Origin of the sequence: Rathayibacter sp. VKM Ac-2804 (assembly GCF_009866655.1) — a bacterium.
GTDB lineage: Bacteria > Actinomycetota > Actinomycetes > Actinomycetales > Microbacteriaceae > Rathayibacter.
In genome coordinates, this window is the sequence record NZ_CP047420.1 from 2,701,710 (window position 1) to 2,813,607 (window position 111,898).

Below are 111,898 nucleotides of genomic sequence, written 5' to 3' on the forward strand. Positions count from 1 at the left end.
CGGCCAGCGCGTTCATCACGTGGTGCTCGCCGAGGACGCGGAGGAACAGCTCGGCGCGGGCGGCCTCGCGGCCCTCCCCTGCGGCGACCTCGATGGCGAACCGGGTGCCCTCGGCCGTCGGCTCGATGTCGACGGCGCGGACGTCGGCCTGCTCGCCGTGGCCGAACCACAGCACGCGGGCGGCGGTCCTCGCCTGCATGGAGGCGACGCGGCCGTCGTCGGCGTTGAGCACCGCGACGTCGTCCGCGGTGAGATCGGCGACCATCTCGGTCTTCGCCTCGAGCGTGCGCTCGATCCCGCCGAACTCGCCGGCGTGAGCGAGGCCCACCGCGAGGACGATCCCGACGTCGGGCTTGGCCATCCGGACGAGGCGGCGGATCTCGCCGACCGCGCTCGCACCCATCTCCGCGACCAGGTACCGCGTCGACGGCGACACCTTCAGCATCGTGATCGGCGCGCCGACCTCGTTGTTGAACGAGCCCTGCGGCGCGACGGTCTCGCCGTGGCGCTCGAGGATCGTGCGGAGCAGGTTCTTGGTGGTCGTCTTGCCGTTGGAGCCGGTGACGGCCAGGACGGTGAGGTTCCCGAGTGCGCGCACGCGGCGGACGACCTCGGTCGCGAGGGCGCCGAGCGCCTCGACGGAGTCGTCGACGAGCACCTGCGGCACGTCCAGGTCGAGCGGGCGCTCGACGATCAGCAGCGCGGCGCCGCGCTCGACGGCGACCGGAGCGAAGAGGTGGCCGTCGGTGTGCTCGCCGCGCTTGGCGACGAAGATCCCGCCGGGCGCGATCTCGCGGGAGTCGGTCTCGGTCGCGCCGTCGACGACGGTGCTCGCGTTCGCGGAGGAGCCGGCGAGGTGCAGCCGACCGGAGACGGCCGCGGCGATCTCGGTGAGGGTCAGGGCGATCATCTAGAGCCAGCCCGCCTCGCGCAGGGCCTGCCGGACGTCGTCTCTGGCCGAATACGGCATGTGCACTCCTGCAATCTCCTGGTGGTCCTCGTGGCCGGGTCCGGCGTAGAGGATTGCGTCGCCCTCGTCCGCGAGGGCGATGGCCGCCCGCACGGCGGCGCGCGGGTCGGGGATCTCGTGGATCTCCCGGCCGGGCACGGCCTCGGTCGCCGCGCCGACGAGGACGGCGCGGATCGCCGCCGGGTCCTCCCAGCGCGGGTGGAAGTCGGTCACGACGACGACGTCCGACAACTCGGCGGCGATGCGCCCCATGTCGGCCCGCTTGGTGGTGTCGCGGTCGCCGTCGGCGCCGAAGACCATGATCAGCCGTCCCGGCGTCAGCGCCCGCAGCGCCTCGAGCGCGTTGGAGAACGCGTCCGGGGTGTGGCCGTAGTCGACGTAGACGCGCGGGCCGCGGTCGCCGGAGACGCGCTCGGCGCGCCCCGGGATGTAGACGTCGAGCGCGCCCTCCTCGAGGGTGTGCGCGATCGCCTCGAGATCGAAGCCGGACTCGACGAGCATGACGATCGCGAGCGCGGCGTTCGCCGCCATGTACCAGCCGATCAGCGGGATGCGCACCACGACGGAGCGGTTCTCCGGCCCCTCGAGGTGGAAGGTCGTGCCGTCCGCTGTGCCCTCGACGACCGTCATCGACCAGTCGGCCGGCGTCGTCGGTGCGACACCGACGACCGGCGAGCTGGCGAGCGTGGTCACGGGGATGCGGCTGCGCTCGACGAGCTCGCGGCCCCAGCTGCTGTCGACGGTGACGACGCCGCGGCGGGCGCGGTCCGGTCCGAACAGGTCCGCCTTCGCCTCGAAGTACTGCGCCATGTCGGTGTAGTCGTCGAGGTGGTCGTGCGTGAGGTTGGTGAAGCCGACGACGTCGAAGACGAGGCCGTCGATCCGGTGGCGGGTGAGCGCCTGGGCGGACACCTCGATCGAGACCGCGCGGACGGCGGCCTCGCGCATGCGCGCCAGCAGCCCGTGCAGCTCGCTCGCCTCGGGGGTGGTGAGGGCGCTGACGACGGCCACGTCGCCGATCCGGCGCTCGGCGGTCGAGCTGAGCCCGGAGACGACGCCGAGGCGGCGCAGCAGCGCGTCGAGGAGGTAGACGACGCTGGTCTTGCCATTGGTGCCGGTCACGCCGAAGAGCGTCGGGGTGTCCTCGCGGGTGCGGTGGATCCAGGCGGCGACGGCGCCCAGGGCGGCCCGCGGATCGGGGGTGACCAGGACGGGCAGACCGCTGGCGGCGGCGAGCTCGGCGCCCTCGGGATCGGTCAGAACCGCGACCGCTCCTGCGGCGGCGGCACCGACGGCGAAGGCGGCGCCGTGCGCGGCGCGGCCGGCGACGCCGACGTAGAGGTCTCCCGGCTCGACGCAGCGCGAGTCGAGGGTGACCCCGCTGACCTCGACGCCCTCGACGCCGCGGACCGGGCCGAGCGAGAACTCGGCGACCAGCTGCGAGAGCGCGCGGGGCGCCGGGTGCTCGGGCCGGAGGGAGGTCTGCGGGCGAGTGTCGTGCAATGCCCGCCCTCTCTCTCCTGCTGGTGCTGTCTCTCGTGCCGGTGCTGTCTCTCGTGCCCGCGCCCGTGCTGGTTCTGGTCTGCTCGGTCGTGTCCCGGGGAGGGCGGTCACCACGTGGTGGGGTACTCCACCGGCGGGACCGTGGACGGCTCAACCCGGTTGGTCTTGAGCACCTGGGTCATGACCTGCTGGAACACGGGGGCCGTCGCCTGGGACGTGTTCATCTTAACCGGATCGGCGATGGTGACCGTCACGACGTACTCCGGGTCCTCCGCGGGCGCGAGGCCGGCCAGCGAGACGGTGTAGCTCGACGAGTAGCCGCCGTTGCCGTCCGGCTGCTGCGCGGTGCCCGTCTTGGTGGCGATGTTGTAGCCGTCGACGTGGATGTCGTTCGCGAGCCAGCCCTGGTTGTAGTGGGTCTGCAGCATGTCGACGACGTCCTTGGCCGCACCGGCGGAGACGACCTGGGTGCCGGTCGTGTCGGGCACGTCGATCACCGAGCCGTCGGGCGTGGTGCAGCCCTCGACCAGCTGCGCGGGCAGGCGGACGCCGCCGTTGCCGAGGGTCTGGTAGATGCCCGCGACCTGGACCGCGGTCGCCGAGACGCCCTGGCCGAACATGGTCGTGTAGTTCGTCTGGCCGTCCCAGTCGGCGGCGTCGGCGAGGAGACCGCCGGACTCGCCGGGGAAGTCGACGGCCGTCGAGGCGCCGAGGCCGAACTTCTTCAGGTAGTCGTAGCGCTGCGAGGCGGAGAGCTTGGAGCCCATCATCGCGATGCCGACGTTCGAGGAGTCCTTGAGGATGCCGGTCAGCGTGTAGTTCGTCGGCGTGTGCGCGAAGTCGTCGCTGAACGAGGCGCCGTCCTTCTCGAACGTGTCGGGGACGACGACCTGGCTGGTCGGGCTCGCGAGGCCCTGATCGATCAGCATCGCCGCGGTCATCGGCTTGAAGGTCGACCCGGGCTCGAACGGGCTCTGGAAGGCCCGCGAGCCGCGGTCGTCCGGCGCGCTGGCCGACACGTTGTTGGGGTCGACCGTCGGAGTCTCGGCGACGGTCAGGAGCTTGCCGGTCTTGACCTCCTGCACCACGACGATCCCGTAGCTGCCGCCCACCTCGGCCACGCGCTGAGCGAGCACCTGCTGCGAGTAGTACTGCAGATCGGCGTCGATGGTGAGCTCGAGCGTCCCGCCGTCGACCGCGGGGGTCTCGGCCACGGTGCTGCCGGGGATGCGGACGAAGTCGGCGCTGCGCTCGTAGCTCTCGGAGCCGTTGGCCCCGGCGAGGCAGGCGTTCTCGGCGTACTCCATGCCCTCCTGGGCGGCGCCGTCGCCGCCCACGTAGCCGACGAGGTTGCCCGCGACCGCGCCGTTCGGGTAGGTCCGGCCCTGCTGCGTCTCGAAGTAGGTCCACGGGATGTCGAGCGCGACGAGCTTCTGGTACGCCTCGAGGTCGAGCCCTTCGGAGAGGACCAGGTAGTTGGCCTTCGGGTCCTTCGCGACCGCGTCGCTCACCGCGGTTACGATCTGCGGGACGGTCTGCCCGGTGATCGCGCCGATCTCGGAGGCGGCCTGCTCGACGCTGACCACGACCTCCTGGCCGTCGGGCATCTCGCGGAGGAACTCCGCGACGTTCTTCGGCGAGGTCGTCAGCCGGTACCGCGTGGTGGCGTCGGCGAGCACCGTGCCGGAGCGGTCGACGATCGACCCGCGGGTGCCGTAGGTGATGACGCTGTTCGACTGGTTCTGCGCCGCCTCGTCGGTCAGCTCGTTGGCCCGGACGACCTGGATGTCGACCAGCTTGCCGATGAAGAGTCCGACGACGGCGGCGATGACGAGGAAGGTGACGGCGGTGCGTCGCCTGCTCGAACGGTGATGTCTCACGGCGCTAGGGGCCCTTCGGTGCGTGGTCGGAGCGGCTCAGTGCGTGCTCGAGTGGATCAGTGCGTGATCGGGGCGGGCAGCTCGCCCTGCAGCGGTGCGACGGCGGTCGCGGAGCCCGCGGCGGCAGCGGCCGCCGGCGGTGCGATCAGCGCGTTCGGCACCGCGGAGGCGGCCGCGGTGGTGCCGACCTCGCTCGCGGCGGCGGTGGCCGGGTCGCCCAGCACCGCGCCGTCGGAGAGGCGGAGGTAGACGGGAGCGGTGTTCGCCACCATGCCGAGACCCTGCGCGGCGGTGGCGAGGTTCTGCGGCGAGCTGAGCGTGTCGACCGCGTCCTGCTTCTCCGCGTTGCCCCGGGTCAACGTCTTCTGCTCGCCCTGCAGCGTCGCGATCTGGTACGCGCCCTCGGAGAGGCCGACGCTGACCAGCAGCTGGATCACGATGATCGCGAAGAGGCCGGCGACGGCGACGATCCCGTAGACGAGCTTCGGCCGGGCCTGGCGCTCGGGAGCGGGGACGGCCTCGATCCGGGGTCGCCGAGCCGGCTCGGCGGGCTGCGCCGGTCGTGCGGTGCTGCGGTCGATGACGGGGTCGATGACGGCGGTCGCGCTCATGCGGTGCTCCTGATCCTCTCGGCCGCGCGCAGACGCACGGGTGTCGCTCGGGGGTTGACGGCCTTCTCGTCGTCCGAGGCGAGCTCGGCGCCGCGGATGACGAGTCGGAACTCTGGTCGGTGCTCGGGCAGCTCCATCGGCAGGCCGACGGGCGCCGTGGACGAGGAGGCGGCCTGCAGGGCGCGCTTGACGATGCGGTCCTCGAGCGACTGGTACGCCTCGACGACGATGCGCCCGCCGACGGCGATCCGGCCGAGCGCGGCGGGGATCGCCCGCTCGAGCACGGAGAGCTCCTGGTTGACCTCGATGCGCAGCGCCTGGAAGACGCGCTTGGCCGGGTGGCCGTTGCGCTGGATCGCGACCGGGGTCGCCGCCTGGATGATCTCGACGAGCCGGCCGGAGCGCACGATCGGCGCCGACGCGCGCGCCTCGACGATCTTCTTCGCGTAGCGGGCCGCGAGCCGCTCCTCGCCGTACTCGTGGAAGATCCGCCGGAGCGCGATCTCGTCGTAGTCGGCCAGGATGCTCGCCGCGGTGAGCGGCGCCGTCGCGTCCATCCGCATGTCCAGCGGGGCGTCTTTGGAGTAGGAGAAGCCGCGCTCGGTCTCGTCGAGCTGCAGCGAGGACACGCCGAGGTCGAAGAGGGCCCCGTCGATCGTGTCGATGCCGAGCTCGTCGAGGACGTCGGGCAGCTCGTCGTAGACGGCGTGCACCAGGTCGACCCGGGCGGAGTGCGCGGCGAGCCGGGCGCCGGCGAGCTGGAGCGCCTCCTGGTCGCGGTCCAGACCGACGAGGTGCAGGCGCGGGAAGCGCTCGAGCAGCGCGAGCGAGTGCCCGCCCATGCCGAGCGTCGCGTCGACCAGCACGGCGCCGTCGCGCTCCAGCGCCGGAGCCAGCAGCTCGACGCAGCGCTCGAGCAGCACGGGGAGGTGCCGCTCCTCGGTCGGGCGCGCGTCGGCGCGGGTCGTGTCGTCGGGGCGCACGTCGGCGCGGTGCGCAGGGGTGCTCTCGGTGTTCTCTGCCATGGCGGTCCCGCCGTCCCGTTCCTGCCGTCCGATCCCCATCCAGCTCACGACCGGACACCGGGGAAGGTGCGTCCGGGCGCCGAGTGGCTGGGAGTCGCGCGGCAGGAGCTAGAACAGGCCGGGGATCACCTCCTCCTCGGTGTCGGAGAACACGGACTCCTGCTCGGTCAGGTAGCTGTCCCAGGCGTCCTGGGCCCAGATCTCGGCGCGATTGCCCGCACCGATGACGGTGAGGTCGCGGTCGAGACCGGCGTAGGCCCGCAGCGGCGCCGGGAGGGTGATGCGGTTCTGCTTGTCCGGCGTCTCGGCGCTGGCGCCGGAGAGGAACACGCGCAGGAAGTCGCGGGCCTGCTTGCTCGTGACGGGCGCCTGGCGGATCTTCTCGTGCATCGCCTCGAACTCGCGCTGGCTGAAGACGTAGAGGCACCGCTCCTGGCCGCGCGTGACGACGACTCCGGAGGAGAGCTCGTCGCGGAACTTGGCGGGAAGGATGACGCGGCCCTTCTCGTCGAGCTTGGGGGAATGAGTGCCGAGGAACAACGGACTGCCCCCACTTCTCTCCGGCCAAGGTTGGTGTGGGCCCCACAGTACTCCACTTCCCCCCACCCACAACCCTCCCGACCGTCCCGGCGCGCCGCGATCGGGCCGTCGATCCGCGCCGTTGCAGGGATCGGCCGCGGTGGAGCGCAGTGGAGGGCAATCGCACTCCCGGGGAGCGTCCGGGCACGAAAAAAGGGCCGATCCGTGAGGATCGACCCTGGGGTGGTGCGGGGTGGAGGACCCGCGCCGTGGAGCTCTAGGAGCGGCCGTCGCCGCGGTTGTCCCACCGGTCGTTCAGACGGTCCATGAAGTTGGACCCCTGGCCGCCGCTCGCCGAGCGCGGCTTCGAGGGCCGGCCCGCCTCGGGGATGCCGGACGTGGTGGAGCCGCCGGGTGCCGGACGCATCGCGACGACCACGCCCGCGAGCATCAGCGCGAAGCCTCCGACGCCCACGAGGGGCTGTCGGACGATGACGCCGGTGACGAGCACGCCGAGGCCGACGATGGCGAGGAGGATGCCGAGCACGAGGGCCCGGTAGTTGGTGCCGCCCCGGCCCTTGCTGACCGCCGCGACGAAGTCGGCGTCGTTCTGATAGAGATTGCGCTCCATCTCGTCGAGGAGCCGTTGCTCGTGTTCCGAAAGCGGCATCGGGACCCCTTCAGGGAGTGGCGTCGACCCGGCGGGGACGGCACCGAGGTGGGCGGGCGGTCTGCTCGACCGGGCTGGTGGCGCTTCAGTGTAGACCGAGGCCCGCCGAGGCGCCAGGCGCCATCGGTGCATAGGCTGGTCGGGTGAACCACAGCACTCGTCTGGTCGATCGCGTCCAGTTCCGAATCGATGAATTCCTCACCGGGCGCACGCCAATTCTGCGCTCCATCGGAGAGGACGTCTCCGCCCTCGGCGACCTTTCGCGGGACTTTCTCAGCGGGGGCAAGCGCTTCCGGGCGCGCTTCTGCGAGGCGGGCTGGACGGCGGTCTCCGCGGTGCCGAGCGACGTCCACCGGAGCGCGTCCGATCCGATCGCGCGCGTCGGCGCGAGCCTCGAGCTCTTCCACGCCGCGGCGCTCGTCCACGACGACGTGATCGACAACTCCGACACCCGCCGGGGGGCGCCGGCGGCGCACCGCCGGTTCTCCGCGCTGCACGAGGACGGCGGCTGGTCGGGCTCGGCGGACGAGTTCGGCCGCTCCTCCGCGATCCTGCTCGGCGACCTGCTGCTGGTCTGGTCGGACGAGATCTTCGCGGACGCCGAGTGGGCGCTCGAGGACCGCACCGCGGCGGCGCGGGCCCGCGCAGAGTTCAACCTGATGCGCACGGAGGTGACGCTGGGCCAGTACCTCGACATCCTCGAGGAGAGCGCGTGGGTCCGCCACCCTGAGCACGAGCACCTCGAGCGCTCGGAGCGCGTGGTGGTCTTCAAGAGCGCCAAGTACAGCATCGAGGCGCCGCTCGCCATCGGCGGCTCGCTCGGCGGCGGCGACGACGCCCAGATCGACGCGCTGCGCGGATTCGGCCTGCCGCTCGGCATCGCCTTCCAGCTGCGCGACGACGTCCTCGGCGTGTTCGGCGACCCGGTCGTGACGGGCAAGCCGGCGGGCGACGACCTCCGCGAGGGCAAGCGGACCGTGCTGCTCGGCCTCGCCCGCGCCGCGGCGTCGTCGAGCGAGCGCGACGAGCTCGACGCCGTCGTCGGCCGCACCGACGCGAGGGCCGACGACATCGCCCGGGCTCAGGAGATCGTCGCCGGCTCCGGAGCGCTCGACCGGCTCGAGGAGCGCATCGCCCGCGAGGTGGCGGCGGCCCTGGCCGTGCTGCCCGACGCCCCGCTGCGCGAGGAGGGCCTGGCGGAGCTGCGCGAGCTCGCCGACCGCGTCACCGCGCGCACGGCGTAGGACCTGAGGTCGCGGGCGGCTCAGCCCTGTCCGGTCAGGCCAGCGCCTGGGCGACGCGGCGCACCTCGGCCTTGCGGCCGGCGAGCAGCGCCTGCACGGGGCTGGTGCCGAGGCTGTCCTCGTCCGCGAGCAGCCAGTCGATCGCCTCGTCGTCCGAGAAGCCCTGGTCCGAGAGCAGGATCGCCGTGCCGCGGATCTCGCTCAGCGGCTCGCCGTCGCGGAGGAAGACGGAGGGGACTACGAGCCTGCCGTCGCGGCGCGTGCCGAGCAGGTGGCGCTCCTCGAGGAGGCGGCGCACCCGGCTGACGCCGAGACCGGTGACCTCGACCAGGTCGGGAACGGTCAGCCACTCGATCTCGGGAGTGGACGGGGAGGCGGAGGCAGCGGACGAGTCGGTCACCCGTCAAGAGTGCCACGAGCCGCCTCCGCGTTGCACGCCGGTTGTCCGGAGGGTCTTGCCTAGACTCGTCGCGTGACCACCAGCCAGCTCGACCCTCTCCTCGGCCGTCTCGTCGACGGCCGGTACGAGGTGCGCTCCCGCATCGCGCGGGGCGGCATGGCCACCGTCTACCTGGCGCACGACCAGCGCCTCGAGCGCCGGGTCGCCATCAAGGTCATGCACGGGCACCTCTCCGACGACGCGACGTTCAAGAACCGCTTCGTCCAGGAGGCGCGCTCCGCCGCGCGCCTGGCCCACCCGAACGTGGTCAGCGTCTTCGACCAGGGCCAGGACTCCGACATGGCCTACCTGGTGATGGAGTACCTCCCCGGCATCACCCTGCGCGACCTGCTCAAGGAGCGCGGACGGCTCACGGCCCAGCAGGTCGTCGACATCATGCACTCGGTGCTGTCCGGGCTCGCGGCCGCGCACCGGGCGGGGATCCTGCACCGCGACCTCAAGCCGGAGAACGTGCTGCTGGCCGACGACGGCCGGATCAAGATCGGCGACTTCGGCCTCGCTCGGGCCGCGAGCGCGAACACCGCGTCCGGTCAGGCGCTCCTCGGCACGATCGCCTACCTCTCCCCCGAGCTGGTGACCCGCGGCACCGCCGACACCCGCAGCGACATCTACGCCATCGGCATCATGATCTACGAGATGCTCACCGGCGAGCAGCCCTTCACGGGCGAGCAGCCGATGCAGATCGCCTACCAGCACGCCAACGACTCGGTCCCCTACCCCAGCGCGAAGGTGCCCTCGGTGCCGACCTCGCTCGACGAGCTCGTGCTCTGGGCGACCGAGCGGGACCCGGACATGCGCCCGCGCGACGCCGGCGTGATGCTGGCGCAGCTGCTCGAGGCCGAGCGCCTGATGGGCATCACGCCGACCGACCGCCGCGGCGCGGACACCCAGGCCGTCACCCCCCTTCCGGTGGCGGAGCCCGCCACCGCGCTGCTGTTCGACGAGGCCGTCACGGGGCACACCTCGGTGATCGAGGGACCGCCCGCGGAGCTCGAGCAGCGCGACGACGACGACGCGGTCGCCCGCCTCGCGACGAAGCGCCGCACGCGCCGCCGACGCGGCGTGCTGCTGACGGTGATCGTCCTGCTGCTCGCCCTCATCGGCGGCGGGACCGCCTGGTGGTACGGCGAGGGCCCCGGCGCGATCGTGAACGTGCCGGACGTGGTGAGCCGCTCGCAGGACGAGGCGACGGCCGCGCTGGTCAGCCAGGGCTTCGAGGTCTCGCCGCAGCAGGCGAACGACCTGACCGTCCCCGCCGGCACGGTGCTCAGCACCGATCCGCCCGGCGGCCAGGGACTGCACAAGGGCGACGTCGTCACCCTCGTCGTCTCGAGCGGCCCGCGGCAGCTGCCGGTGCCCGCGCTCGCCGGCGTCTCCGAGGAGGAGGCTAGGGCCGCGATCCAGGCGGCGCCGTTCACAGTCGGCGACGTCACCCGGATCTTCGACGCCGACGTCCCCGCCGGCGTCGTCGTCTCGGCGTCGCTGCCCGACGGCGGCGAGCTGCCCGCGACGATGTCCGAGACCAGCACGATCGCCATGGTCGTCAGCCTGGGCGCGATCCCGAACGTCGTCGGCCTCACGGTCGACGAGGCGACGGCGGCCGCGAAGGACGCCGGGCTCGCCCTCGACCGCGAGCGAGAGGACTGGAGCGACACGGTCGCGGCCGGAGTGGTCCTCACGCAGATCAATCCCGAGGCGCCGGCGACCACCGGCGACACCGTCTCCGTCGTCGTCTCGAAGGGCCCGCAGCCGGTCGCCGTCCCCAACGTCGTCGGGATGACCCGCGACCAGGCGAAGGCCGCGCTCAGCGCCGTCGACCTGAAGTGGAGCTACGGCCTGACCACCCCGCTGATCGACCAGGTGCCGGACGAGGTGACGAAGGTGACCAACCAGTCCGACAAGGAGGGCGCCCTCGTGCAGCGCGGCACGACGGTGCAGCTCTCGATCACGATCTCCATCTGACCGCGGAGCACTGCGGCCGAGCGCCGTCGGCACGCTGGTCGAGCAGCCCCGCAGGGGCGTATCGAGACCCGCCCGTCGGACGACGGTGGATCTCGATACGCCCGCTCCGCGGACTCCTCGATCAGCATGCAGGTGCCCGCTCCGCGGGCTCCTCGATCAGCACGCAGGTGCCCGCTCAGCGGGCTCCTCGATCAGCAGGGAGCGTCCGCCGGCGAGCAGCGCGCGGCTCAGCGCTGGCGCAGCTCCTCGGCCACCAGGAAGGCCAGCTCGAGCGACTGCATGTGGTTGAGGCGCGGGTCGCAGACCGACTCGTAGCGGGTGGCGAGGGTCGCCTCGTCGATGTGCTCCGAGCCGCCGAGGCACTCGGTGACGTCGTCGCCGGTGAGCTCGACGTGGATGCCGCCCGGGTGCGTCCCTGCGGCGCGGTGCGCCTCGAAGAAGCCCTTGACCTCGTCGACCACGTCGTCGAAGCGACGGGTCTTGTAGCCGGTGGGCGTCGTCAGGCCGTTGCCGTGCATCGGGTCGGTCACCCAGAGCGGCAGCGCATCGCTCGCCTTGACCGCCTCGAGCAGCGGCGGGAGGGCGTCGCGGATCTTCCCGGCGCCCATCCGCGTGATGAAGGTGAGGCGCCCGGGCTCGCGGTCCGGGTCGAGCTTGTCGATCAGCTCGAGCATCGTCTCGGGGGTCGTCGACGGGCCGAGCTTGACGCCGATCGGATTGCGGACGCGCGAGAGGAAGTCGACGTGCGCGCCGTCGAGTTCGCGGGTGCGCTCGCCGATCCAGATGAAGTGGCTGGAGGTGTTGTACGGCGTGCCGGTGCGCGAGTCGATCCGCGTCATCGGGCGCTCGTAGTCCATCAGCAGGCCCTCGTGGCCGGTGTAGAACTCGGTGCGCTTCATGCCCTCGAAGTCGGCGCCGCAGGCCACCATGAACTTCACCGCGCGGTCGATCTCGCGGGCGAGCTGCTCGTAGCGCTGGTTCTGCGGGTTCTCGGTGAAGCCCTTGTTCCAGTAGTGCACGAGGCGGAGGTCGGCGAAGCCGCCCTGGGTGAAGGCGCGGATGAGGTTCAGCGTCGAGGCGGCCGTGTGGTAGCCCTGGACGATCCGGCGCGGGTCGGCGGTGCGCGACTCCGGAGTGAAGTCGTAGCCGTTGACGATGTCGCCGCGGTAGGCGGGCAGCGTCACGTCGCCGCGGGTCTCGAGGTCGCTCGAGCGGGGCTTCGCGAACTGGCCGGCCATGCGGCCCATCTTGATGACGGGCATGCTCGCGCCGTAGGTCAGGACGACGGCCATCTGCAGCACGGTCTTCACCCGGTTGCGGATCTGGTCGGCGGTCGCGCCGGCGAAGGTCTCGGCGCAGTCGCCGCCCTGGAGTAGGAAGGCCTCGCCGCGGGCCGCGGCACCGAGGCGCTCGCGCAGCTGGTCGACCTCGCCCGCGAAGACGAGCGGGGGCAGCGCCGCGACCTCGGCGGACGCGGCGGCGACCGCGGCGGCGTCGGGCCAGTTCGGCTGCTGCTTGATCTCGAGCTCGCGCCAATAGTCCAGGCCGGCGACCACGGAGGGGGCGGCGAGGACGTACGGTTCGTTCGGATCGATGACCACGAGGGTTCCTGGTTCTGACGGGCGCGCGGCGCGCGCAGTGATCGCCGCCCGGTCGGACGGCGACGGTTGACGAGCTTATCGGCTCGGCGGGGCCTTCTCCGGAGGTGCGCCCAGCCGGGAAGCCCGGTGGAGCAGGCTCAGCGCAGCAGGGCCGCGCGCTTCTCCTTGACCGAGGTCGCGTAGACGTCGAGATACTCCTGGCCGCTGAGCGCCAGCAGCTCGTACATGATCTCGTCGGTGATCGAGCGGAGGATGAAGCGGTCGCCCTCCATGCCCTCGAAGCGGCTGAAGTCGAGCGGCTCGCCGAAGACGATGCCGATGCGGCCGAGCTTCGGCAGCCGGCTGCCGATCGGCATGATGCGGGCGGTGTCGATCATCGCCACCGGGATGACGGGCACCCGCGCCTCGAGGACCATCCGCGCGACGCCGGTGCGGCCGCGGTACATCCGCCCGTCGGGGCTGCGGGTGCCCTCGGGATAGATGCCGAGGGCCTCGCCGCCGGCCAGGACGCGGAGCCCGGTGTTGAGCGAGGCCTCCGAGGCCTTGCCGCCCGAGCGGTCGATCGGGAGCATGCCGGTGGCCGTGAAGAAGAGCTTCGTCGCCCAGCCCTTGAGGCCCTTGCCGGTGAAGTAGTCGCTCTTGGCGAGGAAGACCATGTTGCGCTCGATCACCAGCGGGAGGAACACCGAGTCGATGAAGGAGAGGTGGTTGCTCGCGAGGATGACGCCACCGGTCGCCGGGACGCGGTCGGCGCCGACCACCCAGGGCCGGAAGATCGTCTTGAGCAGGGGCCCCGCGACGATGTGCTTCATGAACCAGTAGAACAAGGGGCGCTCCTCAGCGGTCCGCGACCGGGGTCACAGCGAGCTCGCGTGCAGGCGGGCGAGGTCGGCGGCGCCGACGACCCCCGCGTCGTTGACGAGCTCCGCGATGCGGAACTCGGGCTCGGGGTGGTACCCCCGGGCGGGCAGGTTGTCGAGGTAGGCCTGGCGGATCGGATCGAGCAGCAGGTCGCCGGCCTGCGCCACTCCCCCGCCGATCACGAACATCTGCGGGTCGAGCACCGCGCTGAGACTCGCCGCGGCCTCGCCGAGCCAGTGGCCGAGCTGTCGCAGGGCCGCGAGGGCGCCCAGGTCGCCGGCGCTGATCAGCTCGGCGATGACGCCGCCGTCGAGCTCGCCGCCGTTCTTCGCGCGCGCATCGGCGATGCCCTGACCGATCCCGCCGGCGTCGGCCAGCTCGGCGGCGAAGCGCTGCAGCGCCCGGCCGGAGCCGTACTGCTCGATGCAGCCGCGGGCTCCGCAGCCGCAGGGCAGCCCGCCGGGAACGACCCGCATGTGGCCGATCTCCGCCGCCGCGCCGAAGCCGCCGCGCAGGAGCCGGTCGTTGATGACGATCGCGCCGCCGACGCCGGTGCCGATGGTGAGCATCAGCATGTCGCTGACGAGGCGTCCGGCGCCGTAGCGGAACTCGGCCCAGCCGGCCGCGTTGGCGTCGTTCTCGATGATGATCGGGAGGTCGATGCGCGCCGAGAGCTTCTCGCGGAAGGGCTCGTTGCGCCAGTTGATGTTGGGGGCGTAGTAGACGATCGACTGCGAGGCGTCGATGAAGCCGGCCGCGGCGACTCCCACGGCCGAGACGTCGCCGGCGGGGAGGCCCTCGCGCAGGCGCGCCACCATCTCGACGACGACGTCGACGATGAGCTCCGGGTGCCCGGCGGGCGTCGGCTGGCGGTCCTCGCGGACGATGCCGCCGAACTCGTCGACGAGCGCTCCCGCGATCTTCGTGCCGCCGATGTCGATACCGATCGCGTGCACGCGAACCGCCTTCCCCTCGCCTCCGGCGCCGCTGCGCCGCGGGTCCGCCCTGGAGCGGCGGCCACAACGAGTGTAGTGACCCGCCGAGAACCGACGTGCGGATCGTTATCCTGAGTGGATGCACAGTCGCGGAGCGCCGGTAGGCTGGACCCGACAATCATTCAGGTACCGAAGGAGTTGCCGTGGAGCAGTTCGATTCCCCCCTCGTGGTCGCGCCGGATCCGCAGGCCAACACGACGGCGCTGCTGCTCGACCGGGTGCGGGAGACCCCTGACCGAGCGCTCTTCGCCCTTCCCGAGGGCGGCGGCTGGCGCGACGTCACCGCCCGCGAGTTCCTCGACCAGGTGACCGCGCTCGCGAAGGGCCTCGTCGCGGCCGGCATCGAGCCCGGCGACAAGGTCGGACTGATCTGCAAGACCCGCTACGAGTGGACGCTGATCGACTTCGCCGTGTGGTTCGCCGGCGGCGTCCTCGTGCCGGTCTACGAGACCTCCTCCCCCGCGCAGGTGCAGTGGAACCTGTCCGACTCCGGTGCGCACGCCGTCATCGTCGAGACGGCCGAGCACTTCGCCCGCTTCGACGAGATCCGCGCGGACCTCCCCGACGTCCGGCTCGCCTGGCAGATCGGTCTGGGCGACCTCGACAAGCTCGCCGCCCGCGGGGTCGACGTGCCCGACGCCGAGATCGAGCGCCGCCGCTCGCTCGCCACCGGCGCGGACGTCGCGACGATCATCTACACCTCCGGCTCGACCGGCCGGCCCAAGGGCTGCATCATCCGGCACTCCAACTTCGTCGAGCTCAGCCGCAACTCCGCGGTCGCGCTGACCGAGCTGATCCACCAGCCGGGCGCGTCGACGCTGCTCTTCATCACGACGGCGCACGTCTTCGCGCGCTTCATCGCCATCCTCTGCGTGCACGGCGGGGTGAAGGTGGGGCACCAGGCCGACACGAAGCAGCTGCTCCCCTCGCTCGGCTCGTTCAAGCCGACGTTCCTCCTGGCCGTGCCGCGGGTGTTCGAGAAGGTCTACAACTCGGCCGAGCAGAAGGCCGAGGCGGGTGGGAAGGGGAAGATCTTCCGCCGCGCGGCCGATGTCGCCGTCGCGCACTCGATCGCGGTCGAGGCGGGCTCGGTGCCGCTCGCGCTGAAGCTGCAGTTCCTGCTGTTCGATCGGCTCGTCTACTCGAAGCTGCGCACCGCGATGGGCGGCAACGTCCGCTACGCCGTGTCGGGCTCCGCTCCGCTCGGCGACCGGCTCGGTCACTTCTTCCACAGCCTCGGCATCAAGATCCTCGAGGGCTACGGACTCACCGAGACGACGGCGCCCGCGACGGTCAACCGGACAGAGCGCTTCAAGATCGGCTCCGTCGGCCCGGCGATGCCCGGCTGCTCGATCCGGATCGCCGCCGACGGCGAGATCCAGGTGCGCGGCATCGACGTCTTCGGCGGGTACTGGAACGACGAGAAGGCGACGGCCGAGGCCTTCGACGGCGAGTGGTTCAAGACCGGCGACCTCGGCTCGCTCGACGAGGAGGGCTACCTCCGGGTCACCGGGCGGAAGAAGGAGATCATCGTCACCGCCGGCGGCAAGAACGTCGCGCCGGCCGCGCTCGAGGACCCGATCCGCGCCAACCCGCTCGTCGGCCAGGTCGTCGTCGTCGGCGACCAGCGCCCGTTCATCGCGGCACTGGTGACCCTCGACCCCGAGATGCTGCCGACCTGGCTCGCGAACAACGGGCAGGACGCGACGCTCACGCTCGAGCAGGCGGCCGTGAACCCGGCGGTCCTCGCCGAGGTGCAGCGCGCCGTCGACGCCGCGAACGCCCGCGTCTCCCGCGCCGAGTCCATCCGCAAGTTCGTCATCCTGCCCACCGAGTTCACCGAGGCGAGCGGCCACCTCACCCCGAAGATGAGCATCAAGCGGAACGTCATCCTCGACGACTTCGCGGCGACGATCAGCAGCGTCTACAGCGCCGCCCCCGCCACAGAGGGCATCAGCCTCCGCTGACGACTCCGCCCACGCCGGCTCCGCGGGCTACTCGATCAGCATGATGCGCCAGCCAGCCAGAGGGCGATGGCCGAAGACCGAGCCGTATCCGGGAAAGCGCGTCCCAGCGCTTTCCCGTCGGCGGACGCACGACGCTCTGCGGAACGCGGCCACCTCTGAGAGCCGACCGCGCCGAGCCGGGCAGGGACCGGCTCGGAATCAGCGCAGCCGTATCCGGCGAAGCGCGTTACAGCGCTTCGCCGTCGGCGGACGCACGACGCTCTGCGGAACGCGCCCACCTCAGGAGGCCGACCGCGCCGAGCCGGGCAGGGACCGGCTCGGAAACGAACTCAGAACCAGGAGCTCTCGCGGACTTCCTTCATGGCGGCCCGCCGGTCGTCCTTGGAGAGGCGGTCGAGGTAGAGGCGGCCGTCGAGGTGGTCGCATTCGTGCTGGAGGGCCTGGGCCATCAGGCCGTCGCCCTCGAGGACGACCTCGTTGCCGTCGAGGTCGGTGCCGCGGACCTTGGCGTGCGGGTAGCGGATCGCGGGGTACCAGAGGTTCGGCACGGAGAGGCAGCCCTCGTCGACGGGCTCGGGCTCGCCGCTGAGCTCGACGATCTCGGGGTTGAGGATGTAGCCGACGACCCCGTCGACGTTGTAGCTGAACGCGCGGAGGTTGACACCGATCTGCGGTGCGGCGACGCCGGCGCGGCCGGGGGTGCGCACGCTGTCGACGAGGTCCTCGACCAGTCCGCGGATCCCGTCGTCGACGGTCTCGATCGGGGCGGACACCGTCTTCAGGACGGGATCGCCGAAGATGCGGATCTGGCGTTCGGTCATGCGGTGCGCTCCCTCAGTGCCTCCTCGGCGGAGAGGAGGGCGTTCTCGACGACTTCGCTCGCCGCGGGGTGCGGCCAGTACTGGCTGCGGGCGAGTCCGCGGATCCCGACCCCCGCACTGGCGGCCTGGACGAGCGGCTGAATGAGGATACTCGCCTGCGGGCCCATCAGGTGCGCGCCGAGCAGCTCGCCGTCGAGTCCGACGACGAGGGTGCAGACGCTGGAGTCGTCCTCCATGGCCCAGCCGTAGGCGGTGGAGCCGAACTTCTGGGTGACGGCGACGACGTCGATGCCGCGCTCCCCCGCCTCCCGCTCGGTGAGGCCGAAGTGCGCGATCTGCGGGTGCGCGAAGATCGCGCCGGGCACGGGCGCGAGGGTGTTCGAGAGCATCTCCTGCGGGTGCAGCAGGTTGTGCGCGACGAGCCGCGCCTCGTGGTTGGCGACGTGCTTGAGCTGCCACTCGGAGGAGACGTCGCCGAGCGCGAAGAGCCCGGGGACGACGCGGCCGCCGGAGAGGACGCGCTGCTCGTCGTCGACGACGACGCGGCCGTCGGGGTGCAGGTCGATGCCGACGGAGGCCGCGGCGATGGTGTCGCTGTTCGGGTCGCGCCCGGTGGCGACGAGGATCGTGTCGGTCTCGACGCGGGAGCCGTCGTCGAACGTGGTGACGAGCCCGCCTGGAGTGGCCTCGACGCTCTCGGCGGAGACGCCGGTGCGGACGTCCCAGCGCTCGCGCGCCAGCGCCGTGAAGCCGCGGGCGATGCCCTCGTCGAGCGAGCGGAGCAGCCGGTCGCCGCGGACCGCGACGGTGACCGCGGTGCCGAAGGCCGAGAAGATGTGCGCGAACTCGACCGCCACCGCGCCGCCGCCGAGGACGAGCATCCGCGCGGGGAGCTCGTCGATCCGCATGATCGAGTCGGAGTCGTGGATCCGCGGGTCGGGCTCGTAGGCCGCGAGGAGGGGGCGCGGACGCGAGCCCGCGGCGACCACGACCTGCGGGGCGCTGATCCGCAGACCGCTCGCGCTCACCAGCACGTGCGGCCGGACGCCGTCGCCGAGCGACTCGAAGCCGAAGCTCTCGCGCAGCACGGTGACGTTCTCGGAGCGGTTCGCCCGGTAGTCCAGCCCGCCGGCGCTGATCGCGTCGGTCCGTCCGAAGACGCGGTCGCGCACCTCGGCCCACTCGGGCCGGGCCACCCGGCCGTGCACGCCGACCCGGTCGCCCTGGTCGACGTCGGTCACGATGTCGGCGACGTGCACGAACATCTTCGTGGGGATGCAGCCGGCGTTGAGGCAGGTGCCGCCGAACCACTCGCCGTCGTCGAGGATCGCGACGCGGGAGCCGGCCCACTCGGGGCCGACGATCGAGTTGCCGGATCCGGCGCCGAGCACGATCAGGTCGAAGGCGAGGTCGTCGGCGATGCCGTCCACGACCGCCTCAGGCACGACGGACCGGGATGCCCTCGACGACGAGCGCGGCCAGCACGCGCGCCGCCTCCTGGGTCGCGGGGCGCAGCTGCTCCCACTTCACGACCGAGCCGGCGGCGAGCACCGGGTCGTACGGGATGCGGACGATGTCGCGCACCCGCGAGCGGAAGTGCGACTCGATCTCCTCGAGCTTCACCAGGCTGGTGCCCTGCGTCGCGGTGTTCAGCGCGACCACGGCGTTCCGGACGAGATCGCCGTAGCCGTTCGCGTCGAGCCAGGTGAGGGTCTCGGAGGCGAGGCGCGCCTCGTCGACGCTGCCGCCGGAGACGATCACCACGCTGTCCGCGCGCTGCAGCGTGGCGCGCATCACCGAGTGCACGATGCCGGTGCCGCAGTCGGTGAGCATGATCGAGTAGAAGCGCTCGACGAGGTCGGCGACGACGTTGTAGTCGTCCTCGTCGAAGGCCTCGGAGAGCTGCGGGTCGGTGTCGGAGGCGAGCACGTCGAGCCGGGTCTCGTCGCGCGAGACCATCGTGGAGAACTCGGTGAAGCCGGTGACTCCGGCGGCGCGGTTGACGACGTCGCGGACGGTGGAGCGGGTCTGCTTGGGGACGCGCTCGGCGAGAGTGCCGCGGTCGGGGTTGGCGTCGACCGCGATGATGCGGTCCTCGCGCGAGTCGGCGAGGGCCATGCCCAGGAGGGTGGTCACGGTCGTCTTGCCGACGCCGCCCTTGCGGGTCATCACCGGGACGAAGCGGGTGCCGCCCTCGAACTGGCGGCCGATCCGCTCGTCCATCGCCTTCCAGGCCTGGACCTTCGCGGAGTCGCCGAGGTTGACGGTGTGGAAGGTGAGGCTGTAGACGAAGCGGTTCCAGCCGCCGGTCGGCGCCGGCCGGGTCTTGCGGTTGACCTCGAGCAGGCGGTCCGGCGTGAGCATCGAGGCGGACTCGGGCGCCGACGACGTGCCGGCGGTGCCGGACTCGGCGCGGAGGCGGTCGCGGCGGGTTACCCCGGGACTCGACTCGGCGGCGGTGGCGACGGCGTCGGGCTCGCGCTCGGGCTCGGCGGCGGGCTCGGCCGGGCGCTGCTCGCCGCGGCCACGCGGTCGCTCGCCGGAGTCCTCGGGCAGCACGGACACCTCGTCGCGCGCGGCGATGCCGGCCGAGACGGGACGGACGGCGCCGGGGGCGTCGGGGATCCCGAGACGGCCGACGTCGACCGTGGGGTCCTCGACGGGCGCCGGGGCGCTCGACCGGCGCCGCGCGGGCGCCGGAGACTCGAGCCGGATGCCGTCCGGGATGCGGGTGGGAGCGGTGTCGCTCGCGCGCGGGGCGTACTGCTCGGAGTCCCGCGCCGCGTCGAGCGCCGTCCGAGGAGTCGGGCCGGTATCGAGATCGGGCTGGTCGTCGTTGCGCTCATCCATGCGAACGAGCCTCCTTCCGCTTGCCGTCAGTGTATCGGCGGGCCCGGCGGCGCGCCCCGGGCTGCGATCCCGGCCGCGAGCCTGCTAGGCGGCGGTCGGACCCGTGTGCAGGGAACGGTTAGGTTCTCCCACCCGAGGGAAAGTAAAGTACTCAGCCATGCATGTACTCAGCGTGAGCTCCCTCAAGGGCGGCGTCGGCAAGACCACCGTGACGCTCGGCCTTGCATCCGCGGCGTTCTCGAAGGGCCTGCGAACGCTGGTCGTCGACCTCGATCCGCAGTCCGACGTCTCGACCGGGATGGACATCAACGTCGCCGGTCACCTCAACATCGCGGACGTCCTCACGTCGCCCAAGGAGAAGATCGTCCGCTCGGCGATCGCGCCCTCCGGCTGGACGAAGGAGCGCCAGGGCACGATCGACGTCCTGATCGGCAGCCCCTCCGCGATCAACTTCGACGGCCCGCACCCCAGCATCCGCGACATCTGGAAGCTCGAGGAGGCGCTCGCGAGCGTCGAGGCCGACTACGACCTCGTGCTGATCGACTGCGCGCCCTCGCTCAACGCGCTCACCCGCACCGCCTGGGCCGCGAGCGACCGCGTCGCCGTCGTCACCGAGCCCGGTCTGTTCTCCGTGGCGGCCGCCGACCGCGCGCTGCGGGCGATCGAGGAGATCCGCCGCGGCCTGAGCCCGCGGCTGCAGCCGCTCGGCATCATCGTGAACCGCGCCCGCGTGCAGTCACTCGAGCACCAGTTCCGGATCAAGGAGCTGCGCGACATGTTCGGCCCGCTGGTCCTCAGCCCGCAGCTGCCCGAGCGCACGTCGCTCCAGCAGGCGCAGGGTGCCGCGAAGCCGGTGCACGTCTGGCCCGGCGAGAGCGCGCAGGAGATGGCGCACAACTTCGACCTGCTGCTCGACCGCGTCATCCGCACGGGGCGCATCGGCGAGCAGGCGGTGCCGGCGGCGACGAGCTAGCCGGCGAGGTCCGCGGACGGCGTCGCAGCTCCGGCTGCGGCGCCGTCGCTGTCTGCCGGGGCGGGTCCCGCCGGCATGGCGGCGTCGGACGGCGGGTCTGCAGGCGCGGCGTGGCGGGGACGGTGGGTCTCGATACGCCCCTTCGGGGCTACTCGACCAGCATGAGGGGCGCCGAGCGCGTGCTGCTCGACCAGCATGGGGGGCGCCGCGCGAGGGCTACTCGACCAGCATGCTGCGCGCGGTCGAGGGCGGGTCAGCCGACCTTGCGGGAGGCGCGGCGGCGGGCGAGCTCGTCGGCGGGGTCGACCGACTGGTGGTCGAGCTCGACGAGGCTGGTCTCGACCTCGCGGAGGACCTTGCCGACGGCGATGCCGAAGACGCCCTGGCCGCGGCTGAGGAGGTCGATGACCTCGTCGTTCGAGGTGCAGAGGTAGACGCTGGCGCCGTCGCTCATCAGCGTGGTCTGCGCGAGGTCGTCGACGCCGGACTCGCGGAGCTGGTTGACGGCGGTGCGGATCTGCTGCAGCGAGATGCCGGTGTCAAGGAGGCGCTTGACCAGCTTGAGCACGAGGATGTCGCGGAAGCCGTAGAGGCGCTGGGTGCCGGAGCCGGACGCGCCGCGCACCGTCGGCTCGACGAGCTCGGTGCGCGCCCAGTAGTCGAGCTGACGGTAGGTGATGCCGGCGGCCCGGGCGGCGACGGCGCCGCGGTAGCCCGCGTCAGCGTCGAGATCGGGCAGACCGTCGGTGAAGAGGACGAGGTCGCGCTGGCCGCTGACGTCGCGGCTGACTTCTCTCATCCCTGTGCCTTCCGGATACGAACGCCGGTCGCTCCGAACGCGCTCCCTAAGCTACCCACCCCGGGATGCCGAGTAAACGACATCCGCTCTTCCGGGAGGGCGTGTCGCCGGGCTCGGCCCCGCATCACGAGCGCGCGAGCCGTGAGAGCGCGCTGCGCACCATCGCCTCGCGGATGGTGCCGAGGTGCGCGGCGAGGCCGATCGCGTTCTCGGCGGCGCCGGCCGACCCGGAGGCCTCGCCGCGGCGGGCGCTCGAGGCGACGACGCTCTCGATGAGGGACATCTCGCGCTCGACGGCGATGCGCAGCGGGCGGAGGTGGCGCGGCTCGATGCCCGAGCGGCCGAGGTCGACGAGCGCCTTGAGCGTCGTGACCGCCTCCTCGCCGAAGACGTCGCCGCCGCGGACGAGACCGGCGGCGATCGCCTCGCGGACGAGCGCCGGGCTCGCGCCCGACTCGCTCGCGAGGCCGTCCCGGGTCAGCCGGGTGGCCGGGGCCAGCAGGGAGGGAGCGGCACCGCCCGCACCGGCGGGGAGGGACGGCTCACGGCCGGCGTCGACGTCGTCGAGGTAGCCGCGGATCACCTTGAGCGGCAGGTAGTGGTCGCGCTGCAGCGCGAGGATCATCCGCAGGCGCTCGACGTCTCCGGAGGAGAACTTGCGGTAGCCCGACTCGGTGCGGGCGGGTGACACGAGACCCTGCTCCTCGAGGAACCGGAGCTTCGACGGGGTGACGTCGGGGAACTCGGTGGTGAGGTGCGAGAGGACCTGGCCGATGCTCAGCAGAGCGGCCGAGCCGGACGGGAGTGCGCGGGCGGTCGAACGGCCCACGGCTACGCGTCCGGAGCGGCGACGAGGTCGGCGCGGGACGCGTAGAAGGTGAGGCGGAACTTGCCGACCTGCACCTCGGAGCCGTCGGTGAGGATCGCGGACTCGATCCGGACACCGTCGAAGTAGGTGCCGTTCAGCGAGCCCAGGTCGCGGACCTCGAACGAGGTGCCGCGGCGGACGAACTCGGCGTGACGGCGCGAGACCGTGACGTCGTCGAGGAAGATGCCCGCATCGGGGTGACGACCGACCGTCGTCGAGTCGGTGTCGAGCAGGAACCGGGCCCCGGTGTTGGGCCCCCGCCGCACGACGAGCAGCGCCGAGCCGGAGGGCAGGGCGCCGACGGCCTCGGCCTCCTCGCGGGACGCCCGGTTGTCGAGCGCCGCCAGCTGGGCGCCGATGTCGTCGGTGAACGTGAGGGTCGTCTCCGTCGACGGCTCGACGGGAACGGACGGATCTGCGGATGACGCTCCGCGCACGGACTCGACCAAGACGTACCTCCTCGCTATCCCCTCAGCGTATCGGAATCGGAGGGCCCGCCGGTCGCCGGGAACGCTCCGTCGACCCCCCGGACGAGGTCCCGGGTCTGCACGGCGTAGACGATCCCGGCCCACCAGTAGAGGAACGCCCCCCAGAGCGCGAAGGCCCAGGCGATCGGGAGCGACGCCGGCGCGAGCGCGGGGAACGCCTGGCCGAGCATGATCAGCGGCAGCGCGTAGAACAGGCAGAACGTGGCGAACTTGCCCAGGTGGTGCACCGGCAGCGGTCCGTAGCCGTGGTTCGCGAGGATCACGGCCAGCACCACGAGCATCAGATCGCGCGCCACCAGCACCGCCACGAGCCACCAGGGCACCAGCTCGCGGACGGCCAGGCCGATCACCGTCGCGAAGATGTAGAGGCGGTCGGCGGCCGGATCGAGGACAGCGCCCAGGCGCGTGATCTGGTCGAAGCGGCGCGCGATCCAGCCGTCGAGGTAGTCGGTGAGGCTGGAGAGCACGAGGGTCAGCAGGGCGAGCGCGTCCTCCCCCTCGACGATCAGCAGCAGGAAGACCGGCACCAGGGCGAGCCGCACCATGCTGAGGATGTTCGGGACCGTCCAGATGCGGTCCTCGGCCGCGCGCGTCATGCCGGGAGCCCTCCTCAGCGCTTGTCGCGCCAGACCCGCTCGAACGGGAGCCGCCACGCGTGCGGGGCGATCAGCTGGTGGATCGCGTTCGGACCCCACGAGCCGGGCGCGTAGAGGCGCACGGGCGGCGGATCCTGCAGCAGCGGCGCCGAGACCTCCCAGAGGCGCTCGATGCCCTCGGCCGTGGTGAACAGCGTGTGGTCGCCGCGCATCGCGTCGAGGATCAGCCGCTCGTAGGCCTCGAGGGCGTCGCCCGCGCGGTCGGTCTCCTGCAGCGCGAACTGCATGCTCAGCTTGTCGAGCCGCATGCCCGGCCCCGGGCGCTTGCCGTAGAAGGACAGAGACACCTTGGAGGCGTCGGCCAGATCGAAGGTGAGGTGGTCGGGGCCGTGGGCGCCGACTCCGGACCCCTGCGGGAACATGCTCTTCGGGGGCTCGCGGAAGGCGATGGAGATGATGCGCTGCCCCTCCGCCATCCGCTTGCCGGTGCGCAGGTAGAACGGGACGCCGGCCCAGCGCCAGTTGTCGATCTCGCACTTGAGGGCGACGAAGGTGTCGGTCTCCGAGTCGGGGGCGACGCCCGGCTCCTCGCGGTAGCCGATGTACTGCCCGCGGACGACGTTCTCGGGGTTGAGCAGCCGCATCGAGCGGAAGACCTTGTTCTTCTCCTCGCTGATCGCCTTCGGCTCGAGGGCGGTCGGCGGCTCCATCGCCATGAAGGCGAGGACCTGGAAGAGGTGGGTGACGACCATGTCCTTGTAGGCGCCGGTCGACTCGTAGAACTCGGCGCGGCGGTCGAGGGTGAGCTTCTCGGGGATGTCGATCTGGACGTGGTCGATGAAGTTGCGGTTCCAGATCGGCTCGAAGAGGCCGTTGGCGAAGCGGAAGGCGAGGATGTTCTGCGCGGGCTCCTTGCCGAGGAAGTGGTCGATCCGGAAGATCTGCTCCTCGTCGAAGGTCTCGTGCAGCTCGGCGTTGAGGACGACGGCGCTCTCGAGGTCGACGCCGAAGGGCTTCTCCATGATGATCCGCGAGCGCTCGACCAGGCCGGCCTCGGCGAGCATGCGGACGACCGAGAGGGCGGCGCGCGGCGGGACGCTGAGGTAGTGCAGGCGGCTGACGTCCGGGCCGAGCACCTTCTCGGCGTCGGTGACCGCCTTCGCCAGCGCCGCCGGGCCGGCGGACTGCGGCACGTAGCGGAGCTTGGAGGCGAACTCGTCCCACTGCGCGGGGGTCAGCGAGCGGCTGCCGAACTCGTCGTAGGCGAGCTTGGCGAAGGCGCGGAAGGACTCGTCGTCGTGCTCCTCGAGCGAGGTGCCGACGATCTGGAGGTCGGGCGCGAGCGAGGACAGCGCCAGGTGAGCCATGCCCGGGATGAGCTTGCGCCGGGACAGGTCGCCCACGGCACCGAAGAGGACGACGACGTGGGGGGCGGCCTGCTCGGTCTGGACGGCGGGGGTGGGAGGTGCAGCGGTCACGGTCACCCCTCGATCATTCCATTCCGCCGCGTGACAGTGGCGTCATCCGCCGGACACGCGCCGCCGCTAAGGTCGTGCCGTGCCTCCGATCTCCGACGCGCCAGCCGCGACCGCAGCACCCGCCTCCTCCGCCCCCACCGCCGACGGGACCGTCGCGCCGCCGATGGACGACCGCATCCGCGGCGACGTCCACCTGCTCGGCGAGCTCCTCGGCCAGGTGCTGCGGGAATCGGGCGACGACAGCCTCTACACCGACGTCGAGCAGCTCCGCGCCCTCACGATCGGCGCCTACGACAGCGGGCACCCGGACGAGCTGGCCGCGGCGGAGGAGTTCGTCGCGTCGCTGACCGCCGAGCGCGCGGAAGAGGTGGCCCGGGCCTTCACCTGCTACTTCCACCTCGTGAACGTGGCGGAGGAGTTCCACCGCGTGCGGGTGCTCCGCCGCCGCGACGCCGACGCCGGCACCCAGCTGCCCGAGGACTCGATCATCGCGTCGATGGCGACCCTGACCGCCGAGCTCGGCGAGGAGGAGGCGTTCGAGCGCCTCTCCCGCCTCGAGTTCCGCCCGGTCCTCACCGCGCACCCGACGGAGGCGCGCCGCCGGGCGATCTCCTCCACCATCCGCCGCATCAGCGCCCTGCTGGAACAGCGGGACGACCCGCGCACGGGCGGCGTCGTGCTGGTCGAGAACCGCCGGCGACTGCTCGCCGAGGTCGACACGCTCTGGCGCACGGCTCCGCTGCGCGAGTCGAAGCCCAGCCCGCTCGACGAGGTGCGCACCGCGATGAGCGTGTTCGACGAGTCGCTGTTCTCGGTGCTGCCGCGGGTCTACCGCCGGCTCGACGACGCGCTGCTCGGCGACGCCTCCGGGACCCGCACGCCGATCGCCCCCGCCTTCGTGCGCCTGGGCACCTGGATCGGCGGCGACCGCGACGGCAACCCGTTCGTCACCGCCGCGACCACCCTCGAGGCCGTGGACATCGCCGCCGAGCACGTGCTGATCGGCCTCGAGCGAGTCGCGCGCCGCGTCGGCCGCTCCCTCACGCTCGACGCCGGGACCACTCCCCCGTCCTCCGCCGTCGAGGCGCTCTGGGCGGAGGGCGTCGAGAAGGCGCCCGAGCTCGCGGCGGTCATCGCCGAGCGCTCGCCGAGCGAGACCCACCGCCGCGTCCTGCTGTTCATGGCCGACCGGCTCGCGGCGACCCGCTCCGGCGGCGCCCTGGCCTACGGCTCCGCGTCCGAGCTGCTGGCCGATCTGCGGACCCTGCAGGACTCGCTGGTCGAGGCGGGCGACGTCCGCTCGGCCTACGGCGACCTGCAGGACCTGCTCTGGCAGGTGGAGACCTTCGGCTTCCACCTCGCCGAGATCGAGGTGCGGCAGCACTCGAAGGTCCACCGCGAGACCCTCGCCGCGGTCCGCGCGGGCGGGGAGCTCGACGAGCGCAGCGTGGAGGTCCTCTCGGTCTACCGCGCGATCGCGACGATCCAGGAGCGCTTCGGCACCGACGCGGCCCGCCGCTACGTCGTCTCGTTCACGCAGTCGGCCGAGGACCTCAAGACGGTCTTCGACCTGGCCGAGGCGGCGACCGACGGGAAGCCGCCGATCATCGACGCGGTCCCGCTGTTCGAGACGTTCGCCGACCTGGACGCCTCCACGGACATCCTCGCCGAGATGATCCGGCTGCCCCAGGTGCGGGCGCGCCTCGCGGAGACCGGGAACCGGCTCGAGGTCATGCTCGGCTACTCCGATTCCTCGAAGGACGTCGGGCCGGTCTCGGCCACGCTCGCGCTCTACGACGCACAGGCGCGCATCGCGAAGTGGGCCGAGGACGAGGGCATCGTGCTCACGCTCTTCCACGGCCGCGGCGGCGCGCTCGGCCGCGGTGGCGGACCGGCGAACCGCGCGGTGCTCGCGCAGCCGCCCGGCTCGGTCGACGGCCGCTTCAAGCTGACGGAGCAGGGCGAGGTCATCTTCGCCCGCTACGGCAACCCGGACATCGCGACCCGGCACATCGAGCAGGTCGCCGGGGCGACGCTGCTCGCCTCCTCCCCCTCGATCGGCGACCGCAACGCCGGCGCCGCCGACCGCTTCCGCGACGTCGCCGCGACGATGGACCGCGAGTCGCGCCGCCGCTTCTTCGAGCTGGTGAAAGCCGACGGCTTCGCGCCCTGGTTCGCCCGGGTCACCCCGCAGGAGGAGGTCGGCCTGCTCGCGCTCGGCTCGCGACCGGCCCGCCGCGGTCTCTCGGTCGAGTCGCTCGAGGACCTCCGGGCGATCCCGTGGGTGTTCGCCTGGACGCAGGCCCGCGTCAACCTGACCGGCTGGTTCGGGCTCGGCAGCGCGCTCGAGGCGGTCGGCGACCTGGACGAGCTGCGCGAGGCGTACGCGACCTGGCCGCTGTTCACCACGATGATCGACAACGTCGAGATGTCGCTGGCGAAGACGGACGAGGGCATCGCCCGCCGCTACCTGGCGCTCGACTCCCGCGACGACCTCGCCGGTCTCGTGCTGGACGAGATGGAGCTCACCCGCCGCTGGGTGCTCTCGATCACGGGCGAGGAGAGCCTGCTCACCGGGCACCGCGTGCTCGGGCGGGCCGTGCGGCTGCGCACGCCCTACGTCAACGCGCTGTCGCTGCTGCAGCTTCGCGCGCTCCGGGCGCTGCGCACCGACCCGGGCGGCTCGGGGACCGAGCAGAACCAGCGGCTGCTGCTGCTGGCCGTCAACGGCGTGGCCGCGGGCCTGCAGAACACGGGCTGATCGGGCCCTCGCTCGAACGACGGAACCCCCGGCGGCCTGAGCGGCTGCCGGGGGTTCCGTCGTCGTGCGGGTCGTGCACGGGAGGCGGTGCGGATCAGATCTGCGCGCCGTGGTCGAACTGCTGGGGGGCGCCGGACTCCTGCGCGGCCTTCGCCTCGTCGTACTGCTTGCGGACGGCGACCATGTCGAGGCCGCGGACCTGCTCGAGCAGGGCGTCGAGAGCCGGAGCGGGGAGGGCGCCGGGCTGCGCCATCAGCGGGATGCCGTCGCGGTAGACGACGAGCGTCGGGATGGACGAGATGCCGTAGCTGCCGGCGAGCTGCTGCTGGTCCTCCGTGTCGACCTTCGCGAAGGTCACATCGGGGTTCTTCTCGCTGGTCGCCTCGAAGACGGGGGCGAACTGGCGGCACGGGCCGCACCACTCCGCCCAGAAGTCGATGAGGACGATGCCGTCGGAGACGGTCTGGTCGTGGGTGTCGAGAGTCATCGCTGTCGTGGCCATGAGGGATGCAACCGGCCCGATCCGCGCGCTATTCCCGGGCGGCGGGCGGGGCGGCGTCGAGCAGGTCGAGCAGGGTGCGCGGGCCGAGTGCCGCGGCGCCGAGCTCCTCGATGCGCGCGATCAGGCCGCGGTCGGCGGTGACGACGCGGGCGGAGGCGCCGAGCGCCGCGACGCGCTCGACGATCGCGTCGTCGCCCGATCCGGCGGCGTGCTCGACGCTCAGGCGCGCACGGGGAGCCGCCTGGACGGCCTCGGCGGTGCGCGCCCCTCGGGCATCGCCCTCGAGCACGACGGCGATCCGCGGCCAGACGGTGTCGGCGTCGACGGCGAACACCGATCCGGGGACGCCGAGGGTCGCGAGCCGCTGGAGTCCCGCGACCAGGCGCTCCGCGGCGCCGGCGCGGTCCCGCCACCAGCCGTCCGGGCGCGAGCCGACGACGTTGGCCGCGTCGACGACGAGGACGCACGGCTCGGTGTCGACGGTGCGCAGCTCCTGCCAGGAGCCGGCGAAGCCGGGGTGCAGCGGGAGCGCGTCGACCTCGGCCGGCGGGACCCAGCGCAGCTCCTGGCTCTCGGCGTCGGCGATCCTCGGCGCGAAGTGCTCGAGCGCCTGCGCGACGACGGTGGTGTAGCTCCACGGGCCGATCGTGACGACGCGGGAGAGGACGGGCACGACGATCCCGTCGGGCACTCCCGCCTCCTCGACGGATTCGCGCAGCGCGCCCTCGAAGGCGGTCTCCTCGGGGTGGCGGGCGCCGCCCGGCAGACCCCAGGTGTCGCCGAAGTGGCTCCAGGTGGCGCGGTGCTGGAGCAGGACGCGGCCGTCGGGGTCGCGCAGCAGCAGGCCGGCGGCGCCGAAGCGGCCCCAGAAGCGGCGCCCGTCGCCGATCTCGACCCACCCGTCGCCGAGCGCGGCGTCGAAGGGGTGGCGCGGAAGCGCTCCGCCGTCGGCCGGGCCGTCGCTCGTCATGCGCTCCAGCCTTCCACATCGCACCGGGCGCTCCGGACGGGGCGCCGCGTCGCGCGGATCCGGCCACCTGGCAGAATCGACGGATGCGCCGCTCGAGGATCCTCCTGCCCGCGACGCTGGCGTACCTCGGAGTGGTCGCGCTGATCACCCTGACTCCCGCTCCCTACCCGGCCGGTCAGCCGTCGGCGATCGTCCGCGCGATCATCGCGTTCCTCGCCTCGACGCAGGCGACCGCCTGGTTCACCTTCGACGTGGCCGAGTTCACGGCGAACGTGCTGATGTTCGCTCCGCTCGGCGCGCTGGTCGCGGCGCAGCTGCCGCGGCGGCGCCGGCTCCTCGCCGCGCCGATCGGCCTCGGCGTCTCGGTCCTGATCGAGACGATCCAGCTGCTCGCACTGCCCTCGCGCGTCGCGGACGTGCGCGACCTGATCTCCAACGGCACCGGTGCGCTCCTCGGGGCGCTGCTGGTCGTCGTCCTCGCCCGTCTCCCGCTCCGCCCCCGGAAGGACCGCACCGCCCATGCCCGCTGAGACCCTCGTCGTCCTCGCCCGCCCCTCGCTCGACGCTCCGGCGCACGACGGCCCTCCGGACGGCACGATCGACGTCACCGATCTCGGCTTCACCCGCGGTGACGGGATCTTCGAGACGATCAACCTGGTCGAGGGGCGGCTGCAGGCCCTCGACGCGCACCTGGACCGCTTCGAGCACTCGGCGCGGATGCTGGATCTGCCGCACCCGGACCGGACCGCGTGGCGCACGGCGATCGACGAGGCCGTCGATGCCCACCCGCGGGTGCCGGAGGCGATGGTGAAGACGATCCTGAGCCGCGGCGTCGAGGGCGACGGGCGGCCGACGGGCGTCGTCTTCGTGCAGACGAGTCCCGACTTCGGCCCGGCCCGGCGCGACGGCGTGCGGGTCGTGCTGCTCGATCGCGGGCTGCGCTCCGACGTCCAGCGCACCTCGCCCTGGCTCCTCGTCGGCGCGAAGACGCTCTCCTACGCCGTCAATCGCGCCGCCTCCCGCGAGGCCGTGCGGCGCGGAGCGGACGACGCGCTGTTCGTCTCGAGCGACGGGTTCCTGCTCGAGGGGCCGACCGCGAACCTGGTGCTGCTGACCGCGGGCGAGCTGGTCACTCCGCCGCCCAGCCTGGGACTGCTGCCGGGGACGACGCAGGCGGACCTCTTCGCGCTCGCCGGCGGGCTCGGGCTCGGCACCGCGGAGCGCCCGCTGCGGGCCGAGGACCTCGCGGCGGCGGAGGCGGCGTGGCTGGTCTCGAGCGCGCGGAACGCCGCGCCTATCCGCGCGGTGGACGCGCAGGAGCGCCGCGTCGACCACGAGCTCACTGCCCGGATCAACGCGGCGCTCCTCGCGCGCTAGCGGCGGCCGCTCGGAGCCGACCGCTCAGACCCGGCCGCTCAGACCTGGTCCTCGATGTCGGCCGTGCCGTGGTGCATGAGGCCGCCGCGGGTGTAGTCGAGCGCCGGGTCGGGGCTGCCCTGGACACGCTGGTCGGCCGCCTCGTCGTTGATCACGGCGGAGACGATGCCGCGCCAGTCGGTGCCCTCGGCGACCGCCTCGTCGGAGCCGACGCGGCGGGTGACGAAGACCGCCTCGCCCTCCTCGCCGCTGTGCGAGATGATCGCGAGGACGCCGACCGCGCGGCCCTCGGGGTGGCGGACCTGCCACTCCTCGTGGCCGGACGGCACCAGCGAGAACTCGAGCCCGGCGTGCGGGAACGGGCTCTCGCGCAGCTCGGACGGCGAGCCGCTGTGCTCGGGGGCGCCGCGGGTGGGGACGCCCTCGCCGGTGTCCTCGCCGTAGCTGTGGTACGTGCTCATGGTGAACCTCCTCGGTCGGCGGCCGGTCGGGCCGTCGGTCCTTCGTCGATGGGACTGCGCCCATCATGGCTTCGTAGACTGGACGGATGCAGATCCCGGTGACCGGCTCCGTCCGCGTGGACGCGTGGCTGTGGGCCGTCCGCGTGTACAAGACGCGCTCCGCCGCGACGACGGCCGCCCGGGCGGGTCACGTCCGGGTGAACGGCGAGCGGGCGAAGGCGGCGCAGACCGTGAGGGTCGGCGACGAGGTCCGGGCCCGGATCGGCGGCTTCGACCGGGAGCTGGTGGTCCGCGGCCTGATCGTGAAGCGGGTCGGCGCACCCGTCGCGGCCGAGTGCTTCGAGGACCGCACTCCCCCGCCGCCGCCGCGCGAGGCGGCCCCCGCGATCATCGAGCGCGACCGCGGCGCGGGCCGCCCGACCAAGCGCGATCGGCGCGAGATCGAGCGGCTCCGCGGGTTCTGACGGCGTGCTCCGCGCGACTCAGGGAGCCAGCGCGCGCGCCCGCTCGAGGAGGTCCTCCGCGACCTCGTCGAGGAAGCGCTGCTGCAGTGCGTCGCCGACCTGCACGAAGGCGATGTCGGTGAAGCCGGCCTCGATGAAGGGGACGACGCTCTGGGCCAGCTCGTCCAGGTCGGGACCGCAGGCGATCGACTCGGCGACGTCCTCGGGGCGAACGAACTGGCTGGCCCCCGCGAAGCCGGCCGGGGTCGGCAGGTCGGCGTTGACGGACCAGCCGCCGGCGAACCAGCGGAACTGCTCGTGCGCCAGGGCGACGCCCTGCTCCTTGTCGGGCGCCCAGCAGATCGGGATCTGCCCGATCGAGCGCGACGGGGCGGCGTCGGCGCCGCGGACGGCGGTCCACTGCGAGATCAGCTCGGCCTCGGGCTCGGTGGTGATCAGGTGGTCGCCGAGCGGGGCGAAGCGCTCGATCGACTTCTCGCCCGAGACGGCGAGTCCGATCCGCACGGCCTTGTCCGGGAGGTCCCAGATCCGGGCGGAGTCGACGCGGAAATAGTCGCCCTCCCACGTGACCAGCTCGCCGGTGTGCAGGGCGCGGATGATGTGCACCGCCTCCTCGAGCATGTCCTGGCGGGCGGCGACCGCGGGCCAGCCCTCGCCGACGACGTGCTCGTTGAGGTTCTCGCCCGAGCCGAGTCCGAGGAGGAAGCGGTCGTCGGAGAGGATCGCGAGGGTCGCGGCCTTCTGCGCGATCACCGCGGGGTGGTAGCGGATGGTCGGCGCGGTCACGTAGGTGGCGAGCTCGATGGTCGAGGTCGCCTGCGCGACGGCGCCGAGCATCGTCCAGGCGTAGGAGGCGTGCCCCTGCTCGGTCAGCCAGGGCGAGTAGTGGTCGCTCGAGACCGCGAACTCGAAGCCGTGGCGCTCCGCGTCGACCGCGTAGCCCACCAGCTGCTTCGGTCCGCTCTGCTCGGTCATCAGGGTGTAGCCGAATCGCACCATCGTCCGCCTCGTTCCGTTCGTCGTCGTCGCCGTGCCGGAGGGCAGGCGTCCATCGTTCGGCTCCATCGTCGGGCGGGGACGGGTGGCGCCGACAGCCCCTTGCCCGCCGGGCGGAGCCGGGCTAGCGGCGCCGCGCGTCAGACGAAGCGGACGCGGTTCTGGACGCGGGTGCGGACCTCGAAGGACTCGCCGTAGCCGCCGAGGCGGGGGTCGTCGGTGCCGGAGCGCAGCAGCTGCGGGAGGAGCGAGCGCCGGATCAGCACGTCGCCCGCGTGGCGGCCGCGCTCGACCTGCTCGTAGGGCTGCTCGAGCGCGTCGTCGGGGACGACGATCACGCTCGCGGAGAAGCGGACGCCGAGCTCGCGGCCGAGGCGGCGGGCGGCCTTCGCGAGCGAGGCGAGCGGCTTCTCGTCCTCGGCCAGACCCGCTCCCTCGACCTCGCCCTTGCGCAGGCGGACGGGCTCGCCCCAGTCGGCCGAGGTGAGGGCCAGGAGGCCGGACGGGCCGAGGACGAGGTGGTCGATCTTGACGCCGCCGTCGCCGACCGCGACGTCGTTCCAGATCGTGAAGGCGATGCCGAGGGCGCCGACCAGCGACGCGGTGGCCTCCTCGGCCTGCGCCTTCGCCAGCCAGGAGCGGACCTCGCGCGGGGCCGAGCGCACGAGCGCAGGGTCGAACGGGTCGTCGATCTCGACGCCGCGGCCGACCCACTCGCGAACGAGGCGGAGGTAGTACTCGCGGGCGGCGCCGCCCGGGTGGCCGTAGGAGCGGGCGCGCACCGAGGACGCGGTCTGCTGGCGGGGCGAGCCGGTGTAGGGCGCGTGCGAGGAGGCGCCCGGGGCGGCGGCCCCGCGGTCGTAGTCGCCGCGGGCGCCGGCGCTGCCGATGCGCTCCCAGGCGACCTGCACGGCGTGGAACGAGGCCGCGTCTCCCCCGGTGTCGGGGTGCGTCTCGCGGAGCAGGCGGCGGTAGGCGCGCTTGAGCTCGTCCTCCGACGCGCTCGCAGGGACGCCCAGCACCTCGTAGGGGGTGCGGGCGGCGTGGCTGTCTGGCATGGGCTTCCGGAGGGTCGGGGGCGGCGGGTGAACGCCCGGTCTCCGAGCATATCGACGCCGCCCGGGCGCCCGGTGGGAGCGCGCAGTGCGCGCGCTCCACAGCGCCCGGGGCCCGGCTGCGGGTCAGCGCTCGGCGAGCAGCTCGCGGACGCGCGGGATCACCTGCGTGCCGTAGAGCTCGATGTTGCGCATGATCGCGGCGTGCGGCAGGGTTCCGGCGCTGTACTTGAGATCGAAGCGGTCGATGCCCAGGGCGCCGACCGTGCTCGCGATCTTCCGGGCGACCGTCTCGGGAGAGCCGAGGTGGAGCGCGCCGTCGGGGCCGGCCTCCTCGGCGAAGCGCTCGCGGGTGAGCGGGGCCCAGCCGCGCTCGCGGCCGATCGAGTCGAGCATGCCCTTGTAGTGGCCGAAGTACAGCTCGTGCGCCTCCTCGTCGGTGTCGGCGATGAAGCCGGGCGAGTGCACGGCGACGGGCAGGCGCGGCTGATCGAGCTGGTCGAGGGCGCGGCCGAAGAGGTCGACGTAGGGGCGGAACCGGGCGGGAGCGCCGCCGATGATCGCGAGGACCAGCGGGAAGCCGAAGCGCGCGGCACGGACGACCGACTCGGGGCTGCCGCCGACGCCGATCCAGGTGCGCAGGCGGCGCTCGCCCTCCATCGTCGGGTAGACGCTCTGCTCGGTCAGCGCCGGGCGGACCGTGCCCTGCCAGGTGACGGGGCCGCCCTGGACGAGCTCGTGGAAGAGCTCGAGCTTCTCCTCGAAGAGGACCTCGTACTGGGAGAGGTCGAGACCGAAGAGCGGGAACGACTCGGTGAAGGAGCCGCGGCCGAGGATGACCTCGGCGCGGCCGTTCGAGAGGCCGTCGAGGGTGGCGAAGCGCTGGTAGACGCGCACGGGGTCGTCGGAGGAGAGCACGGTGACGGCGGAGCCGAGGTGGATGCGCTCGGTCTTCGCGGCGATCGCGGCGAGCACGACGTCGGGCGCGCTGACGGCGAAGTCGGCGCGGTGGTGCTCGCCCACGCCGAAGAAGTCGAGACCGACCGCGTCGGCGAGGACGCCCTCCTCGACCACGTCGCGCAGGACCTGGCCGTGCGACTGGAGCGTGCCGTCGGCCGCGGCCGTGACGTCACCGAAGGTGTCGACACCGAACTTGATTTCATGCGTACTCATGGACTTTGCAACCTCCGAGGGTCGGGGACTATTCCGGCCGCCACGGCCGGCTCGCGGTAGGCCAGCCCGAGCGACGCGACGGTGTCGTGCGCGTTCAGGCCGCTGGGATTCGGGAGGACCCAGAGCGGCGCCCCGGCGATCGGCTCCTCCTGGCGGCCCTGGCGGGCGCTCTTCCGGGCGAAGGCGGCGCGGTAGGCGGTGATGCCGACTATCGCGACGGCGGCGGGGCGGACCCGCTCGACCGTGCGGACCAGGCGCTCGGCGCCGGCGCGGAGCTCCTCGGGCGTGAGCTCGTGGGCGCGCGCGGTGGCCCGGGGCGCGAGGTTGGTGATGCCGACGCCGCGGTCGCTGAGCGCGCGGCGGTCCTCGGCGCTCATCCCCTCGGAGACGCGGAGCACGCGGTCGAGGATGCCGGCGGCCGCGAGGGCCGGGTAGAAGCGGTTGCCGGGGTGCGCGAAGTGCGCGCCGGTCGCGGCCGTCCAGAGTCCGGGGTTGATGCCGACGAAGAGGAGGCGGACGTCGCCGTGGAGCAGGTCCTCGACGGTGCGGTCGCGGTACGAGGCGAGCTCGGCGCGGGAGAACGGCATGCGGCCATCCTGCCGTGCGGGCCGCCTGCCCTGCGCCCCGCCTGCCTCGCGCGCTGGGCCGACGGTGGCAGCATGGGGGCATGACGAACGCATCGCAGGACCACCCGATTCAGCACGGCAGCGACGACGCACCCCTGGACGAGAAGCTCCGCGGCATCCTGCTGCAGGTCGCCGGCGACGCCGAGCTCCGACCCGAGGAGGACGTCGAGGCCCTGCTGCGCCAGCGCCTGCGCGACACGCGCATCGAGATCGCGGAGGAGCACATCGCGGGGCTGGCGAAGCGGATCCCTGGGCTGACGCAGCGCGGCGGCGGCGACCTGAGCCCCGGCGCGCACTGAGTTCCGACGTGCTGTGAGCGCGCCGCGTCACTCCGGGAGCGCCGGTCCCTTCCTGTGGTGGTCGAAGACGAGGCTCGTCCTCGTCGAGGCGACCGCCGGGTGCGCCGAGAGGTTCGACACCACGAAGTCGCGGATGTCGTTCGAGTCGCGCACGGCGACGTGCAGGAGGAAGTCCTCCGAACCGCCCAGGAAGAACAGCTGGACGACCTCGGGCAGCGCGCGGATCTCCTCGGCGAACCGCGTGATCGCCTGGCGCTGACCGGCGCGGATGTTGACGCTGATCAGCGCCTGCAGGGTCAGCCCCAGGGCCGCGGGGTCGAGCTCGGCGGTGAAGCCGGTGATGATGCCCCGATCCACGAGCGAGCGCACCCGCGAGACGCAGGTCGAGGGAGCGATGCCCGCCCTCTCGGCGAGGCGGCTGTTCGGCGTGCGCGCATCGGCGCGCAGCTGTCGGACGAGGGTGCGGTCGATCGGATCGAGATCGCCCAGGTCGTGCAGATCATGCGGTCTCACGGCGGCGCCGCCCTTCTCGATCGCGGATCCTGCGGCTCGCACTGCGAATACCGACGATCCTGCGGATGTTCTCCCGTTCGAAACATGATCTTCGCACGATAGGGGCAGTCCACCGCGAAGGAGCAGTCATGCGCATCGGCATCCCCACCGAGATCAAGAACAACGAGAACCGCGTCGCCGCCACGCCCGCCGGCGTGCACGAGCTCGTGCGGCGCGGGCACGAGGTGCTGGTCGAGGCGGGCGCCGGCCTGGGCTCGCGGGTCTCGGACGAGGACTTCGCTGCCGCCGGCGCCCGGATCGCCGCGGGGCCGGACGAGGTCTGGGGCGAGGCCGACCTGGTCCTCAAGGTCAAGGAGCCGATCGAGGCGGAGTACCCGCGGATGCGCTCCGGGCAGATCCTCTTCACCTACCTGCACCTCGCCGCCTCCCGCGCATGCACGGACGCGCTGCTCGCCGCCGGCACCACCGCGATCGCCTACGAGACGGTGCAGCTGCCGGATCGCCACCTGCCCCTCCTCTCGCCGATGAGCGAGGTCGCCGGGCGGCTCTCGATCACCGTCGGCGGCTACCACCTGATGCGCGCGGCCGGCGGGCGCGGCACCCTGCTCGGCGGGGTCCCTGGAACGCCGAAGGCGAAGGTCGTCGTCATCGGCGGCGGCGTGGCCGGGGAGCACGCGGCCGCGAACGCGCTCGGCATGGGCGCCGACGTCACCGTGGTGGACCTGTCGATCCCGCGGCTGCGCGAGCTCGAGGCGCGCTTCGACGGGCGAGTCCAGACCCGCGCCTCCTCGGCGTACGAGATCGCCGCGCAGGTGGCGGAGGCGGACCTGGTGATCGGGTCGGTGCTGATCCCCGGTGCGCGGGCGCCGAAGCTCGTCACGGACGAGATGGTGGCGACCATGAAGCCCGGATCGGTGCTGGTCGACATCGCGATCGACCAGGGCGGCTGCTTCGAGGGATCGCGGCCGACGACCCACGACGACCCGGTCTTCGCGGTGCACGACAGCGTCTACTACTGCGTCGCCAACATGCCCGGCGCGGTGCCCGAGACATCGACGCGGGCGCTGACCAACGCGACGCTCCCCTACGTCGTCGCCCTGGCGGATCGCGGCTGGAAGGCGGCGCTCGCGGCGGATCCGGCGCTCGCGAAGGGGCTCAGCACGCACGACGGGCAGGTCGTGAACGCGGCGGTCGCCGAGGCGTTCGGGCTGCCGGCGGCGAGCCTCGAGGCGCTGCTGAGCTAGGCGGCCTGCAGGCCGAGGGTCGCGACGATCTGCGCGATCTCGTCCTCTGGCGCTGCGGCGAGATCGACGGTGACGTGCCGCTCGTCGTCGCCGAGCGGCTCGAGGGCCTCGAACTGCGAGTCGAGCAGGGCGGGCGGCATGAAGTGGCCGGTGCGCGCGCCGAGGCGGTCGGCGATGAGCTCGCGCGTGCCGGCGAGGTGCACGAAGGCGAGGTCGTCGCGACGGAGGACGTCGCGGTAGCGCCGGCGCAGGGCGGAGCAGGTGACGACGACGGGGTCGCCGGCGCTGACGAGGGTGTCGATGCGGGCGGAGATCGTCTCGAGCCAGGGGGCGCGGTCCTCGTCGGTGAGGGGGGTGCCCTCGGCCATCTTCGCGACGTTCGCGGCGGGGTGCAGGTCGTCGCCCTCGACGAACGTCCAGCCGAGGCGATCGGCGAGCAGCCGGGCGATCGTGGACTTGCCACTGCCGGAGACGCCCATGACGACGAGGGCGCGGACGGGAGCGGCGGCGGAGGTGGCCGGTTCGATCATGGCTTCGATTATGTCGGACGAATAGCTGGCCGGGCGAGGCCCCCCGCCGGAATACTGAGGGCATGGACGGACCGCGCTCGCTGCACGAGGCGGTGCTCGACGAGCTGGGGGCGCAGATCGTGCAGGGGGCGCTCGCGCCGGGCAGCGTCTTCAGTGCCGACGAGCGGGCCGAGCGCCGCGGGGTGTCGCGCTCGGTGATGCGCGAGGCGGTGCGGGTGCTGGAGTCGCTCGGGCTGGTGGTGTCGCGGCGGCGGGCGGGCACGCGGGTGCAGCCTCCCGAGTGCTGGAACGCGCTGGATCCGCGGGTGATCGGCTGGAGCCTCGACGGACCGGACCGGCAGGCGCAGCTGCATCGGCTGAGCCAGCTGCGCCTCGGCGTGGAGCCGCTGGCCGCCCGGCTCGCGGCGGGGCAGGCGTCGAGCGAGCAGGCGGCCGCGCTCGTGGCGGCGGCGGGTGGGATGGCGGAGCACGCGCGGGCGGCGGACCGGGCGGCGTACCTCGCCTCCGACACCGCGTTCCACCGGACGCTGCTGGCCGCCTCGGGGAATCCGCTGCTCGCGCAGCTGGGCGATCTGGTCGCGGAGGTGCTCGCGGGGCGCACGCGGCATGCGCTGATGCCTCACGAGGCGGACTCGGAGGCGGTCCGGCTGCATCGGGCCGTAGCGGCAGCTGTGGTGGAGGGCGATGGCGGAGCGGCGGAGGCGGCGATGCGCGCGATCGTCGAGGAGGCGGACCGGGCGGTGCAGGCGGGGTGAGTGCGGGGGGCTGATGGTTGGCGGGGCGGGTCTCGATACGCCCTGCGGGCTACTCGACCAGCATGCAGGTCCGGTACTCCTGCGCGCTCGCCGCGCTGCGGCCCTCCATGCTGATCGAGTAGCCCTCGGGGAGGGCGTATCGAGATCCGCGAGCGCCAGAAGGACGACTCTGCAGACCCGTTCTGCTGGTGACGGTGGGTCTCGATACGCCCCTCCGGGGATACTCGACCAGCATGTTCTGCGGGCGTCTCTTCCGAGTGGATCCACCGCCGTCTGGTGGGTGGGTCTCGATACGCGCTGCGCGCTACTCGACCAGCATGCAGGACCAGCATTCCTGCATGCTCGCCGCGCTGCGGCGCTCCATGCTGATCGAGTAGGCCGCGGAGCGGGCGTATCGAGATCCACGAGCCCCAGAAGGACGAGTCTGCAGACCCGCCCTTCTGGGGACGGCGGGTCTCGATACGCCCCTGCGGGGCTACTCGACCAGCATGACGCGGCGCCGCCGCGTCCTTTCCCTCACCACTGAGACACGAAGCGGCTGAGGGCGCGCTTCGGAGAGGGGGCGGCCCATGCTGATCGATAGCCCTCGCAGAGAGCGTCTCGAGATCCACCCGCGTCAGAACGGTGCGGGTATGTCGTCGAAGCGAGGCTTCGGCGGCGGGTCCGGCGGGCGGCCCGGGAGCGGGGGTGGTCGGTTGCCGATCCGGCGGCCGGTCGGGCTCGTCCAGACGAGGGTTCCTCGGTGGTCGATCCGGTCGTAGCTCCACTGTTCGCCGTGCCGGACGTGGTGGTGGGACGTGCAGAGGCTCACGAGGTTCTCGAGGGAGGTCTCGCCGCCGTTGCGCCATTCGAGGGTGTGGTCGGCCTCGGCGGTCGAAGCGCGGCGGGTGCAGCCGGGGAAGCGGCAGGTCTGGTCGCGCAGCTGGAGGTGGAGGCGCATCCGGGCGGGCGGGAGGCGCTGAGTGCGGCCGACGGAGACGACGGCGCCGGTGTCCGGGTCGGTGAGGACTCGGGTGAACGAGGCGGCGGTGCGGATCAGCTCGCGCGCGACGTCCGCGGGGACGGGGCCGTAGCCGTCGAGGTCGGCGGGCGCGTCGTCGAGACCGACGGCGGTGGACGCCGCGAGGGTGAGGCGGACCTCGGCGCGGACTCCGGGAACGTAGGTCGGGTCGGGCCGGCGACCGACATCGGGAGTCGTCCCGGCGATTTCGCCGTCGCAGAGGAGGTCGACGGCCGCGTCGGCGCTGAGTTGCTGGAGGGTGCGCGGGTCGCCCTCGTCGCGGAGGATGCGGGCGACACGGCGGAGACGGTCGTAGGCGCCCGCCACTGCCGGCGCGGGAGCGTACAGGCAGAGCGTCGCCATGCCGTCGACGTCCGGGGTGACCCAGACCGCACGGTCCTCGCGGGCTCGGATGTGCCGCTCGGCGAGGGGCTGCTCGTGGAGCTCCTCGCGCCAGCGGACGAGGGCTCGGCGCAACTGCGTCGTCGTCATCGTGAGGGCGGCGTCGGCGGCGCGCTCGTCGAGTGCGGCGCGGGACTCGGCGGGGAGGCTGCTCGCGGTCGCGCAGATCGCCTCGGCGATCTCCCAGTAGATGCGGGCGCCGGCGAGCAGGGCGCGCGTGAGCGGGAGGTGCTCGATCAGCAGCTGCGCCTGCTCGAGGAGTCGCGAGGCGTCCCGCTCGGACAGGAGCATCGCGGCGGCGAGCTCGGCGCGGACGGAGCGCTCGAAGAGGTCCCGGCTCTCGCTGCGAGAGGCGCCGCGAGCGAAACGGTCCAGGCGGGCGAGGGCGGTGCGGTAGCCGTCGTAGACCTCCTCGGCGGCGGCGAGCTTCTCCGGGGCGGCGGCTCGGGTGCGAGCGGCGGCGCGGTCGAAGCAGGCCTGCACGTGGGCCAGCGCGTCGTCGTCCGCTCCGTGGTCTGTCATACGCGTATTGAATCAGGGACCACCGACATGGAGCACGGAGCCGGGGTCGGGTGGGGAGAACGGGGGCGGAAGGGGGCTGTGGAGGAGGCCTCGGGCCGCAGGTCCGGCGAGGGGGATCTCCTACGAAAGATCGCCTGATACGTATGAGAGAACCAAGCTGATCGAGTAGCCCGCACAGCGGGCGTATCGAGATCCACCACCGTCAGAACGCGGGTCTGCAGATCCGCCCTGCTGGTGCCGGAGGGTCTCGATACGCCCCTACGGGGCTACTCGACCAACATGACGCGGCGCAGCCGCGTCCTTTCCCTCACCACCGAGACGCGAAGCGGCTTCCGCGCTCGATACGCCCTGGGGGCTACTCGACCAGCATGCATGGTGAGCGCAAGGCAGCGGCGGCATGCGCGCGAACACCATGCGATGGGGGTCTCGATACGCCCTTCGGGCTACTCGACCAGCATGCACGGGGAGCGACGTACGGTGGTGGGTCTCGATACGCCCTTCGGGCTCCTCGACCAGCATGGGTCGAGCTGCTCCATCGGCGTGGCTCGGGGGCTCGATCGGCAGGGGCGGTGGGCTGCGAATCGGGTGGGGCGGGTTGCTGCGGGGGCGGGTGGAGCGCACAGTGGAGGGATGGTCGAGGGATACTCCTCCGCGCAGGTGCGGGCCGCCGAGGCGCCGCATCTGGCGCGTCGAGAGCCGCTGATGCAGCGGGCCGCGGACGGGCTCGCGCGCGAGCTGCGGGCCGCGCTCGGCACGCGGAAGGACCGACGCGGTGCGGGCAGCGTGCTCGTGCTGGTCGGGCCGGGGAACAACGGCGGGGACGCGCTCTACGCGGCGGCCGAGATCTCCTCCTCCGGCAGCGACGTGTCGCTCGTGCTGACCGCCGACCGGGTGCACCAGCGCGGGCTCGCCGTCGCGCTCGACGACGGCTGCGGCCGCGTCGCCGCCGACGACCCGGCCGCCCTCGCGGCGGCGGTCGCCCGGGCGGACGTGATCGTGGACGGGATCCTCGGCATCGGCACGGCGCAGCCGGCGCTGCGCGGGCGGCCGCGCGAGGTGGTGGCGACCGTGATCGAGGCGCTCGGACGCCGCGAGGACGCGCCCGTCGTGGTCGCCGTGGATCTGCCGAGCGGGATCGGGCCGGACGACGGCGCCGTGCCGGACGAGACCGTCCTGCCCGCCGACGTGACGGTGACGTTCGGCGCGATCAAGGCGGGGCTGCTGCTCGAGCCGGCGCGCTCCTACGTCGGGCGGATCCGGCTCGTGGACATCGGGCTCGGGCCCGACCTCGCCGGGGTCGAGCCGATCGTCAGGACGTAGGCGAGCGGATCGGGCCGGCGCAGGTCAGGACTGCGCGCCGCGGGTGAGCAGATGCGCCCGCTCGGGGTGCTGGTCGAACCACTGCCCGACGTACCAGCACATCGGCACGATGCTGCGGCCGCTCGACGCCTCGATGTCGTCGACGGCGAAGGCGACCAGCTCGCCGGCCAGCCCCTGGCCGCGGTGCGGCGGCGAGGTGAAGGAGCGCACGAGCGAGACGCTCTCGGCGTTCTCGTGGTAGTCGAGGACGCCGACGAGTGCGCCGTCCTGATGCAGTTCGTAGCGGGACGCGTGGTCCGCGCGGCGGAAGTCCTTGGCCATCTCCCCAGGGTAGGCCGCCTGCACGTCCGATGGTCGGACGGGTCAGGATCAGTCGCCGAGGAGCTCGCCGTCGACGTAGTACCAGCGGCCGTCCTCGCGGAGGAAGCGGCTGCGCTCGTGCACGAGACCCGGCCCCTCGGAGGAGCGGTAGGAGGCGCGGAACTCGACGAGCCCCTCCGCATCCGCCTCGCCGCCGAAGGAGGTGTCGACGATCTGCAGGCGCCGCCAGCGGACGTCGTCGTCGAGGTCGACGCGCTTCGGCCGGGTGGAGGGGTGCCAGCTGGAGAGCAGGTAGCCGGCGCTGCCGAGCACGTTCGCGCTGTAGCGGCTGCGCATCAGGCGCTCCGCGGTCGGCGACGGCGTCTCGCCGAGATGGGCGGGGCGGCAGCAGTCGGCGTAGTGGCGGCGGCTTCCGCACGGGCAGGCGTCGGCGGGGTGCATCCGGACAGTCTCGCAGGGCTCGGGACCCGCCACTCGTCCGCTACTCCCCCGCTCCCGCCACCAGCGACACCGCGAGCAGATCGCCCGTCGGCCCGGCGCCGACGGCGTGCAGCGAGAACTCGACCAGGCCGTCCTCGCCCGTGGACGGGGTGATCGCGTAGTCGGCCTCGATCTTCCCGTCGCGCGTGTGGACGGTGAGCGGCTCGCCCAGCGGGCGCCCGTCGATCCGGAGCTCGTGCTCGCCGCCGCCGTCGCGGAGCCGGACCCGGAGCACCGCGGCCCGCTGCTCCGGGTCGACGAGGGTGTAGCCGAACCAGCCGTCCGGGCCCTCGGCGCTGCGCCAGTGCCGGCCGTCAGCGCCGCCGGCCCGGCTGCGGTGCCCGACGAAGGCGTGGTCCGACTCGGGCTGCTGCTCGCCCGCGGTGACGGAGTCGATCACCGCGGCGGAGGCGTCGGCCTCGCGGTCGAGCGCGGCCAGCTCGACCCGGCGCGCGGCGGCGTCGGAGCCGGTCGGCCAGTAGAGCGTGTACCGGCTGTCGTGCAGTCCCGCGAACGGCTCGAGGCGCACCGGGCCGGCGTCGGTGGTCAGCTCGGCGGTCAGGGTCGCGCGGTCGAGGAGGGCGACGGCGCCGACTCCCCCGGTCACCACCGGGGTCGCGGCGAGGTCGCGGAGCGGGCCCGCGGCGACGTGCGCCATCCGCCGGCCGTCGGCGATCAGGCCGTCGAGGTCGGCGGCGTCGGTCCGTGCCGCGAGCACGACGGGGCCGTAGGAGAACGCGGACCAGGCGGAGCCGTCGGGCAGCGGCTCGGCGCGGAACGCGAGCGAGAAGCCGACCCGGATCTCGTGCCGGCCGGGCGCCAGGACCGCGGTGCGGACGACGCCGTCGACGGCTGCGGTGTCCAGCGCGGCTCCGTCGACCGTCACCGTCATCGACTCCGCCCAGGCCGGCCGGCGGAGGAGCACGGCGCCGGGGCGCTCCAGATGCACCGTGATCGTCGCGTCGTCCGCGTGCGGGAACGCGGTGTCGATCCGCGCGCGCAGGCCGTGCTCCGGGGAGTCGAGGGTCGAGGGCAGGTAGAGGGCGATCAGCAGGTCGTCGCCGTCGTGCGCGTCGTCACCGGCTCGGACATCGTCACCGACGAGGGCGTAGATCAGCTCGCCGTAGCGGGCGTGGTTCTCCAGTCCCGTGCCGACGCAGCACCACATGCCCTCGTGCGGCGCCGAGTAGATTCGGTAGTGCGCAGGCCGGAGCGGGGTGAAGTAGACGAAGCCGCCGTCCGGGTGCTGCGAGGAGAGCAGGTGGTTGTACTGCGCGCGCTCGACGTAGTCGAGATAGCGCTCGTCGCCGCTCGCCGCGAAGAGGACGCCGCTCAGCTCGATCATGTTGGCGGTGTTGCAGGTCTCGGGGCCCTCGCGGTCGAGGATCATCGGGGTGAAGTCGCTCGACCGGTGGAAGTGCTCGCGCACGCTGTTGCCGCCGATCGCGACCGTGCGCTCGCGGGTGACCTGCTCCCAGAAGAAGCGCGCGGCCGGCAGCAGCTCGCCGCCCAGGCGCGCGTAGCCGACGGCCTTGGGGATCTGGGTGTTCGCGTGCAGTCCGTCGAGCACGTCGCGGTGCTGGAGCAGCGGGTCGAGGAGCGCGCGGTGCGAGAAGCGCGCGGCCTCGGCGCGGTAGGCGGCGGCCCGCTCGGGGTCGGCGGCGGCCACCTGCTCCGCCAGATCGGCGAACGCCTCGTTCATCCCGCCGAACTCGGCGTGCAGCATCGCCTCGAACGCCTCGTCGTCGAGACCGGCGGACACGCCGAGCCACCAGTCGGCGAAGCGCACCGCCATCGCGAGCGCCCGCTCCGAGCCGCCGGAGGACGCGGCGTCGAGCAGTCCCGAGAGCGTCTTGTGCAGGTTGTAGAGCGGCACCCAGCGGCCGTTGAGGGTGAACAGGTCCGCGTCGACCTCGCCCCGCGCGAGCTCCTCCCCCAGCGCCCGCCCGCCGGGGACGCCGCCGAGGTAGCCGGTGCCGACCGCGTCCTGGGCCCGCTCGAACCCGTCGAGGAGGGTCTCCATCCGCTCGCGCGCGGCCTGGTCGCCGGTCGCCGCGAGCATCAGCGCGCTGGCCGAGAGCGCGTGCCCGCCGACGTGCCCGTCGAGCCCGTCCGACTCCCAGTTGCCGTAGCCCTCCGCCGCGGGCAGACCGGCCTCGCGCAGGAACGGTGCGAGCAGGCGGTCGGGGTCGAGCGCGAGGAGGTAGCGCAGGCCCGTGGCCTGGGCGTCGGCGAAGGCGCTCGGCAGCAGACGGACGGAGCGCAGCGGGAAGCGGCGGACGGTGCGGGGCAACGGGAGACCTCTCAGCCCTTGACGGCGCCCGCGACGAGACCGCGGACGTAGTACTTCTGGATGGCGGCGTAGAGCAGCAGGCACGGGATCATCAGCAGCACCGCGCCGGCGATGACGTAGCCGAAGTCGGTCTGGCCGAAGGCGCCGGAGGAGATGTTCTGGATGGCGACCGGCAGCGTGAAGAGGTCCTGCCGGGTGAGGAAGGTCAGCGCGCCGAGGAAGTCGCTCCAGGCGCCGAGGAAGGCGAAGAGGAAGACCGTCGCGACGCCCGGGACGATCATCGGCCGCAGCACCGAGAGGAGGATGCGGAACGGGCCGGCCCCGTCGATCCGCGCGGCCTCGGTCACCTCGCGCGGGATCTGCGCGAAGGAGTTCCGCATCAGGAAGACCCCGAACGGCAGGTTGAAGGTGAGGTAGAAGAGGATGATGCCGAGGTGGGTGTCGGTGAGGCCGAGCGCGTTCATCTCGAGGAAGAGCGGGGTCAGCACCGCCTGGAACGGCACCATCATCGTCAGCAGGATCAGCCCGAACGCGATGTTCGAGCCGCGGAACGGGAAGAGCACCAGCGCGTAGGCGGCGAAGGTGGTCACGACCACGCTGAGCACGGCGGTGCCGAGGGCGATGATCAGCGAGTTGACGACGTAGGTGCCCGCGCCGATCGAGCCGAGCAGGCCGGTGTAGTTGTCGAGGGTCAGGTTCGAGAAGGACTGCTCGGCGGCGGGCGCGACGATCTGCGCGCCGGGCTGGAACGAGCGCAGGATCGACCAGGCGACCGGCGCGACGAACGCGATCGAGACCAGCGTGCCGAGCACGACGTAGAGCAGGGTGCGGAAGCGGGCGGCGGGAGTGCTGCGGCGGGTGGGCATCAGTCGTCCTTCATCACTCGGAACTGGAGCAGCGTCAGCGCGGCCGCGATGACGACCACCACGAACGACAGCGCAGTGGCGTAGCCGACCTGCAGATCGCCGAAGGCCTTGTTGTAGACGTAGAGCATCACGGTGAGGGTGCCGGTGCCCGGCCCGCCGCCCGTGATCACGTAGAACTGGGTGAAGGCGAGGATCGCGCCGACGAAGCCGAGCACGCTGAGCAGGCCGAGGTAGCGCTTCACCAGCGGGACCGTCACCAGGAACTCCTGCTTCCAGCGGCCGGCGCCGTCGATCGCCGCGGACTCGTAGAGCGCGTCGTCGATGCCCTGCATGCCCGACATCAGGACGATCATGGTGAAGCCGGAGCCGACGTAGGCGCCGAGGAGGACGATGAGGGTGGTCGCGCTCGTCGCGTCGAGCAGCCAGGCGGTGGGCGCGTCGGTGAGGCCGACGGCCATCAGCACCTGGTCGAGCGCGCCGCTGTCGGGGCGGAACTCGAGCAGGGCGACGAAGCTCAGCGAGGTGAGGCCGATCACGTACGGCACGAAGACGGCGGTGCGGATGATCCCCGCCCCGCGCCGGTTGGAGCGGACCAGCACGGCGAGCAGGTAGCCGATGACGATGCCCAGCAGCGTCGAGACGACGGCGAACCCGAGCGTGTAGAGCACGGAGGCCCAGAACGTGGTGTCCGAGAAGGCGGTCGCGTAGTTGTCGAACCCGACGAAGCCGACGGTGCCGACCAGGGGCCAGTCCGTCACCGAGATCACCACGGCGAAGAGCAGCGGCACGACCACGAACACGACGACGAGGACGAGGGCGGGCAGGATCATCAGGAGCCCGGTGCGGGCGTCCTTCTTCCCGAGGGCGACGCTCATGCCTGGTTCACCTCCAGGACGCGGGCCGTCTCCTCCTGGCCGCGATCGAGGACCGCGTCGAGGTCCTCGTCGCCGAAGACCGCGCCGCGGAACATCGCGAGCCACGGGGACTGCACGGTGTTGGTGAGCTGGGTGTACAGGGTGGTCGGGGCGGCGAAGCCCTCGTTCATCCGCTCCATCCCGGGGACCATCAGCGGGAACTCGGCGGCGAAGCCGGTCTCGAGCACGTCGTCGCGCACCGGGTACCAGCCGAGCGCGGCGAGCCCGGACTGCTGCTCGAGTTCGGTGACGAAGCGCATGAAGTCCCAGGCCGCCTCGGGGTTCCGGGCGCCGCGCGGGATGGAGAGCACCGCGCCGCCGGAGAACTGCGAGACGCCGCCGTCGGGGCCGGGGAACGCGCTGACGCCGAGGTCGCCGAGGAACTCGGGGGTCGCTCCGCCGACGATCAGGTCGTAGGAGCCGGGGAAGAGGCCGACGGTGCCGTCGAGGAAGTCCTTGCCCCAGGCCGTGCCGCTGTCGGCGGAGGCGCCCGGCTGGGCGAGGCCCTCCTGCTCGAAGGTCCGGTACAGCTCGAGGGTGCGCCGCAGCGGCTCGTTGCCCGCGACGGTCGCGCGCTGGCGGCCGACGACGCCGTCGTAGAACGGACTCTCGTCGGCCCAGAAGTGCGGCTGGATCACGTAGCCGAGGATGCCGGCGGAGTTGCCGGTGAAGGTCACCCCGGAGACGCCGTCGAGCCGCTGGAGCGCGCGGGCGTGGGTGAGGTACTCGTCGAAGTCGGTCGGGCCCTGCTCCGGGTCGAGGCCGGCCTCCTCGTAGAGGCGCTTGTTCCAGAAGAGCTGCGAGACGTTGGAGAGGGCGGGCAGGCCGTAGACCCTGCCGTCGTAGGAGGCGACGTCGAGCAGCGGCCGGTTCAGCCGGTCGGCGTAGGGCAGCGCCTCGATCAGCGGGGTGAGGTCGGTCAGCGCCTCGTGGGAGCTGAAGACCGGCGTGGTGACCGAGTCGGGAGCGACGACGTCGGGCACCGCGTTCGCGCGGATGGCCGTCGCGAGCTTGGTGACCATCTGCCCCTCGGGGAGCACGGTCAGCTCGACCCGGACCGCGCTCTGCGCCGCGTGGTACTTCTCGACGATCGCCTGGGCCGGCGTGAAGGCGACGCTGCGGCACCAGAAGCGGATCGTGCCGCTCGGGGCGGCGGCGAACGAGGGCGCCGAGACGTCGGCCTCGGGCAGCACGGCGGAGCAGCCGGTCAGGCCGAGCGCGGCCGCGAGGCCGGCGCCGCCGAGGGCGAGCGCGCGCCGGCGGGTCAGGTCGGGCAGGTGCGGGTCGAGCAGGCGGAGAGGAGAGTGCATCGTCGGTCCCTCGTCGGTGGTCGGGTGCGTGCGGGCGGGTGCGGGCGGCGGGCGGGCGCCGGGTCAGGTGGAGTCGCGGACGATCAGCTGGCAGGGGTGCGCCTCGATCCCGGCGCGGGGGCGGCCGTCGATGGCCTCCAGCGCGCGGGCGCCGGCCGCCCGGCCGAGCTCCTCGAGATTCATGTCGACGGTGGTGAGGGCGGGGCGGGAGTTCATCGCCGCAGCGGCCCAGTTGTCGAAGCCGACGATCGCGACGTCGTGCGGGACGCTCACCCCGGCCTCGCGCAGGCCGTCGGCGACGCCGCGGGCGATCTCGTCGCTCCCGCAGAGCACCGCGTCGACAGGCTCGACCCGCTGGCGCAGCATCTGCGCGGCCTGGCGTCCCCAGGTCTCGGTCCAGTTGCCGTAGAGCGAGCGGTCGCCGACCAGGCGCAGGCCGAAGGAGGGCGCGTGCTCCTGGACCGCCTCGGCGCGGATCCGGGCGGAGTAGTCGAGCCGGGGGCCGGCGACGTAGGCGATGTCGCGGCGGCCGAGCGCGGCGACGTGCTCGAGCGCGAGCAGGACGCCCTGGGTCTGGTCGACGACGACCGACATGTCGGCCGGATCGTCGGAGGAGCCCATCACGTAGACGATCGGCACGCTGGTCGCCGGCAGGGCCGGGCGCGGACCGGTGAGGTTGGTCATCACCACGATCGCGTCGACGCCGCGGGCGGCGAGGATCTCCACGCAGTGCCGCTCCCGCACCCGGTCGCCGCGGGAGTTGCTCAGCAGCACCGACGCCTGCTCGGCGGGGAAGGCGTCCTCGAGTCCCCACATCACCGGGATGCTGAAGCGGCCGATGTCGTCGGAGGTGACCAGGCCGATGGTGAGCACCCGCTGCTGGGGCGCCGGCCCGCTCGCGGCGGCCGGCAGCGCGAAGCCGAGCTCGGCCGCGGCGGCGAGGATCCGGCCGCGGGTGTCACCGCTGAGCTGGCCGCGGTTGTTCAGCGCCTTCGAGACGGTGCCGACGGAGACGCCGGTCGCCGCGGCGACGTCGCTGAGGGTGACGCGGCGGGCGGGGAAGCTCATCGTGGTCGTCCTCTTCTCGTCGTCGAGAGCGCGGGATGCGGTGACGGCCACCGTAGCTTGCGGCAACTTTCCGCGTCAAGGCAAAGGTTGCCGCTCCGTGCGGCGGCGTGCGCGGAGGTGTGCATCCCCTCCATGTCCGCGGCGCCGGGTTGAGCCGGGGCCGCGATCTCGGCATCGTGGCTCCCTCATCGATCACGGACGGAAGGAACGACCCGATGCTCACGCTCACCGACAACGCCAGCACCGTCGTCAAGACCATCACCGGTCAGACCGAGACCCCCGTCGAGGGCGGACTCCGCATCAGCGGCGACGACCTCGACGCCCGCAACTTCGCCGTCGCCGTCGCGCCGGCCCCGGAGACCACCGATGCGGTCGTGGAGCAGGACGGGGCGCGGGTCTTCCTCGACGTCGCCGCCTCCGTGGCCCTCGGCGACAAGGTGCTCGACGCGCAGGTGGACGAGGGCGGCTCCGTCACCTTCGGCATCACGCCGCAGGGCTGACGCTCCACCGCTCGAACGACGGAGGCCGCCCTCCCGCTGCTGCGGGGAGGGCGGCCTCCGTCGTTCCGGCGGCCCAGGACAGGTCGTTCCGGGCGGCTCAGGACAGGACGTCGCGGGTGGTGAAGCGCGCGATCGCCAGCGAGCCGAAGACGACGACGTAGGCGAGCTGCAGCAGCGCGTTCTCGCCGAACGAGCTCCAGGCGATCGGGTCGCGCAGCAGGTCGGCGAAGTCGAACCAGCGGTCGGTGAAGAGGAACGGGTGCAGGGCGTCGAGCTGCGAGAGCGAGCCGACGATCTGCGCCGCGATCGACACGACCACCGTCGCGGCCATCGCGCCGACCGGGACGTCGGTGAGCGTCGAGATGAACAGGCCGATCGCCGCCAGCCCGATCAGCGACAGCGCCGCGTACACGGCGATGGCGAGTGCGCGCCCGATCGCGTCGGCCAGCGGGACGGTGCTGCCGGAGAGCAGGGTGACCGGACCGGCCGGGAAGAGCGCCAGGCCGATCAGGATGCCGACGACCATCACGGTCAGCGCCGCGGCGAGGCAGAACGCGATCGCGGCGGCGAACTTGACCACGAGCAGCCGGATCCGGCCGACCGGGCTGACCAGCAGATAGCGCAGGGTGCCGAGCGACGCCTCCCCCGCGATCGCGTCCCCCGCGACGACGCCGACGGTCAGCGGCAGGAAGAGCGGGACGGCGACCGTGATCGCCGCGAAGCCGGTGAACAGGCCGTTGCCGGCGATCGCGCCGACGAAGGAGGGGCCGCCGCCGTCGCCGCCGGACAGCCGCACGGCGACCGCCAGCAGGATCGGGATGGCCGCGAGGGCCGCCAGCAGCGCCCACGTGCGCCGGCGGCGGAAGAGCAGGGCCAGCTCGGAGGCGAGCAGCGAGCCGATCCCGAGGCGGCGCGCCGGGCGGGCGGGGGCGGCGGGGGTGGCGGCGGTGCTCTCAGCGCTCGACATCGAAGCCCTCCCCGGTGAGCTGGACGAAGCGCTCCTCGAGCGAGGGGCGGCGGACGGAGAAGCCGCGAACGCGGACGCCCGCGGTGACGAGGGACGCGACCACGGACTCCGGGGCGGCGCTCGCGGGCATCGCCGCGACGACCAGCGGCGGATCGATCGGGTGCTCGGCAGGGACGAGCCGCGGCGCGAGCCCCAGCTCGACGAGGGCGCGCTGGGCGTCGACCACGTCGGGCGTGAGCAGCTCGAGCGAGGCCGCGTCGCCGCGGAGCTCGTCCAGGCCGCCCTGCGCGACGAGGCGGCCGGTGCGCATCACGGCGGCGTGGGTGCAGAGCTGCTCGATCTCGGCCAGCAGGTGGCTGGAGACGAGCACCGTCGTGCCGTCGGCGTTGAGGCTGCGCACGAGCGAGCGGACCTCGCGGGTGCCCTGCGGGTCGAGGCCGTTGGTCGGCTCGTCGAGGACGATCAGATCGCGCGGCGACAGCAGGGCGACGGCGATGCCGAGGCGCTGCTTCATCCCGAGCGAGTACGAGCCGACCTTCTTGCCGGCCGCAGCGGAGAGGCCGACGCGCGCGAGCGCCTCCTCCGCACGGCTGTCGCGGCTGCGCGAGGACGTGCCCGCCTCGGCGGCGTCGAAGCGGCGGAGGTTGGCGCGGCCGGAGAGGAACGGGTAGAAGCCCGGCCCCTCGACGAGCGCGCCCACGCGCGGCAGCACCTCGGCGGCGCTGCGCGGCATGGCGGAGCCCAGGACGGTGATGCTCCCCTCGGTCGGCGCGGCGAGAGCGAGCAGCATCCGGATGGTCGTGGTCTTGCCCGAGCCGTTGGGCCCGAGGAAGCCGAAGACGGCGCCGCGCGGGACGGCGAGGTCGAGACCCGACACCGCCTCCTGGCGCCCGAAGCGCTTGGTGAGGCCCCGGGTCTCGACCGCGAGCTCGCCGGTCGTCACCGACCGGCGGCCGCGGTGAGCGCGTCGACCGGGACGGCGCCTGCGAGGACGCGACCGTCGTCGGTGAAGAGGACCGTGAACAGGGCGGAGGAGAGCACGCGGCCGCCGTCGACGGCCGTGGTCACGGCGTCGAGCTGGGCGAGGGACTCGGAATCACCGGCGGGCAGCTCGACGATCGAGCCCCAGCCGGTGCCGGTGGTGGTGACGCCGGAGTCGCCCTCGGGCGCGGCCGGGACGCCGGCGGCGTCGGTGGGCGCGGTCGCCTCCTCGTGGACCGGGGCCTGCTTCTCGGTGACCTCGGCGCCGGCGGGCGGGGTGAAGGAGAACATCGAGGCGTCGGGCGCCGAGACGTCGATGCTCGTGTAGGCGACGCTGAAGGCGGGCGCGGTGCCGCCGACCGCCGTGACGGCCACGCCGAGGGGCAGGCCGGTCTCGCCGTCGATCGAGACGGTGACCGAGCCGACGAGGGTGCTGCCGCCCCGCGGGGTGAGCACGAGCTCGTACGCGTCGCGGCCGGCGACGCGCACGTCGGAGCCGACGGCGACGGTGGTCGTCGGGTCGATCGCGGCGAGCAGCTGCTCCGCGATCGAGGAGGGCGTGGGGACCTCGCCGGCCGGTGCGTCGGGCCGGGGGGCCTCGGCGCCGTCGCCGGTGGGCGGGAGCAGATGGGTGACGGCGTTCTCGGCGGAATCGTAGATCCAGACGCCGTCGGTCCTCGTGGCGACGACGTCGCGCTCGGCGAGGCGGTCGAGCACCTGGAGGCGCGCGCCCTGCTCGGCGTCGACGTAGACGCGGGCCTGGTGCGAGCCGGTCGCGAGCTCCATCAGCGCGCTGGTGGCCGAGGCGTCGTCCGCGCCCTGCGCACCGGAGCCGGTGCCGCCGAGAGCGGAGAGGTCGGGCAGGCCGAGGGCCGAGGTCTGCTGGACCTCGCCGGAGAAGGCGGTGGTGTCGCTCTCGGCGACGAAGGCGAGGAGATCGGTGGCGGACTTCTCCGGGAGGTCGCCGGCCGCGTTCGCGGACAGGGGCAGGGTGACGGCCGCGGCGACGACGACCAGGGGGACGACCGCAGCGGGGACCCAGCGCTTCCAAGAGGTGCTCATAGTGCTCGACGCTACGCCTCGAAACGCGGAGCCGCCTCCGAGTCGGGCGCCGTCACGGCGGACCGTCAGGCGATGCGGTCGGCCGACACGACGACGTTGTCGACGTAGTGCCCGTAGGAGTCGTCGAACACTCCCCCGCAGGTGATCAGCCGCAGCTGCGCCGTCGGGCTGGGACCGTAGACGTCCTCGGTCGGGAAGTCCTCCTTGGGCACCGAGACGGAGCCGGTGACCGAGAAGGTGCGGGTGCTGCCGTCCGAGAGGATCACGTCGACGGTGTCGCCGGGCACGAGGGCCGTGAGGTCGAGGAAGACGCCCGGGCCGATGCGCGAGTCGACGTGCCCCGCGATGACCGAGGGGCCGATGTCGCCGGGGACGACGCCGTCGCGGTACCAGCCCGCCTCGTCCACCTGCACGGGCGGCTGGATCCAGCCGGTCTCGTCGCGGGTGAGCGATTCGAGCGAGGAGTCGACGCCGATCGCGGGGATGACGACGCGCACCGGGGTGACCGCGGAGCGGGCGGGTGCCGCCGCGGCGACCGGGTTCTGCAGCGCGCCCGCGTCGCCCGGCGACGGGGTGGCCGGTGCGGTGGCGGCGGGCGCGGCCGAGGCCGTGGTCGTCGCAGCGGGTGCGGCGTCCTGCCCCGCGGCGGAGCAGCCGGCCAGGAGCAGGAGCGCCGCGAGGGCCGCCCCGCCCCGGCGAGGCGGCGCATCAGCTCGCTCGGCCGGTGCCGACCGAGGAGCGGCGCGCGATCAGGGCGAGGGCGCCGGCGACCGCGGCGAAGACGCCGAGGACCGACAGGACGCCGAGGAGTCCGTCGACCAGCGGCGCGGCGGTCGCGGAGTCGGCGGAGGCGACGTGCACGGCGGTGGCGCCGCCTCCGGTCTGGATGCCGCCCGTGGGCAGGTCGCCGATCGCGGCCGAGTCGAGCACGGGCGAGACGACGAGGCCGTTCGAGGCGTCGTCGAGGACGAAGAGCGAGGCGACGGAGCCGGGCGCGAGGTCGAGGTCGGCCGTCGCGGTCACGGCACCGGCCGAGAGGTCGAGGCTCCACGGGCCGGCGGGGACGCTAGTGTAGCCGGTGGCGGTGCCCTGCGCGGCTCCGGTCGCGAGCAGCGTGCCGGTCGTGGTGGCCACGTCCACCTGGCTGGCGGTGGTCGACGCCTGGACGACGCGGACGCGCGCCTGGCCGTCCGCGGGCGGGGTGAGGTCGTCGGTAAAGACGGTGGTGCGCAGGACGGCGTTGCGGCCGAGGGCGGCGACCGTCAGCGGGGTGCCGGCCGAGACGTCGACGGACTGCTCGATGACCGGGGCGGTGCCCTCGGGCGCATCGGAGGGAACCATCGCGACGACGTAGGTGCCGGGCTGCAGCGTCCAGTAGGGCGAGACCGCGCCGTAGGCCACGTCGTCCAGCTCGAAGGCCGCGCCGCCGCCGCCGAGGGCGGTCAGGGTCACGTCGACCGACTTGGTGTCGGGCGAGAGGTGCGCGACCCGCACCCAACCGGTCGCCGGCGGCGCCTCGGCCGCCGAGGCGGGCGCGGCGCCGAGAGCGGCGAGCGCGGACACCGCGGCGAGGGCGAGCGCGGCGCGCGCGAGACGGAGGGGGCGGATCGGGTTCATGGCGGGTCCTTCGGGTGGGGGCGTGCTACTGAGCGCCCGGGAGCAGCCCGGTCGGCTCATCGAGGTCGAGGGTGACGAGGAGACCCTCGGGGGTCGACTCGACGGACGTCGGGACGAAGTCGCCCGACTGGCTGCCGAGCCACGTGGTGGCGCTCTGGAGGGCGGCGACGTCGGCGGGGAGCGACGCGCCGTTGTAGCCGGACAGGATCATCCGGTGGCGGACGCCGTCGACCTCGTTCGCGCCGACGGGGAAGTCGACGACGGAGAGAGGAGTGAAGGCGAGCTGCTGGCCCAGCAGGAGCAGGAGGCGCGAGTCGACGCGACCCTCCTCGAGCAGGGTGCGGGCCGCGTCGGTCGTGGTCAGCGCGGGGTTGGCCGCGAGCTGGCCACCGGCCGAGGCGCGGGCGGCGGTGAGCACGGTGGCCGCGGCGGCGGCCTGGTCGGTGCCCTGGTCGAGGACCCGGCGCACCTCCACGGCGGTGTCGCCGCTGCCGAAGCTCGCGACGGTCTCGGAGTTGTCGAGCGCCGTCCCGGTCTCGCCGGTCGCGGTCGCCCGCAGGCTCGGCGTGGCGAGGATGTAGTCGGCCGCGCGCCAGGCGGAGTCGGGCGCCGCCGCGCTGAGCGTCGACTCCGAGACGACGGTGTCGCCGGGGAAGCCGGCGTCCGTCACGTCGCCGACGAGGTCGTCCTGCACGAGGAGCACCGAGGCGGGGTCGATCGTCTCGGCGACCCAGGAGACGGCGGCCTCGGTGGTGCCGGGAGCGGCGGCCGCGACGGGGCCCGCCCCGTCGCCGCCGTCTCCGCCGCCGTTCGTGATCAGCGGGACGGCGACGAGCGCGCCGCCGATCAGCAGCACGGCGGCGCCGATGCCGGCGCCGATCAGCACGGCCTTGCGGCGGGAGCGCGGGCGGCCCTCGTCGTCGGCCGGGTCGGCGGCGACGGGGGTGCCGTGCCATTGGTGGGCGGTCGCGGGCACCGGGGGCGCGAGGAAGGCGGGCGCGTCCTCGGTGTCGGTGTCGTCGATGTCGGCGCGGTCGCCGCGGCCGGGGAACGGGGCCGGAGCGAGGAACCGCTCGTCGAAGAGGTCGCGGGCGGGGTCCGCGGTGCGGTGCTGCGGCTCGGCGTGCTGCTCGGGCTCGGCGACGCGGTCGGGCCCGGCGAGGTGCTCGGGCTCCGGGTCGTGCGGGGGCTCCGGGTGGCGCTCCTCCTCGGCGGGCGCGGACCGGCGCGCGGGGTCGGGCAGGAGCAGGCCGAAGGCACCGCGGGGGCGGCCCTGCACCGGGACGAAGGACGCGGCGTTCGGGTGCGGGAATTCGAGGTGCTCGGTGTCGAGCTCGCAGATCTCGCCGATGACCGGCGCCGGCGCGGGGCCGGTGGCGCCGGTCGGGGCCAGGGCGAAGCCCCGGAGGAGCGCGGCGTCGACGATCGGCGCCGGCGGGGTGACAGCGACGGGGGGCGGCGGCTGGACCGCGGACGGCGCGGAGGTCGGCGGCTCGAAGAACAGCGCGTCGACGGGCTGCGGCTCGGCGGGCGGGGCCGCGGTCTCGGACTCCTCGGGCTCGGACTCCGCGGGCTCGCTCTCCTCGGGCTCGGACTCCTCGGGCTCGCTCTCCTCGGAGGCGAGCTCGACCGGCTGCTCGGCGAGGGGCGGGGCGACGACGGGCGGGGCCGGCCGCACCGGCGGCGCGGGGGGTGCGGGCGGACCGTCGAAGAACTGCGCGTCCACGGGCTGCGGCTCGAAGCGCGACGGCGTGGCCTCGGCGGCCTGCGGCTCCTCGACCTCCTCCGACGGCGCGAAGTCGCGCGGGAGGTCGATCATCGGCGACGGCGCGGCAGGAGCCGGGGCGGGCGGCGGTGGGCTGCGGAACGCGCTGTGCGATCCCCCGCCGCGCGGGGGGCGGGAGAGGTCGGGCACGAAGGAGGCGACCCCCGGATGGGGGAATTCGAGAGCATCCGCGTCGAGCTCGCAGTACTCGCCGATCGCGGGCGCGGGCACGTCGAAGACGCGCCCGGCATCCGCGTGCGCCGGAGGGGCGTGCTGCCCGAGGAGGGCGTCCCGGCGGGGAGCCTCCTCGTCGCGCGCCGGAGCCGGCAGGTACTCGGTCACGTCGGGTTCGACTCCGTACGGGGGTTCCCCTTCCCCGGGGGAGTCGCTGCGCCGCGAGCGCGAGAACAGCTGCCGGGCGGCCGAGACGGCGGTGCGCGCCATCAGCGGCGGCTCCGTCCGGCGTCGTTCCGACATTCGAGGGTCACAGCTCCTCTTCGGAGCGGACGCGCCGATCGGTCTGGTCTGGCGCGCGTTCCGGAGTGCTGTCCCCACATGCTCATGAGGCGCAGTCTTCCGTATTCGCTGGCGCGAAAGGTACCGGAGGTGGCGCTTGTGATCTGTTCGTCACGCGGTCGAGCCTGAGGAGGAGCCTCTGTGAGAGGGGTGCGCCGGGCCGGCCGCGGCGAGGATGATCGCAGGATGGACCTCCCGTTCCCCCTCCCCCTCGCCCCGATGCTCGCCAAGGCGGTCGCCGCCGTGCCCGCCCAGGACGCGGTGGCCGGCGGCTACTCCTACGAGCCGAAGTGGGACGGCTTCCGCGCGATCGTCTCCGTCTCCGGCGGGGAGTGCGAGATCGGCAGCCGCGGCTCCAAGCCGCTCACGCGCTACTTCCCCGAGCTGGTCGAGGCGTTCCTCCGGCTGCTCCCCGACGGCTGCGTCCTCGACGGCGAGATCGTGCTGGCGACCGGGCCGGCGGGCGCGCAGCGGTTGGACTGGGAGCTGCTCTCGCAGCGGATCCACCCGGCGGCCAGCCGCGTCGCGACGCTCGCGGCCGAGACTCCGGCGATGCTCGTCGCCTTCGACCTGCTCGCCGTGGACGGCCGGAGTCTGCTCGACGACCCGTACTCGGCGCGGCGGGAGGCGCTCGCCGCGCTGCTGGACGGCGTCGCTACGCCCGTGCACCTCGGCCGGACCACCGCCGACGAGGCGCTCGCCCGCGACTGGCTGGAGCGGTTCGAGGGCGCGGGGCTCGACGGCGTGATCGCCAAGCCGCTCGCGGCGCCCTACGCGACGGGCAAGCGGACCATGCTGAAGGTCAAGCACCACCGGACGGCCGATGTGATCGCGATCGGCTACCGGGAGCACACGTCCAAGCCCGGCCTCGGCTCGCTGCTGCTCGGCCTCCGCGACGCCGACGGGACGCTGCGGCAGGTGGGCGGCGCCTCGGCCTTCACCGACGCGCGGCGGGTCGAGCTGATCGACGAGCTCGCCGACGTCGTCGAGCGCGATGCGGACGGCGAGGCGGTGCGCGGCGACGGCGAGCGCAGCCGCTTCTCCGGGAGCCGCGACACCTCGTTCGTCCGGCTGCGACCCGAGCGGGTGCTCGAGGTGCGCTACGACCAGATGGAGGGGTCGAGGTTCCGGCACACGGTGCAGTTCGAGCGCTGGCGGCCGGACCGCGACGCGGACTCCTGCACCTTCGAGCAGCTGGAGACGCCGACCGCGTACGACCTGGGCGACGTGCTCGGCTGAGGCCTCCCGGCTACTCCTCCGACTCCTCCGCCGCCGGCTTCTTCGCGCGGCTGGGCTGCACGCGGGGCGGCTCCCCCGGCATCTTCGGGAAGTCGGGCGGGAACGGCAGCTCACCCAGGCCCGCGGAGAGGTCGCGCTCCCACCAGCCGAGCAGCACGTCGAGCCGGCCGGGCGCGTCGTGCATCCGGGCCCACAGGTCGCCGGTCGTGCTCAGGCGCTCGGGGACGGTGCGGATCGTGAAGGCGGTCGGATCGACGCCGTCCAGCTCCTCCCACTCCAGCGGGCACGAGACGGGCGCGTGCGCCAGCGGACGCGGGCTGTAGGCGCCGGCCATCGTGCGGTCGCGGTTGGCCTGGTTGAAGTCGACGAAGATCCGCTCGCCGCGCTCCTCCTTCCACCACGCCGTCGTGACCTGCTCCGGCATCCGCCGCTCGAGCTCGCGGGCGGCGGCGATGACGGCGTGCCGCACGTCGAGGAACTCGTGCTCGGCGACGATCGGCGCGAACACGTGCAGCCCGCGATTGCCCGAGGTCTTCACGAACGACTCCAGGCCCGCCTCGCGGAGCACCTCGCGGAGCGCGTGCGCCGCGACGACCGCGTCGGCGACGTCGGTGCCCGGCTGCGGGTCGAGGTCGATGCGGAGCTGGTCCGGACGGTCGCTGTCCTCGGCGCGCGACGCCCACGGGTGGAAGACGAGGGTGTTCATCTGCGCGGCCCAGACGGCGACGGCGGGCTCGTCGATCACGAGCTGCGGGTGCACGCGGCCGCTCGGATAGGTGACGGGGACGGAGCGGACGTACTCCGGAGCGCCCTTGGGCGGGTTCTTGGAGAAGAACTGGTCGCCGTCGATGCCGGAGGAGAAGCGCTGCAGCGAGATCGGCCGGTCGCCGTTCGCGGCGACGAACGCCTCGCCGACCGCGATCAGGTACTCCGCCACCTCGCGCTTGGTGATGCCGGGCTCCGGGAACAGCACGCGGCCCGGGCTGGAGAGGCGCACCTCCCGGTCGCCGTGCGGTCCGGGGACGGTGAGGACGACGGCGTCGCTGCTGGGCATGTCAGCGAGGCTAGCTGGCGCCGCCGCCGGGCGACAGGGGCCCGCCGGGGCGGCGGCGCAGGCGGATCGGGCCCTTCGCGCGCGACGGATCGACGATCTGCCCGCCCTGGACGATGTCGATCTCGCCGCGGTCGACGAGGCGGCGGGCGGCGCGGCGGACCGGCTCCATCAGCGGCCGCCACTCCTCTCCCCCGACGCGGCGGGCGACCTCGGACGGGCAGGCGGTGGAGGACGCGGCGCGCGCGAGGAGGACGGTGCGGATCTCCTCCTCGAGGCGCTGCTCCTCGGGGCCGACGCCGCGGCGGCGGCAGGCGTCGGAGCAGTAGCGGACGTTCTCCCAGTCGCGCGCCCACTTGGCGCGCCACTCGATCTCACGGCCGCAGGAGGCGCAGGTCTTGTTCTCGGGGCGGGTGCTCGACTCGCGGGGGCGGTGGGCCATGCTCACGAGTCTGCGCGCTGCGGGACGGGGGTGCCACGGGTTGCGCGGGGAGCGGACGCGGGGGCCGTGTGGCGGCGGGGGGCACGGTGGGGGTGGTCCGATCTGCAGGTGATCCGAGGGAAGCAGCACCCCCGTGCGCGGGTGGGAGGGCTCTCGCCGTCGCGTCGCCTGTAGATCGGACGGACGGTGCGGGCCTCGGGGAGGCGGAGGCGGGAGTGTCATACTCCGCAATGAGGCGAGCGGCCCCTGCCCGGTGCGACAGGCTGGAGGGGCTGCGCTGCGGCGCGAGGGCGGGCCCGTTCCGCGCCGCCACCCCGATCGATCTGGAGTCTCCGATGAGCCGTGAGAACCTCGCCACCACGTCCGAGTCCACGCCCGCGGGCGACCCGCGGCCGCACGCGGCCTTCGCCGGGCTCTCGCCCGCGGACTTCAAGCTCGCGTTCCGCAACCACGCCGCGGGGGTCGCGCTGATCACGGCCGATCCGGGGACCGGACCGGTCGCGCTCACCGCGACCTCGGTCTTCTCGGTGAGCGCGGAGCCGCCGCTGTTCGTCTTCTCGCTGTCGTCGGCCTCGTCCAGCTCGCCGGCCATCCAGGCGTCGGAGACCCTCGTCGTGCACCTGCTCGGAGCCGAGCAGCTCGACCTCGCCCGCCTCGGCTCGACCAGCGGCATCGACCGCTTCGCCGACACCTCGATCTGGTCGCGGCTGCCGACCGGCGAGCCGTACTTCCCCGGCGCGTCCGCGTGGATCCGCGGCACCGTCATCAACCGCATGGAGGCCGGCTCGTCGACCATCGTCGCCGTGCACGCCCTCGAGGCGCACGTCCCCGACGACTCCGACGCCACCGCGCCGCTGGTGTACCACAACCGCACGTGGCACCACCTCGGCGAGCACTCCCGCCTGGGCTGACGCCCGCGGGCGGCCGGCCCATTCCTCAAAAGTTGCGGTAGTCGAGCGCGACTACCGCAACTTCGGAGGAGTCGACGGCGGAGCCGACGCGCAAGGCCGCGAGCACGCAAAAAGTTGTCGTACTCGAGCGGCCACTACGACAACTCCTGCGGACCCGACGCGACGCAGGCGCACGCGGCGCCGGCGAGCAAGCAGAAGTTGCGGTAGCCGGGCGCGACTACCGCAACTTCTGAGGAGTCGGCGGCGCCGACCGCGGCCGCGGCCGTGAGTGCGCAGAAGTCGTCGTACTCGAGCGGCCGCTAGGACAAGTTCTGCGGAGTGAGCGGTGAGCGGGGCTCTCGGACGATGTTCTGGTCTCGGGTGGGTCTACTTGGAAGAGATGCATGCAGACATGCTGGTCGAGTAGCCCCGGCAGGGGCGTATCGAGACCCACCACCGCAAGGACGCCGGTCTCTTCCCCGCCCTGCGCTGGCGCCGAAGGCGCCCCCTCCGCTCGATACGCGCTCCGCGCTGCTCGACCGGCAGAGGGGGTGCGCTCCGCGCTGCTCGACCGGCAGAGGGGGTGCGCTCCGCGCTGCTCGACCGGCAGAGGGGGTGCGCTGCGCGCTGCTCGACCAGCAGGAGGGGGCTAGGCGTGCGGGCCCGTGGCGACGGGGCGGGCGGCCGTGTTCGACCACTGGGACCAGGAGCCGGGGTAGAGGGCGGGGGCGAAGCCGGCGAGGGTGAGGGCGACGGCGTCGGCGGCGGCGGTCACTCCGGAGCCGCAGTAGACGCCGACGGGGGCGTCCGAGCGGACGCCGATCGACTCGAAGCGCGTGCGCAGGGCGGCGCCGTCGAGGAAGCGGCCGTCGGCGTCGACGTTCTCCGTCGCGGGGGCGTTCCGGGCGCCGGGGATGTGGCCGGCGCGGGGGTCGATCGGCTCGACGTCGCCGCGGTAGCGCTCGGGGGCGCGGGCGTCGAGCAGCACGCCGGTGGACGGCAGCGCGGCGGCCTCGTCGATGTCGAGCACCGGCAGGGCGCCGTAGGCCAGCTCGACGTCGCCCGCGACCGGCGTCACGGGGCCGGCCTCGAGGGCACGACCCGAGCCGGTCCAGGCGCGCAGCGAGCCGTCGAGCAGGCGCACGTCGGCGACTCCGGCGGCGCGCAGCAGCCACCAGGCGCGCGCGGAGGAGAGGTTCTTCAGGTCGTCGTAGACCACGACGGCCTGCCCCTGGCGCAGTCCCCAGCCGCGCGCCGCCTCCTGCAGCGCCTCGATCGGGGGCAGCGGGTGGCGGCCGTCCTCGGGGGCGGCGTGCGCGGCGAGCTCGTGGTCGAGGTCGACGTACACGGCACCGGGGATGTGGCCCTCCGAGTACGCGGGGCGGCCGTCGGGCCGGTCGAGGCGCCAGCGCACGTCGAGGACGAGCGGGGGCTCGGGCGACGCGAGCGCCGCCTCCAGCTCGTCGGGGGTGACGAGCACGTCGGAGCGGAGGGTGGTGGTCATGTCGGTCCTCTCGAGGGGTGCGCTCACAGCGCGGTACCGGGATTCAGGATGCCCTGCGGATCGAAGACCCGCTGCACCGCGCGCTGCAGGGCGACGACGTCGGGGCCGAGCTCGCGGCGGGCCCAGTCGCGCTTGAGGGCGCCGACGCCGTGCTCGCCGCTGACGGTGCCGCCGAGCTCGAGGGCGAGGGCGAAGACGGCCTCGGCCGCGGCGTCGGCCTGGCGGCGGGACTGCTCGGAGTCGTCGCGCAAGCGGATGATCGGGTGCAGATTGCCGTCACCCGCGTGCGCGAAGACGTAGACGTCGGCGCCGGTGTCCGCGGCGATCGCGTGCACGCGGCGGATCGCCTCGGCGAGACGGGAGCGGGGCACGGCGATGTCCTCGATCAGCACGCGGCCGCGGGCCTCGATCGCGGGCAGGGCGTCGCGGCGGGCGCTCGCGAGGGCGAGCCCCTCGGCCGGGTCGAGGGTGGTCTCGACGCTGAGCGCGGTGGCGGCGAGCACCGCGCCCACCTCGGCGATCTCCTCGGCGGCGCCGAAGCCGTCGGTCTGCACCAGGAGGAAGGCGCCGCCGCGGCCGGCCAGGCTGGAGCCGCGCAGGGCGTCGATGGCTTCGAGCGTGCGGTCGTCGACCAGCTCGAGGACGCTCGGGCGCAGTCCGGCACGGGCGAGGGCGACGGCGGCCTCGGCGCCCGCGGCCACGTCGGCGAAGAACGCGGCGGCGGTCGCGGTCGCCCGCGGCCGGGGCAGCAGGCGGAGGGTCGCGCCGACCACCACGCCGAGACTGCCCTCGGAGCCGACGACGAGGGCGGTGAGGTCGAGGCCGACGACGCCCTTCACAGTGTCGCGGCCGAGGTGGACGAGCGAGCCGTCGGCCAGGACGACGTCGAGGGCGAGGACGGCGTCGCGCGTGACTCCGTACTTCGCGCCGCGCAGGCCGCCGGCGTTGGTGGCGATGGTGCCGCCGATCGTCGCGATCTCGACGCTGCCGGGGTCCGGGGCGTAGAGGAGGCCGTGCACGGCAGCGGCGCGGTCGAGGTCGGCGGTGATGACGCCCGGCTCGACCCGGGCGACGCCGTCGACGGGGTCGATCTCGAGGATGCGGTCCAGGCCCGAGACGTCGAGGACGAGGACGCCCTCCCCCGCGCTGGCGCCGCCGGCGAGTCCGGAGGCGGCGCCGCGGGTGACGACGGGGATGCCGTGGGCGGAGGCGCGCCGGAGCGCGGCGCGGACGTCGTCGACCGAGCGGGCGCGCACGACGCCGAGCGGGGTGCCGCCGGGCGACCAGCCGGAGCGGTCGGCGGTGGGGACGTCGCGCTCCAGGAGCACCGGAGCGGGGGCGAGCGCGCTCACTCCGCGAGCCGCTCGATGACGGGCGCGGCGACGGCCGACGCCTTCACCCGCTCGAGGAACAGGATCACCGTCGCCGCGGCCGAGCGGTGCGTCGCGTCGTTCAGCGCGTCGTGGCGGCCGTCGGCGAGCACGTGGATCTCGGCCCGTGGGGCGGTGCGGTAGACGGCGACCGCCTCCGCGAGCGGGCTGATCGCGTCGGCCGCGCCGTGCAGCGCGAGCAGCGGGACGGTGACGGCACTGGCGGCGACGGCGAGCAGCTCGGGCGGCAGGGCGGCGTCGCGCGCGGCGGAGTCGGTCTCGCGCTCGAGGACGCCGGCGTGGTTCGGGCAGGCGGTCCGCTCGCCGATCCCCCCGCCGCTCTCGGCGCGCACGGGCAGTCCGGCGAGGACGACGGCGTCGACGGGCTCCGTCGCGGCGAGCTCAAGGGCGACCGCCGCGCCGGCGTCGGAGCCGACGAGGACGAGCGGCGCGATGGTCGAGGGGTCGCGGAGGAGGGCGAGCGCGGCGTCCCGGACGCCGGCGGCCGTCGCGTCGCCGAGGGCGCGGACGCGGTACGCGTCGCGGGCGATGCGGGCGCCGAAGCGCTCGTAGACGGCGGGGGTCTCGCCGCGGCCGCCGAGGACGACCAGGGTGCCGCGCGGAGCGATGCCTTCGGGCTCGTCGAAGGCACGGGCGGCGCGCGCGGCGGTGGGCGGGTGGGTGAGGGTCATGGGAGGGACTCCTTGTTCGGGCGGGCGAGAGGGTGGGTGTTCGGAGGGAGGTGGGTCTCGATACGCCCCTGCGGGGCTACTCGACCAGCATGCAAGCGCCCCTGCGGGGCTACTCGACCAGCATGGAAGCGGCTTCGCGGGGGTGCTCGACCAGCCTGGACGCGGGATCGAGCGGGTCAGCGAGCAGGTCTGCGAGCGCGAGCGGCGCGACGGCCGCGGCGCGGCCGCGGAGGCCGAGCAGGAGCTGCAGGCGCTCGTTGACGGGGGCGGGCACGCCGGCGCGGCGGGCGAGCAGCACGATCTCGCCGGTGAGGTGGTCGATCTCGCTGCTCGTGCCACGGGCGGCGCTCTGCCAGGTGGACAGCCGGCCGGCGGTGTGACCGGGCACGGGATCGACGGCGAGGCGGGTGCCGTCGTCGGGGGCGACCGCCGGCCCGTTCGCGGCGAGGACGGCGCGCGCCTCCGCGACGAGCAGGTCGCGCGCGGCGGCGCGCTGCTCGGCCGGGCCCTCGAACAGGTCGAGGCCGTTGGCCGCGTTGACGAGCAGCTTGCGGGCCTTCCAGGCGCCGATGTCGGGCACGGCGCGGGCGGCGAAGCCGGCGCTCCGGAGGATCGCGGCGAACTCCTCCGCCCGCGGGTCGGCGGCGTCGGGGTGCCGGCCGATCCAGAGCACGCCGACGGTCGGGAAGGAGGGCGAGACGACCTCGCCGGGCACCAGGAAGCTCGCGGCGATGCCGATCGACACCCCGTAGACCGCGGCGAAGCGGCGCAGCGCGCTGTCCTCGGTGGCGAGTCCGTTCTGCAGGGTCAGCACCGGCAGCTCGGCGCCGGCCCCGCCCCCGGCGAGCGGCGTCCAGGCCCACTCGGCGAGCGCCGCCTCCGCGTCCTGCGCCTTCACCGCGAGCACGAGGACGTCGCCGCGCGCGGGCGCCGCCTCCGCCGGGCCAGCGGCGACGGGCAGCCGCACGATCTCCTCGCCCCCGGGCCGGCGCACGCGCAGCCCGTTCTCGCGGAGGAGCCGCAGGTGCTCCCCGCGCGCCACGAGCACGACCGGCTGCCCGGCCAGGTGCAGCTGCGCGGCGAGGACGGAGCCGACGGCCCCGCCGCCGATCACGAGGAAGCGGCCGCTCACGGGCGCACCGCCGCTCGGCCGGGGATCGCCGCGAGCAGGGTGCGGGTGTACTCCGCCGCGGGCGCGCCGAAGACGCGGGCGGTGGTGCCTGCCTCCTGCACCCGCCCGCGGTCGAGGACGACGACCTCGTGGGAGACCTCGGCGACGACGGCGAGGTCGTGCGAGACGAAGAGGTAGGCGACGCCGAGGTCGCGCTGCAGCTCGACCAGGAGCTCGAGGATCTGCGCCTGCACGGACACGTCCAGCGCGGAGACCGGCTCGTCGAGGAGCACGAGGTCCGGGCCGAGGGCGAGCGCGCGGGCGATCGCGACGCGCTGGCGCTGACCGCCGGAGAGCTCGGCCGGCAGCCGGGAGAGGAAGGAGCCGGGCAGCCCGACCCGGTCGAGCAGCTCGCGGGCGCGCTCCAGCCGCGAGGCGCGGTCGCCGATCCGGAAGGAGACCAGCGGCTCGACGACCGACTCCAGCACCGTGAAGCGCGGGTCGAGCGCGGCGGACGGGTTCTGCTGCACCAGCTGGATCCGCCGGCGCAGCGGCCGCCACTGCCGGTCGCTCGCCGCGGTGAGGTCCTCCCCCTCCACGAGCACCCGGCCGCTCGACGCCCGCTCGAGGCCGAGAGCGATCCGCAGCGCGGTCGTCTTGCCCGAGCCCGACTCCCCCACCAGCGCGAGGGTCTGCCCCGCGCGGATCGAGAAGGAGACGTCGTCGAGCGCGCGGTACGGCGGGCGGCGGCCCGGCAGCGCGAAGTCCTTGACGACGTTCTCGACCCGGACGATCTCCGGAGCGGGCTCGACGTGCTCGAAGCGCGGCACGAGCTCGCCGCCGAGTCCGGGCGCCGCCGCGAGCAGCTCGCGGGTGTACTCCTCCCTCGGCGCGACCAGGATCTGCGCGGGCGGGCCCTGCTCGACCACCTTGCCCTCCCGCAGCACGAGGACGCGGTCGGCCCGGTCGGCGGCGACGGCGAGGTCGTGGGTGATGATCAGCAGCGCGATGCCCTGCTCGCGGACGAGCGACTGCAGGTGGTCGAGCAGGCGCTTCTGCACGGTGACGTCGAGGGCCGAGGTCGGCTCGTCGGCGATGATCAGCCGCGGCCGGCCGGCCAGCGCGATCGCGATCAGCGCCCGCTGGCGCAGCCCGCCGGACAGCTCGTGCGGGTACTGCCGGGCGCGCAGCTCCGGATCGTCGATGCCCGACTGCCGCAGCGCCTCGAGCACCTCGGCGTCGACGGAGCGGCGGTCGACGCCGCGCAGGCGCACCGCCTCCGCCACCTGGGCGCCGATGCGCAGCGTCGGGTTCAGCCCGACCATCGGGTCCTGCGGGACGAGGCCGACGAACCGCCCGCGCAGGTGCCGGAGCCGCTTCTCCGCCGCGTGCGTCACGTCCTCGCCGGCGAGCGCGATCGACCCGCCGGTGATCCGGCCGCCGGAGGGCAGCAGGCCGAGCACAGCGTTCGCGGTCGTCGACTTGCCCGAGCCGGACTCGCCGACCACGGCGACGATCTCGCCGGGCGCGATCTCGAGCGAGACCTCGTGCACGACGGTGCGCTCGCCGTAGGCGACGCTGAGCCGGTCGAGCCGCACGAGCGGGCCGGCCGCGGCGGGGCCGGCCGCGGCGGACCCGGCGGCAACAACGGCGGCGCTCATCGCTGCACCTCCTCGAGGCTCTTGGCCACGTGGTTGAGCGCGAAGACGAGCAGCCCGACGAAGAGCCCCGGCAGCAGCGACAGCCACGGGCTCGTGACGAGGTAGTTGCGGCCGCTGGAGATCAGCGTCCCCCACTCCGCTGCGGGCGGCGCCGCGCCGAAGCCGAGGAAGCTCAGCGCGGCGATCGCGATGATCGCGGTGCCGAGATCGAGCACGGCCAGCACGGCGACCGGCCCCCAGGAGTTGGGCAGCACGTGCCGCACGAGCACGCGCAGCCGGCTCGCCCCTCCGGTGCGCGCGGCCTCGACGTAGGGCAGCGTGCGCACCCGGAGCACCTCGGCGCGGGTGGTGCGCGCGAAGCCGGGCAGGATGCCGATGCCCACGGCGAGCGCCACCGGCAGCGTGCCGAAGCCGATCGCCGTCACGATCGCCAGGGCGAGCAGCAGCCCGGGGATCGCGAGCAGCACATCCACGATCCGCATGATCACCGCGTCCACGACTCCGCCCGCGGAGCCGGAGACCACGCCGAGGGTCAGCCCGCCGACCAGGGCGATCGCGAGGGCGATCACCGTCGCCTGCACCGTCAGCGCGCCGCCGTGCAGGACCCGCGCGAAGAGGTCGCGGCCCAGTTCGTCGGTGCCGAAGAGGTGCGCGAGGCTCGGCGCCTGCAGCTTGTCGGTCGGCGCGGTCGCGGTCGGGTCGACGCCGGTGAAGAGCGCGGGAGCGATCGCCGAGGCCAGCACGAAGAGCACGAAGACCAGCGCCAGGACGAAGCCCGGGCGGCGCAGCAGCAGGCGGAGGATCCGCGCGCGGCGGGCGCCCCGGCCGTGCGCCGCGCGGGTGAGCGGCTCGGGGGCGACGAGCGCCTCGGGCCGGGTGAGTTCGAGAGTCATGGTCGGCTCGCCTTCGGTGTCGAGGTGATGCGCGGATCGAGGAGGGGGTAGAGCAGGTCGACCAGGAGGTTGATGCCGACGAACACGACGGCGGCCAGCACGACGATCGCCTGGACGACCGGCACGTCCTGGGTGAGCACCGACTCCTGGGCGAGCGTGCCGATGCCCTGCCGGGCGAAGATCGTCTCGGCGACGATCGCTCCCGTGACGGTGTTTCCGGCCAGGATCCCGAGGATCGTCAGCGTCGGCAGCGAGGCGTTGCGGAAGGCGTGCCGCCACTGCACCGCGCCGCGGGAGAGGCCCTTGGCGCGGGCCGTCGTGATGTACGCCTCCGCCTCGACGTCGGCGAAGCTGCGGATCAGCACCTGGGCGAGCATCGCCGAGGTCGGGATCGCCATGGTCACCGCGGGCAGGATCAGGCTCGCCGGGGTCGCGCTGCCGGTGGAGGGCAGCAGGTGCAGCGAGAAGGCGAAGAACTGGATGAGCAGCAGGCCGATCCAGAAGCCGGGGAACGCCACACCCGCGGAGGGCAGCCGGCCGAGCACCGTCTTCAGCGGCGCCCAGCGGACGTACGCCGCCAGGTAGGCGAGCACCGTGCCGCCGATCAGCGCGAGGCCGATCGCCAGGGCGCTGAGCTGCAGGGTGCCGGGCAGCTTCTCGGCGATCAGGTCGGTGACCGGGATCCCCTTGGTGATCGAGGTGCCGAAGTCGCCCCGCAGCGCATTGCCGAGCATCGTCGCGTACTGCTGCCAGACCGGCTGGTCCAGGCCGTAGCGCGCCTGGGCCTCGGCGAGCTGCTGCGGGGTGAGCGAATCCACCTCGACGTTGTTGGCCGAGAGCAGGAGCGCCAGCGGATCGCTCGGCAGCAGCCAGAGCACCGCGAAGGTCACGGTGTACGCGGCCCAGAGCACCAGCACCGCCTGGCCGAGCCGGCCGAGGAGGTAGGGGCCGAGGCCCGAGGGGGCCGAGCGGGTGCCCGGCCTCCCCGGTGCGATCCCCGGTGCCGCCGCCGGGGCCGAGGCCGAGCCGAGCGCGGTCACGGCTGGATCCAGGCGTCGGCGAAGTCGCCGAACGCCTCCGAGGTGAAGCGGAAGCCGTGCACCGCCGACGAGACGCCCGCCAGCTGGACCCGCTCGGCGAACGGGAAGACCAGTGCGTTGTCGATCAGGTAGTCCTGCAGCTCGCCGTAGACCTCGGCGCGGGCCGCGGTGTCGACCGTCTGCACGCCCTCGTCGAGCAGGGCCTGCACGGTCGCCGCCTGCTCGGCCTCGAGGCCGTTCGTCGCCTGCGCCTTCGAGCCGGCGTAGCGGGAGTCGATGATCCACTGGATCACGCCCGGGTCGGCCCGCGTGTAGTAGGTCGAGATCAGGTCGTAGTCGCCGCTGTTCAGCACGTCGGCGCGCTGGGCGTTGGTGATCACGTTCAGCTCGAGCTCGATGCCGACCTGCTTCAGCTGGTCCTGGATCAGCTGATCACCGGCGCCGAACTGGGTGACGATCGGCACCGACAGCGTGAGTCGCCGCCCGTCCTTCGAGCGGTAGCCGTCGTCGCCGAGCTCCCAGCCCGCCTCGTCCAGCAGCTCGCCCGCGCCCTCGGCGTCGAAGGCGAGCTTCGACGCCTCGTCTTCGTAGAACGGAGTCGTCGTGTTGTAGATGCTGGTCGCGGCCGGGTAACCGGCGCCGAAGACCGTCGTCGCGTAGGTCTCGCGGTCGATCGCCTTCTGCACGGCCTGCCGCACCCTCTCGTCCGAGAGGATCTTCCCCTCGGCGACGTTCGGGTAGTAGTTGCTCGCGGGGCCCGGCAGCGAGCGGCTCTCGACGGTGTCGCCGGAGCCGGTGATCACGGCCTGGTCGTTCTCCGAGATCGGGTTCCGCGGCCAGGCGATGTCGATCTCGTCGCTGGTCAGCTGCCCGACGCGGACGCTGTCCTCGGCGACGTAGCTGATGTCGATCCCGTCGAGGTGCGCCTCCCCCGTGTTCTCGCGCAGGGCCGAGCCCCAGGCGTACCCGTCGCGCTTGTCCAGCGTGATGCCGGTGCCGGGGGTGTAGCCGGTCAGCGTGAACGGGCCGGAGCCGACGATCCCGCCGAGGCAGCGCTCCTCGGGCGTCTTCTCGTAGGACGAGGCGGCGAGGATCGCCAGGTTGGTGGTCGAGGTGCCCTGCAGGAACGCGGCGTTGGGTGTGGAGAAGACGACCTTCACGGTGTCGATGTCCACCACCTCCGTGCCGGAGTAGCCGGCGAGGTAGACGCCGCCGTAGGCCGAGGGCAGCTGCCCGAGGGTGGCCTTGTCGTTGTCGAACGAGGTCTTCACGCTCTCCGCGGTGAAGGGCGTGCCGTCCGAGAAGGTGACGTCGGTGCGCAGGTCGAAGGTGTACTCGGTGCCCGCGTCGTTGACGCTCCAGTCGGTCGCGAGCCAGGGCTGGATCTCGCCGGTCTCCGGGTCCTGGTCGGTGAGCGAGTCGGCGACGTTGCGGATCACGGTGCGGTGCTCGATCCAGTAGGTCTGGAACGGGTCGACGCAGGAGAACGCGGCGTTGTCGGGGAAGAAGGCGAGCGAGAGCCGACCGCCGTCGACCGGGGTCGCGTCGTCGGCGGCAGTGCCCGCGCCCGAGGCGCCCGAGCAGGAGGAGAGGGCCAGCGCGGAGGCGAGGGCGAGCGCGGCGGCGGCGGTGCCCGATCGTCGGAGGGGGCGTGAGCGGTGGAACGTCATGGCGGTGGTCTCCCGTGCAGAGAAGTCGGAGTGCGGGGTGTCGGAGTGCGAGGGTGTCGGAGTGCGGGCTGTCTGAGCGCGGGCTGTCAGAGCGCGGCGGCAGCGAGTGAGCGCGTGCCGGCGGTCAGGAGGGCGGCGTCGTCCTGCGGCGGGTGCACCCGGGAGGCGAGGACGTCGCGGAGGTGCCGCTCGATCGGGTGGTGCCGGGTGAGTCCGGGGTTGCCGAGCGCGGCGACGGCCGTCTCGACCGCGGTGACGGCCGAGCGGGTGGCGAGCAGCTTGCCGACGACGAGGCGCTCGGCGGCGCGCGGATCGCCCGCGTCCACCCGCGCGGCCAGCGAGAGCAGCACCTCCTCGGCCTGCACCAGCTGCGCCTGGATCTCGCCGGCGACCGAGCGGATCCGCTCCGTGGTGGCGATCGGCCGGCCGAGCGAGGTCGGGACCCGCTCGTTCGCGAAGCGCACGAAGAAGCTCTGCGCCGCCCGCCCGACACCGACGTAGAGCGCCGCGACGGCGAGGCCGAAGCCGCCGGCCGCCCCGGCCTCGGGCGCGAGCTGCGAGCGGGGCGTGCCGCGGAAGTGCTCGAGCGGCAGGCGGACCTGCTCGTAGACCACGTCGTGCGTGCTCGAGGCCCGCTGGCCCAGGTGGTCCCAGGTCCGCTCGATCCGGACGCCGGGGGCGTCGCCGGGCACGATCGCGTGCGCGAGCTCGGGCTCGCCCGACGCCCCGCCGTGATCGACCGCCCAGACCAGGTGGTACGCGAGCCCCTCCGAGCCGGTGGCGAAGCCCTTGCGGCCCTCGAGCAGCCACCCGTCGCCGTCGCGGCGGATCGTCGTGGCGGGCAGGCCGCCCCGGGCCGGAGCGCCCCACTCGGGCTCGGCGCGCACCGCGTTGAGCAGCACGGGGCGCTCGGCGGAGTCGGCGAGCACCGAGCGGTAGAGCGCCTCGGGCCACAGCGCGGCGCGGTCCTGTGCGGCGTGCTGCAGCACGGTCATCGCCGAGATCAGCGCGACCGCCGGGTCGCCCTGGCCGAGCGCGCCGAAGACGCGGACGAGGTCGACGGTGGAGGCGGGCGTGCCGCCGTAGCGCGTGCCGACTCCGAGGGAGAGCAGTCCCGCCTCGTGCACGGCATGGATCCCCTGCCAGGGGAACTCGGCGGTGCGGTCGTAGTGCTCGGCGGTCTCGGCCAGGCGGGCGGTGACCCGGGCCAGCGCGCGGTCGGAGAGGTCGGGCGCGGGCAGGACGGGCGCGGGGAGCACCGTGGCGGGCGCTCCCGTGAGCAGCGTCACGCGATCGCCCCGGCGAGCTCGGCCTCGAGCGGCGGCTGCGCGACGATCTCGCCGCGGTGCCCGGTCGCCTCGCGGTGCGCGAGCTCCTCGCGGACCAGCGGGATGACGTACCGGCCGTAGTCGACCGCGTCGTTCAGGTTGTCGTAGCCGCGGATCGAGATCAGGTCGGCGCCGAGGTCGACGTAGTCGAGGATCGCCGCGGCGACCGTCTCCGGCGTGCCGACGAGCGCGGTGGACGCGCCGGCCGCCCCGGTGGCGGTCGCGGTCGGCGTCCAGAGCGCGCGGTCGTGCAGGTCCTTCCGCCGCGCGATGTCGAGCAGGCGCTGCGAGCCGACGTTCGCCGGGCCGGTGGCGCTCGGCGTCTGCACCCAGAGCCCCTTCTCGCCCTTGCGCGGGTTCGTCGTGCCGCCTCGGCTCTGCAGGATGCCGAGGATCCGGTGCGCCTTCTCCCAGGCGAGCTCCTCGGTCGGCGCGATGATCGGCCGGAAGGTGACCCAGGTGCGCGGGGTGTCGGTGCGGCCCGCGGCGAGCGCCGCGTCCGCGATCCGGTCGATCTGCTGCTGGGTGTCGGCCAGCGGCTCGCCCCACAGGCCGAAGACGTCCGCGAGCGCGCCGCCCTGGCGGTAGGCCTCGTCGCTCGAGCCGCCGACCGAGATCGGGATGGTGCCGCGCACCGGCCGCACCCGCGAGACGAAGTCCTCGAAGCGGTAGTACTCGCCCGCGTGGTCGAACGGCTCGGTCGCCGACCAGACCTTCCGGAGGATGCGGAGGTACTCCTCCTGCCGGGCGTAGCGCTCGGCCTTGCTCAGCCGGTCGCCCTCGCGGGCCTGCTCGTGGTCGTTCCCCCCTGCGATGAAGTGCACGACGGCCCGGCCGCCCGAGAGCTGGTCGAGGGTGGCGAGCGCCTTCGCCGCGACGGTCGGGTAGACCGTGTTGGGCCGGAGCGCGACGATCGGCTTCAGGTGCTCGGTGTACTGGGTGACCGCGGCTGCGATGGTGAACGGGTCGTGCCCGGCCGAGCCGTAGGGCACCAGCGTGTAGTCGAAGCCGCCGTCCTCGAGGATCCGGGAGTAGCGGCGCAGATAGGCGACGTCGATGGCCGGATCGGCGAGGCCGTTGACCTCGTTCGAGTGGTTGACGTTGATCGCGGAGATGAACTCGACGGTCATGGGAGGTCCTTTCGAGAGGGTGCGCGGGCGCACCGGGGAGGCGCGCGGGCACGCCGGAGGAGCGCGAGAGGGCGCGGAGAGAGGGACGCGCGGCGGCCGCGGAGGCGGGCGGAGGCGCGCAGAGGCCGGGACGGGAGCGGCTGGTGCCGGCCGTCGGGCGGAGGAGTCGGGCGGAGGAGTCGGGCGACGCGGAGGCGTCAGCGGGAGACCGGACAGGAACATCCGCGCACCGGCGCGAAGGGGTTCCCGTCCGAGGACATTCGAGCGCCGGGCATCCGACCGGCGGAGCCGATGACGCCGATGCTCCCGCGGCTCGCTGCACCGGTCGCGCCGAGGAACGCGGCGGCGGTGAGGGCGGGCGGGAAGGTCATGGCTCCGACGCTACGGCCGAGGTGCTCCGGGCGTCCAACGATGATTCCGGATGCGTTCCGATCGGCGATCCCGATCGTTGGTAACGATTCGTCACACCCGCGTCGGGCGGCCGGCGACGGTGGTCACACTCGCGCGCCCGCGGGCACCGCGACCGGCCGTGCCCGCACCGTGCCGAAGACCTCCGCGAGCGCGGCGAGGGCCGTGTCCTCCACGTCCGGGGCGAGGCCGCGCCGCGAGACCAGGCGGAGGTTGACCGAGCCCAGCGCCGGCAGATCGTGCCGCACGACGAGTCCCTCGGCGACCGTGCCGCGGTGCGCGGTCGGCAGCACCGCGACTCCGACACCCGCGCGGGCCGCCGCGATCACGCCCTCCGGCCCGGCCGACTCGGCGACCACCCGCACCTCGTGACCGAAGGCGCCGAGCTGCTGCAGAGCGCGCTGGCGCATCCCGCACGGCTCGGAGTAGGCGACGAGCGGGATCGGCGCGTCCTCCGGCGGCTGCCAGCCGGGTGCCGAGTACCAGTCGAGCGGGAGCGTCGCGACCTGGCGGCCCGGCAGGTCGCCGCCCACGCCGAGGATGACCGCGAGATCGACGACACCGCGGGCCACCGCCTCCGCCAGGTGGGTGGAGCGGTCGAGCGTGAAGGTGAGCGGCCGGTCGTCGAAGGCGCGGTGCAGCGTCTCGAGCAGGCGCGGCAGCAGCTGCTCCGCGGCCGGCTCGGTCAGGCCGAGGGCGAGCGGGTTCTCGCTCGCCGCGTCGAGCAGCTCCAGCGCGTCGTCGTGCACGGCGAGGATGCGCCGGGCCTGCACGAGGAGGCGCTCGCCGGCCGGTGTGAACCGAGTGCGCCGGCCGACCTTCTCGATGAAGGTGCGCTCGAGCCGCCGCTCGAGGGTGCGCACGTGCTGCGAGACCGTCGGCTGGCTGATGTGCAGGGCGACGGCCGCCCGCCCGAACCCGCCGCAGTCGGCGATCGCCACGAGCGTGCGCAGATGGACGATGTCGAGCGTCTCGGGCATCCCCCGACGCTACGCAGCCACCCGACCCGGGGCGACCGACGGCGCAACACGCGGACATCTCCCCTGCGCACGCGAACGGCCGAGGTCCCCGCTGCTGCGGAGCGCCCCGGCCGTCCCGTGCGAACGCCTCTCGGATCAGGCGCCGGAGATGCCCACGTACCCGTTCGGCTGCCAGTCCCAGAGCGCCCGGCCGTTGGCGCTGCGCACTACGAGGTTGCCGTCGTTCTGCATCGTCAGCACCGATCCCGGATTGCCGCCGGTCCCGGAGGACCACAGCGCTCGGCCCGAGGCGCTGTAGACGACCGCGTTGCCGTCGTTCTGCATCACGAAGCGGTTGCCCGCGCCGGAGGTCCCCGTGCTCCACAGGGCGACGTCGCCGGAGGGACTGCCGTAGTACACGACGACGTTGCCGTCGCTCTGCAGCACCGTGCGGACGTCCCCGCCTCGCGAGCGGAGGAACTGGCCGACGGAGAGCTGCGCGCCGGGCACCAGCGAGTCGCGGTACGCCGGGCTTCCGCCGTCGCTCGACCAGAGAGCGCGGAACGAGCTCGAGTAGAGCACCAGGTTGCCGTCGTTCTGGAGCACCAGCTGGGCGCCGTTGAAGCCGGACGTGCCGGTGAACCACACCGCCGCTCCGCCCTGATAGCTGACGAGGTCGCCCGACTCGAGAGCGAGCCGCGTGCCGCCGCTCGTCCCGGCACTCCAGCGGACCCCGCTCTGCCCGATGACGACGAGGTTGCCGTCGTTTTGGTAGACGGCGCGGTAGCGGCCGTCGGCGGAGGCGAGCGCCTGACCGCGGTCGAGCTGCCGACCCTCGACGAGGGTGGTCTCGCCGCGGCTCGCCCAGAGCGGTGCCGCCGTGGCGGAGTAGGAGACGAGGTTGCCGTCGGCCTGGATCGCGAGGAACGACGGCTCCCCGCGGCCGTTGCTGCCGCTGGCCCACAGCGCCGCGCCCTGCGCGGAGTAGATCACGATGTTTCCGTCGCGCTGCAGCGTGAGCAAGTTGCCGGCACCCGAGGTGCCACTGACCCAGAACGCCCCACCGTTCGGGTCGTAGACGACCGCGTTGCCGTCGGTCTGCATCACGAAGCGGAAGACGCCCTGGCTGCCGAGGTTCGACCGAAGCTCCTCACCGGCCTTCAGCGTCGCTCCGACGGCGAGCCGATCGCCGGTCGCGACGGCCGCGGCGGCGGCCTCCGTCGAGACCCGCGAGGCGGGAGCCGCGAGCGCCGGACCGGCGACGGCTCCGCAGGTCAGGGTGGTGGCGAGGACGACGGCCGCGAGGCGGCCTCGAGTGGACAGGATCATGTGGTTCCCCCGGTGGATCGATCGCCCGCGGCAGTGCGGGTCCGCTCATCCTGGCAGTCGCGCACGACGGCCCGCCGACGCCGTTCTCACGATCCGATCACGGCCGCACGACAACGCGGCCCCTCCCCCGACCCGCCCTGTCGGACGGTCGTGGAAGGGGCCGCGCGGGGGTGCGGATCAGTGCGCGAGCACCGGCTCCGCGGACGCTCCGGACGAGACCGCCAGGCCCGCCGAGCGGCGGCGGAACAGCAGCACCGAGAGCACCGCGCCGAGGGCGAAGAAGCCCGCTCCCCAGCCGTAGGCGACCGCATAGCTCTGCACCGCCGCCTCCGCCGCGGTGATCGCCGTGGTCGGGGTGTGCGTGAGGAGGTAGTCGGTGACCGCCGTGGCCGCGAGCGTGTTCAGCAGCGCGGTGCCGATCGAGCCGCCGACCTGCTGGCTGGTGTTGACCATCGCCGAGGCGACGCCGGCGAAGCGCATGTCGACTCCGCGGGTGGCGGTCTGCATCGAGCCGGGCATGATCGAGCCCATCGCGAAGCCGAGCACCATCAGCGCCGGCAGCACGTCGGCCGCGTAGCCGCTGTCGAGGTCGAGGCGGGTGAGCAGCAGCATGCCGACCACGCCGAGCAGCATGCCGAAGGTCACCATGATCTTCGGGCCGAAGCGCGGCAGGAGCAGGTTGGTCGAGAGCTGCGCGGCGAGCACGAGCATCCCGATCATCGGCAGGAACGACAGCCCGGTCTGGATCGGCGAGTAGCCGAGCGAGACCTGCAGGTAGTAGGTGACGAAGAGGAAGATCCCGAACATCCCCGCGCCGGCGATCAGCACCGAGAGGTACGCGGCGCCGCGGTCGCGGTCGAGCACGATCTGCAGCGGCAGCAGCGGGTGCTCGGTGCTGCGCTGGCGGAGGACGAAGCCGACGAGGAGCACGACGGCCGCGGCGAGCGGCACCCAGGTCATCGGCGAGTCCCAGCCGTCGGTCTCCGCGTTGGCGAAGCCGAAGACCAGGCCGAAGAGGGCGGCCGAGACGAGGATCGTCCCGGGCACGTCGAGCCGCGGGCGCGGGCCGACCCGGTCGATCGTCGGCACGAAGACGATGGCGCCGATGACCGCGACGACCGCGATCACGACGTTGATGTAGAGGTTCCAGCGCCAGTCGAAGCTCTCGGTCAGCACGCCGCCGAGCAGGAGGCCGACCGCACCGCCGGCCCCGGCGATCGCGCCGAAGACGCCGAACGCGCGCGCCCGCTCCTTCGGGACGGTGAACGTGGTGGTGAGCACGGCGAGGGCGGTCGGCGCGAGGAGGGCGCCGAACACGCCCTGGAGCGCGCGGGCGGCGATGAGCAGCTCGAAGTTGGGGGCGGCACCGCCGAGCGCGGAGGCGATGGCGAACCCGATCAGGCCGATGATGAACGTGCGCTTGCGGCCGATCAGGTCGGAGAGGCGCCCGCCGAGCAGCAGGAGGCTGCCGAAGGCGAGCGAGTAGGCGGTGACGACCCACTGGCGGTCGCCGTCCGAGAAGCCGAGGTCGGCCTGGGCGGCGGGGAGGGCGATGTTCACGACGGTGGAGTCGAGGACGACCATGAGCTGGGCGAGCCCGACGGCGACGAGCGTCCACCAGCGGCGGGAGGACGGGGCCGGAACCGCGGGGGCGGCGGAGTCCGGCAGTGATGTGGTCTGCGACATGGAGGAGACCATATACGAGACTCGCTAGTTTCGGAACTGCGGAGTTCTTCAATTAGCATGGTGTTCACACGGGCCGTCTCGCGCGGCCCTCCCGAACCGATTGGAGAAGCCGCGATGACGCCGCCCACTCCCCCCGCCGCCACCTGCGACGCCCCGGCACGCCCCGGCCGCCGCCGCGACCCGAACCGCGACGGCGAGATCCTCACCGCCGCCCTCGACGTGCTCGCCGAGACCGGCTACGACGGCATGACGATCGACATGGTCGCCGCCCGCGCGAAGGCCGGCAAGGCCACGCTCTACCGCCGCTGGGAGTCGAAGGCCGAGCTCGTCCTCGAGGCCGTCGCCTGCCTGAAGGGCGCCGACCTCGACCAGGACGCGCTCCCCGACACCGGCACCCTGCGCGGCGACCTGGTCGCCCTGATCCGCCCGCGTGCGATCGAGGACGCCGAGCGCAAGCTCCGGATCATGTCCGGCGTCGTCGCGATGATCTCCAAGGCCCCGGAGCTCGCCGACGCCGTCCGCCAGGCCATCGTGGAGCCGCGCGCCCGCGCCAACCGCACGCTCCTGCGCCGCGCCATCGACCGCGGCGAGATCCCCGCCGACGTCGACGTCGACATGCTCGCCGTCCTGACCCCCTCGATGGTCTCCTACCGCGTGCTCCTGATGCGCGAGCCGGTCGACCGCGACTATTTGATCTCCCTGGTCGACAACGTGCTCCTCCCCGCGGTCGGCCTGCGCGCCGGAGTCCCCGCCGCCTGACCGCCCACGCCAGGCCTCGACCATGCTGATCGAGTAGCCCGCCCAGCGGTCGTCTCGAGATCCACCTCTGCCAGAAGCCGAGTCTGCAGACCCACCCGGCTGACGACGGCGGGTCTCGATACGCCCCTCCGGGCTACTCGACCATCATGTCTGGGCACTCTCGCATCCGCTCCTCGTCGCCGAGCCGCGAAGCGGCCTCCCCGCTCGGTCCGCCCGCGAGCCACTCGCCCCAGTGGAGTCCGGGTCGAGTGGACTCGAGACGGGGTCCGGCAGAGATACAGGGCACGGTGCGGGCCCACTCGGGAACGCCGACGGTTCCGAATGGACGCGAACCAGGGGCTACCCAGCGCTCGAAGCCCAGTGCGAGTCCGTTCGAGGATCAACCCCGATCGCGACACGACGAGCGAAGGCCCGCCTCCGATGGTCAGGAGACGGGCCTTCCAACTTCTTGACGAACTACTCGCAGGCGACGAGGTCTCCGTCGCGGTCGAGACCAGCGACGTCTCCGTAGTACGGGTAGTAGGTGTTGAACCACGCCTGTGCTGCTGCCTGCGACGAGAAGTCGTCGCAGTTGACGGCATTGCCCGGATTACCGGGCTGGCTCGGTCCGGGCGCGGGCGCCGGTCCCGGCTGAGGCGCCGGCGCGGGCGCCGGCTGGTTGCTCTGCCAGAGCGCGCGCCCGTCGGTCGAGTAGATGACCAGGTTGCCGTCGTTCTGCATGACCATGCGCGCACCGCCGTTGCCCGAGGTGCCCGACTGCCAGACGGCACGGCTCCCCGAATAGATGACGGCGTTGCCGTCGCCCTGCATGACGAGGCGGTTGCCCGCTCCGCTCGTTCCGGCGCTCCAGCGGGGGCCGCCGTTGCTGTAGACGACGAAGTTGCCGTCGCCCTGCATGATCGCCTCGCTGCTGCCGTTCGACGAGCGGAGGAGACGACCCGAGCCGAGCTCGTTGCCCGAGTTCAGCGTGTCGCTGATCACGGGTGCGGGCGGCGCCGGCGGCGTGTAGCTCGACCACACGGCGCGGTTGCCCGAGTAGATCACCAGGTTGCCGTCGTTCTGCATGACCATGCGCGCTCCCGGGTTGCCCGAGGTGCCCGACTGCCAGCGGACAGCACCGCCGGCCGAGTAGACGACCGCGTTGCCGTCGGTCTGCATCGCGAGGCGGTTGCCGCTGCCGGAGGTCCCGGTGGAGAAGCGGACCTCGCCGCCGCGGTAGACGACGAAGTTGCCGTCGCCCTGCATGGCGGCGCGCGAGCCTCCGTCGCTCGAGACGAGCTGCTGGCCGGAGCGAATCTCGCCGCCGCCGTTCAGCACGTCGCGGATCACGGGTGCCGGGGGCGCGGGCGGGGTGTAGCTCGACCACAGGGCACGGCCCGAGGCGGCGTAGATGACGAGGTTGCCGTCGTTCTGGATGACCATGCGCGCACCCGGGTTGCCCCCGGTGCCCGACTGCCAGCGCACGGCGCCGCCGGCGGAGTAGACGACCGCGTTGCCGTCGCCCTGCATCGCGAGGCGGTTGCCTGCGCCCGAGGTGCCGGCGCTCCAGCGCGCGGAGCCGTTGCTGTAGACGACGAAGTTGCCGTCGCCCTGCATGACCGCCCGCGAGCGCGAGTCGGTCGAGGTGATCTGCTGGTCCGCACGCAGCTCGGCGCCACCGCGGAGGGTGTCGCCGACGACGGCGGGCGGAGCGGCCTGGTAGGAGGTCGCCCAGGCGGGGGTGCCGTTGGTGCGGTAGACGACGAGGTTGCCGTCGTTCTGCATCACCAGGAACGCGCCGGGGTTGCCACCGGTGGCCGACTGCCAGAGCGCGCGGTTCGCCGTCGTGTAGACGACGAGGTTGCCGTCGGCCTGCATCGTGATGCGGTTGCCGGTGCCGGACGTGCCGGTGCTGAAGGTCGAGCGGCCCGCGGCGTCGTAGACGACCGCGTTGCCGTCGGTCTGCATCACGAAGCGGAACTGGCCGTTGCGCGAGACGATCCGCTGCCCGGCGGTGAGCGTCGAGTCGGAGGCGAGCCGGTCGGTCGCCGCGGCCGGGGGCTGCGTCGGAGTGGGGGTCGGCGTCGGCGTCCGCGTCGGGCGCGGGGTCGAGGTCGAGGTCGGGGTGGCGGTGGGCGTGGCCGTGGGAGTGACGGTCGGAGTGGCCGTCGGAGTCGGCGTCGCGGTGGGCGTCGGCTCGGGCGTCGCAGTCGGCGTCGGGGTCGGCTCGGGAGTCGGCTCCTGCGTCGGCGTCGGCGTCGGCTCGGTCGTCGGGGTGGGCGTCGGAGTCGGAGTGTCCGTCGGGTCCACCGTGGCGTAGGAGAGCGCGGACGCGGTCGGAGCGAGCGCCGCGGCACCTCCCGCTGCGAGGAGGCACGCGAGCGTGAGTGCTGCGAGGCGGCGGGCGGGGGGCTGTGGCATGAAGCGCCTTTCACAGTGCGGATGCAGAGGAGGCCCGCGCATCATCGAGCGGGCCAGGCGGAGCCTCCCACGCGCTCTCCCCGCCCGTCCATCCTTTTGGGTAGAACTACCCAACAGATGTCGCGCGAGCATGCGCCCCTCCGGGAACGCCGAAGGCCCGCCTCCGAGGAGACGGGCCTTCCTCTCTACGGACCTAGTAGCGGTAGTCCTCGCACGCGATGCCGTCCTTATCGCGGTCGAGAACGGCCGGGTCGCCGAAGGCACGATAGCGGTCGAACCAGACCTGAGCGTCGGCCTGAGAACCGAAGCTGTCGCAGTTCACCGCGTCGCCCGGGTTGCCGATAGGCGCGGGCGCGGGCGCCGGCTGGTTGCTCTGCCAGGCCGCGCGGTCGTCGACGGAGTAGATGACGAGGTTGCCGTCGTTCTGGATGACCATCCGCGGACCGAAGGTGCCCGCGGTGCCCGACTGCCAGAGCGCACGGCCGGACGCGGAGTAGACCACCGCGTTGCCGTCGCCCTGCATCACGAGACGGTTGCCCGCGCCCGACGTGCCGGCACTCCAGCGCGCGCTGCCGTTGCTGTAGACGACGAAGTTGCCGTCGTCCTGCAGGACTGCCTCACTGCGGCCGTCGGTCGAGCGGATGCTGCGGCCCTGGGTGAGCTCGCTACCGGCGAACAGGGTGTCGCTGGTCAGCACCGGCGGCGTGTAGCTCGACCACAGCGCGCGGTCGCCGGAGTAGATCACCAGGTTGCCGTCGTTCTGCATCACCAGTCGCGCGCCGGGGTTGCCGCCGGTACCCGACTGCCAGAGGGCCCGGCCCGACGCGGAGTAGACGACCGCGTTGCCGTCGGTCTGCATCGCGAGGCGGTTGCCCGCGCCCGAGGTGCCGGCCGAGAAGCTCACCTGGTCGCTTCGATAGACGACGAAGTTGCCGTCGCCCTGCATCGCGGCGCGCGAGCCGCCGTCGCTCGACACCAGCTCCTGACCGGCGCGGAGCTCGCCGCCGCCGCTCAGCACGTCCCGCACGACCGGCGCGGGGGGCGGGTTGCTCGACCACAGCGGACGGCCCGAGGCGGCGTAGATCACCAGATTGCCGTCGTTCTGCATCACCATGCGTGCCCCGGGGTTGCCCGCGGTACCCGACTGCCAGAGCGGAGCGCCGTAGTTCGCGTAGACGACCGCGTTGCCGTCGGACTGCATCACGAGGCGGTTCCCCGGCCCGGAGGTGGCGGCATTGAACCGCACCGCGCCGCCGCTGTAGACGACGAAGTTGCCGTCGGTCTGCATCGCCGCGCGGGAGCGGCCATCGGTCGAGACGAGCTCCTGACCGGCGCGCAGGTCGCTGCCGCTACTGAGGGTGTCGGCGACCGCGGGCGGCGCCTGGCCGTCGGACGAGGACCACGCGACGGAGTCGTCGGCCCGGAAGACGACGAGGTCGCCGTCGTCCTGCATGACCAGGAGCGCGCCCGGGTTTCCGCCAGTGCCCGTGCTCCAGACGGCCCGGCCGTCGGCGGCGTAGATCACGACGTTGCCGTCGGTCTGCATGTCGAGTCGGTCCCCGCGGCCCTGGGTCCCGGTGCTCCAGGTCGACCCCCTGTAGTCGTAGATCACGGCGTTGCCGTCGGTCTGCAGCACGAAGCGGTACTCGCCGCCCTCGGACGTGATGCTCTCGCCGCGCGCGAGGCTCTCGCCGCCGATGAGGGCGTTCGTGTACCGGACCGGCCCGCGCGCGACCGCGTCGTCGGAGGCGGACCCGGGGCGGAACGCCGTCGGGGCCTGAGTGGATGTCGGCTCGCTGCTGACGGTCGCGAGAGCGGAGGCGCCGGGCGCGATCGCGGCCGCACCTCCCGCGGCGAGCAGACAGGCGAGCGTGATCGCCGCGAGGCGGCGGGAAGGAGGCTGTGGCACGAGGAGCCTTTCGGAGTGCGGCGGTGCCCGCGCGTCGTCGAGCGGGTCAGTCGGACCCTCCCACGCCGCCGTGCGCCCGTCCATCCCCCCGTGCAGATCTATCCGACGATCGTCGCGCGAGCGTGCGCGTCACGAGCGGCCCCGCGAGTCTCCTAAAATCAGAGCCATGTCGAAGGTCTTGAACAGTCTGCCCGTGGGCGAGCGCGTCGGAATCGCATTCTCGGGAGGGCTCGACACATCGGTCGCGGTCGCCTGGATGCGCGAGAAGGGCGCGGTGCCCTGCACCTACACCGCCGACATCGGCCAGGCCGACGAGCCCGACATCGACAGCGTGCCCGCCCGCGCCGCGCAGTACGGCGCCGAGATCTCGCGCCTCGTCGACGCGAAGAGCGCCCTGGTCGAGGAGGGGCTCGTCGCGCTGCAGTGCGGCGCCTTCCACATCCGCTCCGGCGGCAAGACCTACTTCAACACCACTCCCCTGGGCCGCGCCGTCACCGGCACCCTGCTCGTCCGCGCGATGCGCGAGGACGGCGTCGACATCTGGGGCGACGGCTCCACCTACAAGGGCAACGACATCGAGCGGTTCTACCGCTACGGCCTGCTCGCCAACCCGCGCCTGCGCATCTACAAGCCCTGGCTCGACGTCCAGTTCGTCAACGAGCTCGGCGGCCGCACCGAGATGTCGGAGTGGCTGGTCGCCCGCGGCTTCCCCTACCGCGACGCCACCGAGAAGGCGTACAGCACCGACGCGAACATCTGGGGCGCCACCCACGAGGCCAAGCGCCTCGAGGAGCTCTCGAGCGGCATGGAGCTGGTCGAGCCGATCATGGGCGTCGCCGCCTGGCGCGAGGACGTCGAGATCGCCGCCGAGACGGTCAGCGTCCGCTTCGAGGCCGGCCGCCCGGTCGCGCTCAACGGCGTCGAGTACTCCGACCCGGTCGCCCTCGTCCTCGAGGCGAACGCGATCGGCGGACGCCACGGCCTGGGCAACTCCGACCAGATCGAGAACCGCATCATCGAGGCGAAGAGCCGCGGCATCTACGAGGCGCCCGGCATGGCCCTGCTGCACCTCACCTACGAGCGCCTGCTCAACGCGATCCACAACGAGGACACCATCGCGCAGTACCACTCGGAGGGCCGCCGCCTCGGCCGCCTGATGTACGAGGGCCGCTGGCTCGACCCGCAGTCGCTGATGCTGCGCGAGTCCATCCAGCGATGGGTCGGTTCCGCCGTCTCCGGCGAGGTCACCGTGCGCCTGCGCCGCGGCGACGACTACACGATCCTCGACACCACCGGCCCCGCGCTGAGCTACCACCCCGACAAGCTGTCGATGGAGCGCGTCGGCGACGCCGCCTTCGGCCCCGAGGACCGCATCGGCCAGCTGACCATGCGCAACCTCGACATCGCGGACTCCCGCTCGCGCCTCGAGCAGTACGCCGCCGCGGGCCTGGTCGGCGGCTCGACCGCCGAGCTGGTCGGCCACCTCGAGATCGGCGAGTCCGAGGCCATCACCGAGGGCAACGGCTCCGCCGCCGCCGACGCCCTCGGCCGCGCCACCGACCTCGCCTCCGAGGGCGCCGCCTTCGACGCCGGCACCGACTGACGCGCCACCCCTGAGGGCCGGCGGAGACTCCTCCGCCGGCCCTCCGTCGTGCGCGCCCTCCGCCGCACCACCTCCGGCACGCGGAACGCCCTCCGGCACGCCAAAACCCCCGGATTCCACGAGCCGGAGCACGAACAACGAGCCCAACACCCCGCGCTCCGACCTCCGGCCTCCGGCACGCGGAGATACCTCCGGCACTCCGGAACCGCCCGATTCGACGTGCCCGAAGCGGCTCCACGAGCCGAACGTCCACCCGGCCGACCGCGAGCACCGCCTCGAGCGCTGATCCCCGCCCACCGCCTACGCCCGCCGACCCCGCCACACCTCCGTGCAGACCGGCCGACGCCCGCCACCCTCCGTGCCGATCCGCCGACCCGCCGCGCCTCCATGCAGAGGGGTGGTCGCGGTGCCTCGTCGCGGCTCCTGGCTCGGGTCTGGCGGGCGCGCCGCAGGCGCGCGGGAAGGAGCCGCGACGAGGCACCGCGTCCACCCCGGCCGCGCCGAGCGCGACGTCGCGAAGCGACGAGCACGTCAGCAGTCGGCACCCGGGGTCGTCAGTCCCCCAGCACCAGCCCCAGCGCCGCCTCCGCCGTCGCCACCGACTGCCCCGGATCGACCCGCGCCAGCACCAGCGCCGTCACCAGCAGCGACACCAGCACCCCCGCCTGCCGCCCCCGCCACTGCGCCGACTCCCCCGGCCACCGCGCCGCCGCCCCTGCGAGCATCGCCCGCTGCAGCTCCGCCCGGTACTCCGCGATCACCTCGCGCACCGCGTCGTCGCGCGCGATCGGCGCCCCCGCCGCGTTGAGCAGGAGGCACCCGCTCTGCGCCGACACCGTCCGCGGATCGGCGAGCGCGTCCCGGAGCCCCGAGAAGTAGTCCTCGAGGGCCGTCGGAGAGACCTCGTCGCGGGTCAACGGCGCAAGCCGAGGCCGCACGATCTCGTCGAGGTAGCTCTGCACCGCCGCGTCGAAGAGCCCGCGCTTGCTGCCGAACGCGTGGTAGAGGCTGGAACGGCCGAGACCGGTCGCCGCCTCGAGCTCGGGCAGCGACGCCTCCTCGAAGCCGCGGTCCCAGAAGACGGTGCGCGCCGACCGGACCACCTGGTCGGTGTCGAAGCTCTGCGTGCGTCCCACGGCGACTCCCTTTGCTGACGACCCGGAACCGGCGGACTGTTGTGAACCGGTCGTTCCAGTATAGAGTGGGCCCGTTCGGTAGTGAACCGAGCGATACACAATTAGGAGGCCCCGCCGTGATCGTCATCGGACTCGTTCTCGCCGTCCTCGCGGCGCTGCTGCACGTCTACATCTTCGTGCTGGAGTCGCTGCTCTGGACGACCCCGCGCGCCCGCTCCACCTTCGGCACCACCGCCGGCGAGGCCGAGTCGACGAAGGAGCTCGCGTTCAATCAGGGCTTCTACAACCTGTTCCTCGCGATCGTCACGATCATCGGCGTGATCGTCCTCGCCTCTGGAGCGACCGCCGTCGGCGCCGCGCTCGTCTTCACCGGCACCGGATCGATGGTGGCCGCAGCGCTCGTGCTGCTGCTCTCGTCCCCCGGCAAGCGGCGCGCGGCGCTCACGCAGATGGCGCCCGGACTGCTCGCGGTCCTCGCGCTCGGCATCGGCCTCGCCGTCTCCTGATCCCCGCCCCCACGACCCCTCGGAAGGCTCCATGACCACCGTCACCAGTACCCAGATCCAGCTCGTCCGCCGCCCCGTCGGCTGGCCCGTCGCCGAGGACTTCCGCACCGCGCAGGTCGAGTACGACGAGCCCGCCGCCGGCGAGATCCGCGTCGAGAACGCCTTCCTCTCCGTCGACCCGTACATGCGCGGCCGGATGAACGACGTGAAGAGCTACACCCCGCCGTACGCGCTCGGCGAGACGATGAAAGGCGGCGCGATCGGCCGCGTCACCGTGTCGAGCGACCCCGACTTCCCCGTCGGCGCCGTCGTGCTGCACCAGCTCGGCTGGCGCGACATCGTGCAGGCCGAGACCTCGGCGTTCCGCGTCGTCCCCGAGATCCCCGGCGCCCCGCTGTCGCTGCGGCTCGGCGTCCTGGGCATGACGGGCCTCACCGCCTTCGTCGGCCTCACCACCATCGCGGGGCTGAAGGAGGGCGACACCGTCTTCGTCTCCGGCGCCGCGGGAGCCGTCGGCTCGGCCGCCGGCCAGATCGCGCGGCTGCTCGGCGCGAAGCGCGTCGTCGGCTCCGCAGGCTCGGCCGAGAAGGTCGCGCTGCTCACAGAGAAGTACGGCTACGACGCCGCGTTCGACTACCACGCCGGCCCCGTCCGCGAGCAGCTCGCCGCGGCGGCACCCGCGGGCATCGACGTGTACTTCGACAACGTCGGCGGCGACCACCTCGAGGCGGCGCTTGACGCCTTCAACGACGGCGGACGCGCGGCGCTCTGCGGCGCGATCGCGGGCTACAACAGCACCGAGAAGCCGGCCGGCCCGGACAACATGGCGAACATCATCACCCGTGCGCTGACGCTGCGCGGCTTCACGCTCGCGGCCTACCTCGACCACGCGCCGGAGTTCAACCGCCTGATGGGCGGCTGGTTCGCCGCCGGCGAGATCGCCTACGACGAGACCGTCGTCGACGGCATCGACCACGCGGTCGACGCCTTCCTCTCGATGATGCGCGGCGGCAACACCGGCAAGATGATCGTCCGCCTCTAGTGCGACGCCGAGGCGTCCCCGGACCGTCGAGACGTCCCGCTGCTGCGGGCTGTCTCGACCGTTCGGGGACGCCTCGCTCGGCCCATGCTGGTCGAGTAGCCGCGCAGCGAGACCCACCCACCGGACGACGCCGGATCTCGATACGCCCTCTCCGAGGGCTACTCGATCAGCATGAAGTGCGCGCGAACGCCGGTCAGCGCTTGACGGCGTCGATCTTCAGCATCTTCGCGATGACGGAGTCGAGCTCCGAGTCGTCGAAGATCTTCTTCCAGTCGTCCTTGATGAGCGCCTCGCGGCCGTAGCCCATGGCGATGTGGCACGCCTCGGAGAAGGGGTTGGAGCCGCGCAGGCCGTTGGTCAGCGCGATCCAGGTGTGGCCGTAGAGCATCGCGCGGGCGGCCTCGTAGGGCACGCCGACGCCGTTGACGGTCTCGTCGAGCGCCTCCTTGAGGAACTCGCCGACCATGCAGGCGATGGTCTCGACCAGGGTCGGCTCGAGCACGGCGAGCTGCTTGACGGTCACCCAGTGCACGGCGATGACGGGCGCGTAGATGGTCGAGATGACCTTCTCCGCGATCGCCCGCACGTCGTCGTCGGCGTCCTCGAGGGCCGCGACGACCTCCTGCGGTGCGGCGATGCCGCCGAACGTGTCGGCCCACTCCTCCGGCGTGGTGCGCTCGAGGAACACCGACGGGTGGCACGGGTGCGCCACGGCGTAGTGGATGTCCTCGCGCTTCGCGAGCAGCCCCGCGTAGGCGGCGGCCGGGTCGAGCGTGAGGATGATCGCGCCCGACTTCATCTGCGGGATCACGTCCTCCGACACCGCGCCGAGCACGACGTCCGGGACGGCGAGGATGACGACGTCGGCGTCCTTCACGGCGTCGGGGGTCGCGGTGATCTCGCGGCCGGCCTCGCGGGTGCGCTCCTGGCCGGCGGGCGAGGCCTCGCTGTAGAGGGCGTTGTAGTCCGACTTCTGCAGGTTGTTGGAGACCCGCATGCCCATCTTGCCGCCGGCGCCGATGACGGCGACGGTGAGGGCGGAGGCGGCGGTGCCCGGTGCGGTGGTGGCGGTGGTGTCGGTCATGAGTTCCTTCTCCTGAGCTGGTCGAGGGTAGTGCGGGTCCACTCGGCTTCGAGCCGGGTGGTGACGAGCGCCTGCTCCGCGGCGGGGACGGTGTCCTGCCAGGGGAGCCAGAACTCGATGATCTGGGTGATGCCGCGCTCCGCCGGCCGGAGCAGCACGAGCATGGCGTCGTAGTCGAGGCGGCCGTCGCCGAGCGCCGTGCCGGTGTAGACGAAGCCGACCCAGCCGGGATTGCGGCTGAAATCGAAGTCCTTCACGTGCCAGTTGGCGACGTACGGGGCGCAGCGGGCGGTGACGTCCTCCGGCAGCTCGAGGTTCGCGACGGTGTTCGCCGGGTCGAGGCAGATCCGGATCCGCGGGTGATCGAGCGTCGCGATCACGTCGACGAGGTCGGCCGTGCTCACCTGCTCGTAGGTCTCCAGGGCCAGCGTGACGCCGGCCTCCTCCAGCTCGGGCGCGATCTCGCGCAGGCGCCGCAGCGTCTCCTCGCGGTCCGGCCGGTCCTCCCCCGACGTCCACATGCTGCGCAGCAGCACGACGTCGAGCGCGCGCGCCAGGCGGAGCCAGCGGCGCAGGTGCGCGGGGTCGGTGCCGCGGGTGCCGAGCTCGAGCGCGACCCCCGCGGCGTCCGCGACCGCGCGCAGCGACGCGAGCTGCTCGTCCGAGTACTCCTCGAGAGCCGGCACGTCGCACAGCTGCAGCAGGTCCACGCCGAGCGCGGCGGTCTCGCGGACCATGTCCTCGACGCCGAGCGGCTTGGGGACGCGGTCGGAGGAGCGCCAGAAGAAGGCGTAGCTGCTCAGCCCGATCCGGCTCACGGGCGGACCCCCTCGGTGCCGCGGGCGAGGGCGAGCGCCTCGTCGAGGATCGCGCCGACCGCCTCGGGGTCGTGCGCGAAGCGGCCGAGGAACAGCCCGGGCACGCGGCCCTCGAGCGCGGTCAGGAGTCCGGGTCCGGCGCTGCCGCCGTAGATCACGCGACTGCCGGCGCGGCCGGGGAGCTCCGCGAGCGCCGCCTCGAGCGCGGTGACGACGCCGGCGATGAAGGCCGGCTCGGCGGGCTCGGGAGCGCCGATCGCCCAGACCGGCTCGTAGGCGGCGAGGATCGGGCCGTCTGCACCGGCCTCGTCCGCGTCGGCGAGGGCGGAGCCGATCTGCGCGAGCACGAGCTCGACGGCGTCCTCGACGGAGCCGTGCTCGGTCTCGCCGATGCAGAGCAGCGGGACGAGGTCGTTGCGGAACGCCGCCGCGACCTTCGCGCGCACGCGCTCGTCGTCGTCGCCGAAGAGCGCACGCCGCTCGGCATGCCCGATCTCGACCAGCCGGCAGCCGATCTCGCGCAGCTCCGCACCGCTCACCTCGCCGGTGAACGCTCCCGCGTCCTCCCAGAACAGGTCCTGGGCGCCGAGTGCGACGCCGGACTCCGCCGCGAGGGCGCCGACCGGCACCAGCGCGGGGAAGGTCGGCACGACGAACAGCTCGACGGCACCGGAGGCGGTCGCCTCGTGCGTCCGCGCGATCTCCGCGATGCGCTGCATCCACTCGAGCGTCCGCGCGTGGCCGAAGTACATCTTGAGGCTCACGCCGACGGTGAACGCCGGGGCGTCCCCGGCGGCGCGGCTCAGCACGAGCCGGCCGAGGCGGCGTCGTCCGCGACCGGGTTCCCGGCCTCGTACTCCTCGATCACGCGGACCTTCTCCGCGGAGGCGGAGGACGTGTCGAACTCGTAGCCGAGCCACTCCTTCGCGAGGCGGCGGGCCAGCTCGATGCCGACGACGCGCTGGCCCATGCAGAGCACCTGCGCGTCGTTGGAGAGGATCGAGCGCTCGACCGAGAACGAGTCGTGCGCGGTGACGGCGCGGATGCCGGCCACCTTGTTGGCGGCGATCGCGACGCCGAGCCCGGTGCCGCAGATCAGGATCGCGCGGTCGGCCTCGCCGCGGGCCACCATCTCGGCGGCCGCGATGGCGACGCTCGGGTAGGGCGTGTGCGACGAGGCGTCGACGCCGACGTCGACGACGGACGCGACGCGGGAGTCCTTCTCGAGGTCGGCCTTGACGATCTCCTTGTAGTCGAGACCGGCGTCGTCGGAGCCGACGACGAGGCGGAAGGGTGCGCTCATGGGTGTTCTCTCCTTGCTGGAAGCGGTCGTGGGGACGGAGTCGACGCTACGCGCCGGTGCCGACAGAGCCGGGGGCCGCGGCGAGCGGGGCGTCGTCCGAGCGCAGCACCGCGCCGATCGCGGTGACGATGAGCCCGAGCGAGTGCGCTCCCGCGTCGGGGGTGCCGAGGCTCTTCTCGGCGTGCGGCCGGGCGCGGCCCATCCTCGGCAGCAGCTGCGCGGTCGCGGCGGCGGCGGTCGTGCAGGCCTCGGCGGCGCGGGTCCAGGCCGCGGGCAGCTCCTCCCCCGCCGTGACGGCCTCGCCGAGGACATCGGCGAAGGGCACGAGCGAGTCGACCATCGTCTTGTCGCCCGGCGTCGCTCCGAAGCGGAGGATCGCCGCGCGGGCGCCGTCGACCCCCTCGACCACCGAGGCGGCCGTGGGCGCGGCGATGTCGCCGAGCGCCGAGCCGACCGCGGCGAGCGCGGCGCCCCAGAGCGCTCCGGAGGTGCCGCCGGCCCGGTCGGACCAGGCGTCACCCGCGTGGGCGAGCACGGTGCCCGCCCCGGCGCCGGCCTCGAGCGCGGCCCGGGCGGCGGCGACCGCTGCGTGCACACCGCGCTGCATGCCGATGCCGTGGTCGCCGTCGCCGGCGACCGCGTCGATCCGGCCGAGCTCGTCGGCGTTCTCGTCGATGGTGCTCCGCGTCGCGTCGAGGGCGGCGAGCACGGTGCGGGCGGCGTCGCGGGACTCCTCGCTCGCGTCGCCGATGACGACCGCGGCCGACTCCTGCTCGGTCACCGCGGCCTGCTCGGCCGCGCGGACGGAGCCCTTGCGGTAGGCGGGCGCCTCGGCCGGCGCGGCCCAGAGCCGCTCCAGCTCGTCGTCGACCCAGAAGAAGGTGAGCGAGACGCCGGCCATGTCGAAGCTCGTGACGAGCTCGCCGACCTCGGGCTCGAGGACCTCGAGGCCGCGCTCGCGCAGGCGACGCTCGACGCCGGCGTAGACGACGAACAGCTCCTCGTACTTCACCGAGCCGAGCCCGTTCAGCACGACGACCAGGCGCGAGCCCTCGGCCGCGTCGACGCCGTCGGGCAGCTCCTCGAGCAGCGACGAGACCAGCAGCTCGGCGAGACCGTCGGCCGTCGGCACGTCGTCCTCGCGGATGCCGGGCTCGCCGTGGATGCCCATGCCGACCGCCATCCGGCCCTCCGGCACGGTGAACAGCGGCTCGGACGCCCCGGGCAGCGAGCAGCCCGAGAACGCGACCCCGAAGGAGCGGGTGCGCTCGTTGGCGAGGCGCGCGATCCGCTCGACCTCGTCCAGAGAGGCACCCTCCTCCGCCGCGGCTCCGGCGACCTTGAAGACGGTCAGGTCGCCGGCGATCCCCCGGCGCTTGTGCTTCTCGGCGACGCTCGCGCTCGAGACGTCGTCCGTCACCGTGACGGTGCGGACGTCGATCCCCTCGTCGCGCAGGCGCCGCTCGGCCGCGTCGAAGTTCAGCACGTCGCCCGCGTAGTTGCCGTAGCTGAGCAGCACGCCGCCGCCGTGCTCGGCCGCCGCGGCGACCGAGTGCACCTGCTGCGCGGACGGCGAGGCGAAGAGATTGCCCATCGCCGCGCCGTGCGCGAGTCCCTGGCCGACGAGCCCGCCGAATGCCGGGTAGTGGCCGGAGCCGCCGCCCACCACGAGGGCGACCGAGCCGGGCGCGCTCACGGTCGAGCGCACCACGCCGCCCTGGACCCGCCGCACGAAGCGGCGGTTCGCGGCGACGAAGCCGTCGATCATCTCGTCGGCGAAGTCGGACGGGTCGTTGTAGAGCCGGGTCATCAGGGGTCCTGTTCGAGGAGGGGCGGCCAGCGTCGGGCGGTCAGCGGGTCGTGCGGGTGCTCAGTGCGCGATCACGTCGACGCTGGGGGCGTCGAGCGGTGCGTCCTTGTAGCGGCGGGCGAGGAGGGACATCAGCACCGCGGAGAGCAGCAGGAAGAAGCCGACGATGACCATCGGGACCTCGTAGCCGCCGGTCGCGTCCCGGAGGGCGCCGGTGATGTACGGGGCCGAGAACCCGGCCAGGTTGCCGATCGTGTTGATCAGCGCGATGCCGGCCGCGGCCGCCGCCCCGGTGAGGAACCGGGTCGGGAAGGTCCAGAAGTTGGGCAGGGCCGAGAAGATCGCCATCGCGGTGACGGTGATGACGGCGATCGTGGCCGCCGGCGAGCCGGCGAAGAGCGCGAGCGGGATGCTCAGGCCGCCGACGATCGCCGGGATCACGATGTGCCAGGTGCGGACGCCGCGGCGGGTGGCGTCGCGCGACCACAGGTAGAGGGCGATGGCCGCGGGCACGTAGGGGATCGCGGTGATCAGGCCCTTCTCGAAGATGCCGAAGGTGGTGCCGTACTGCTCCTGGAAGCCCTCGATGATCGTGGGCAGGAAGAAGGCGAGGGCGTAGAGGCCGTAGATGAAGCCGAAGTAGACGAAGCTCAGCATCCAGACGCGGCCGCTCTTGAAGGCGGAGGACATCTTGGGGTGCGTCGTGACGCCCTTGGTCTTCACGTCCTCCTCGCGCTGCAGCGCGGTGGTCAGCCAGACCTGCTCCTCGCGGGTCAGCCACTTCGCGTCGGAGGGCTTGTCCTTGAGGTAGAACCACGCGATGACACCCACGATGATCGCGGGCAGCGAGACGCCGAGGAACATGAAGCGCCAGCCCTCGAGGCCGAGGATGCCGTCCTGCTCGATCAGGAAGCCCGCGAGCGGGGCGCCGATGACCGTGGTGAGCGGCTGCGCCAGGTAGAAGAGCGCGAGGATCTTCGAGCGGTGCTTGGCCGGCACCCAGAGGCTGAGGAAGAGGATCGCGCCGGGGAAGAAGCCGGCTTCGGCGACCCCGAGCAGGAAGCGCAGGGCGACCAGCTGCTCGAAGTTCTGCACCCAGGTGAACAGCAGCGCGACGATGCCCCAGCTGACCATGATGCGGGCGAGCCAGCGGCGGGCGCCGAAGCGGTGCAGCGCGAGGTTGCTGGGCACCTCCAGCAGGATGTAGCCGATGAAGAAGACGCCCGAGGCGAAGCCGAACTGGGCCGCCGAGAGCGCGAGGTCGGCCTCCATGCCGTTCGGCGCGGCGAAGCCGATGGCCGTGCGGTCGAGGTAGTTGATGAAGAACATCAGGGCGACGAACGGCACGAGCCGGATCGACACCTTCCTGATGGCGCTCTTCTCGACGGCGGCGTCCGCCGTCGCGGTTCCGCCTGTGCGGGAGGGAAGGTCCACGTCGATCTCCTGATCCGTGTCAACGACTGTGTTGGGTGGTGCGATGTGGCTCAGGCCGCCTTCGGGGGAATTGGCTGACCGGTTGACCAATTAGAGGATGCCGTGCGGGGGTGGAGTTGTCAACCGGTTCCTCGGTCGCGTCGCTGCGGGCCGGTCGATGGCGCGGTTGCTACGGTCGGTGCATGCCGGCGTACCCCGAAGACGACCCGTCCCTCGTGCGCCTGGAGCTGCAGGTCCTCCCCCGCGGCACCGCCGTCGCCGAGGTCGCCAAGCAGCTCACCTCGCTGCTCACCCGCGGCGACCTCGTGCCCGGGTCCCGCCTCCCCCCGGAGCGCCAGCTCGCCGAGAGCCTCGGCGTCGGCCGGTCCGCGGTGCGGGAAGCACTCGCGGCGCTCGAGATCCTCGGCATCGTCACGGTGCGCCCCGGCTCCGGCACCTACCTGCGCGACAGCACCTCCGAGCTGCTGCCGACGACGCTGAGCTGGGGGCTGATGCTCTCGGCGGGGCGCACGGCCGAGCTGATCGAGGTGCGCAGTGGTCTGGAGGTGCAGGCCGCGATGCTGGCGGCGCTCCGCATCGACGACGAGGGACTGGCCAGGCTGCACGCGCACCTCGAGGCGATGGAGTCGCACCTCGACGACATCGCGGCCTTCGTCGAGGCCGACGTGCGCTTCCACCTGCAGATCGCCCTCAGCGCCGAGAACGTGGTGCTGCGCGACCTGCTGCAGACCATCCGCTCGCTGCTGCGCCTCTGGGTCGAGCGCGCGCTCAGCAGCCCGGAGCAGGCCCGCGACGCCTTCACCGAGCACCGTGCCGTGCTCGAGGCGATCGAGGCGCGCGACCCGGCCGCCGCCGCGCGCGCGATGGAGGCGCACATGAGCACGGCCTCGCGGAGACTGGCGGACACCGGGAGCTGATCCGCGGGCGCCGAACCGCCGCCGCCGATCGGGACGCCGCCGATCCGGGGGCAGCCGACCGCGCCCCGCAGTGGCAGACTCGGCCCATGAACGACCTCCTGCGCCGCGGTGCCGCGGCGGCCCTGAGCCTCGCCGCCGTCGGGCTCCTCGTGACCGGCTGCGCGGGGCGCGCCGACATCGCCTCCTCCACCTCGCCACTGCCGCGACCGAGCGCGACGGCGACGGCCTCGGCCACGCCGCCCGTCACACCCTCCGCGACGGCGACGGCCCCCGCGTCGACCGCTCCGACCGCGGAGCCGACCGTCGCACCGACGGCGGCTCCGGTGCCGGAGACCCCCGCCCCGGTGCCGGCCACCGAGCAGCCTCCCGCACCCGAGCCCGCGACCGCCCGCTGCGTCGGGAGCGACCTCTCGCTCGAGTACCGCGCCGATCCCGAGGCGTCCGGCGCGGGCAGCAGCGCCTTCGACCTGATCTTCACGAACACGACGGACCGGACCTGCACGCTCGCCGGCATCCCCGGGGTCTACGCCGCCGGGGCCGACGGCAGCCGCCTCGGCGCGGTCGCCTCCGCCGACGGCCCGAACCCGTCCGGCCTGCTCCCCCTCGCTCCGGCGGCCCAGGCGGACGTCCGGGTCGCCTGGCACGCCCCCGGCGCCTTCGGCTGCCCGACCGCGACGTCGGCCTTCCTGGTGGCCGAGGTGATCGACGCGGCCGACGCCGCCGTCCGCGCACCCGCCGCGATCGAGGTCTGCACGGACAGCACCGTGTACCTGGACGCCTCGACCTACACGCTGCTCGGCTGAACCGGAGCCCCAGCTCGTCGGGGCCGGGGCTCAGGTCCCGCGGAGGGCCGCGATCGGCTCGATCCGCGAGGCCCGCCGCGCCGGCACGCTGCCCGCCAGCAGCCCGATCAGGGCGCCCAGGAGCGCGCCGCCGAACGCGACGCCGGGGTCGAGCACCGGGGTCCACTGCTGGGCGACGGAGACCGAGAGCACCGCGAGGACACCGGTCGCCGCACCGACCAGCCCGCCGAGGAGGCCGATCACCGCCGACTCGACGACGAACTGCTGCGCGATCCTCCGCCGCGTGGCGCCGAGGGCACGCCGGAGGCCGATCTCGCCGACGCGCTCCATCACCGAGAGCGTGGTCACGTTGGCGATGCCGACGCCGCCTGCCAGCAGCACCACCACCGAGAGGATGAGGAACACCAGGTCGACGTCGGCGCGCACGTCGCCGGCGAGGTCCGATCGGCCGCCGGGCGCCGAGACGGAGACGGAGTCGGGGGCGTCGGGAGCGAGGGTCAGCGGTGCCTGCGCCGCGACCTGGGGCCCGGCTCCGATGTCGATGCGCGCCTGCAGGTCGCCCGGAGCCGCGAGCGCGAAGTCCGCCCGCGCGGTGCCCGTGGGGAGGACGACCGCGTCGAGCAGCTCGGCGCGCGCGTGGACGTCGGCGAAGAGCCCGAGGACCGAGTAGGCGACGCCGTCGATCAGGATCGAGGGCCGGGAGTCGACGCGCTCCACCCCGAGCCGCTCCGCCGCGCGGGCGCCGAGGACGACGACGCGGTCGGCGCGGGCGTCGTGGCCGGAGTCGAACATCCGCCCGGCGGTCACGTCGCCCTCCAGAGTGTCGAGGAGATCCGCGGAGGCGGCGAACAGCCGCGGCGGAGCGGCGGCGGGTGCCGACGGGTCGTTGACGGGCACCGCGGTGATGCTCGCCCCCTCGCGCAGCGACACCTCGCCCACGACCGCCGCCTGCTCGACACCGGCGAGGCGGCGGACGCGGTCGACGGCGTCCCAGGGCAGCCGCCCGGTGGCGACGCTGTCGCCGTTGGAGTTCTCCGCCTCGGCCGGCTGCACGACGACCTGGGTGGCGGCGAACGCGTCGAACCGGCGGGCGAGCTGGCCCGCGGTCGTCTGCGCGAAGCCGATCGTGGCGACGAGGGCGCCGATGCCGAGCACCGTGCCGAGGAGGGTCATCACCAGCCGGGCGGGTCGCGTCCCGATGTCCGAGGTCGCCTCGGCGAGCAGGTCGGCGGCGGTGAAGCGGTCGGCGCGGCGGACGGGCCGCAGGAGCGGAGACGTGCGCGCCGACCGGTGCCGCCGTCGCCCGAACCGGCTGCGGAGCGCCGCGCGCACCGCGCTCACGCCGTCACCTCCTGCATCCGTCCATCGGCGATGCGGAGGCAGCGGCGGGCCCGCCGCGCGACGGCGAGGTCGTGCGTGATCACGACGAGCGTGAGTCCGGTGTCCGTCAGGTCCTCGAAGAGCCGCATGACGTCCTCGGTGGTCGAGCCGTCCAGGTTCCCGGTGGGCTCGTCGGCGAGGAGGAGGCTCGGCCGCGCGACGACCGCTCGTGCCACGGCGACCCGCTGGCGCTCGCCGCCGGAGAGGATCGTCGGCAGGAAGCCGAGGCGGTGCCCGAGACCGACCCGGAGCAGGGCGTCCCGGGCCCGCGCCTCGCGGTCGGCGCGCGGGGTCCCGCTGTACAGCATCGGCAGCATCACGTTCTCGAGCACGGTCCGCCTCGGCAGCAGGTGGAAGGACTGGAACACGAACCCGATGCGCTGCGCGCGCACGGCCGCGCGGGTGTCCTCGTCCAGCGCCCCGGTCAGCGCACCGTCGAGGCGGTACTCGCCGACGCTGGGACGGTCGAGGAGACCGAGGATGTTCAGCATCGTCGACTTCCCGGAGCCGCTGGGGCCGACGATCGACACGTAGTCGCCCTCCTCGATCCGCAGGCTCACCCCCTTCAGCGCCTGCACCTCGGGCGGTCCGGGGAAGGAGCGCGTGACGTCCCGCAGCTCGACGAGCGGAGCGGTCACCGGCCGACCACGACCGGATCGCCCTCGTCGAGCGCCCCGTCCACCGGCGAGACCTCGACCGCTCCCTTCGCGGCGAGACCGGTGCTGACGACGACGAGGCGGGTGGGTGCGCCGGGGTCGCGCGGGTCGCCGTCGACGACCTCGACCCGGCTCTCGCCGCCGGAGCCCGCGGACAGCGCGGCGACCGGGACCGAGAGCACGGCGCCCTCCGTCGCGCCGACCGCGACCGTGACCTTGACGTTGGCGTCGCGCAGCTGCTCGATCTGCTCCGGCGAGAGCGGATCGGGGGTCAGCGTCACCGTCCAGCGCCCCTTGCCGTCCTTCGCGGGATCGACTCCCGAGACGACGGCGCCGTGGGAGGTGCGGTCCGGCAGCTCGAACGAGGCCTTCTGCCCGACCGAGAGCAGGCGTGCATCGGCCTCGGCGGCGGATCCGGAGAGCTCGAGCTGCGCGCCCGAGACGGTCATCGCCGCGCCCGACAGGACGCTGCCGCGCTTGGCGGTGACCTCGTCCACCCGCCGGGGCAGCGAGGTGAGGAACAGCACCTCGCCCGCGGGGAGCGCCGGCAGGACGGACTGGCGGGCCCGGGTGAGGTCCTCCTGCGCCTGCGTCACCTGGGACTGCGCCGACTCCACGGCGGCGCGCTGGGCGCCCGGATCGGTGCTCGCGCCCAGCTGGGCCCGCCTGAGCTCGGCGAGCCCGAGTGCGTCGTCGAGGTCCGCGATGCGGAGGGCGTCCGGCGGCTCGGCCGCGCGGGCGGCCTCCAGCTCGCGTCGAGCGCTGGCGACCGCGTTGTCGGCCTCGCGCACCTCGACCGGCGAGGAGCCCGCCCGAGCCGTGTCGAGATCCTTCTGCGCGGCGACGAGTCCCTGCTCCGCCGACCGCAGCGTCTCCTGGGCGGCGCGGACGACGTCCTCGCCGTCCTCCTGCGTCACGGGCGCCGCGTAGCCGGCCTGGGCGTAGAGCTCGGTGACCGCGTTCGCGGCCGTCTCGTCGAAGACGTCGTCGGCAGGGTCGCCGGCGTCGATCCCGAGACCGCGCAGCGCCGTCTTGAACTGCACCACATCGGGCCCGGACACCCCGAACCTCAGGGTCCGGTAGGCCGGCAGATCGCCGGGGAGGACGATGACGGGGCGGCCCGCGATCTCCAGGGCGATCGACAGCGGCGAGAGCTCGGCGCCGGCCGCGGGGACCTGACCGGTCACCACCGCGGCGCCCTGGATCGACGTCGTGTCGATGCTCACCTCGACCGCGTCCGCGTAGCGCACCTCGCCCCGGAGGGTGACGTCGTTGCTCAGCTCGCCGAACGCGACGGGCGCGGTGATCAGACCGGGGGCGGGCGGCTCCGCGTTCGCGGCGGCCTCGGCGGGCGACACCACGAGCCTCCCGACGAGCAGGCCCGCGACCAGGCTCAGGAGCGCGGCGGCGGCCACGATCCAGAGGACGCGGTTGCGCGAGACGACGGCGGCCAGAGCGGCGAACCGGCCCCGGCGAGTCCCCGCCTCGGTCTCGGCGCCGTCGGAGCCGTCGGCGGCTCCGGCGGCCGCGAGGAGGTCGAGCGGATCGGTCGGCGTCGGATCGGTCGGCGTCGGATCGGACGGCGTCGGACCGGACGGATCGGACGAGCCCGGGCGACGGGGGACGCGCATCTACTCGCCCTGCTCGGCGGCGGCCTTCAGCGCGTCCAGCTCGGTCCGGTGGTCGTCGATGAACTGCTGCTCCAGTGCGTCCTGGACCTTCTTGTGCACCGCCGTGTAGTCGGTCTTCTCCCGGCAGTCCAGGTCGGCGAGTGCGAGCTCGATCTCCTCGTCCTTCACGGCGACGAGCTTCGGATCGGTCGGCTCGATCCCTTGGTCGTCGGCTGACGCCCAGACCGCCGACGCCTTCTCGGTGATCGAGTTCACGGCGTCGAACCGGGTCGCGAAGCCCGGGTAGCCGGCATCGCTCAGGCAGGAGGACCAGGCCGCGTCGAGATCCGCCAGCTCGGGGACCGACGGCAGCTCCGAGTAGAACTCGGTCAGCGCGTCGAGCACCGGCTCGTGCTCCTCCCCGGAGGTCGGGTCCTCCTCCTCCAGCTCGTGCGAGGCGGCGCCGTAGCAGCCCGCCGTCGTCCAGTCGTACTCGTACGACTCGTCGTCGGAGGCGGCGACGTCCTCCGGCTCCGGCGGGCCGTGCAGCGCCTCGGAGAACGCCGCCTGCTCGGACTCCGAGAGGCTGTCGTAGTAGTCGGCGTTGGCGTCGACGTAGTCGTCCTCCGGCTCGGCCGAGTCGTAGCGGCCGGGAGAGTCGACGACGCCGTAGCCGTACTGCGCGACCCACCCGCGGTCGTCCGGCTCGTACGCGTCGTCGTCCGAGGAGTACGACGCGGACTGCACGCTCGGGGTGTACTCGAAGCCCGCCTCCTGCATGCACGTCGCGACGAGCTCCTCCCGCGCCCGGTCCTCCTCCCGGTACTTCTCCTCCTGCTCCTCGGGCGAGACGTCGCCGCCGTAGAGCGAGCCGAGGTAGTCCGTCAGCGGCGAGGTCGTCTCGTCGGTCCTCCCCTCGTCCGCCGGGGCGGAGCAGCCGGAGAGTGCCAGCAGACCGGACAGCGCCAGTGCGGACAGAGCCAGTGCGGACTGAGCGGCGGTCAGGTGGGCGCGGCGTCGGTGCTTCACGGAGGACCTCTCGATCAGGGGCGCGCGGCGCGGGCGGGGGTCCCGCGCTCGCGCGCCGCTGACGACGGTACCGACGGCTCCTCACCACTGTGTGGTCGGCACGGTCCTCTGTCGCCGCACGTCGGTCGAAGGCTGCGAGACGTCTGCGCCGGGTGCGACCGCGGCGCCCGGGACGTCGGCCTCGCTGGCCCCTACTCCGTCAGCAGTGCGCGCGCAGCGCCACCGGGCTCGAGCACGAACGCTTCTCTCCCCACCGTCCCGGCCGACTCCCAGTGCTCGATCCCGGCCGGATCGACCGCCACCGCGACGCCGCCCAGGTTGCCGAGCAGCACCACGCGGCCGCCCGGTGCGACCGCTCCGAGCGCGACCAGCCCCGGCGCGTCCACCTCGAGTCGCGGCGAGCCGACGAGGTCCGCCGCCCACTGGAGCACGGTGCCCGCCGGTGAGACGCCCGTCGCCGCGGCGATCCCGCGCGGGCCCCACTGCTCGAAGTAGGCGAGGGAGTCGACGGCCGGGACAGCGAGCGCGGCGAGACTGCCGACGACCCAGGCCGCCAGCTCGGGCGCGTGCTGGCGCTCGTCGGTCGCGCCCGGGACGGCCTCCGGACCGTAGCCGGAGCGGTCGATGTCGGCGGCGCCGGGGTCGAACGGCGACGTCGACACGGCGTTCATCCGCGCACCGAGGGTGATCGGCCCGAGGTGCAGGCGGCGGCCGTCCGCGATCGCCGCCGCGTCGCGGACCACCGTGCGCTGCACGGCGATCGACTCGACGAGCTGGTGGCCCGACCGGTCGTGCATGAACGGGGTGATGCTGAAGGCGAGCGGTGCGTCCACCTTCGCGAGCGCATCGGCACCGCGGTTGAGCTCGGTGAAGTGCGAGCGGACGCCGCCGACGACCTCGATGCCGCGCTCGGCCGCCACCCGGCGTCCCTCCGCGAGCAGCTCGGGCGTGCTGCGGTGGCCCCGGGCGGCGAAGACCCCGAGCCGGGCGAGCGGCGCGTCGCCGAGCTCGTCGAGGACCGCGCGGACGTCGCCGGGAAGGGCGGCGACGATGCGCAGGTCGATCGGTCGTCCGCCGGCGTCCTCGATCGCGCGCTGCAGGGCGCGACGCCAGCCGGCCCAGCGGACGTCGCACTCGACCAGCAGGGCGAGCGGAGGCCGGGCGTCGGGCCGGAGGGCGGTCGGCGCACTCGCGGCCGAGGTGCGGATCTCGGGCAGCGGGTGGCCGGCGCCACCCGCGCGGAGGGTGCAGACGGTCGCGGTCGCCTCGTCGGCAGCGGTCGGCGTCGCACCGGCGCAGTCGATCCGCAGGCTCTGCCGGACGACCTCCCCAGCGGCGACCGCCACCGGGAACGGGAGGCTCAGCGGCGTCGAGTAGGTCTTGTACGACGCGTCGGTCCAGTTCCGCTGGTCCTCCGTCTCGAACACGTCGCCCTCGAGGGTCAGCTCGACGGGGACTCCGTCGGCGGTCCAGGCGAGTCCGGCGAGGTCCTGCGCGGGCTGGTGCGGCGCGATCCGGTCGGGGAAGGCGACGCGCTCGGCGCTGCCGTCCGGGTGGCGCACCTCCAGAGGCGCTCCGGCGCTCTCGACGCCGTGCAGCACGATCAGCCCCAGGCGGTTGCGGAGGAAGGGGGTGCTCGCGCGCGCCTCGAGCTCGACCGAGAGCGAGTCGTCGGAGAACGCGGCGCGCAGGGCCCACGCGACATGCGCCTCGCCCTGGGCGCTCTCGCCGTCGACGACCAGCGCGCCGCCCTCGACGTCGAGGGCCGCGCGGACGGTCCCGAACGTCCCCCAGTCCTCGTCTCGGACGACGACGCGGACCCCGCGGAGGATCCGCGCCGCCCCGAAGCGGATGTCGTCCAGGCGGCCGTCCGAGTACCGGAGCGACCACGGACCGCAGTGCACCGTCCGCTCGTCGCGCTCCGCCGCCTGGAGGAGCCCGGCGGGGACCGACGGCGGGGACGGCCGGATCTCGATCGCGGCCACGATCAGAGGGTGGTCATGCCGCCGTCGACGCGGAAGAGAGCGCCGGTGGCGTAGCTCGACTCGTCGCTGGCGAGGTAGACCATGATGCCCTCCACGTCCGCGGCGCAGCCGGGGCGGCCGAGCGGGATGCGCGAGGTGATCGCCGCGCGGGCCTCGGCGTCGCCGGAGATGGCGGTCACCAGCGGGGTCTCGGTGTAGCCGGGGACGACCGTGTTGACGCGGATCCCCTCCCCCGCGTAGGCCGCCGCGACGGTGCGGGCGAGGCCGTGTATGCCGGCCTTGGAGCTGCTGTAGGCGGTGAAGTCCTGACCCTCGCCGTTGAGCCCGGTCGGGCTGCCGGTGAGGACGATCGAGCCGCCGCGGCCGAGGAGCGCGCGGACGGCGTGCTTGACGGTGAGGAAGGTGCCGGTGAGGTTGATGTCGATCGTGCGGCGCCAGACGTCGAGGTCGAGGTCGGCGATCTTCGCGTCCTGCCCGAACAGCTGCACCCCCGCGTTCGCGACGACCACGTCGACCGCGAAGCCGTCGGCGGCCAGACGGGCGAAGGCCTGCTCGACGCTGCTCTCGTCCGAGACGTCGAGCTGGACGGCGACGGCGTCCGGGAAGGCGGCCGCCGCGTCCTGCGCTGCCGCGAGGTCGCGATCCGTGAAGGCGACCCGGGCGCCCTCGCGTGCGAAGCGCTCCGCCACGGCCCGGCCGATGCCGGAGCCGGCTCCGGTGACGAGGGCGGTCTTGCCAGTGAGGCGTCCGGTCATGCGTGCTCTCCTTCGAGTCGATCTCGTCCGATCATAGGAGGCGAACCGGTTGACCGCCTAGAGCTCTCCTGCCCGATGCTCGCGCCACGCGCGACCCCTTGACCCGGCCCGGTCCAGCCGCGACGCTCGCTCTACACGTTCCGCACCACCCCACCCCTCCCGGAGGTCCCCATGAAGGTCGGCTCGCTCGTTCTCCGTCTCACCGTCGGCGGTCTGTTCATCGGACATGGTCTGCAGAAGCTCCGCGGCTCGTTCGACGGGCCCGGTCTCGACGGCACCGAGCAGATGATGGAGAGCCTCGAGCTGCACCCCGCTCGCCGCAACGCGGTCGCGGCCGCGGTCACCGAGACCGCCGGCGGCGCCGCGCTCGCCCTGGGCCTCGCGACGCCCGTCGCGGCGGCCGGGCTCATCGCGACCATGGTGACGGCCGTCCGCAAGGTGCACTGGTCCAACGGGCTCTGGAACAGCGGCGGAGGCTGGGAGTACAACGGCCTGCTCGCTGCCGCCGCGACCGCGATCGTGGCCGACGGCCCGGGTGCGCTCTCCTTCGACGGGCTGGTCGGGAAGCGGAAGTGGGGCGCCGGCTGGGCCCTCTTCGCCCTCGTCGCCGGCGCCGCCGCCTCCACCGTCGTGATCGAGGCCGGACGCCGCGCCAAGGCCGCCGACGTCGAGGGCACCGCCGGCGAGACCCTCACCGCCCCGGACTCCCCCACGGCGTCGAGCGACACCGCCTCCTGACGACTGCTCTCCCGAGCACCCGCGCAGCCGCACAGATGGTGATCGAGCAGCCCGCGAAGCGGGCGCGTCGAGATCCGCCGTCCTCCGAAGGAGTGTCTGCAGACCCTTCCTCGTGGAGGAGCCGGGTCTCGATACGCCCCTGCGGAGCTGCTCGACCAGCATCAGGAGGCCGATGCGAGGCGTCGAGCGGTCCCCTGTCAGCGGGGCCTCGACGGGGATCCCCCTGCTGGTCGAGCATCGGTCCGGAGGACGGCGCATCGAGACCCGGCCCCCGGCACCGCCGACCGCTAGCGTCGAGGCGTGACCGCCTCCACTCCTCCCGCCGTCCGTCAGCTGCGCCTGGTCGTCCAGGTGGACGACGTCGACGCCGCGCTCCGCTTCTACCGCGACACCCTCGGCCTGACCGAGCGCGCGGCCTTCGAGGGCGACGGCGATGCCCGCGTCGCGATCCTCGAGGCGGGCGTCGCCACGCTCGAGCTGGCGAACGCGCCGCAGGTCCGCATGATCGACCGTATCGAGGCGGAGGGTGAGACGAGCGACCCTCTCCGCGTCGCGTTCGAGGTCGACGACGCCGCCACCATCACCTCGGCCCTCGCCGGCGCGGGCGCCGAGCTCGTCGCCGACCCTCGGGAGACGCCGTGGCACTCGCTCAACTCCCGCCTGCGCGCGCCCGACGGCCTCCAGCTGACACTGTTCGAAGAGCTCGGCTCGGCTCCTGAGGACGACGCGGCCGACGACCTCGTCCTCTGGCAGCGCGCCGTCGACCGGCTCGACGGCCTGGACGATCCGGACGGGGTCGTCGAGCGGATGCGCGTCCTCGCCGCGCGCTACCCCGGCACCGACGGCGTCGCGCACTTCGAGCTCGGCGGCGCCCTCGACAGCGCCGGACACGAGGCGGAGGCGGCCGAGGAGTACGAGCGCGCGGTCGCCTCCGGTCTCGACGGCGAGCGCCTCGCCCGGCTGAGCATCCAGTACGCCTCGACCCTGCGGAATCTCGGCCGGATCGATGAGGCGATCGCCCTCCTCTCCGAGACCGAGCCGCACCCGTCCATCGGGGCGGCCCGCCAGGTCTTCCTCGCGCTGGCCCTGCACAGCGCCGGTCGCACAGACGAGGCGCTGCGCACCGCCCTCGAGGCACTGGCACCCGCCCTGCCGCGCTACCGGCGCTCGGTCGCCGCCTACGCCGCCGACCTCACCGACTCGGCGCCGCAGGACTGAGACGACGCGGCAGGACGGAGAGGACGCACGCCGGAGACCTCGGCAGCCGCCCCGCTCACTCCGCGAGCAGCGCGTCGATCTGCCCCATCGCCTGGTTCATGCCCTCCTCCATCCCCATCTGCACCATCTGCTCGAGCTGCTCGAGGGTCTCGAAGGAGGAGCGGACGGTCATCCGGGTGCGTCCGTCCACCTCGACGAGGGTGACGACGGCGTGGGTGACCCCCATCGAGTCGTCCGGACGCCCCTCCGCATCGGCGAAGCCGTCGTCGAACTCGAACCGCGTCGGCTCCTCCACCTTCGTCACCACCCAGTAGCCGCGGGCCTTCTCGCCGTCCGGCCCTGTCATCACGTAGCTGCTGCGCGCGCCCTCGGTCGCCTCATGCGTCTCGAAGGTGGCAGGCCAGGTCGGCGGACCCCACCAGCGCTCGAGCTGCCGCGGGTCCACCCAGATCCGCCAGACCCGTTCGACGGGCGCCTCGAACTCGGCGGTGATGGTCATGGTCAGGTTCTCGATGTCCTTGACGGACTCCACGACGGTCATCGTGCACGTCCCTTCCTTCGATCCTCCGGTGGTCGCACCTCGTCCTCGGCGAGGACGTCGGCGATGCGGTCGACGCGGTCGCGCCAGAGCTGCTCGTAGGCCTCGAGGAGTCGCGCCGCCCTTCTGAGCGAGGCGACCTCTCCGCGCACGAGCTGCTCCCGTCCGCTCCGGCGCTTGCGGACGAGCTCCGCCCGCTCCAGCACGGCGACGTGCTTCTGCACAGCGGCGAACGACATCTCGTAGCGCGCCGCGAGTGCCGACACCGACTGCTCCGCTTCCAGCACCCGGGCGACGATGTCGCGACGCGTCCCGTCCGCCAGCGCCCGGAACAGGCGGTCGACCTCGATCCCGTCCTCCACATGCACAACCATTTGGTTGCACATTAGTCCTCCGATGCGCCCCGGGGAAGCACCGCGTTCCGCCGATCCTGACGGATGTGCCGATCAGCGCGCTCGAGGACGTGCCGCCGCGCGATCCAGTGAACGGGCGGCCCCGTCGAGCACCCAGTCGGGAACGGCTCGGATCTCGAACACGGACCAGTGGAGCTTCGCCATCGAGTAGTGCGGATCGATCCGGAGAGCTTCCTCCAGGTGCCGGGCGGCGACCGAGGAGACGCCGAGCGCCCACCAGCACCAGGCGAGGACGGTCAGCACCGGAGGACGAGCCTCGACGGGCGCGAGCGCAGCCGCCCGGGCGAGCCGACCCGCCGCGCGCTCGGTCCGCTCGGGATCCGGGCCGGGGCCCGTCCCCATCATCAGCGACGCGGAGACCAGGTCGTGCGCATCCTCGAGCCCCGCGTGGATGTCGCCCTCGACGAGCTCGTCCATCGTCCGGCCGGTGCGCGCCTGCTCCCCTTCGAGCCGCCTCTGACGCCGCCGCTCCTCGAACGCCGCCTCGCTGCCGAGCGCGATCTGCAGGGTCGTCTGATCGCGCAGCGGCGGGGACTGCAGCACCCGGATGATCGTCGCCTCCTGACGCGGGGCGGGAGGACCGTGCAGCCAGCGCTCGACCAGCCCGATCACGTCGAGCGCGCCCGCGGCGGGACGGCGCACGATCGCGGCGACGGCCGCGCGATCGGCGTCGGAGACCGTCGGCAGTGCGGCGAGCGCCGACACGTCCAGCGGCTCGGGAGCCGCCGCGCGGGCGAGGACACCGGTCTCGCTCCCCTCGATCTCGGCGAGCGGGCGCGGCGCGCGCGTCTCCTCGGCCGAGGTGTAGCGTCCCCACCCGTCGGCGGCGACGCAGGCCACGTCGACGATCCCGAGGTCGGTCCGCTCCAGCCTCCGCAGGACGGCGCGACCGAGATCGAGCAGCGGGATGCCGCGCGCACTCTCGTAGCTCCGCCGTGTGTAGACGATCGCGAGCACCGCGGTGGCCCGCGGGATCGACGCGGTGAAGCGCACGCACCTGCCCGCCAGCTGGTCGATCTCGGCGCGGCGCAGGCGCTCGGGGATCGGGAAGCGGAAGCCGCCGCCGCTCCGGTTCCCGAGGAACGGGACGACCACGAGGGCCTCCTCCGGATGGAGGCCGATCATCGATGGAACGGCGGCGAGGAGGTCGGGAAGCCCGCTCACACAGAGGAGCTCCGGCTCCCGGGAGGGGCTGTGGCGGGCGGTGGCGAGGCGATCGGTGCGAGTCATGACGGACACTGTCGTCCTCGCCGCGGCGGCCGCGGCGGCGGGGCCGCGGATCCGTGGAGAGCCGCGGCATCTCCTCCGCTGTGGAGGGGACCGATTCAGCGCGAGGCCGCGGCGTGCATCCGCTCGAGAGCCGCGCGCACCGCCGCGCGCGTGCCCGGATCCCCCTCTATCCGGTGCTCCACACCCTCCGGGATCCACACCAGCGCCGCGAGCAGACCGGCCACCGTCTCCGCCTCCACCGGCCACCGCGTCCACCGACCGTCGAGCGCCGCCGCTCCTGCCGACCACCGCCCGAAGACCCGCACCATCTCCTCGAGCGGCAGCGCCAGATCGACGGTCAGCTCGTAGCGCGTCGTCCGTCCGGTCGAGGCCGCGAACGCCGCGGCGCCGTCCTCCGGGAGCCTCCTGGGCTCGAAGTGCACGCGCGTCTCGAGGAGCCGGCTCACCCGGTCGAGCCGGAACGTCCGCCAGTCCTCGCGCTGCCGGTCCCAGCCGACCAGCACCCAGGTGCGGCGGGTGGACACGACCGCGTGCGGCTCGACGACGCGGTCGGTCTCCGCTCCGTCCGCCGCGACGTAGTGGAAGCGGAGCCGCTCGTGGTCGCGGCAGGCCAGCGCGATCCGCCCGAGGATCTCCGGCGGGATCGACGCGGTGCGCGGCCTCACGGAGCGGAGCACGCCGCCGACCGCGTTGACCCGCTCGCGCAGGGCCCCCGGCAGCACCTGCTCGAACTTCGCCAGGGCGCTCAGCGTCGTGCGCTCGCCGTCGGCGAGCCCCTCGTCCGCCGCGAGCCGCAGCCCGACCGCGACGGCCACGGCCTCGTCGTCACTGAGGAGCAGCGGAGGCACGCGAGTCCCCGCCTCGAGCCGGTAGCCGCCGAGCGCGCCGCGGGTCGCCGCCACCGTGTAGCCCAGCTCGCGCAGCCGCTCGACGTCGCGGCGCAGCGTCCGCTCCGTCACGCCGAGCCGCGCGGCGAGGACCGGCCCCGACCACTGCCGGTGGGTCTGCAGCAGGTCGAGCAGAGCGAGTGCGCGGGAGGTGGTCGCAGCCATGACGCCATCCTGCTCCGGAATCAGGACGAGAACCGGCCTGATGCCGCTCTAGCGTCGTCCCCGAGAGCCCGGCCGGGCGCCCCGAAGACCCGAAGAAGGAGAGACACCATGGACATGAAGCTCGAGCTCGTCGCTGTCCCTGTGACCGACGTCGATCGCGCGAAGCAGTTCTACGTCGAGCGGATCGGCTTCAACGCCGACCACGACCACACGGTGCACGAGGGCCTGCGCTTCGTGCAGCTGACGCCACCCGGCTCGGCCTGCTCGATCGTCCTCGGCATCGGCGTCACCGAGATGGCGCCCGGCTCGCAGAAGGGCCTGCAGATGGTCGTCGCGGACGCGGCGACGGCCCGCGAGGAGCTGCTGGCCCGGGGTGCGGAGGTGTCCGAGGTCGACTCGCAGCCCTGGGGCGAGTTCGTGTACTTCGCCGATCCCGACGGCAACACCTGGGCGCTGCAGCAGATCGTGATCCCCGATCTCTCCTCGGTCCGATGACCCCCTCGTCCGATGGCCCTGTCGCCGGCCCGATCGGATTCTGAGACGATCCGCGCCCACCCGACACTGTCAGAGTGAGAGGGAAGGAGGTCCGCGGATGACGCCCACGCAGGAGAGCACGCCTCTCGGGGGAACGACGGCTGCTCCGGTGTCGGGGACGCCGTCCGAGGAGACCGACGCGGCGCTCGTCCGCCGTGCGGCCGCGGGCAGCGAGCTCGCCTTCCGCACCCTCTACCGCGCCTACGTCCGCCCTGTCTACTGGCTCGCCCACGGCGTCCTCCGCGACCCCCGCGACGCGGAGGACGTCACCCAGGAGACTTTCGTCCTCGCCTGGAGCCGGCTCGGCGGGCTCGAGCTGGTCAGCGACTCCCTGCTCCCCTGGCTCGCGACGATCTGCCGCTTCCAGGCGGCCAACCGTCTGCGCTCCCGCCGCAGCGACCGGGAGCAGACCGTCGAGGCCGACGACGAGACGCCCTCCCCGCAGGACCTCGAGCAGCAGATCGTCACCGCCGCGCTCGCCGAGGCGATCCTCCGCGAGACGGCCGGGCTCGCCGAGCTCGATCGCGCGATCTTCCGCCTCTGCGCGACGGAGGGCCGCGGGTACGAGGAGGCCGCGCTCACCCTCGGCGTCTCGCACGCCACCGTCCGCAACCGCCTGTCCCGTGTCCGCCGACGCCTCCGCCTGGTGGTCGACGACTTCCGAGGAGCCGAGACGTCATGATCGAACCCACCGATGCGCGGAGCCGCGGGATCCAGTCCGCCGATCTTCCCGGCCCGGATCCTCAGGTGCCCGATCGTCCAGCGCCCGAGCTCGACGCCCTCGACGACGACCGCGTCTCGGCACTCGAGGCGCGCGTCTTCCGCTCCATCGGCGCCGCACGGCGCGAGCGGGGAGCTCGTCGGCGCCGCGTCGCGACGATCGGGAGCGTCGCCGCGGGTCTCCTCCTGCTGGCCGTCGTGGTCGGCCCGCTGGTCGGAGGCGGCGCCGGAGCGGGGTCCGCCTCGAGCGCGGCAGGGTCCTCGAGCGAGGAGCGAGGAGCCGACTCCGGACAGTCGGGTGCGGAATCCGCACCGCAGTTCGCCGACGGCTCCGCACAGGGCTCCGCGGAGGCACCGGGCGACTCGTCCGCCGAGGCGACGGGCCGGGAGGTCGTCTCGACGGCGAGCGCGACGCTCGAGGCCGGCTCCGTCGCCGACGCGATCGCCGCGCTCAGCGCGACCGCCACCGAGCTCGGCGGGTACGTCGAGAGCTCCAGCACGGGCTCCAGCGCCTCTGGATCAGCGGTCGGCGTCGATCCGGCGATCGACCCGTACCGCCCCGCGCCGCTCCCCGAGGGCGCGGGAACCGTCTTGATCCGCGTCCCCGCCGACCGGCTCGCCGAGGCCCGCGACTCGCTGGCCACCCTCGGCGCGATGACCGGCTCGTCGATCGACCGGCGCGACGTGACCACCCAGGCGATCGACCTCCGCGCTCAGGTCGACGCCGCCCAGGCCTCCGTCGACCGGCTGACCGAGCTGATCGCCCAGGCCAGCAGCCTCACCGACCTCCTCGCGGCGGAGTCCGCCCTCGCCGATCGTCAGGCGTCGCTCGAGTCCGCCGAGCAGCAGCTCGCCGCCCTGGAGGCACAGGTGTCGCTGGCGACCCTCACGGTCACCGTCCTTCCGGAGTCGTCGCCCGTCACGGCCGAGCCCACCGGCTTCCTCGACGGCCTCCTCGCCGGCTGGAGCGGGCTGGTCGCGGCGGCGAACGGTGCCCTGGTCGGCATCGGCTTCCTCCTCCCCTGGCTCGTCGTCGTCGCAGCGATAGCCCTCCTCGTGGTGGCCGTCCGCCGACGCCGCGGGCCGCCCACCGGCGCGGCGGAAGCCGGCGGGCCGCCGGCCGGGCGTTCGCGACCGGCAGCGGGCGAGGGACACGGCGGAAGCACGGGCAGTGGTGAGTGAGCGCGCGCTGACCGACGACGTCGCTCGAGCTGCGATCGACCTTCCGGTGACACCTCTTGAGGTCTGGCGTCTGCTCGTCGACCGGTCGGCCTGGTGGCCCGAGCTCGCGTTCGACGCGGTGTCCGGGTCTCCGCTTCGCGAGACCTGGACGGAGGACGGACGCACCTTCGAGGCGCTCGGCCGTGTCGTCGCCGTGGATCCTCCGAGGCACCTGTCCTTCGAGTGGACCGAGCCCGGCTGGAGTGCCCTCCTGACGGTCGCGATCACCGTGGAGCCGGCCGCAGCAGGAGCGGCGGTGACCGTGACCGAGCAGGGCTTCATCAGAATCGGCGCAGAGGAAGGGCTCCGACTCGAGCACGAGGCGGGATGGCAGCAGCATCTCGTTCGCCTGCGAGGCGCCTCCATCGAGGCTGCGCGCTCGCGACGCGGCCCGCAGCGCTGAGAGCGGGATCAGCCGCGCAGCACCTTCGCCATCGCCTTGCCCTTCGCCAGCTCGTCGACCAGCTTGTCCAGCCAGCGGATCCTCTGCATCAGCGGATCCTCGATGCTCTCGACGCGCACGCCGCAGACCACGCCCGTGATCAGCGCGGTGCTCGGATTCATCGGCGCGGCAGCGAAGAAGTCCTCGAAGGTCGTCCCGGCGTCCAGGTGTCGGCGAAGCTCGTCGTCCGAGAAGCCCGTCAGCCAGACGATGACCTCGTCGACCTCCGCCCTCGTCCGCCCCTTCCGCTCGGCCTTCGCCACGTAGTGCGGGTACACGGAGGCGACGCTCGTCGTGAAGATCCGGTGCATGCGTCGAAGGCTAGCCCCGCACTCCCGAGAGCGCACCACGCAGATCCCCTGCCTCATCGCCCGTACCCGGGCGGCGTGGAGCGCAGCCGCGCCCGACGAGCGCGACTGCTCGCACAACCCGCCAAAGCAGCCGTTCGCCGTCACCGATGCGCTACGCCGCGGGATGCCGCCGGAGGCTTGCAGCGCTCCCCGAGCCCGATCCTCCGACTCCCGTGAGGGGCAGCTCCGGGACCATCACCCACGTGGTCTTCACCCACCGACGAGAGGTCGCACCATCATGCTCGAGGAGCACACCGGCGACCGGGACGAAACCGACTCCGCTCGAACACCGGGAGTCGCCCGACGATCCGCTCTCGCCGCCGCGTGGTCGACGCCCGTCGTCGCCGCCTGCGCGGCGGCACCCGGAGCGGCGGCGTCCGTCTCCCCACCCGTCGTCCTCCCGGGCGGCACCGGTGGCAGGAGAGCCCTATCCCTTTCTCTTCTCCGACAGCCGCAGCCCTCTCACGTCACGGTGGCGGTCACCCGGGGCCCCGTCTTCACCGGACCGCCCGCTCCCGGGACGATCAGTACTCGAGCAACGGACGAGCTCGCGACGGACTGACCGCGGCACCGCCGCAGGAGCGCCACCCGGCATCGGCGAGGACTGACGCCGCGGCCCGCCGCGCCGCTAGTCTCCCGGAGTGCCGTCGCGTCGCGAATCGCTGCACACCGCGTCACCTCACCAGAGAGAACCACCGTGAGCCTCCTCCGCACCAAGTCCGTCGAGCAGTCCATCGCCGACACCGACGAGCCCGAGACCCGCCTCAAGAAGTCGCTGAGCGCCCTCGACCTCACCGTCTTCGGCGTCGGAGTCGTGATCGGCGCCGGCATCTTCACGCTCACCGGCCGCGCCGCGCACGACATCGCCGGCCCCGCGATCGTGCTGAGCTTCGTCGTCGCCGCCTTCGCCTGCGCGCTCGCGGCCATGTGCTACGCGGAGTTCGCCTCCACGGTGCCGGTCTCCGGCTCCGCCTACACGTTCTCCTACGCCTCGCTCGGCGAGCTCTTCGCCTGGATCATCGGCTGGGATCTGATCCTCGAGCTGTTCCTCGGAGCGAGCGTGGTCGCCCAGGGCTGGAGTGCCTATCTGGGCTCCTTCCTCGGGCAGCTCGGCATCGTCCTGCCGGAGGCGATCTCCTACGGCGGCGTCGTCGACGTCCCCGCGATCCTGCTGGTGCTCGTGCTCGGCGCCCTGATGACCTTCGGCATCAAGGAGTCCCTGCGCGTCAACCTGGTGCTGGTCGCCGTGAAGCTCTTCATCGTGCTGTTCGTCATCATCGCCGGGCTGCAGTTCATCAACGCGAGCAACTACTCGCCGTTCATCCCGCC

At 73.3% G+C, this 111,898-nt stretch carries 105 protein-coding genes (2 of these 105 only partly in view); 28 read left to right on the plus strand and 77 right to left on the minus strand.

Features of this window, described 5'->3' with window-relative positions; all coding sequences use genetic code 11:
• The 7 genes from murF to GTU73_RS12730 form a co-directional block, all read right to left on the minus strand.
• Positions 1-910 carry the 5' portion of a UDP-N-acetylmuramoyl-tripeptide--D-alanyl-D-alanine ligase gene (murF, locus tag GTU73_RS12700; protein ID WP_160090000.1) on the minus strand. It extends 515 nt beyond the left edge of the window, so the window shows 910 of its 1,425 coding nt (coding positions 1-910); its start codon is at positions 908-910; the stop codon falls past the left edge of the window.
• Positions 911-2,473 carry a UDP-N-acetylmuramoyl-L-alanyl-D-glutamate--2,6-diaminopimelate ligase gene (locus GTU73_RS12705; protein WP_160090002.1) on the minus strand — a complete coding sequence of 521 codons (1,563 nt, stop codon included), beginning with the start codon at positions 2,471-2,473 and terminating at the stop codon, positions 911-913.
• Positions 2,474-2,580: 107 nt separating this feature from the next.
• Positions 2,581-4,353 (minus strand): penicillin-binding protein 2, encoded by a 1,773-nt coding sequence (locus GTU73_RS12710; protein ID WP_244231628.1) that lies wholly within the window; start codon positions 4,351-4,353, stop codon positions 2,581-2,583.
• Positions 4,354-4,409: 56 nt separating this feature from the next.
• A complete protein-coding gene (locus GTU73_RS12715) occupies positions 4,410-4,964 on the minus strand; it encodes a hypothetical protein (protein ID WP_160090004.1) in 555 nt (184 codons plus the stop codon).
• Positions 4,961-5,989, minus strand: coding sequence for a 16S rRNA (cytosine(1402)-N(4))-methyltransferase RsmH (gene rsmH / locus GTU73_RS12720; RefSeq protein ID WP_160090006.1), 1,029 nt, complete (start codon positions 5,987-5,989; stop codon positions 4,961-4,963). The genes GTU73_RS12715 and rsmH overlap by 4 nt, the downstream gene beginning before the upstream one ends.
• Before the next feature lie 108 nt (positions 5,990-6,097).
• On the minus strand, positions 6,098-6,529 hold the full coding sequence (gene mraZ / locus GTU73_RS12725) for a division/cell wall cluster transcriptional repressor MraZ (protein ID WP_123446130.1): 432 nt from the start codon (positions 6,527-6,529) through the stop codon (positions 6,098-6,100).
• 256 nt (positions 6,530-6,785) lie between these two features.
• Positions 6,786-7,178, minus strand: coding sequence for a DUF3040 domain-containing protein (locus GTU73_RS12730; RefSeq protein WP_160090008.1), 393 nt, complete (start codon positions 7,176-7,178; stop codon positions 6,786-6,788).
• A 143-nt stretch (positions 7,179-7,321) separates the two neighbouring features.
• On the opposite strand from GTU73_RS12730, the gene GTU73_RS12735 reads away from it, so the two are divergent.
• Complete coding sequence (locus GTU73_RS12735; protein ID WP_160090010.1) at positions 7,322-8,422, plus strand: polyprenyl synthetase family protein; 1,101 nt, start codon at positions 7,322-7,324, stop codon at positions 8,420-8,422.
• A 34-nt stretch (positions 8,423-8,456) separates the two neighbouring features.
• Here GTU73_RS12735 and GTU73_RS12740 read toward each other — a convergent pair whose 3' ends face one another.
• Positions 8,457-8,822: an Rv2175c family DNA-binding protein gene (locus GTU73_RS12740; RefSeq protein ID WP_244231629.1), complete on the minus strand. Its 366-nt coding sequence runs from the start codon at positions 8,820-8,822 to the stop codon at positions 8,457-8,459.
• A gap of 72 nt (positions 8,823-8,894) precedes the next feature.
• Here GTU73_RS12740 and pknB point away from each other — a divergent pair, with 72 nt between their 5' ends.
• Positions 8,895-10,844, plus strand: a complete 1,950-nt coding sequence (pknB, locus tag GTU73_RS12745) for a Stk1 family PASTA domain-containing Ser/Thr kinase (RefSeq protein WP_160090012.1) — start codon at positions 8,895-8,897, stop codon at positions 10,842-10,844.
• A 227-nt stretch (positions 10,845-11,071) separates the two neighbouring features.
• Here pknB and GTU73_RS12750 read toward each other — a convergent pair whose 3' ends face one another.
• The 3 genes from GTU73_RS12750 to GTU73_RS12760 form a co-directional block, all read right to left on the minus strand.
• On the minus strand, positions 11,072-12,400 hold the full coding sequence (locus tag GTU73_RS12750; protein WP_160091366.1) for a 3-deoxy-7-phosphoheptulonate synthase class II: 1,329 nt from the start codon (positions 12,398-12,400) through the stop codon (positions 11,072-11,074).
• A 182-nt stretch (positions 12,401-12,582) separates the two neighbouring features.
• Positions 12,583-13,272, minus strand: coding sequence for a lysophospholipid acyltransferase family protein (locus tag GTU73_RS12755; RefSeq protein WP_160090014.1), 690 nt, complete (start codon positions 13,270-13,272; stop codon positions 12,583-12,585).
• Positions 13,273-13,302: 30 nt separating this feature from the next.
• Entirely contained in the window at positions 13,303-14,262 is a 960-nt protein-coding gene (locus tag GTU73_RS12760; RefSeq protein ID WP_160090025.1) for an ROK family glucokinase, read from the minus strand.
• 182 nt (positions 14,263-14,444) lie between these two features.
• Here GTU73_RS12760 and GTU73_RS12765 point away from each other — a divergent pair, with 182 nt between their 5' ends.
• Entirely contained in the window at positions 14,445-16,268 is a 1,824-nt protein-coding gene (locus GTU73_RS12765; protein WP_160090027.1) for an AMP-dependent synthetase/ligase, read from the plus strand.
• Positions 16,269-16,597: 329 nt separating this feature from the next.
• Here GTU73_RS12765 and def read toward each other — a convergent pair whose 3' ends face one another.
• From def to GTU73_RS12780, 3 genes are read right to left on the minus strand one after another with little or no spacing between them, the layout of a single operon-like run.
• Positions 16,598-17,089, minus strand: a complete 492-nt coding sequence (def, locus tag GTU73_RS12770; RefSeq protein WP_123446123.1) for a peptide deformylase — start codon at positions 17,087-17,089, stop codon at positions 16,598-16,600.
• Positions 17,086-18,534, minus strand: coding sequence for a mycothione reductase (locus tag GTU73_RS12775; RefSeq protein ID WP_244231630.1), 1,449 nt, complete (start codon positions 18,532-18,534; stop codon positions 17,086-17,088). The genes def and GTU73_RS12775 overlap by 4 nt, the downstream gene beginning before the upstream one ends.
• Positions 18,527-19,939 carry a MinD/ParA family protein gene (locus tag GTU73_RS12780; protein ID WP_160090029.1) on the minus strand — a complete coding sequence of 471 codons (1,413 nt, stop codon included), beginning with the start codon at positions 19,937-19,939 and terminating at the stop codon, positions 18,527-18,529. The genes GTU73_RS12775 and GTU73_RS12780 overlap by 8 nt, the downstream gene beginning before the upstream one ends.
• Positions 19,940-20,096: 157 nt before the next feature.
• Between GTU73_RS12780 and GTU73_RS12785 the strand changes: the two genes are divergently transcribed.
• The gene (locus tag GTU73_RS12785; protein ID WP_123446122.1) at positions 20,097-20,912 is read left to right on the plus strand and encodes a ParA family protein; all 816 of its coding nucleotides are present in this window, start codon (positions 20,097-20,099) and stop codon (positions 20,910-20,912) included.
• 253 nt (positions 20,913-21,165) lie between these two features.
• Here GTU73_RS12785 and GTU73_RS12790 read toward each other — a convergent pair whose 3' ends face one another.
• From GTU73_RS12790 to zwf, 5 genes are all read right to left on the minus strand, one after another.
• A complete protein-coding gene (locus tag GTU73_RS12790) occupies positions 21,166-21,711 on the minus strand; it encodes a MerR family transcriptional regulator (RefSeq protein ID WP_160090031.1) in 546 nt (181 codons plus the stop codon).
• 124 nt (positions 21,712-21,835) lie between these two features.
• Entirely contained in the window at positions 21,836-22,540 is a 705-nt protein-coding gene (locus tag GTU73_RS12795; RefSeq protein ID WP_160090033.1) for a MerR family transcriptional regulator, read from the minus strand.
• 2 nt (positions 22,541-22,542) lie between these two features.
• Positions 22,543-23,016 (minus strand): FHA domain-containing protein, encoded by a 474-nt coding sequence (locus GTU73_RS12800; protein WP_160091368.1) that lies wholly within the window; start codon positions 23,014-23,016, stop codon positions 22,543-22,545.
• A gap of 26 nt (positions 23,017-23,042) precedes the next feature.
• A complete protein-coding gene (locus tag GTU73_RS12805; protein ID WP_160090035.1) occupies positions 23,043-23,663 on the minus strand; it encodes a CDP-alcohol phosphatidyltransferase family protein in 621 nt (206 codons plus the stop codon).
• Between the two features lie 14 nt (positions 23,664-23,677).
• On the minus strand, positions 23,678-25,141 hold the full coding sequence (gene zwf / locus GTU73_RS12810; protein WP_160090037.1) for a glucose-6-phosphate dehydrogenase: 1,464 nt from the start codon (positions 25,139-25,141) through the stop codon (positions 23,678-23,680).
• A gap of 163 nt (positions 25,142-25,304) precedes the next feature.
• Here zwf and GTU73_RS12815 point away from each other — a divergent pair, with 163 nt between their 5' ends.
• The gene (locus GTU73_RS12815; RefSeq protein WP_160091369.1) at positions 25,305-27,902 is read left to right on the plus strand and encodes a phosphoenolpyruvate carboxylase; all 2,598 of its coding nucleotides are present in this window, start codon (positions 25,305-25,307) and stop codon (positions 27,900-27,902) included.
• 94 nt (positions 27,903-27,996) lie between these two features.
• On the opposite strand, the gene trxA is transcribed toward GTU73_RS12815, so the two are convergent.
• Together trxA and GTU73_RS12825 are read right to left on the minus strand one after the other, a co-directional pair.
• The gene (gene trxA, locus GTU73_RS12820) at positions 27,997-28,404 is read right to left on the minus strand and encodes a thioredoxin (RefSeq protein ID WP_160090039.1); all 408 of its coding nucleotides are present in this window, start codon (positions 28,402-28,404) and stop codon (positions 27,997-27,999) included.
• A 28-nt stretch (positions 28,405-28,432) separates the two neighbouring features.
• Positions 28,433-29,374, minus strand: coding sequence for an NUDIX hydrolase (locus tag GTU73_RS12825; RefSeq protein WP_160090041.1), 942 nt, complete (start codon positions 29,372-29,374; stop codon positions 28,433-28,435).
• Positions 29,375-29,457: 83 nt separating this feature from the next.
• Between GTU73_RS12825 and GTU73_RS12830 the strand changes: the two genes are divergently transcribed.
• Both GTU73_RS12830 and GTU73_RS12835 read left to right on the plus strand, forming a co-directional pair.
• Positions 29,458-29,904, plus strand: coding sequence for a VanZ family protein (locus GTU73_RS12830; protein WP_160090043.1), 447 nt, complete (start codon positions 29,458-29,460; stop codon positions 29,902-29,904).
• Positions 29,894-30,751, plus strand: coding sequence for an aminotransferase class IV (locus GTU73_RS12835; RefSeq protein WP_160090045.1), 858 nt, complete (start codon positions 29,894-29,896; stop codon positions 30,749-30,751). The genes GTU73_RS12830 and GTU73_RS12835 overlap by 11 nt, the downstream gene beginning before the upstream one ends.
• Positions 30,752-30,789: 38 nt before the next feature.
• Here GTU73_RS12835 and GTU73_RS12840 read toward each other — a convergent pair whose 3' ends face one another.
• On the minus strand, positions 30,790-31,212 hold the full coding sequence (locus GTU73_RS12840; RefSeq protein ID WP_160090047.1) for a hypothetical protein: 423 nt from the start codon (positions 31,210-31,212) through the stop codon (positions 30,790-30,792).
• An 86-nt stretch (positions 31,213-31,298) separates the two neighbouring features.
• Between GTU73_RS12840 and GTU73_RS12845 the strand changes: the two genes are divergently transcribed.
• Entirely contained in the window at positions 31,299-31,676 is a 378-nt protein-coding gene (locus GTU73_RS12845; RefSeq protein ID WP_160090049.1) for a S4 domain-containing protein, read from the plus strand.
• 18 nt (positions 31,677-31,694) lie between these two features.
• Here GTU73_RS12845 and GTU73_RS12850 read toward each other — a convergent pair whose 3' ends face one another.
• The 4 genes from GTU73_RS12850 to GTU73_RS19350 all read right to left on the minus strand — a co-directional run bounded on the left by GTU73_RS12850 (position 31,695) and on the right by GTU73_RS19350 (position 35,487).
• Complete coding sequence (locus GTU73_RS12850) at positions 31,695-32,675, minus strand: TIGR03557 family F420-dependent LLM class oxidoreductase (RefSeq protein WP_160090051.1); 981 nt, start codon at positions 32,673-32,675, stop codon at positions 31,695-31,697.
• Between the two features lie 137 nt (positions 32,676-32,812).
• Positions 32,813-33,730: a J domain-containing protein gene (locus GTU73_RS12855; RefSeq protein ID WP_160090053.1), complete on the minus strand. Its 918-nt coding sequence runs from the start codon at positions 33,728-33,730 to the stop codon at positions 32,813-32,815.
• A 123-nt stretch (positions 33,731-33,853) separates the two neighbouring features.
• Complete coding sequence (locus GTU73_RS19345; protein WP_160090055.1) at positions 33,854-34,900, minus strand: LLM class flavin-dependent oxidoreductase; 1,047 nt, start codon at positions 34,898-34,900, stop codon at positions 33,854-33,856.
• Complete coding sequence (locus GTU73_RS19350) at positions 34,897-35,487, minus strand: mismatch-specific DNA-glycosylase (RefSeq protein WP_160090057.1); 591 nt, start codon at positions 35,485-35,487, stop codon at positions 34,897-34,899. The genes GTU73_RS19345 and GTU73_RS19350 overlap by 4 nt, the downstream gene beginning before the upstream one ends.
• A gap of 80 nt (positions 35,488-35,567) precedes the next feature.
• Between GTU73_RS19350 and GTU73_RS12870 the strand changes: the two genes are divergently transcribed.
• Complete coding sequence (locus GTU73_RS12870) at positions 35,568-35,825, plus strand: hypothetical protein (protein ID WP_160090059.1); 258 nt, start codon at positions 35,568-35,570, stop codon at positions 35,823-35,825.
• Between the two features lie 27 nt (positions 35,826-35,852).
• Here GTU73_RS12870 and GTU73_RS12875 read toward each other — a convergent pair whose 3' ends face one another.
• Positions 35,853-36,338, minus strand: coding sequence for an Lrp/AsnC family transcriptional regulator (locus GTU73_RS12875; protein WP_160090061.1), 486 nt, complete (start codon positions 36,336-36,338; stop codon positions 35,853-35,855).
• A gap of 128 nt (positions 36,339-36,466) precedes the next feature.
• Between GTU73_RS12875 and ald the strand changes: the two genes are divergently transcribed.
• The gene (ald, locus tag GTU73_RS12880; RefSeq protein WP_160090063.1) at positions 36,467-37,582 is read left to right on the plus strand and encodes an alanine dehydrogenase; all 1,116 of its coding nucleotides are present in this window, start codon (positions 36,467-36,469) and stop codon (positions 37,580-37,582) included.
• On the opposite strand, the gene GTU73_RS12885 is transcribed toward ald, so the two are convergent.
• A complete protein-coding gene (locus GTU73_RS12885) occupies positions 37,579-38,112 on the minus strand; it encodes a gluconokinase (protein ID WP_160090065.1) in 534 nt (177 codons plus the stop codon). The genes ald and GTU73_RS12885 overlap by 4 nt on opposite strands.
• Before the next feature lie 62 nt (positions 38,113-38,174).
• On the opposite strand from GTU73_RS12885, the gene GTU73_RS12890 reads away from it, so the two are divergent.
• Positions 38,175-38,867: an FCD domain-containing protein gene (locus GTU73_RS12890; RefSeq protein WP_160090067.1), complete on the plus strand. Its 693-nt coding sequence runs from the start codon at positions 38,175-38,177 to the stop codon at positions 38,865-38,867.
• 616 nt (positions 38,868-39,483) lie between these two features.
• Here the strand turns inward: GTU73_RS12890 and GTU73_RS12895 are convergent.
• Positions 39,484-40,791, minus strand: coding sequence for an HNH endonuclease signature motif containing protein (locus GTU73_RS12895; RefSeq protein ID WP_160090069.1), 1,308 nt, complete (start codon positions 40,789-40,791; stop codon positions 39,484-39,486).
• Positions 40,792-41,421: 630 nt separating this feature from the next.
• Here GTU73_RS12895 and GTU73_RS12900 point away from each other — a divergent pair.
• Positions 41,422-42,111: an NAD(P)H-hydrate epimerase gene (locus GTU73_RS12900; RefSeq protein ID WP_160090071.1), complete on the plus strand. Its 690-nt coding sequence runs from the start codon at positions 41,422-41,424 to the stop codon at positions 42,109-42,111.
• A gap of 24 nt (positions 42,112-42,135) precedes the next feature.
• Here GTU73_RS12900 and GTU73_RS12905 read toward each other — a convergent pair whose 3' ends face one another.
• The 7 genes from GTU73_RS12905 to GTU73_RS12935 all read right to left on the minus strand — a co-directional run bounded on the left by GTU73_RS12905 (position 42,136) and on the right by GTU73_RS12935 (position 49,363).
• Positions 42,136-42,432, minus strand: coding sequence for a GNAT family N-acetyltransferase (locus GTU73_RS12905; RefSeq protein ID WP_160090073.1), 297 nt, complete (start codon positions 42,430-42,432; stop codon positions 42,136-42,138).
• A 48-nt stretch (positions 42,433-42,480) separates the two neighbouring features.
• Entirely contained in the window at positions 42,481-42,873 is a 393-nt protein-coding gene (locus GTU73_RS12910) for a YchJ family protein (RefSeq protein WP_160090075.1), read from the minus strand.
• Positions 42,874-42,913: 40 nt separating this feature from the next.
• The gene (locus tag GTU73_RS12915; protein ID WP_160090077.1) at positions 42,914-45,205 is read right to left on the minus strand and encodes a beta-L-arabinofuranosidase domain-containing protein; all 2,292 of its coding nucleotides are present in this window, start codon (positions 45,203-45,205) and stop codon (positions 42,914-42,916) included.
• Between the two features lie 11 nt (positions 45,206-45,216).
• A complete protein-coding gene (locus tag GTU73_RS12920) occupies positions 45,217-46,071 on the minus strand; it encodes a carbohydrate ABC transporter permease (protein ID WP_160090079.1) in 855 nt (284 codons plus the stop codon).
• Positions 46,071-46,946 (minus strand): sugar ABC transporter permease, encoded by an 876-nt coding sequence (locus tag GTU73_RS12925; protein ID WP_160090081.1) that lies wholly within the window; start codon positions 46,944-46,946, stop codon positions 46,071-46,073. The genes GTU73_RS12920 and GTU73_RS12925 overlap by 1 nt, the downstream gene beginning before the upstream one ends.
• Complete coding sequence (locus tag GTU73_RS12930) at positions 46,943-48,295, minus strand: sugar ABC transporter substrate-binding protein (protein ID WP_160090083.1); 1,353 nt, start codon at positions 48,293-48,295, stop codon at positions 46,943-46,945. Before GTU73_RS12930 ends, GTU73_RS12925 begins: the two co-directional genes overlap by 4 nt.
• 63 nt (positions 48,296-48,358) lie before the next feature.
• The gene (locus GTU73_RS12935; protein WP_160090085.1) at positions 48,359-49,363 is read right to left on the minus strand and encodes a LacI family DNA-binding transcriptional regulator; all 1,005 of its coding nucleotides are present in this window, start codon (positions 49,361-49,363) and stop codon (positions 48,359-48,361) included.
• Between the two features lie 215 nt (positions 49,364-49,578).
• Between GTU73_RS12935 and GTU73_RS12940 the strand changes: the two genes are divergently transcribed.
• On the plus strand, positions 49,579-49,863 hold the full coding sequence (locus GTU73_RS12940) for a hypothetical protein (protein ID WP_123446096.1): 285 nt from the start codon (positions 49,579-49,581) through the stop codon (positions 49,861-49,863).
• Between the two features lie 97 nt (positions 49,864-49,960).
• Here GTU73_RS12940 and GTU73_RS12945 read toward each other — a convergent pair whose 3' ends face one another.
• The 6 genes from GTU73_RS12945 to GTU73_RS12970 form a co-directional block, all read right to left on the minus strand.
• Positions 49,961-50,830, minus strand: a complete 870-nt coding sequence (locus GTU73_RS12945) for an ABC transporter permease subunit (protein WP_160090087.1) — start codon at positions 50,828-50,830, stop codon at positions 49,961-49,963.
• The gene (locus GTU73_RS12950) at positions 50,817-51,773 is read right to left on the minus strand and encodes an ABC transporter ATP-binding protein (protein WP_160090089.1); all 957 of its coding nucleotides are present in this window, start codon (positions 51,771-51,773) and stop codon (positions 50,817-50,819) included. The genes GTU73_RS12945 and GTU73_RS12950 overlap by 14 nt, the downstream gene beginning before the upstream one ends.
• Positions 51,770-52,873 (minus strand): DUF2092 domain-containing protein, encoded by a 1,104-nt coding sequence (locus GTU73_RS12955; RefSeq protein WP_160090091.1) that lies wholly within the window; start codon positions 52,871-52,873, stop codon positions 51,770-51,772. Before GTU73_RS12955 ends, GTU73_RS12950 begins: the two co-directional genes overlap by 4 nt.
• Before the next feature lie 65 nt (positions 52,874-52,938).
• Positions 52,939-53,541 carry a class F sortase gene (locus GTU73_RS12960; protein ID WP_160091370.1) on the minus strand — a complete coding sequence of 201 codons (603 nt, stop codon included), beginning with the start codon at positions 53,539-53,541 and terminating at the stop codon, positions 52,939-52,941.
• 40 nt (positions 53,542-53,581) lie between these two features.
• A complete protein-coding gene (locus GTU73_RS12965; RefSeq protein WP_160090093.1) occupies positions 53,582-54,490 on the minus strand; it encodes a DUF4397 domain-containing protein in 909 nt (302 codons plus the stop codon).
• Between the two features lie 25 nt (positions 54,491-54,515).
• Positions 54,516-56,699: a hypothetical protein gene (locus GTU73_RS12970; RefSeq protein WP_160090095.1), complete on the minus strand. Its 2,184-nt coding sequence runs from the start codon at positions 56,697-56,699 to the stop codon at positions 54,516-54,518.
• Between the two features lie 258 nt (positions 56,700-56,957).
• On the opposite strand from GTU73_RS12970, the gene GTU73_RS12975 reads away from it, so the two are divergent.
• Positions 56,958-58,010, plus strand: coding sequence for an ATP-dependent DNA ligase (locus tag GTU73_RS12975; RefSeq protein ID WP_160090097.1), 1,053 nt, complete (start codon positions 56,958-56,960; stop codon positions 58,008-58,010).
• Positions 58,011-58,020: 10 nt separating this feature from the next.
• On the opposite strand, the gene ligD is transcribed toward GTU73_RS12975, so the two are convergent.
• Together ligD and GTU73_RS12985 are read right to left on the minus strand one after the other, a co-directional pair.
• Positions 58,021-59,064, minus strand: a complete 1,044-nt coding sequence (gene ligD / locus GTU73_RS12980) for a non-homologous end-joining DNA ligase (protein ID WP_208543667.1) — start codon at positions 59,062-59,064, stop codon at positions 58,021-58,023.
• A 10-nt stretch (positions 59,065-59,074) separates the two neighbouring features.
• On the minus strand, positions 59,075-59,503 hold the full coding sequence (locus GTU73_RS12985; RefSeq protein WP_160090099.1) for a DUF2256 and DUF3253 domain-containing protein: 429 nt from the start codon (positions 59,501-59,503) through the stop codon (positions 59,075-59,077).
• Positions 59,504-59,838: 335 nt separating this feature from the next.
• Between GTU73_RS12985 and GTU73_RS12990 the strand changes: the two genes are divergently transcribed.
• Positions 59,839-60,414 carry a flavin reductase family protein gene (locus GTU73_RS12990; RefSeq protein WP_160090101.1) on the plus strand — a complete coding sequence of 192 codons (576 nt, stop codon included), beginning with the start codon at positions 59,839-59,841 and terminating at the stop codon, positions 60,412-60,414.
• A gap of 628 nt (positions 60,415-61,042) precedes the next feature.
• Here GTU73_RS12990 and GTU73_RS12995 read toward each other — a convergent pair.
• The 13 genes from GTU73_RS12995 to GTU73_RS13055 form a co-directional block, all read right to left on the minus strand.
• Entirely contained in the window at positions 61,043-61,897 is an 855-nt protein-coding gene (locus tag GTU73_RS12995) for a sulfurtransferase (protein ID WP_160090103.1), read from the minus strand.
• A gap of 23 nt (positions 61,898-61,920) precedes the next feature.
• The gene (locus GTU73_RS13000) at positions 61,921-63,249 is read right to left on the minus strand and encodes an FAD-linked oxidase C-terminal domain-containing protein (protein WP_160090105.1); all 1,329 of its coding nucleotides are present in this window, start codon (positions 63,247-63,249) and stop codon (positions 61,921-61,923) included.
• Positions 63,246-63,959 carry a lysophospholipase gene (locus tag GTU73_RS13005; protein WP_160090107.1) on the minus strand — a complete coding sequence of 238 codons (714 nt, stop codon included), beginning with the start codon at positions 63,957-63,959 and terminating at the stop codon, positions 63,246-63,248. Before GTU73_RS13005 ends, GTU73_RS13000 begins: the two co-directional genes overlap by 4 nt.
• A gap of 109 nt (positions 63,960-64,068) precedes the next feature.
• Positions 64,069-65,091, minus strand: a complete 1,023-nt coding sequence (locus tag GTU73_RS13010; RefSeq protein WP_160090109.1) for a 2-dehydropantoate 2-reductase N-terminal domain-containing protein — start codon at positions 65,089-65,091, stop codon at positions 64,069-64,071.
• A complete protein-coding gene (locus tag GTU73_RS13015; protein WP_160090111.1) occupies positions 65,088-66,731 on the minus strand; it encodes an ABC transporter ATP-binding protein in 1,644 nt (547 codons plus the stop codon). The genes GTU73_RS13010 and GTU73_RS13015 overlap by 4 nt, the downstream gene beginning before the upstream one ends.
• Positions 66,728-67,624, minus strand: a complete 897-nt coding sequence (locus GTU73_RS13020; RefSeq protein ID WP_160090113.1) for an ABC transporter permease — start codon at positions 67,622-67,624, stop codon at positions 66,728-66,730. The genes GTU73_RS13015 and GTU73_RS13020 overlap by 4 nt, the downstream gene beginning before the upstream one ends.
• A complete protein-coding gene (locus GTU73_RS13025) occupies positions 67,621-68,664 on the minus strand; it encodes an ABC transporter permease (protein WP_244231631.1) in 1,044 nt (347 codons plus the stop codon). Before GTU73_RS13025 ends, GTU73_RS13020 begins: the two co-directional genes overlap by 4 nt.
• A complete protein-coding gene (locus tag GTU73_RS13030; RefSeq protein ID WP_160090115.1) occupies positions 68,661-70,334 on the minus strand; it encodes an ABC transporter substrate-binding protein in 1,674 nt (557 codons plus the stop codon). Before GTU73_RS13030 ends, GTU73_RS13025 begins: the two co-directional genes overlap by 4 nt.
• 86 nt (positions 70,335-70,420) lie before the next feature.
• Entirely contained in the window at positions 70,421-71,623 is a 1,203-nt protein-coding gene (locus GTU73_RS13035; protein ID WP_160090117.1) for an acyl-CoA dehydrogenase family protein, read from the minus strand.
• Positions 71,620-72,792, minus strand: a complete 1,173-nt coding sequence (locus GTU73_RS13040) for an LLM class flavin-dependent oxidoreductase (protein WP_160090119.1) — start codon at positions 72,790-72,792, stop codon at positions 71,620-71,622. The genes GTU73_RS13035 and GTU73_RS13040 overlap by 4 nt, the downstream gene beginning before the upstream one ends.
• A 494-nt stretch (positions 72,793-73,286) precedes the next feature.
• Positions 73,287-74,180, minus strand: coding sequence for a LysR family transcriptional regulator (locus GTU73_RS13045; protein WP_160090121.1), 894 nt, complete (start codon positions 74,178-74,180; stop codon positions 73,287-73,289).
• Positions 74,181-74,315: 135 nt separating this feature from the next.
• Positions 74,316-75,488 carry a hypothetical protein gene (locus GTU73_RS13050; RefSeq protein ID WP_160090123.1) on the minus strand — a complete coding sequence of 391 codons (1,173 nt, stop codon included), beginning with the start codon at positions 75,486-75,488 and terminating at the stop codon, positions 74,316-74,318.
• Between the two features lie 177 nt (positions 75,489-75,665).
• Positions 75,666-77,174 (minus strand): MFS transporter, encoded by a 1,509-nt coding sequence (locus GTU73_RS13055; RefSeq protein WP_244231632.1) that lies wholly within the window; start codon positions 77,172-77,174, stop codon positions 75,666-75,668.
• Between the two features lie 114 nt (positions 77,175-77,288).
• Here GTU73_RS13055 and GTU73_RS13060 point away from each other — a divergent pair, with 114 nt between their 5' ends.
• Positions 77,289-77,933: a TetR/AcrR family transcriptional regulator gene (locus GTU73_RS13060; protein ID WP_160090127.1), complete on the plus strand. Its 645-nt coding sequence runs from the start codon at positions 77,289-77,291 to the stop codon at positions 77,931-77,933.
• A 456-nt stretch (positions 77,934-78,389) separates the two neighbouring features.
• Here GTU73_RS13060 and GTU73_RS19355 read toward each other — a convergent pair whose 3' ends face one another.
• Positions 78,390-80,333 (minus strand): excalibur calcium-binding domain-containing protein, encoded by a 1,944-nt coding sequence (locus GTU73_RS19355; protein WP_160090129.1) that lies wholly within the window; start codon positions 80,331-80,333, stop codon positions 78,390-78,392.
• 193 nt (positions 80,334-80,526) lie between these two features.
• Entirely contained in the window at positions 80,527-82,242 is a 1,716-nt protein-coding gene (locus GTU73_RS13070) for an excalibur calcium-binding domain-containing protein (protein WP_160090131.1), read from the minus strand.
• 166 nt (positions 82,243-82,408) lie between these two features.
• Between GTU73_RS13070 and argG the strand changes: the two genes are divergently transcribed.
• Positions 82,409-83,845, plus strand: a complete 1,437-nt coding sequence (gene argG, locus GTU73_RS13075) for an argininosuccinate synthase (RefSeq protein ID WP_123446074.1) — start codon at positions 82,409-82,411, stop codon at positions 83,843-83,845.
• A 554-nt stretch (positions 83,846-84,399) separates the two neighbouring features.
• Here the strand turns inward: argG and GTU73_RS13080 are convergent.
• The gene (locus GTU73_RS13080; protein ID WP_160090133.1) at positions 84,400-84,981 is read right to left on the minus strand and encodes a TetR/AcrR family transcriptional regulator; all 582 of its coding nucleotides are present in this window, start codon (positions 84,979-84,981) and stop codon (positions 84,400-84,402) included.
• Positions 84,982-85,097: 116 nt separating this feature from the next.
• On the opposite strand from GTU73_RS13080, the gene GTU73_RS13085 reads away from it, so the two are divergent.
• Together GTU73_RS13085 and GTU73_RS13090 are read left to right on the plus strand one after the other, a co-directional pair.
• A complete protein-coding gene (locus GTU73_RS13085; RefSeq protein WP_160090135.1) occupies positions 85,098-85,487 on the plus strand; it encodes a DUF1304 domain-containing protein in 390 nt (129 codons plus the stop codon).
• Positions 85,488-85,518: 31 nt separating this feature from the next.
• On the plus strand, positions 85,519-86,529 hold the full coding sequence (locus tag GTU73_RS13090; RefSeq protein ID WP_160090137.1) for an NADP-dependent oxidoreductase: 1,011 nt from the start codon (positions 85,519-85,521) through the stop codon (positions 86,527-86,529).
• Between the two features lie 193 nt (positions 86,530-86,722).
• Here GTU73_RS13090 and GTU73_RS13095 read toward each other — a convergent pair whose 3' ends face one another.
• The 6 genes from GTU73_RS13095 to GTU73_RS13120 are packed head-to-tail and all read right to left on the minus strand — an operon-like array spanning position 86,723 to position 92,978.
• Complete coding sequence (locus GTU73_RS13095) at positions 86,723-87,613, minus strand: phosphogluconate dehydrogenase C-terminal domain-containing protein (RefSeq protein WP_123735945.1); 891 nt, start codon at positions 87,611-87,613, stop codon at positions 86,723-86,725.
• On the minus strand, positions 87,610-88,431 hold the full coding sequence (locus GTU73_RS13100) for a sugar phosphate isomerase/epimerase family protein (RefSeq protein ID WP_160090139.1): 822 nt from the start codon (positions 88,429-88,431) through the stop codon (positions 87,610-87,612). Before GTU73_RS13100 ends, GTU73_RS13095 begins: the two co-directional genes overlap by 4 nt.
• Complete coding sequence (locus GTU73_RS13105) at positions 88,428-89,195, minus strand: triose-phosphate isomerase family protein (RefSeq protein ID WP_244231633.1); 768 nt, start codon at positions 89,193-89,195, stop codon at positions 88,428-88,430. The genes GTU73_RS13100 and GTU73_RS13105 overlap by 4 nt, the downstream gene beginning before the upstream one ends.
• Before the next feature lie 38 nt (positions 89,196-89,233).
• Positions 89,234-89,734 carry a ribose-5-phosphate isomerase gene (locus GTU73_RS13110; protein ID WP_160090141.1) on the minus strand — a complete coding sequence of 167 codons (501 nt, stop codon included), beginning with the start codon at positions 89,732-89,734 and terminating at the stop codon, positions 89,234-89,236.
• A gap of 46 nt (positions 89,735-89,780) precedes the next feature.
• On the minus strand, positions 89,781-91,544 hold the full coding sequence (locus GTU73_RS13115; protein ID WP_160090143.1) for a dihydroxyacetone kinase family protein: 1,764 nt from the start codon (positions 91,542-91,544) through the stop codon (positions 89,781-89,783).
• A 60-nt stretch (positions 91,545-91,604) separates the two neighbouring features.
• On the minus strand, positions 91,605-92,978 hold the full coding sequence (locus tag GTU73_RS13120) for an MFS transporter (RefSeq protein WP_160090145.1): 1,374 nt from the start codon (positions 92,976-92,978) through the stop codon (positions 91,605-91,607).
• A gap of 182 nt (positions 92,979-93,160) precedes the next feature.
• On the opposite strand from GTU73_RS13120, the gene GTU73_RS13125 reads away from it, so the two are divergent.
• Together GTU73_RS13125 and GTU73_RS13130 are read left to right on the plus strand one after the other, a co-directional pair.
• Entirely contained in the window at positions 93,161-93,895 is a 735-nt protein-coding gene (locus tag GTU73_RS13125) for a FadR/GntR family transcriptional regulator (protein ID WP_160090147.1), read from the plus strand.
• A gap of 86 nt (positions 93,896-93,981) precedes the next feature.
• Positions 93,982-94,698 carry a DUF4232 domain-containing protein gene (locus tag GTU73_RS13130; protein WP_160090149.1) on the plus strand — a complete coding sequence of 239 codons (717 nt, stop codon included), beginning with the start codon at positions 93,982-93,984 and terminating at the stop codon, positions 94,696-94,698.
• 30 nt (positions 94,699-94,728) lie between these two features.
• Here the strand turns inward: GTU73_RS13130 and GTU73_RS13135 are convergent, their stop codons facing one another.
• The 6 genes from GTU73_RS13135 to GTU73_RS13160 form a co-directional block, all read right to left on the minus strand.
• On the minus strand, positions 94,729-96,039 hold the full coding sequence (locus tag GTU73_RS13135) for an ABC transporter permease (RefSeq protein ID WP_347877737.1): 1,311 nt from the start codon (positions 96,037-96,039) through the stop codon (positions 94,729-94,731).
• The gene (locus GTU73_RS13140; RefSeq protein WP_160090151.1) at positions 96,036-96,716 is read right to left on the minus strand and encodes an ABC transporter ATP-binding protein; all 681 of its coding nucleotides are present in this window, start codon (positions 96,714-96,716) and stop codon (positions 96,036-96,038) included. The genes GTU73_RS13135 and GTU73_RS13140 overlap by 4 nt, the downstream gene beginning before the upstream one ends.
• Positions 96,713-98,365, minus strand: coding sequence for a hypothetical protein (locus tag GTU73_RS13145; protein ID WP_160090153.1), 1,653 nt, complete (start codon positions 98,363-98,365; stop codon positions 96,713-96,715). The genes GTU73_RS13140 and GTU73_RS13145 overlap by 4 nt, the downstream gene beginning before the upstream one ends.
• Complete coding sequence (locus GTU73_RS13150) at positions 98,366-99,373, minus strand: hypothetical protein (protein WP_160090155.1); 1,008 nt, start codon at positions 99,371-99,373, stop codon at positions 98,366-98,368.
• A 191-nt stretch (positions 99,374-99,564) separates the two neighbouring features.
• A complete protein-coding gene (locus tag GTU73_RS13155) occupies positions 99,565-101,358 on the minus strand; it encodes a hypothetical protein (RefSeq protein ID WP_160090157.1) in 1,794 nt (597 codons plus the stop codon).
• Positions 101,359-101,360: 2 nt separating this feature from the next.
• On the minus strand, positions 101,361-102,113 hold the full coding sequence (locus tag GTU73_RS13160; RefSeq protein WP_160090159.1) for an SDR family NAD(P)-dependent oxidoreductase: 753 nt from the start codon (positions 102,111-102,113) through the stop codon (positions 101,361-101,363).
• Between the two features lie 171 nt (positions 102,114-102,284).
• Here GTU73_RS13160 and GTU73_RS13165 point away from each other — a divergent pair, with 171 nt between their 5' ends.
• Both GTU73_RS13165 and GTU73_RS19360 read left to right on the plus strand, forming a co-directional pair.
• The gene (locus tag GTU73_RS13165) at positions 102,285-102,851 is read left to right on the plus strand and encodes a DoxX family protein (protein WP_160090161.1); all 567 of its coding nucleotides are present in this window, start codon (positions 102,285-102,287) and stop codon (positions 102,849-102,851) included.
• Positions 102,852-103,151: 300 nt separating this feature from the next.
• Positions 103,152-104,069 carry a tetratricopeptide repeat protein gene (locus GTU73_RS19360; RefSeq protein WP_160090163.1) on the plus strand — a complete coding sequence of 306 codons (918 nt, stop codon included), beginning with the start codon at positions 103,152-103,154 and terminating at the stop codon, positions 104,067-104,069.
• A gap of 55 nt (positions 104,070-104,124) precedes the next feature.
• Here GTU73_RS19360 and GTU73_RS13175 read toward each other — a convergent pair whose 3' ends face one another.
• The 4 genes from GTU73_RS13175 to GTU73_RS13190 form a co-directional block, all read right to left on the minus strand.
• Positions 104,125-104,610 (minus strand): SRPBCC domain-containing protein, encoded by a 486-nt coding sequence (locus GTU73_RS13175; RefSeq protein WP_160090165.1) that lies wholly within the window; start codon positions 104,608-104,610, stop codon positions 104,125-104,127.
• Positions 104,607-104,981: a metalloregulator ArsR/SmtB family transcription factor gene (locus tag GTU73_RS13180; protein WP_160090167.1), complete on the minus strand. Its 375-nt coding sequence runs from the start codon at positions 104,979-104,981 to the stop codon at positions 104,607-104,609. Before GTU73_RS13180 ends, GTU73_RS13175 begins: the two co-directional genes overlap by 4 nt.
• Positions 104,982-105,053: 72 nt before the next feature.
• A complete protein-coding gene (locus GTU73_RS13185) occupies positions 105,054-106,250 on the minus strand; it encodes a DUF4192 family protein (protein ID WP_160090169.1) in 1,197 nt (398 codons plus the stop codon).
• A 95-nt stretch (positions 106,251-106,345) separates the two neighbouring features.
• The gene (locus GTU73_RS13190; RefSeq protein ID WP_160090171.1) at positions 106,346-107,302 is read right to left on the minus strand and encodes a YafY family protein; all 957 of its coding nucleotides are present in this window, start codon (positions 107,300-107,302) and stop codon (positions 106,346-106,348) included.
• Between the two features lie 108 nt (positions 107,303-107,410).
• On the opposite strand from GTU73_RS13190, the gene GTU73_RS13195 reads away from it, so the two are divergent.
• From GTU73_RS13195 to GTU73_RS13210, 4 genes are all read left to right on the plus strand, one after another.
• Complete coding sequence (locus GTU73_RS13195; RefSeq protein WP_160090173.1) at positions 107,411-107,797, plus strand: VOC family protein; 387 nt, start codon at positions 107,411-107,413, stop codon at positions 107,795-107,797.
• A gap of 97 nt (positions 107,798-107,894) precedes the next feature.
• Positions 107,895-108,518 (plus strand): RNA polymerase sigma factor, encoded by a 624-nt coding sequence (locus tag GTU73_RS13200; protein WP_160090176.1) that lies wholly within the window; start codon positions 107,895-107,897, stop codon positions 108,516-108,518.
• Complete coding sequence (locus GTU73_RS13205) at positions 108,515-109,738, plus strand: DUF4349 domain-containing protein (protein ID WP_160090178.1); 1,224 nt, start codon at positions 108,515-108,517, stop codon at positions 109,736-109,738. Before GTU73_RS13200 ends, GTU73_RS13205 begins: the two co-directional genes overlap by 4 nt.
• Positions 109,739-109,784: 46 nt before the next feature.
• A complete protein-coding gene (locus GTU73_RS13210) occupies positions 109,785-110,180 on the plus strand; it encodes an SRPBCC domain-containing protein (RefSeq protein WP_160090180.1) in 396 nt (131 codons plus the stop codon).
• A gap of 8 nt (positions 110,181-110,188) precedes the next feature.
• Here GTU73_RS13210 and GTU73_RS13215 read toward each other — a convergent pair whose 3' ends face one another.
• On the minus strand, positions 110,189-110,530 hold the full coding sequence (locus tag GTU73_RS13215) for a DUF2200 domain-containing protein (RefSeq protein ID WP_160090182.1): 342 nt from the start codon (positions 110,528-110,530) through the stop codon (positions 110,189-110,191).
• A gap of 736 nt (positions 110,531-111,266) precedes the next feature.
• Between GTU73_RS13215 and GTU73_RS13220 the strand changes: the two genes are divergently transcribed.
• A protein-coding gene (locus GTU73_RS13220; RefSeq protein WP_127887021.1) for an amino acid permease crosses the window boundary here: on the plus strand, positions 111,267-111,898 show its beginning. Its footprint extends 817 nt past the window's final position; 632 of the gene's 1,449 nt are visible here — the first part of the coding sequence; its start codon is at positions 111,267-111,269; the stop codon falls past the right edge of the window.

Coding starts and splice junctions, on each gene's coding strand:
- GTU73_RS13130 (WP_160090149.1), top strand. CDS start 93,982: ATGAACGACCTCCTGCGCCGCGGTGCCGCGGCGGCCCTGAGCCTCGCC.
- GTU73_RS12785 (WP_123446122.1), top strand. CDS start 20,097: ATGCATGTACTCAGCGTGAGCTCCCTCAAGGGCGGCGTCGGCAAGACC.
- GTU73_RS13030 (WP_160090115.1), bottom strand. CDS start 70,334: ATGACGTTCCACCGCTCACGCCCCCTCCGACGATCGGGCACCGCCGCC.
- GTU73_RS13115 (WP_160090143.1), bottom strand. CDS start 91,544: ATGACCCGGCTCTACAACGACCCGTCCGACTTCGCCGACGAGATGATC.
- argG (WP_123446074.1), top strand. CDS start 82,409: ATGTCGAAGGTCTTGAACAGTCTGCCCGTGGGCGAGCGCGTCGGAATC.
- GTU73_RS13160 (WP_160090159.1), bottom strand. CDS start 102,113: ATGACCGGACGCCTCACTGGCAAGACCGCCCTCGTCACCGGAGCCGGC.
- GTU73_RS12885 (WP_160090065.1), bottom strand. CDS start 38,112: ATGATCGAACCGGCCACCTCCGCCGCCGCTCCCGTCCGCGCCCTCGTC.
- GTU73_RS12840 (WP_160090047.1), bottom strand. CDS start 31,212: ATGAGCACGTACCACAGCTACGGCGAGGACACCGGCGAGGGCGTCCCC.
- GTU73_RS12910 (WP_160090075.1), bottom strand. CDS start 42,873: ATGCACCCCGCCGACGCCTGCCCGTGCGGAAGCCGCCGCCACTACGCC.
- GTU73_RS13110 (WP_160090141.1), bottom strand. CDS start 89,734: ATGAGCGCACCCTTCCGCCTCGTCGTCGGCTCCGACGACGCCGGTCTC.
- GTU73_RS13145 (WP_160090153.1), bottom strand. CDS start 98,365: ATGCGCGTCCCCCGTCGCCCGGGCTCGTCCGATCCGTCCGGTCCGACG.
- GTU73_RS13060 (WP_160090127.1), top strand. CDS start 77,289: ATGACGCCGCCCACTCCCCCCGCCGCCACCTGCGACGCCCCGGCACGC.
- GTU73_RS12905 (WP_160090073.1), bottom strand. CDS start 42,432: ATGGCCAAGGACTTCCGCCGCGCGGACCACGCGTCCCGCTACGAACTG.
- GTU73_RS12805 (WP_160090035.1), bottom strand. CDS start 23,663: ATGACGCGCGCGGCCGAGGACCGCATCTGGACGGTCCCGAACATCCTC.
- GTU73_RS13045 (WP_160090121.1), bottom strand. CDS start 74,180: ATGCCCGAGACGCTCGACATCGTCCATCTGCGCACGCTCGTGGCGATC.
- GTU73_RS12855 (WP_160090053.1), bottom strand. CDS start 33,730: ATGCCAGACAGCCACGCCGCCCGCACCCCCTACGAGGTGCTGGGCGTC.
- GTU73_RS13200 (WP_160090176.1), top strand. CDS start 107,895: ATGACGCCCACGCAGGAGAGCACGCCTCTCGGGGGAACGACGGCTGCT.
- GTU73_RS12790 (WP_160090031.1), bottom strand. CDS start 21,711: ATGAGAGAAGTCAGCCGCGACGTCAGCGGCCAGCGCGACCTCGTCCTC.
- GTU73_RS12945 (WP_160090087.1), bottom strand. CDS start 50,830: ATGTCGAGCGCTGAGAGCACCGCCGCCACCCCCGCCGCCCCCGCCCGC.
- GTU73_RS12835 (WP_160090045.1), top strand. CDS start 29,894: ATGCCCGCTGAGACCCTCGTCGTCCTCGCCCGCCCCTCGCTCGACGCT.
- GTU73_RS12965 (WP_160090093.1), bottom strand. CDS start 54,490: ATGAACCCGATCCGCCCCCTCCGTCTCGCGCGCGCCGCGCTCGCCCTC.
- GTU73_RS12780 (WP_160090029.1), bottom strand. CDS start 19,939: ATGGATGAGCGCAACGACGACCAGCCCGATCTCGATACCGGCCCGACT.
- GTU73_RS13180 (WP_160090167.1), bottom strand. CDS start 104,981: ATGGTTGTGCATGTGGAGGACGGGATCGAGGTCGACCGCCTGTTCCGG.
- GTU73_RS13055 (WP_244231632.1), bottom strand. CDS start 77,174: ATGTCGCAGACCACATCACTGCCGGACTCCGCCGCCCCCGCGGTTCCG.
- ligD (WP_208543667.1), bottom strand. CDS start 59,064: ATGCCCAGCAGCGACGCCGTCGTCCTCACCGTCCCCGGACCGCACGGC.
- GTU73_RS12845 (WP_160090049.1), top strand. CDS start 31,299: ATGCAGATCCCGGTGACCGGCTCCGTCCGCGTGGACGCGTGGCTGTGG.
- GTU73_RS12935 (WP_160090085.1), bottom strand. CDS start 49,363: ATGAGCTTCCCCGCCCGCCGCGTCACCCTCAGCGACGTCGCCGCGGCG.
- GTU73_RS12940 (WP_123446096.1), top strand. CDS start 49,579: ATGCTCACGCTCACCGACAACGCCAGCACCGTCGTCAAGACCATCACC.
- GTU73_RS19345 (WP_160090055.1), bottom strand. CDS start 34,900: ATGAGTACGCATGAAATCAAGTTCGGTGTCGACACCTTCGGTGACGTC.
- GTU73_RS12925 (WP_160090081.1), bottom strand. CDS start 46,946: ATGAGCGTCGCCCTCGGGAAGAAGGACGCCCGCACCGGGCTCCTGATG.
- GTU73_RS13090 (WP_160090137.1), top strand. CDS start 85,519: ATGACCACCGTCACCAGTACCCAGATCCAGCTCGTCCGCCGCCCCGTC.
- GTU73_RS13005 (WP_160090107.1), bottom strand. CDS start 63,959: ATGACCCTCACCCACCCGCCCACCGCCGCGCGCGCCGCCCGTGCCTTC.
- GTU73_RS12970 (WP_160090095.1), bottom strand. CDS start 56,699: ATGGCGCGCACCGCCGTCTCGGCCGCCCGGCAGCTGTTCTCGCGCTCG.
- GTU73_RS19355 (WP_160090129.1), bottom strand. CDS start 80,333: ATGCCACAGCCCCCCGCCCGCCGCCTCGCAGCACTCACGCTCGCGTGC.
- GTU73_RS12990 (WP_160090101.1), top strand. CDS start 59,839: ATGAGCCGTGAGAACCTCGCCACCACGTCCGAGTCCACGCCCGCGGGC.
- GTU73_RS13185 (WP_160090169.1), bottom strand. CDS start 106,250: ATGACTCGCACCGATCGCCTCGCCACCGCCCGCCACAGCCCCTCCCGG.
- GTU73_RS12830 (WP_160090043.1), top strand. CDS start 29,458: ATGCGCCGCTCGAGGATCCTCCTGCCCGCGACGCTGGCGTACCTCGGA.
- GTU73_RS12815 (WP_160091369.1), top strand. CDS start 25,305: ATGGACGACCGCATCCGCGGCGACGTCCACCTGCTCGGCGAGCTCCTC.
- GTU73_RS12975 (WP_160090097.1), top strand. CDS start 56,958: ATGGACCTCCCGTTCCCCCTCCCCCTCGCCCCGATGCTCGCCAAGGCG.
- GTU73_RS13165 (WP_160090161.1), top strand. CDS start 102,285: ATGAAGGTCGGCTCGCTCGTTCTCCGTCTCACCGTCGGCGGTCTGTTC.
- GTU73_RS13125 (WP_160090147.1), top strand. CDS start 93,161: ATGCCGGCGTACCCCGAAGACGACCCGTCCCTCGTGCGCCTGGAGCTG.
- GTU73_RS12730 (WP_160090008.1), bottom strand. CDS start 7,178: ATGCCGCTTTCGGAACACGAGCAACGGCTCCTCGACGAGATGGAGCGC.
- GTU73_RS12930 (WP_160090083.1), bottom strand. CDS start 48,295: ATGCACTCTCCTCTCCGCCTGCTCGACCCGCACCTGCCCGACCTGACC.
- GTU73_RS13175 (WP_160090165.1), bottom strand. CDS start 104,610: ATGACCGTCGTGGAGTCCGTCAAGGACATCGAGAACCTGACCATGACC.
- GTU73_RS12895 (WP_160090069.1), bottom strand. CDS start 40,791: ATGACAGACCACGGAGCGGACGACGACGCGCTGGCCCACGTGCAGGCC.
- GTU73_RS13205 (WP_160090178.1), top strand. CDS start 108,515: ATGATCGAACCCACCGATGCGCGGAGCCGCGGGATCCAGTCCGCCGAT.
- GTU73_RS12900 (WP_160090071.1), top strand. CDS start 41,422: ATGGTCGAGGGATACTCCTCCGCGCAGGTGCGGGCCGCCGAGGCGCCG.
- GTU73_RS12995 (WP_160090103.1), bottom strand. CDS start 61,897: ATGACCACCACCCTCCGCTCCGACGTGCTCGTCACCCCCGACGAGCTG.
- GTU73_RS13020 (WP_160090113.1), bottom strand. CDS start 67,624: ATGACTCTCGAACTCACCCGGCCCGAGGCGCTCGTCGCCCCCGAGCCG.
- GTU73_RS13190 (WP_160090171.1), bottom strand. CDS start 107,302: ATGGCTGCGACCACCTCCCGCGCACTCGCTCTGCTCGACCTGCTGCAG.
- GTU73_RS12825 (WP_160090041.1), bottom strand. CDS start 29,374: ATGACGAGCGACGGCCCGGCCGACGGCGGAGCGCTTCCGCGCCACCCC.
- GTU73_RS12715 (WP_160090004.1), bottom strand. CDS start 4,964: ATGAGCGCGACCGCCGTCATCGACCCCGTCATCGACCGCAGCACCGCA.
- GTU73_RS13040 (WP_160090119.1), bottom strand. CDS start 72,792: ATGACCGTCGAGTTCATCTCCGCGATCAACGTCAACCACTCGAACGAG.
- trxA (WP_160090039.1), bottom strand. CDS start 28,404: ATGGCCACGACAGCGATGACTCTCGACACCCACGACCAGACCGTCTCC.
- def (WP_123446123.1), bottom strand. CDS start 17,089: ATGACCGAACGCCAGATCCGCATCTTCGGCGATCCCGTCCTGAAGACG.
- GTU73_RS12985 (WP_160090099.1), bottom strand. CDS start 59,503: ATGGCCCACCGCCCCCGCGAGTCGAGCACCCGCCCCGAGAACAAGACC.
- GTU73_RS13215 (WP_160090182.1), bottom strand. CDS start 110,530: ATGCACCGGATCTTCACGACGAGCGTCGCCTCCGTGTACCCGCACTAC.
- GTU73_RS13095 (WP_123735945.1), bottom strand. CDS start 87,613: ATGACCGACACCACCGCCACCACCGCACCGGGCACCGCCGCCTCCGCC.
- GTU73_RS13050 (WP_160090123.1), bottom strand. CDS start 75,488: ATGATCCTGTCCACTCGAGGCCGCCTCGCGGCCGTCGTCCTCGCCACC.
- GTU73_RS12850 (WP_160090051.1), bottom strand. CDS start 32,675: ATGGTGCGATTCGGCTACACCCTGATGACCGAGCAGAGCGGACCGAAG.
- GTU73_RS12920 (WP_160090079.1), bottom strand. CDS start 46,071: ATGCCCACCCGCCGCAGCACTCCCGCCGCCCGCTTCCGCACCCTGCTC.
- GTU73_RS12890 (WP_160090067.1), top strand. CDS start 38,175: ATGGACGGACCGCGCTCGCTGCACGAGGCGGTGCTCGACGAGCTGGGG.
- GTU73_RS13015 (WP_160090111.1), bottom strand. CDS start 66,731: ATGAGCGCCGCCGTTGTTGCCGCCGGGTCCGCCGCGGCCGGCCCCGCC.
- ald (WP_160090063.1), top strand. CDS start 36,467: ATGCGCATCGGCATCCCCACCGAGATCAAGAACAACGAGAACCGCGTC.
- rsmH (WP_160090006.1), bottom strand. CDS start 5,989: ATGGCAGAGAACACCGAGAGCACCCCTGCGCACCGCGCCGACGTGCGC.
- GTU73_RS12870 (WP_160090059.1), top strand. CDS start 35,568: ATGACGAACGCATCGCAGGACCACCCGATTCAGCACGGCAGCGACGAC.
- GTU73_RS19350 (WP_160090057.1), bottom strand. CDS start 35,487: ATGCCGTTCTCCCGCGCCGAGCTCGCCTCGTACCGCGACCGCACCGTC.
- GTU73_RS12955 (WP_160090091.1), bottom strand. CDS start 52,873: ATGAGCACCTCTTGGAAGCGCTGGGTCCCCGCTGCGGTCGTCCCCCTG.
- GTU73_RS13195 (WP_160090173.1), top strand. CDS start 107,411: ATGGACATGAAGCTCGAGCTCGTCGCTGTCCCTGTGACCGACGTCGAT.